The 111,997-nt window shown below is 71.2% G+C and carries 104 protein-coding genes and 4 pseudogenes; 60 read left to right on the top strand and 48 right to left on the bottom strand.

From position 1 onward, the window contains the following. Positions 1–737: 737 nt before the first annotated feature. From IF29_RS49070 to IF29_RS0125430, 11 genes are all read right to left on the bottom strand, one after another. Positions 738–1,088, bottom strand: a complete 351-nt coding sequence (locus IF29_RS49070; RefSeq protein WP_380523942.1) for a ubiquitination-like system serine protease family protein — start codon at positions 1,086–1,088, stop codon at positions 738–740. Continuing rightward, positions 1,073–2,455 carry a HesA/MoeB/ThiF family protein gene (locus IF29_RS43835; RefSeq protein ID WP_051725973.1) on the bottom strand — a complete coding sequence of 461 codons (1,383 nt, stop codon included), beginning with the start codon at positions 2,453–2,455 and terminating at the stop codon, positions 1,073–1,075. Before IF29_RS43835 ends, IF29_RS49070 begins: the two co-directional genes overlap by 16 nt. Beyond that, positions 2,452–2,853 carry an E2/UBC family protein gene (locus IF29_RS43840; protein ID WP_051725975.1) on the bottom strand — a complete coding sequence of 134 codons (402 nt, stop codon included), beginning with the start codon at positions 2,851–2,853 and terminating at the stop codon, positions 2,452–2,454. Before IF29_RS43840 ends, IF29_RS43835 begins: the two co-directional genes overlap by 4 nt. Positions 2,854–2,871: 18 nt before the next feature. Beyond that, entirely contained in the window at positions 2,872–3,327 is a 456-nt protein-coding gene (locus IF29_RS0125390; RefSeq protein ID WP_030259284.1) for a multiubiquitin domain-containing protein, read from the bottom strand. 201 nt (positions 3,328–3,528) lie between these two features. Continuing rightward, entirely contained in the window at positions 3,529–4,047 is a 519-nt protein-coding gene (locus tag IF29_RS0125395) for an ImmA/IrrE family metallo-endopeptidase (protein WP_030259286.1), read from the bottom strand. Continuing rightward, a complete protein-coding gene (locus IF29_RS46970) occupies positions 4,034–4,432 on the bottom strand; it encodes a helix-turn-helix domain-containing protein (RefSeq protein WP_198037552.1) in 399 nt (132 codons plus the stop codon). The genes IF29_RS0125395 and IF29_RS46970 overlap by 14 nt, the downstream gene beginning before the upstream one ends. A gap of 350 nt (positions 4,433–4,782) precedes the next feature. Next, positions 4,783–5,418 (bottom strand): dihydrofolate reductase family protein, encoded by a 636-nt coding sequence (locus IF29_RS0125405; RefSeq protein ID WP_030259289.1) that lies wholly within the window; start codon positions 5,416–5,418, stop codon positions 4,783–4,785. Continuing rightward, entirely contained in the window at positions 5,418–5,936 is a 519-nt protein-coding gene (locus IF29_RS0125410; protein ID WP_030259290.1) for an SRPBCC family protein, read from the bottom strand. Before IF29_RS0125410 ends, IF29_RS0125405 begins: the two co-directional genes overlap by 1 nt. Before the next feature lie 3 nt (positions 5,937–5,939). Next, positions 5,940–6,281 (bottom strand): ArsR/SmtB family transcription factor, encoded by a 342-nt coding sequence (locus IF29_RS0125415; protein WP_030259292.1) that lies wholly within the window; start codon positions 6,279–6,281, stop codon positions 5,940–5,942. A gap of 244 nt (positions 6,282–6,525) precedes the next feature. Further along, positions 6,526–7,209 (bottom strand): TetR/AcrR family transcriptional regulator, encoded by a 684-nt coding sequence (locus tag IF29_RS0125425; protein WP_030259294.1) that lies wholly within the window; start codon positions 7,207–7,209, stop codon positions 6,526–6,528. A 68-nt stretch (positions 7,210–7,277) separates the two neighbouring features. Continuing rightward, complete coding sequence (locus tag IF29_RS0125430) at positions 7,278–9,185, bottom strand: potassium transporter Kup (protein ID WP_030259296.1); 1,908 nt, start codon at positions 9,183–9,185, stop codon at positions 7,278–7,280. A 178-nt stretch (positions 9,186–9,363) separates the two neighbouring features. Here IF29_RS0125430 and IF29_RS46265 point away from each other — a divergent pair, with 178 nt between their 5' ends. Beyond that, on the top strand, positions 9,364–11,058 hold the full coding sequence (locus IF29_RS46265; RefSeq protein WP_198037553.1) for a CehA/McbA family metallohydrolase: 1,695 nt from the start codon (positions 9,364–9,366) through the stop codon (positions 11,056–11,058). A gap of 48 nt (positions 11,059–11,106) precedes the next feature. Here IF29_RS46265 and IF29_RS0125440 read toward each other — a convergent pair whose 3' ends face one another. Continuing rightward, positions 11,107–11,694 (bottom strand): DUF6879 family protein, encoded by a 588-nt coding sequence (locus IF29_RS0125440; RefSeq protein ID WP_157623924.1) that lies wholly within the window; start codon positions 11,692–11,694, stop codon positions 11,107–11,109. Between the two features lie 201 nt (positions 11,695–11,895). On the opposite strand from IF29_RS0125440, the gene IF29_RS46270 reads away from it, so the two are divergent. From IF29_RS46270 to IF29_RS0125455, 3 genes are all read left to right on the top strand, one after another. Next, positions 11,896–12,096: a hypothetical protein gene (locus IF29_RS46270; RefSeq protein ID WP_030259303.1), complete on the top strand. Its 201-nt coding sequence runs from the start codon at positions 11,896–11,898 to the stop codon at positions 12,094–12,096. A 112-nt stretch (positions 12,097–12,208) separates the two neighbouring features. After that, entirely contained in the window at positions 12,209–13,282 is a 1,074-nt protein-coding gene (locus tag IF29_RS0125450) for a HesA/MoeB/ThiF family protein (protein WP_198037554.1), read from the top strand. A gap of 176 nt (positions 13,283–13,458) precedes the next feature. Beyond that, the gene (locus tag IF29_RS0125455) at positions 13,459–15,054 is read left to right on the top strand and encodes a glycosyl hydrolase family 28 protein (RefSeq protein WP_232242428.1); all 1,596 of its coding nucleotides are present in this window, start codon (positions 13,459–13,461) and stop codon (positions 15,052–15,054) included. Positions 15,055–15,297: 243 nt separating this feature from the next. On the opposite strand, the gene IF29_RS0125460 is transcribed toward IF29_RS0125455, so the two are convergent. The 4 genes and pseudogenes from IF29_RS0125460 to IF29_RS0125470 form a co-directional block, all read right to left on the bottom strand. Further along, entirely contained in the window at positions 15,298–15,753 is a 456-nt protein-coding gene (locus IF29_RS0125460) for an SPW repeat protein (RefSeq protein WP_030259313.1), read from the bottom strand. Between the two features lie 103 nt (positions 15,754–15,856). Further along, positions 15,857–16,141 (bottom strand): CPCC family cysteine-rich protein, encoded by a 285-nt coding sequence (locus IF29_RS47895; RefSeq protein ID WP_232242435.1) that lies wholly within the window; start codon positions 16,139–16,141, stop codon positions 15,857–15,859. Between the two features lie 30 nt (positions 16,142–16,171). Further along, positions 16,172–17,095 (bottom strand): annotated as a pseudogene (locus IF29_RS0125465) (ADP-ribosylglycohydrolase family protein); the annotation flags it as partial. A gap of 88 nt (positions 17,096–17,183) precedes the next feature. After that, a complete protein-coding gene (locus IF29_RS0125470; RefSeq protein ID WP_084714929.1) occupies positions 17,184–18,194 on the bottom strand; it encodes a hypothetical protein in 1,011 nt (336 codons plus the stop codon). 255 nt (positions 18,195–18,449) lie between these two features. Here IF29_RS0125470 and IF29_RS0125475 point away from each other — a divergent pair, with 255 nt between their 5' ends. From IF29_RS0125475 to IF29_RS0125495, 5 genes are all read left to right on the top strand, one after another. Beyond that, positions 18,450–19,502, top strand: coding sequence for a hypothetical protein (locus tag IF29_RS0125475; RefSeq protein ID WP_157623925.1), 1,053 nt, complete (start codon positions 18,450–18,452; stop codon positions 19,500–19,502). A gap of 33 nt (positions 19,503–19,535) precedes the next feature. Further along, complete coding sequence (locus tag IF29_RS0125480) at positions 19,536–20,576, top strand: ABC transporter ATP-binding protein (protein ID WP_051725983.1); 1,041 nt, start codon at positions 19,536–19,538, stop codon at positions 20,574–20,576. Continuing rightward, positions 20,573–21,370, top strand: a complete 798-nt coding sequence (locus IF29_RS0125485; RefSeq protein ID WP_030259328.1) for an ABC transporter permease — start codon at positions 20,573–20,575, stop codon at positions 21,368–21,370. Before IF29_RS0125480 ends, IF29_RS0125485 begins: the two co-directional genes overlap by 4 nt. Further along, a complete protein-coding gene (locus IF29_RS0125490; RefSeq protein ID WP_051725984.1) occupies positions 21,367–22,191 on the top strand; it encodes an ABC transporter permease in 825 nt (274 codons plus the stop codon). The genes IF29_RS0125485 and IF29_RS0125490 overlap by 4 nt, the downstream gene beginning before the upstream one ends. Positions 22,192–22,269: 78 nt before the next feature. Beyond that, positions 22,270–23,076, top strand: coding sequence for a class I SAM-dependent methyltransferase (locus IF29_RS0125495; protein ID WP_030259333.1), 807 nt, complete (start codon positions 22,270–22,272; stop codon positions 23,074–23,076). 118 nt (positions 23,077–23,194) lie between these two features. On the opposite strand, the gene katG is transcribed toward IF29_RS0125495, so the two are convergent. Continuing rightward, complete coding sequence (gene katG / locus IF29_RS0125500) at positions 23,195–25,429, bottom strand: catalase/peroxidase HPI (RefSeq protein WP_030259336.1); 2,235 nt, start codon at positions 25,427–25,429, stop codon at positions 23,195–23,197. Positions 25,430–25,654: 225 nt separating this feature from the next. Between katG and IF29_RS0125505 the strand changes: the two genes are divergently transcribed. Further along, positions 25,655–26,065 carry a Fur family transcriptional regulator gene (locus IF29_RS0125505; protein ID WP_030259339.1) on the top strand — a complete coding sequence of 137 codons (411 nt, stop codon included), beginning with the start codon at positions 25,655–25,657 and terminating at the stop codon, positions 26,063–26,065. Between the two features lie 174 nt (positions 26,066–26,239). Beyond that, positions 26,240–26,839, top strand: coding sequence for a DinB family protein (locus IF29_RS0125510; RefSeq protein ID WP_232242429.1), 600 nt, complete (start codon positions 26,240–26,242; stop codon positions 26,837–26,839). Between the two features lie 64 nt (positions 26,840–26,903). Here the strand turns inward: IF29_RS0125510 and IF29_RS0125515 are convergent, their stop codons facing one another. From IF29_RS0125515 to IF29_RS0125525, 3 genes are all read right to left on the bottom strand, one after another. Further along, positions 26,904–28,073, bottom strand: coding sequence for a glycoside hydrolase family 53 protein (locus IF29_RS0125515; protein WP_037596618.1), 1,170 nt, complete (start codon positions 28,071–28,073; stop codon positions 26,904–26,906). A 279-nt stretch (positions 28,074–28,352) separates the two neighbouring features. Next, positions 28,353–29,093: a polysaccharide lyase family 7 protein gene (locus tag IF29_RS0125520; RefSeq protein ID WP_051726012.1), complete on the bottom strand. Its 741-nt coding sequence runs from the start codon at positions 29,091–29,093 to the stop codon at positions 28,353–28,355. Between the two features lie 272 nt (positions 29,094–29,365). Further along, positions 29,366–29,878 carry a GbsR/MarR family transcriptional regulator gene (locus IF29_RS0125525; RefSeq protein ID WP_051725985.1) on the bottom strand — a complete coding sequence of 171 codons (513 nt, stop codon included), beginning with the start codon at positions 29,876–29,878 and terminating at the stop codon, positions 29,366–29,368. A 71-nt stretch (positions 29,879–29,949) separates the two neighbouring features. On the opposite strand from IF29_RS0125525, the gene IF29_RS0125530 reads away from it, so the two are divergent. After that, positions 29,950–30,912 (top strand): ABC transporter ATP-binding protein, encoded by a 963-nt coding sequence (locus IF29_RS0125530; RefSeq protein WP_198037555.1) that lies wholly within the window; start codon positions 29,950–29,952, stop codon positions 30,910–30,912. Continuing rightward, a complete protein-coding gene (locus IF29_RS0125535; RefSeq protein ID WP_030259354.1) occupies positions 30,909–32,504 on the top strand; it encodes an ABC transporter permease in 1,596 nt (531 codons plus the stop codon). The genes IF29_RS0125530 and IF29_RS0125535 overlap by 4 nt, the downstream gene beginning before the upstream one ends. A gap of 66 nt (positions 32,505–32,570) precedes the next feature. On the opposite strand, the gene IF29_RS0125540 is transcribed toward IF29_RS0125535, so the two are convergent. Further along, a complete protein-coding gene (locus IF29_RS0125540; protein ID WP_030259356.1) occupies positions 32,571–34,241 on the bottom strand; it encodes an FAD-binding dehydrogenase in 1,671 nt (556 codons plus the stop codon). A gap of 233 nt (positions 34,242–34,474) precedes the next feature. On the opposite strand from IF29_RS0125540, the gene IF29_RS0125545 reads away from it, so the two are divergent. From IF29_RS0125545 to IF29_RS0125560, 4 genes are all read left to right on the top strand, one after another. Further along, positions 34,475–36,436 carry a phosphatase PAP2 family protein gene (locus IF29_RS0125545; protein ID WP_030259359.1) on the top strand — a complete coding sequence of 654 codons (1,962 nt, stop codon included), beginning with the start codon at positions 34,475–34,477 and terminating at the stop codon, positions 36,434–36,436. Between the two features lie 182 nt (positions 36,437–36,618). Beyond that, the gene (locus IF29_RS0125550) at positions 36,619–37,695 is read left to right on the top strand and encodes a PI-PLC domain-containing protein (protein ID WP_030259361.1); all 1,077 of its coding nucleotides are present in this window, start codon (positions 36,619–36,621) and stop codon (positions 37,693–37,695) included. Then, positions 37,688–40,420 (top strand): lectin, encoded by a 2,733-nt coding sequence (locus tag IF29_RS0125555; RefSeq protein WP_030259364.1) that lies wholly within the window; start codon positions 37,688–37,690, stop codon positions 40,418–40,420. Before IF29_RS0125550 ends, IF29_RS0125555 begins: the two co-directional genes overlap by 8 nt. A gap of 169 nt (positions 40,421–40,589) precedes the next feature. Beyond that, on the top strand, positions 40,590–40,925 hold the full coding sequence (locus IF29_RS0125560) for a hypothetical protein (RefSeq protein WP_030259367.1): 336 nt from the start codon (positions 40,590–40,592) through the stop codon (positions 40,923–40,925). A gap of 70 nt (positions 40,926–40,995) precedes the next feature. Here IF29_RS0125560 and IF29_RS0125565 read toward each other — a convergent pair whose 3' ends face one another. Continuing rightward, on the bottom strand, positions 40,996–41,949 hold the full coding sequence (locus IF29_RS0125565; RefSeq protein ID WP_030259369.1) for a helix-turn-helix domain-containing protein: 954 nt from the start codon (positions 41,947–41,949) through the stop codon (positions 40,996–40,998). Between the two features lie 110 nt (positions 41,950–42,059). On the opposite strand from IF29_RS0125565, the gene IF29_RS0125570 reads away from it, so the two are divergent. Next, on the top strand, positions 42,060–43,091 hold the full coding sequence (locus tag IF29_RS0125570) for a saccharopine dehydrogenase family protein (protein WP_030259372.1): 1,032 nt from the start codon (positions 42,060–42,062) through the stop codon (positions 43,089–43,091). Between the two features lie 10 nt (positions 43,092–43,101). Here IF29_RS0125570 and IF29_RS0125575 read toward each other — a convergent pair whose 3' ends face one another. Next, complete coding sequence (locus IF29_RS0125575) at positions 43,102–43,950, bottom strand: AraC family transcriptional regulator (RefSeq protein ID WP_030259373.1); 849 nt, start codon at positions 43,948–43,950, stop codon at positions 43,102–43,104. A gap of 72 nt (positions 43,951–44,022) precedes the next feature. Here IF29_RS0125575 and IF29_RS0125580 point away from each other — a divergent pair, with 72 nt between their 5' ends. The 3 genes from IF29_RS0125580 (at position 44,023) to IF29_RS0125590 (ending at position 48,948) form a co-directional block, all read left to right on the top strand. Next, positions 44,023–44,868 (top strand): alpha/beta fold hydrolase, encoded by an 846-nt coding sequence (locus IF29_RS0125580; protein WP_198037556.1) that lies wholly within the window; start codon positions 44,023–44,025, stop codon positions 44,866–44,868. Between the two features lie 202 nt (positions 44,869–45,070). Next, positions 45,071–46,768 carry a putative Ig domain-containing protein gene (locus IF29_RS45205; protein WP_030259379.1) on the top strand — a complete coding sequence of 566 codons (1,698 nt, stop codon included), beginning with the start codon at positions 45,071–45,073 and terminating at the stop codon, positions 46,766–46,768. A 242-nt stretch (positions 46,769–47,010) separates the two neighbouring features. Then, positions 47,011–48,948, top strand: a complete 1,938-nt coding sequence (locus tag IF29_RS0125590) for a S9 family peptidase (protein ID WP_030259381.1) — start codon at positions 47,011–47,013, stop codon at positions 48,946–48,948. A gap of 135 nt (positions 48,949–49,083) precedes the next feature. On the opposite strand, the gene IF29_RS0125600 is transcribed toward IF29_RS0125590, so the two are convergent. From IF29_RS0125600 to IF29_RS0125610, 3 genes are all read right to left on the bottom strand, one after another. After that, complete coding sequence (locus tag IF29_RS0125600) at positions 49,084–49,722, bottom strand: DJ-1/PfpI family protein (protein ID WP_030259384.1); 639 nt, start codon at positions 49,720–49,722, stop codon at positions 49,084–49,086. A 49-nt stretch (positions 49,723–49,771) separates the two neighbouring features. Next, on the bottom strand, positions 49,772–50,746 hold the full coding sequence (locus IF29_RS0125605; protein WP_030259386.1) for a GlxA family transcriptional regulator: 975 nt from the start codon (positions 50,744–50,746) through the stop codon (positions 49,772–49,774). 114 nt (positions 50,747–50,860) lie between these two features. Continuing rightward, the gene (locus IF29_RS0125610; RefSeq protein ID WP_157623927.1) at positions 50,861–51,208 is read right to left on the bottom strand and encodes a hypothetical protein; all 348 of its coding nucleotides are present in this window, start codon (positions 51,206–51,208) and stop codon (positions 50,861–50,863) included. Positions 51,209–51,264: 56 nt separating this feature from the next. Here IF29_RS0125610 and IF29_RS0125615 point away from each other — a divergent pair, with 56 nt between their 5' ends. Further along, positions 51,265–52,041: an alpha/beta fold hydrolase gene (locus tag IF29_RS0125615; protein ID WP_030259391.1), complete on the top strand. Its 777-nt coding sequence runs from the start codon at positions 51,265–51,267 to the stop codon at positions 52,039–52,041. Positions 52,042–52,074: 33 nt separating this feature from the next. Then, on the top strand, positions 52,075–52,644 hold the full coding sequence (locus tag IF29_RS0125620) for a 3'-5' exonuclease (RefSeq protein ID WP_030259393.1): 570 nt from the start codon (positions 52,075–52,077) through the stop codon (positions 52,642–52,644). Here the strand turns inward: IF29_RS0125620 and IF29_RS0125625 are convergent. The 3 genes from IF29_RS0125625 to IF29_RS0125635 all read right to left on the bottom strand — a co-directional run bounded on the left by IF29_RS0125625 (position 52,641) and on the right by IF29_RS0125635 (position 54,572). Further along, positions 52,641–53,156 (bottom strand): GNAT family N-acetyltransferase, encoded by a 516-nt coding sequence (locus IF29_RS0125625; RefSeq protein WP_030259396.1) that lies wholly within the window; start codon positions 53,154–53,156, stop codon positions 52,641–52,643. The genes IF29_RS0125620 and IF29_RS0125625 overlap by 4 nt on opposite strands. 68 nt (positions 53,157–53,224) lie before the next feature. Continuing rightward, the gene (locus IF29_RS0125630; protein WP_030259399.1) at positions 53,225–53,779 is read right to left on the bottom strand and encodes a C40 family peptidase; all 555 of its coding nucleotides are present in this window, start codon (positions 53,777–53,779) and stop codon (positions 53,225–53,227) included. Between the two features lie 160 nt (positions 53,780–53,939). Then, complete coding sequence (locus tag IF29_RS0125635) at positions 53,940–54,572, bottom strand: TetR/AcrR family transcriptional regulator C-terminal domain-containing protein (protein ID WP_030259402.1); 633 nt, start codon at positions 54,570–54,572, stop codon at positions 53,940–53,942. Between the two features lie 117 nt (positions 54,573–54,689). On the opposite strand from IF29_RS0125635, the gene IF29_RS0125640 reads away from it, so the two are divergent. From IF29_RS0125640 to IF29_RS0125655, 4 genes are all read left to right on the top strand, one after another. Further along, complete coding sequence (locus tag IF29_RS0125640) at positions 54,690–56,135, top strand: APC family permease (protein ID WP_051725987.1); 1,446 nt, start codon at positions 54,690–54,692, stop codon at positions 56,133–56,135. A 79-nt stretch (positions 56,136–56,214) separates the two neighbouring features. Beyond that, positions 56,215–57,777 (top strand): amidohydrolase, encoded by a 1,563-nt coding sequence (locus IF29_RS0125645; RefSeq protein WP_380524057.1) that lies wholly within the window; start codon positions 56,215–56,217, stop codon positions 57,775–57,777. Between the two features lie 76 nt (positions 57,778–57,853). Continuing rightward, positions 57,854–59,251, top strand: a complete 1,398-nt coding sequence (locus IF29_RS0125650) for a tetratricopeptide repeat protein (RefSeq protein WP_030259410.1) — start codon at positions 57,854–57,856, stop codon at positions 59,249–59,251. 59 nt (positions 59,252–59,310) lie between these two features. Further along, the gene (locus IF29_RS0125655) at positions 59,311–59,661 is read left to right on the top strand and encodes a VOC family protein (protein ID WP_030259413.1); all 351 of its coding nucleotides are present in this window, start codon (positions 59,311–59,313) and stop codon (positions 59,659–59,661) included. Between the two features lie 14 nt (positions 59,662–59,675). Here IF29_RS0125655 and IF29_RS0125660 read toward each other — a convergent pair whose 3' ends face one another. After that, on the bottom strand, positions 59,676–61,097 hold the full coding sequence (locus IF29_RS0125660; protein WP_084714967.1) for an MFS transporter: 1,422 nt from the start codon (positions 61,095–61,097) through the stop codon (positions 59,676–59,678). Positions 61,098–61,379: 282 nt separating this feature from the next. Here IF29_RS0125660 and IF29_RS0125665 point away from each other — a divergent pair, with 282 nt between their 5' ends. The 11 genes and pseudogenes from IF29_RS0125665 (at position 61,380) to IF29_RS0125710 (ending at position 71,633) form a co-directional block, all read left to right on the top strand. Beyond that, positions 61,380–62,318: an RNA polymerase sigma-70 factor gene (locus IF29_RS0125665; protein WP_030259417.1), complete on the top strand. Its 939-nt coding sequence runs from the start codon at positions 61,380–61,382 to the stop codon at positions 62,316–62,318. A gap of 31 nt (positions 62,319–62,349) precedes the next feature. After that, positions 62,350–62,781: pseudogene (locus IF29_RS47900) on the top strand (HD domain-containing protein); the annotation flags it as partial. A 108-nt stretch (positions 62,782–62,889) separates the two neighbouring features. Continuing rightward, a pseudogene (locus IF29_RS47905) lies at positions 62,890–63,252 on the top strand (DUF6508 domain-containing protein); the annotation flags it as partial. A gap of 173 nt (positions 63,253–63,425) precedes the next feature. Continuing rightward, positions 63,426–64,091 carry a GntR family transcriptional regulator gene (locus tag IF29_RS0125675; RefSeq protein ID WP_051725991.1) on the top strand — a complete coding sequence of 222 codons (666 nt, stop codon included), beginning with the start codon at positions 63,426–63,428 and terminating at the stop codon, positions 64,089–64,091. Next, positions 64,091–65,032: a dihydrodipicolinate synthase family protein gene (locus IF29_RS0125680; RefSeq protein WP_030259425.1), complete on the top strand. Its 942-nt coding sequence runs from the start codon at positions 64,091–64,093 to the stop codon at positions 65,030–65,032. Before IF29_RS0125675 ends, IF29_RS0125680 begins: the two co-directional genes overlap by 1 nt. Next, entirely contained in the window at positions 65,029–66,813 is a 1,785-nt protein-coding gene (gene araD, locus IF29_RS0125685; protein WP_051725993.1) for an L-arabinonate dehydratase, read from the top strand. The genes IF29_RS0125680 and araD overlap by 4 nt, the downstream gene beginning before the upstream one ends. Before the next feature lie 90 nt (positions 66,814–66,903). Next, positions 66,904–68,181, top strand: coding sequence for an extracellular solute-binding protein (locus IF29_RS0125690; RefSeq protein WP_084714941.1), 1,278 nt, complete (start codon positions 66,904–66,906; stop codon positions 68,179–68,181). Between the two features lie 14 nt (positions 68,182–68,195). Further along, a complete protein-coding gene (locus IF29_RS0125695) occupies positions 68,196–69,341 on the top strand; it encodes an ABC transporter ATP-binding protein (protein WP_051726014.1) in 1,146 nt (381 codons plus the stop codon). Beyond that, on the top strand, positions 69,338–70,255 hold the full coding sequence (locus IF29_RS0125700) for an ABC transporter permease (protein ID WP_030259435.1): 918 nt from the start codon (positions 69,338–69,340) through the stop codon (positions 70,253–70,255). Before IF29_RS0125695 ends, IF29_RS0125700 begins: the two co-directional genes overlap by 4 nt. Further along, positions 70,252–71,133 carry an ABC transporter permease gene (locus tag IF29_RS0125705; protein ID WP_030259437.1) on the top strand — a complete coding sequence of 294 codons (882 nt, stop codon included), beginning with the start codon at positions 70,252–70,254 and terminating at the stop codon, positions 71,131–71,133. Before IF29_RS0125700 ends, IF29_RS0125705 begins: the two co-directional genes overlap by 4 nt. A gap of 113 nt (positions 71,134–71,246) precedes the next feature. Next, entirely contained in the window at positions 71,247–71,633 is a 387-nt protein-coding gene (locus IF29_RS0125710) for a PPOX class F420-dependent oxidoreductase (RefSeq protein ID WP_030259439.1), read from the top strand. On the opposite strand, the gene IF29_RS47910 is transcribed toward IF29_RS0125710, so the two are convergent. After that, positions 71,630–72,253, bottom strand: coding sequence for a thaumatin family protein (locus IF29_RS47910; RefSeq protein WP_232242437.1), 624 nt, complete (start codon positions 72,251–72,253; stop codon positions 71,630–71,632). The genes IF29_RS0125710 and IF29_RS47910 overlap by 4 nt on opposite strands. Between IF29_RS47910 and IF29_RS48600 the strand changes: the two genes are divergently transcribed. After that, positions 72,243–72,677, top strand: a complete 435-nt coding sequence (locus tag IF29_RS48600) for a hypothetical protein (protein WP_269665021.1) — start codon at positions 72,243–72,245, stop codon at positions 72,675–72,677. The genes IF29_RS47910 and IF29_RS48600 overlap by 11 nt on opposite strands. A 90-nt stretch (positions 72,678–72,767) precedes the next feature. Here the strand turns inward: IF29_RS48600 and IF29_RS48605 are convergent, their stop codons facing one another. After that, positions 72,768–72,890, bottom strand: coding sequence for a hypothetical protein (locus IF29_RS48605; protein ID WP_269665022.1), 123 nt, complete (start codon positions 72,888–72,890; stop codon positions 72,768–72,770). Positions 72,891–73,345: 455 nt separating this feature from the next. On the opposite strand from IF29_RS48605, the gene IF29_RS0125730 reads away from it, so the two are divergent. From IF29_RS0125730 to IF29_RS0125755, 4 genes are all read left to right on the top strand, one after another. Next, positions 73,346–73,858, top strand: a complete 513-nt coding sequence (locus tag IF29_RS0125730) for a DUF2690 domain-containing protein (protein WP_030259443.1) — start codon at positions 73,346–73,348, stop codon at positions 73,856–73,858. 179 nt (positions 73,859–74,037) lie between these two features. Beyond that, entirely contained in the window at positions 74,038–76,983 is a 2,946-nt protein-coding gene (locus IF29_RS0125735) for a transglycosylase SLT domain-containing protein (RefSeq protein ID WP_030259445.1), read from the top strand. A 140-nt stretch (positions 76,984–77,123) separates the two neighbouring features. Then, a complete protein-coding gene (locus IF29_RS46275; RefSeq protein WP_157623928.1) occupies positions 77,124–77,852 on the top strand; it encodes a hypothetical protein in 729 nt (242 codons plus the stop codon). A gap of 847 nt (positions 77,853–78,699) precedes the next feature. After that, positions 78,700–79,167 (top strand): hypothetical protein, encoded by a 468-nt coding sequence (locus IF29_RS0125755; protein ID WP_030259456.1) that lies wholly within the window; start codon positions 78,700–78,702, stop codon positions 79,165–79,167. Positions 79,168–79,211: 44 nt separating this feature from the next. On the opposite strand, the gene paaK is transcribed toward IF29_RS0125755, so the two are convergent. Further along, the gene (gene paaK / locus IF29_RS0125760) at positions 79,212–80,540 is read right to left on the bottom strand and encodes a phenylacetate--CoA ligase PaaK (RefSeq protein ID WP_030259458.1); all 1,329 of its coding nucleotides are present in this window, start codon (positions 80,538–80,540) and stop codon (positions 79,212–79,214) included. After that, positions 80,537–81,004 carry a hydroxyphenylacetyl-CoA thioesterase PaaI gene (gene paaI, locus IF29_RS0125765; protein ID WP_030259461.1) on the bottom strand — a complete coding sequence of 156 codons (468 nt, stop codon included), beginning with the start codon at positions 81,002–81,004 and terminating at the stop codon, positions 80,537–80,539. The genes paaK and paaI overlap by 4 nt, the downstream gene beginning before the upstream one ends. A gap of 128 nt (positions 81,005–81,132) precedes the next feature. Here paaI and paaA point away from each other — a divergent pair, with 128 nt between their 5' ends. The 6 genes from paaA to IF29_RS46280 all read left to right on the top strand — a co-directional run bounded on the left by paaA (position 81,133) and on the right by IF29_RS46280 (position 85,745). Next, positions 81,133–82,131 carry a 1,2-phenylacetyl-CoA epoxidase subunit PaaA gene (gene paaA / locus IF29_RS0125770; RefSeq protein ID WP_030259464.1) on the top strand — a complete coding sequence of 333 codons (999 nt, stop codon included), beginning with the start codon at positions 81,133–81,135 and terminating at the stop codon, positions 82,129–82,131. Then, the gene (paaB, locus tag IF29_RS0125775) at positions 82,119–82,421 is read left to right on the top strand and encodes a 1,2-phenylacetyl-CoA epoxidase subunit PaaB (RefSeq protein ID WP_051725995.1); all 303 of its coding nucleotides are present in this window, start codon (positions 82,119–82,121) and stop codon (positions 82,419–82,421) included. Before paaA ends, paaB begins: the two co-directional genes overlap by 13 nt. A 24-nt stretch (positions 82,422–82,445) precedes the next feature. After that, positions 82,446–83,279 (top strand): 1,2-phenylacetyl-CoA epoxidase subunit PaaC, encoded by an 834-nt coding sequence (gene paaC, locus IF29_RS0125780; RefSeq protein ID WP_030259471.1) that lies wholly within the window; start codon positions 82,446–82,448, stop codon positions 83,277–83,279. Continuing rightward, positions 83,273–83,812, top strand: a complete 540-nt coding sequence (gene paaD / locus IF29_RS0125785) for a 1,2-phenylacetyl-CoA epoxidase subunit PaaD (protein ID WP_030259475.1) — start codon at positions 83,273–83,275, stop codon at positions 83,810–83,812. Before paaC ends, paaD begins: the two co-directional genes overlap by 7 nt. Continuing rightward, positions 83,812–84,960 carry a 1,2-phenylacetyl-CoA epoxidase subunit PaaE gene (gene paaE, locus IF29_RS0125790; RefSeq protein WP_030259478.1) on the top strand — a complete coding sequence of 383 codons (1,149 nt, stop codon included), beginning with the start codon at positions 83,812–83,814 and terminating at the stop codon, positions 84,958–84,960. The genes paaD and paaE overlap by 1 nt, the downstream gene beginning before the upstream one ends. A gap of 80 nt (positions 84,961–85,040) precedes the next feature. Further along, positions 85,041–85,745 carry a hypothetical protein gene (locus IF29_RS46280; RefSeq protein WP_030259480.1) on the top strand — a complete coding sequence of 235 codons (705 nt, stop codon included), beginning with the start codon at positions 85,041–85,043 and terminating at the stop codon, positions 85,743–85,745. Here IF29_RS46280 and IF29_RS0125800 read toward each other — a convergent pair. Beyond that, positions 85,742–86,125: an MmcQ/YjbR family DNA-binding protein gene (locus tag IF29_RS0125800; RefSeq protein WP_030259482.1), complete on the bottom strand. Its 384-nt coding sequence runs from the start codon at positions 86,123–86,125 to the stop codon at positions 85,742–85,744. The genes IF29_RS46280 and IF29_RS0125800 overlap by 4 nt on opposite strands. A gap of 167 nt (positions 86,126–86,292) precedes the next feature. Here IF29_RS0125800 and IF29_RS0125805 point away from each other — a divergent pair, with 167 nt between their 5' ends. After that, positions 86,293–86,751: a GNAT family N-acetyltransferase gene (locus tag IF29_RS0125805; RefSeq protein WP_030259485.1), complete on the top strand. Its 459-nt coding sequence runs from the start codon at positions 86,293–86,295 to the stop codon at positions 86,749–86,751. A 56-nt stretch (positions 86,752–86,807) separates the two neighbouring features. Here the strand turns inward: IF29_RS0125805 and IF29_RS0125810 are convergent, their stop codons facing one another. Then, entirely contained in the window at positions 86,808–87,755 is a 948-nt protein-coding gene (locus IF29_RS0125810) for a threonine/serine dehydratase (protein WP_030259488.1), read from the bottom strand. Positions 87,756–87,862: 107 nt separating this feature from the next. Next, positions 87,863–88,576: an HAD family hydrolase gene (locus IF29_RS0125815; RefSeq protein WP_051726017.1), complete on the bottom strand. Its 714-nt coding sequence runs from the start codon at positions 88,574–88,576 to the stop codon at positions 87,863–87,865. Between the two features lie 69 nt (positions 88,577–88,645). Between IF29_RS0125815 and IF29_RS0125820 the strand changes: the two genes are divergently transcribed. Both IF29_RS0125820 and IF29_RS0125825 read left to right on the top strand, forming a co-directional pair. After that, positions 88,646–89,200 carry a GNAT family N-acetyltransferase gene (locus IF29_RS0125820; protein WP_030259492.1) on the top strand — a complete coding sequence of 185 codons (555 nt, stop codon included), beginning with the start codon at positions 88,646–88,648 and terminating at the stop codon, positions 89,198–89,200. A gap of 75 nt (positions 89,201–89,275) precedes the next feature. Continuing rightward, positions 89,276–89,728, top strand: a complete 453-nt coding sequence (locus IF29_RS0125825) for a nitroreductase family deazaflavin-dependent oxidoreductase (protein ID WP_063757605.1) — start codon at positions 89,276–89,278, stop codon at positions 89,726–89,728. Positions 89,729–89,740: 12 nt separating this feature from the next. Here IF29_RS0125825 and IF29_RS0125830 read toward each other — a convergent pair whose 3' ends face one another. From IF29_RS0125830 to IF29_RS0125840, 3 genes are all read right to left on the bottom strand, one after another. Further along, a complete protein-coding gene (locus IF29_RS0125830; RefSeq protein WP_030259496.1) occupies positions 89,741–91,480 on the bottom strand; it encodes a cholesterol oxidase substrate-binding domain-containing protein in 1,740 nt (579 codons plus the stop codon). Positions 91,481–91,761: 281 nt separating this feature from the next. Beyond that, positions 91,762–93,507, bottom strand: a complete 1,746-nt coding sequence (locus IF29_RS0125835) for a serine/threonine-protein kinase (protein ID WP_232242431.1) — start codon at positions 93,505–93,507, stop codon at positions 91,762–91,764. 43 nt (positions 93,508–93,550) lie between these two features. Continuing rightward, the gene (locus tag IF29_RS0125840) at positions 93,551–94,729 is read right to left on the bottom strand and encodes an ROK family transcriptional regulator (protein WP_051726000.1); all 1,179 of its coding nucleotides are present in this window, start codon (positions 94,727–94,729) and stop codon (positions 93,551–93,553) included. A gap of 124 nt (positions 94,730–94,853) precedes the next feature. Here IF29_RS0125840 and IF29_RS0125845 point away from each other — a divergent pair, with 124 nt between their 5' ends. From IF29_RS0125845 to IF29_RS0125860, 4 genes are all read left to right on the top strand, one after another. Beyond that, positions 94,854–95,999, top strand: coding sequence for a Gfo/Idh/MocA family protein (locus IF29_RS0125845; RefSeq protein ID WP_030259503.1), 1,146 nt, complete (start codon positions 94,854–94,856; stop codon positions 95,997–95,999). Continuing rightward, entirely contained in the window at positions 95,996–96,916 is a 921-nt protein-coding gene (locus tag IF29_RS0125850) for a sugar phosphate isomerase/epimerase family protein (protein WP_030259506.1), read from the top strand. The genes IF29_RS0125845 and IF29_RS0125850 overlap by 4 nt, the downstream gene beginning before the upstream one ends. A 123-nt stretch (positions 96,917–97,039) precedes the next feature. Next, on the top strand, positions 97,040–97,795 hold the full coding sequence (locus IF29_RS0125855; RefSeq protein ID WP_030259508.1) for a sugar phosphate isomerase/epimerase family protein: 756 nt from the start codon (positions 97,040–97,042) through the stop codon (positions 97,793–97,795). Next, entirely contained in the window at positions 97,792–98,901 is a 1,110-nt protein-coding gene (locus tag IF29_RS0125860; protein WP_030259509.1) for a Gfo/Idh/MocA family protein, read from the top strand. The genes IF29_RS0125855 and IF29_RS0125860 overlap by 4 nt, the downstream gene beginning before the upstream one ends. Before the next feature lie 147 nt (positions 98,902–99,048). Here IF29_RS0125860 and IF29_RS0125865 read toward each other — a convergent pair whose 3' ends face one another. Both IF29_RS0125865 and IF29_RS0125870 read right to left on the bottom strand, forming a co-directional pair. Then, a complete protein-coding gene (locus IF29_RS0125865) occupies positions 99,049–99,471 on the bottom strand; it encodes an SRPBCC family protein (RefSeq protein ID WP_030259512.1) in 423 nt (140 codons plus the stop codon). Between the two features lie 72 nt (positions 99,472–99,543). Next, positions 99,544–101,094, bottom strand: coding sequence for a carboxylesterase/lipase family protein (locus tag IF29_RS0125870; protein ID WP_030259515.1), 1,551 nt, complete (start codon positions 101,092–101,094; stop codon positions 99,544–99,546). 222 nt (positions 101,095–101,316) lie between these two features. On the opposite strand from IF29_RS0125870, the gene IF29_RS0125875 reads away from it, so the two are divergent. After that, positions 101,317–101,766 carry a DUF5994 family protein gene (locus IF29_RS0125875; RefSeq protein WP_030259518.1) on the top strand — a complete coding sequence of 150 codons (450 nt, stop codon included), beginning with the start codon at positions 101,317–101,319 and terminating at the stop codon, positions 101,764–101,766. Here IF29_RS0125875 and IF29_RS0125880 read toward each other — a convergent pair. The 3 genes and pseudogenes from IF29_RS0125880 to IF29_RS0125890 all read right to left on the bottom strand — a co-directional run bounded on the left by IF29_RS0125880 (position 101,750) and on the right by IF29_RS0125890 (position 104,267). Next, positions 101,750–102,598, bottom strand: coding sequence for a TIGR02452 family protein (locus tag IF29_RS0125880; RefSeq protein WP_030259520.1), 849 nt, complete (start codon positions 102,596–102,598; stop codon positions 101,750–101,752). The two genes, IF29_RS0125875 and IF29_RS0125880, sit on opposite strands and share 17 nt — an antisense overlap. Positions 102,599–102,659: 61 nt before the next feature. Further along, positions 102,660–103,600, bottom strand: a pseudogene (locus IF29_RS42365) (S66 peptidase family protein). A 37-nt stretch (positions 103,601–103,637) separates the two neighbouring features. After that, positions 103,638–104,267: a VanZ family protein gene (locus IF29_RS0125890; RefSeq protein WP_084714949.1), complete on the bottom strand. Its 630-nt coding sequence runs from the start codon at positions 104,265–104,267 to the stop codon at positions 103,638–103,640. A gap of 323 nt (positions 104,268–104,590) precedes the next feature. On the opposite strand from IF29_RS0125890, the gene IF29_RS42370 reads away from it, so the two are divergent. Next, a complete protein-coding gene (locus tag IF29_RS42370) occupies positions 104,591–104,920 on the top strand; it encodes an STAS domain-containing protein (protein ID WP_051726002.1) in 330 nt (109 codons plus the stop codon). Positions 104,921–105,115: 195 nt separating this feature from the next. Then, positions 105,116–106,615 (top strand): carbohydrate-binding protein, encoded by a 1,500-nt coding sequence (locus tag IF29_RS0125900; RefSeq protein ID WP_030259528.1) that lies wholly within the window; start codon positions 105,116–105,118, stop codon positions 106,613–106,615. 43 nt (positions 106,616–106,658) lie between these two features. On the opposite strand, the gene IF29_RS0125905 is transcribed toward IF29_RS0125900, so the two are convergent. Both IF29_RS0125905 and IF29_RS0125910 read right to left on the bottom strand, forming a co-directional pair. Next, complete coding sequence (locus tag IF29_RS0125905; RefSeq protein WP_084714951.1) at positions 106,659–107,831, bottom strand: LacI family DNA-binding transcriptional regulator; 1,173 nt, start codon at positions 107,829–107,831, stop codon at positions 106,659–106,661. A gap of 34 nt (positions 107,832–107,865) precedes the next feature. After that, positions 107,866–109,233: a histidine-type phosphatase gene (locus tag IF29_RS0125910; RefSeq protein WP_030259532.1), complete on the bottom strand. Its 1,368-nt coding sequence runs from the start codon at positions 109,231–109,233 to the stop codon at positions 107,866–107,868. Between the two features lie 303 nt (positions 109,234–109,536). On the opposite strand from IF29_RS0125910, the gene IF29_RS0125915 reads away from it, so the two are divergent. After that, positions 109,537–110,343 carry an HAD family acid phosphatase gene (locus tag IF29_RS0125915; protein WP_030259535.1) on the top strand — a complete coding sequence of 269 codons (807 nt, stop codon included), beginning with the start codon at positions 109,537–109,539 and terminating at the stop codon, positions 110,341–110,343. Between the two features lie 78 nt (positions 110,344–110,421). On the opposite strand, the gene IF29_RS0125920 is transcribed toward IF29_RS0125915, so the two are convergent. Continuing rightward, a complete protein-coding gene (locus IF29_RS0125920) occupies positions 110,422–111,906 on the bottom strand; it encodes an MFS transporter (protein WP_084714953.1) in 1,485 nt (494 codons plus the stop codon). Positions 111,907–111,997: the final 91 nt, after the last annotated feature.

Consider the following 111,997-nt stretch of genomic DNA (forward strand, 5'->3'; position numbering starts at 1 on the left):
CAGCCGATGGCCGTTCAACTATGCGCGCTCCCAACCGATCCGGTGACAAACCCCCGGATCAGGTGGAAACCCGTACACCACTCCCCAGGACGCAACCGTCGTGAGGTGCGGGACTGTCTCGGTCCCGGACACTCCCTCCCTACAAGTGGGAGGGGCCCCGGGGCTGATGACCGAGATCAAGGACCGGGCTGCCGGGCGGTCGCGCCGGAGCAGATCGCCGCGCACGGCCGACGGTCCGTCACCTGGTCCGCACCTGACTGAGGGTGCATCAAACTCCACACGTGCAGGAATATTGACACGTGTGGAGTTTCTCCTCCGTGGCGGTGCGGGGGCCGCGCGCCCGCCTGGCTCTGCCCCATCTCATGCGGGCACCCCCTGAATGTCGGCCAGCTGTTGGGCTCGGCCTGCGGCACACATGGTGAGCAGTACGGCCACGGGAGCGGCCCCCGCCGTGGACACAGGGCGCCTCACAGCGGTCGAGGCCGCCGGCTCCGTGGTCCCAGACGACGGCCCAGCCGTCATCGACGGGCAGCACGGCCCCCGTTCCGGCCATCGCCAAGGACGTGCAACGCCCGCTGGAGGACCGCTTCGGCCTGATGCCCCGCGGGTACTACGCTAGCCGGGACCGGCGGCGGGACCGCTGTCCCCGCGGACCGGAGTGCCGCAAGGGCCCCTGAGGGAAGGGGGCCGTTGGTCCGCGGTGTCATCCACACGCGAGCCGCCGTCTGGGCCGGGCGTCACCGGGTTCCTGCGCCTTGGCGAGGGGAGGGCACCCAACGAATCCGGCCGGCGCTGATCACGTAGTGGCACCGACGATCGGGACCGTGCTCGTCGATGCTCGGTATCACGGTGAGCGGGCGGTGGGAATGCACCGTCCAGGCTGGGTAGTTGGCCGGCACGAGGTTGAGTACAACCCGGTGCCTGACCCGGCAGGGGCAGTCAAAGACCAGCCATTTGGGTCGGTCCGCCGCACCGACGAGAACGGCGGTGCGACGCCTCAACCGCTCAGGGACGTCGTTGACGCTGCGGGCGGTCGCGGTCACGCGCCACCGCCGTGAGGGGAGCCAGCGGTTCAGGAGGTTGGCCATGACAGCCCCCAGTATCGGTGGGGATCGTCGCCGAAGCCGCTGGGGGCGGCTTTGCCGCAGTAGTGGTTCGGGCTGGCGTCCTGGCTGTTGGTCGAGGTCCTGCGGTCGTGGATGAGCAGGAGAGTCTCGGACGGAAGCGGCTGTGGACCGTAGCCGATCAAGCGGTCGAGGAGTTCGTTCACCGCCGCGGAGGCGGTCAGGGTGGTGAAGGCGACCACGGCGGGTTCGACACCGTTCAGGGCCGGGGCGTACCCCTCGCCTTCTAGGCGTCGTTGTTCATCCCTGGGTCGTTCCTGAGCGGCAGCGCGTTGTGGACTGACTCGTCCGCGGCACAGCAGGCAGGCCGTGCCGGGGTACAGCACGGTGACGCGGCCGATGATGTCGCGGATGCGGTAGTCGGCGGTCGAGTCGATCAGAACACCGCAGTCGATGAGCGGGGTCAAGTAGCCGTAGGAGAACCGGGACAGCCGCATCCGCCCAGCGTCGTCGTCCGTACAGCCGAAGACCACATCGGCCCCGACGACGGTGCGCGCGATGTCCTGCTGGCTGACGGACCCGGGAACCACGCGGATGGACGCGTCGGGAGCGATCAGTCGCAGGTGGTCGGCGGTGACGTCGACCTTGCGGCGTCCGACGTCGGTGGGGTGCGACCCGTAGACCCGGGTGACGTTGCTGCTGGAGAGCGTGTCCGGGTCGATGAGCGTCAGCTGCCGGACACCGATCCGTACCAGTTGCTCGGCGACGGCAGAACCCGTGCCGCCGACACCGACGACGGCGATCCGCAACTGCCCCAGCAGCCGGGCAGCGTCAGGTCCGAAAGCCCGAACATGGCGATCGTGGAATTCCGGCAGCGCAGGGGTGGGCTGGTCCTGAGCAACCAGCAGGGTGAAGCGCGGTCCGGCCACGAAGATCCTGTCAATGTCGCCCTCCTCGCTGCCGCGCAGGCGGCCGGTGAAGCTCAGCCGATTGTCGGTGCGCGCGAGGACGAGCGAGGCGTAGATGCTGCTGCCAGTGCGAACCGTGAAGGTCTCGGTGAGCTGTCGGTCCACTTCTTCATCGAGCAGGCTCGGAAGGGGCAGGCTGCCGGGCGATGGGTGGGTGTGTACCCAGATCGCCACGCTCTGCTGGGTCTCGGCGCGGCTCAGGGCGGTCATGTAGGCGTCGGAGCTGACGGACATCGCCCGTGGCGACCGCGACAGGTACGCGTACTCGGGCACGGGGATGAGCTCGACGCCGATGAGGCGAAGAGTGTTGTCGGCGAGTCGAGCGGGACGGGCGAGGAGAACCGCGCCCGTCTCGTCGGACTCCGCCATGAGCGCATCCAGCTGGTCGAAGAGATGCTGCGGCAGAGCCAGGGTCGACTTCACAGGAACGCCCCCGCGGCGGCGCACATGTCCGCGCGGATCACGGCGAGGTAGCTCTCCAGGTTGTCGATGCCGACCGACCAGCTGCCGGCAGGCAGGTGTCGCGACCACCGCTGCCATACCTGGTTCCGGTGGGTCTCCTGGGTCTGAGTGGCAGGGATCTCGCCGCCCGACGCGGTGGTCAGGGACGGCGAGACCCACCACATGTCGGGAGGGGCGTCCGGGTACAGGGGGGCCAGGCGAAGCAGGATGTCGGCCTGCTCGCGGTTCAGGCCCGGGGGCAGGGTGACGTTGCTGAGTAGGACGCAGAGCATGTTCCCCTCCTCGAAGACCTCGTAGGTGTAGTCAGTGCTGCGCAGGAAGTCGTGGTCTTCAGCGGGAAGGTCCATCGAAGCGCTCATCGGTCGGCTCCCGGTCCTTCAGCGGGCGCCGGGGTTGATGCGGCCCGGCGCGGTGAAGAAGCGGATGCCGTCGTAAAGGCGGACGACCTCGTCGTCGGCGATCTTCTTGTCCTGCTCATCGGGGCGGTCGAGCCACAGGTCCCGGTCGGCGGGTACCGGCGGGGTCGGAACGGCCCGCAGCTGGGAGCCGGTCATCCGGCGGTGGGTGACCTCGTAGCGGACGCGGTCGATGACGATGCAGATCTGCTGAGGCTGCGAGAAGAACCGCATGTCCGGCACGAGGTGGACGACCTCCTCCTCGCGGAGCGGCTCGTCCGGGGCGTCGGGGATGTCTAGCCACATCTTCTCGTCCTGCGGGATCGGCGGCTGGGCCAGCCGCCGCAGTTCAGCCGGTGTGACAGCGTCCGCCTGCGACCGCGTAGCAACGCCGTTGATGAAGATCTTCGTGGAGTGGTGGGTCTGGGGCTCAACCATGGATGGCCGCCTTTCGGGGCTTGGCAGGGATCTGGCCGGCGCGCGGAGCTGTGGCGCGTGGGGCCAGTGGTTTCTGATCACCTGCATCCAGGACAGCACGTTGGATGCGTGTATCGCAAGCAACATGAGGGACAGTTTGGCTGTCGTAGATATATACAAAGCGGGCCGCCAGGGCAGTCCGTCCCGACGGCGAAGGGTTTGCTAGTGGGGGTCGGAGATGATGCCCAGATTCATCAGCCGGTGGCCCATTGCGGCATGGCTCATCACGAATCGCTTGGCGAGCTTCTCGACCAACTCGTCCGAGGTAGTGACCTGCAAGTCGCGGATCTCCCTGCGCACCATCTGCTCCGGGGCCAGGAGCGCTGCGGCGAAGCGATTGGCCTCGATCTCCTCGCGGTCGGTCGCCGTGCTCGAAACGGAGTCGCGCCGGTTCACCCGCACCTGGGTGTCGAGGATCAGCGGACGACCTCGGTGGAGCATGAGATGGCCAAGCTCATGGGCGATCGTGAAGCGCTGGCGAACCCGCGGGTGGTCCCCGTTCACGCCGATGACCTTCTGCTCGTCACCGCGGCGTACCAGCATGCCCGACACGTCGTTCTGCATCGTCTGATAGACGACCATGGCCCCGACCCCCTTGGCGAGACGCTCTGGATCAACGGCTGGCTCGTCCACCGAGAAACGTCGCAAAAGGTTCTGCGCTTCGATATCAGCTCTTGCCATGAGAAGTCCCGTTTTCCTCGGCGGCGGTCATGACCGAGGCGACTGCGTCGACCCAGCGATCTGGAAGGTCGTCGAGCGGGCTGGACGATTGCTCGTCGGCAGCGGACATGACGGACCTCACCGCATTCGCCCACTCCGCAGGCAGTCCGCTTGTGGGGCTCGCCTGAGCGAGCGAGGGAAGGAGATCCGCAGGCTGAACGGAGACCGCCTCCGCGAGTAGTGCGAGCCGGTACGGCGGGGGGGCTTGTGCGCCGGACTCGATGTTGGTGACCGACCCGCGGGTCAGACCCGCCCGCCGGGCAAGTTGTTCCTGAGTCATCTTCGCCTGCAATCGGGCAGCACGAACGCGGGCACCGATGCCGGCATTGAACTCCTTCTCGTCCATGGCGCTCCCGAGGGACAGTTTCACTGACATCCAACCTAGTGCACTGGACCTCGGCGGGGACATGGCGCCCCCAGGATGGACTCGATGTCCCCCGTACGGGGGCGCGCCTGGATGCACCTGGGAGGCTGCGGGCGCGCACCGCCCATGCACTCGCCTGACCTGCGTCGCGGGAAACGATCTTGAACAGCGCGGGAAATGATCACCAACGGTACCCACATGCCGCTGGCCAGGGCGTTTCATCGGTGCACCACAGAGAAACAATTTCTTGAGCATTGACGAGATGTGGCCCCCGGTCGTGACTGGGGGCCACATCTCGTCGTGGTCGGGCCGGTGTGCCGAGGTGGTGGCGGTTACCGCTTCCGTACTGCGTAGGTCAGGTGGGTCACCCGCTGCGTCGGTTCCGCGCTGAGCCGCTCCAGGGCCACGCGATCCGCGTCCACGCCCTCGAACAGGCGGACTCCGGCGCCGAACAGCACGGGGGCGAGCGCGATCGAGAACTCGTCGACCAGGCCGGCGTTGAGGTACTCCAGGATCGTCGCGCCGCCGCCCGCGATGCGGACGTCCCGGTCGCCGGCGGCCTCGCGGGCCAGGTCGAGCGCGGTCTCGATGCCGTCGTTGACGAAGTGGAAGGTGGTTCCGCCCGGCCGCTCCCAGGGGTCGCGCTTCTCGTGCGTGACCACGAAGACCGGCGTGTGGAACGGCGCCTCCGGCGGCCACGACTCCTCGCCGAGGTCGAACATGCGCTTGCCCATCACGCTCGCGCCGGTGCGCTCGAAGGTCTCCCGGGCGATGTCGTTGGCGCGCCCCTCCTCGCCGCCCTCAGCGAACTTGAGGTTCTCCCGGAAGAACCGCAGCGCGAAGAGCCACTGCTGCAGTTCCATCCACTGCGCCGTCCAGCGCTGCAGATCCGGGTCGTCCTCGCGCTGCTCGGGCGCGACGAACCCGTCCAGCGACATCGACACGCTGAAGAACACCTTGCTGGCCATCAGTCCTCAACTCCCTTGTGTGCGATCTCGGTGACGTAGGCAGCCAGGTTGTCCAGGGTCTGTCGGCCGCCCTCGACCGCGTGGTACTTCTCGACCGCCTCGTCGCGCAGCTCCCGGGTGGGGAACAGGGTGCGCATCTCGATCCGGGTCGCCGCGGTCGCCGCGCCCTCGGGCGCGAAGGTGAGGACCGACTCGAAGGCGTTCGGGTCGTCGCGGAACTCACCGTGCCGCAGCGCGATCCGTTCCGACGGGGTGATCTCGGTCCAGGAGATCCACTCCTGGTAGTCCGTCCCGTCCGGTCCGTGCATCACGAAGTCCCACACCCCGCCGACGCGGAACTCGAACGCCCGCGTGGTGGTGCTGAACCCCTCCGGCCCCCACCACCGCGACAGGTGCCGCACCTCGGTGAACGCCTCGAACACCAAGTCCTGCGGGGCGCTGATGACCCGGGAGATCACGATCTCGCGGTCGTCCGTGGTCCCGGATCGCGCCGGCGCTCCTGGTTCCGTCGCGCTCATCGGCTACTCCTCCTGTCCTGTCCGATCGAGGCCCTGCAGGTACGCGTCCAGCCGGTCGAAGCTCTCGTTCCAGAACTGCTCGAACCCGCCGGTCCACTCGTGCACCGGTCGCAGCCCGCGGGCGTCGAGGCCGTACAGGCGCTGCTTGCCCGCCCTGCGGTCCCGCACCAGCCCGACCTCACGCAGCACCCGCAGGTGTTTGGAGGCCCCGGGCTGGGTCATCCCCAGCTCCCGGGCCAGCTCGGTCACCGGTCGCTCGCCGGCCCGCAGCAGTAGCAGGATCTCCCGGCGCTGCGGCTCGGCGATCGCGTTGAAGACGTCCGACGTCGTCGCTGCTCGTGCCATGGCACCATCATATTCCCTTATCGGTATGCGTCAAGCTGTCGGGCCCTCAGGAGGCGGTGGGGGCGGTCTCCTTCGGGGTGTCCTGCTTGGCGGTAGGGGGCTTGCACGCGGGCGCGGTGGTGGATGACATGGCGGACTCCTTTCGGTGGCTGGGGCACCTTAAGGGTAACGAACGTGTTCGTTAGGAACAAGTTCGCCATGGCGCGCGTCGAAGGACGCTGACCGGCACGGAGGCCCGGCGTGGCTACCGCGGCGTCTCCTTCGCGCCGTTGATGACCGCGCGGAAGATCCAGGCGATGCGCTGCTCGGGGGTGCCGGAGACCAGGTCCGTGCCCAGCGCCGCGATGCGCGGATAGGTCGGTGCGGTGGCTTCGCGCAGCGCGGTCACCAGCGCGTCGTCCTGGTCGCGGGCGGAGTCGTCCTGGCGGCGGGCCGACTGCTCGGCCGCGGTGGCGGTGGCCACCTGCAGCAGCACGTCCACGCCCCAGGCCGCCTGCCCGTCGGGAACCTGCCCCTCGTGCAGGAGCGCCAGGATCGCCTCGACCAGGGCCAGGTAGTTCGGGCCCGAGGGACGCGTGACCAGGGCGGAATGGGCGAGGCTGGGGTGTTCGAACAGGACCGCGGTGTAGGAGCCCAGGACTGTGGCGAGCCGCTCGCGCCAGTCGCCGTCCGCCCCCACCGCGCCCAGCTCCACCGCACCCAGCAGCTCCTCCAGGATCGCCGCGTGCAGTTCGGCGGTGTTGGCCACATACACGTACAGCGAGGCGGGGCCGGTGTCGAGCTCCTGGGCCAGCCGCCGCATGGTGACGCGCTGAAGCCCCTCGGTCCGCATCAGGGCCACCGCGGTGGCGACGATGCCCTCGTAGGTCAGGGCGGGCTTGGCCGGTCGCTCACGGCGACTGCGGGGGGCAGGGGTTCGAGGAGTCACACCCAGATCATAGCGAACATGTTCGTTGCGCCCGCGCTGCCGCTCGGTCCGGGTTCTCTCGCTTCCGGTCACACCTCGATCTGGGAGCCCATGATGACGGTGCGGTCGCGGGGGAGGCCGAAGTACTCGGCGGCGTCGGCGGTGATGTGGGAGGTGGCGATGAACAGGCGCTTGCGCCACGGGGCCATGGTGGGGGCCTTTCCGCGCTGGAGCTCGATCTTCGACAGGAAGTAGGACGCCTCGTCGAGTTGCAGCCGTCCTTCGGTGTCGGCGGGGTCGAGCAGGGCCAGCGCCGCGGGCACGTCCGGGGTCTCCATGTAGCCGAAGCGGGCGGTCACATGGATGATGCCGTCCTCGACGTAGCCGAGGTTGTCCACGGTGACCCGCTGTTCGTCCGGGACGCGGGGCACGGTCTCGGTCTCGATGGAGAGGATCACCACCTGCTCGTGGCGCACGTGGTTGTGCTCGACGTTGGCCCGCATGGCCAGCGGCGTGGTCCGGGTGCCCCGGTTCAGGAACACCGCGGTGCCCGGCACCCGGGCCGCGGGGATCTCCCGGAAGTGCAGCTGGTCGACGAACTGCCGCAGCGGGCCCTCGTGCTGCTCCCGCTCCGCGGTGACGATCTGCCGTCCGCGCTGCCAGGTGGTCATGACGGTGAACGCGGTGAATCCGATGAGCAGCGGCAGCCATGCGCCGTGCACCAGCTTGGTCACGTTGGCCGCCACGAACAGCAGGTCTACCGTGAGCAGCAGGGTCGCGCCGACGGCGATCAGCCAGACCGGGGTGTGCCAGCGGGAGCGGGCGATGTAGAAGAACAGCAGGGTGGTGATGGTGATGGTGCCGGTGACGGCCATGCCGAAGGCGAAGGCCAGCGCGGCGGAGCTGCGGAAGGCGAAGACCAGGGTGAGCACGGAGACCATCAGCAGCCAGTTGATCCAGGGCACGTAGATCTGGCCCACGGTGGACTCGGAGGTGTGGTCGATGCGGAGCCTGGGGAGGTAGCCGAGCTGGGCGGCCTGGGAGGCGACCGAGTAGGCGCCGGTGATCACCGCCTGGGAGGCGATCACCGTGGCCGCGGTGGCGAGGATCACCAGCGGCAGCCGGCCCCAGCCCGGGGCGAGCAGGAAGAACGGACTGCTGATGTTGTGCGGGTCGGCGAGGATCAGGGCGCCCTGGCCGAGGTAGCTCAGCACGCAGGCGGGGAAGACCAGGAAGAGCCAGGCGCGGGTGATGGACCTGCGGCCGAAGTGGCCCATGTCGGCGTAGAGCGCCTCGGCCCCGGTGACCGCGAGCACGACCGCGGCCAGGGCGAAGAACGCGGTGCCGAAGTGGCCGACCAGGAAACCCAGGGCGTAGCTGGGCCACAGCGCCCGCAGGATCTGCGGGTGGTCGACGATCCCGCTCACGCCGCAGGCGCCGATGACGGTGAACCAGGCGATCATCACCGGCCCGAACATCCGGCCCACAGCACCCGAGCCGCGCCGCTGCACCAGGAAGAGCACCACGATGATGGCCGCGGTGCCGGGCACGACGACGTCCTCCAGTGACGGTTGGACGACCTTGAGCCCCTCCATCGCGGACAGCACCGAGATCGCCGGAGTGATCATGCTGTCGCCGAAGAAGAGCGACGCGCCGAAGATGCCCAGCGCCGCGAGGACGGCGGTGGTCCGCCGCCCCCGGGAGGACGCGGACCGTCGCAGCAGCGTGATCAGCGCCATGATCCCGCCCTCGCCGTCGTTGTCGGCTCGCATCGCCAGCAGGACGTAGGTGACCAGAACGATGATCACCACCGACCAGAACACCAGCGAGACCACCCCGAAGACGTTGTCGGCGGAGACCGGCACGGGGTGCGGGTCGTTGGGATCGAAAACGGTCTGCAGGGTGTAGATCGGACTGGTCCCGATGTCGCCGAAGACCACCCCGAGGGCGCCGATCATCAGCGCCAGACCCGCCGTTCCGTGCCGGCGATCGGTCATGGGGCTCCTCCGTTGGGGTGCGCTCAGGTGTTCTCAGGCTGACCAGGTACTGCGGACGATACCGATCATCCCGGGGGATGGTCCGCAGCAGCACGCCGACCCGTCGTTCGAGTCGTTCGAATCGGCGGCACTCAAATGCAGTTGCGCGATGCCGCGGTCCGTCGCTGTACTCGGGGGCATGACGACGCTCATGGAATCCGCGGCGGCGGCGTTCGCCGAGGACGGCTTCACCGTCATCCCCGGCGTCCTGTCAGAGCCGGAACTGGCGCGCTGGCGCGCCGTGGTCCGCACCGCCGTCAGCGAGGAGCCCCCTTCGGAAGGACACAGCGGCCCGTACTTCCTGTGGCCGCGGTTCCCGTCGACGGGTCATCCGCTGCACGAGCTCTACGCCGCCAGCCGGGTCCCCGGCCTGGTCCGGGAGTTGCTGCGGCCCGGGCTCACGCCGAAGCGGCCCGCGTTCGGTCAGATCGCGCTCACCCTGCCGCCCCATCCGCACAGCCCCGGCGGCCCGCACATCGACGGGCTGACCCCCACCGAACCCGACGGCCGCCCCGGCACTTTCACCGTCCTGGCCGGGGTGCTGCTCACCGACCAGCGGGACCAGGACCGCGGGAACCTGTGGGTGTGGCCCGGCACCCATCTCCGTACCGGGGCCTGGCTCCGCGAACACGGCGCCGACGCGCTGGCCAGCGCCGTCCCCTACCCGCCGGTCGAACTCGGCCGTCCGGTCCAGGTGACGGCCCCGGCAGGCAGCCTGCTGCTCGCGCACTACCTGCTGGCCCACAACATCGGCGGCCACTTCGGCGCGGCCGAGGACGAGCGCCGCGAGACGGTCTACTTCCGGCTGCAGGCCGCCGGCCATCGCGACCGCTGGCGCCAGGCGGTGACCGACCCGCTGGGCGAGTTCGCCCCCGTGGGGACGTCGGCCCGCAGCTGGTACCGGGGCGACTGCCATGTGCACTCGGTGCACTCCGACGGTGAACTGACGCCGGATCAACTGATCGCCGGAGCCCGGGCGGCGGGTCTCGACTTCCTCGCGACCACCGAGCACAACACTGCCGACGCGCACGCTGTCTGGGGGAAGCACGCCGGCTCCGACCCGCTGGTGATCCTGGGGGAGGAGGTCACCACCCGGACCGGCCACTGGCTCGCCCTGGGACTCCCACCGGGGCTCGTGGTCGACTGGCGGTACGGAGTCCGGGACGACGCGGTCGACCGGCACCTGGACGAGGTGCACCGCGTCGGCGGACTGTGCGTGGCGGCCCACCCGCACGCGCCCTACGACTCGGGCACGTTCATGTACCCGTTCCAGGGCTTCGACGCGGTCGAGGTGTGGAACGGGCCGTGGACGTCGGACGTCCCCTGGCAGGCGGACAACGAGGCGGCCCTGGCCGAGTGGGGCCGCAGCCTGGCCGCCGACATCCACCAGGGGCGGTGGCGGCCGGCGGTGGGCAACAGCGACACCCATCTGGAGGGCCAGATCGGCATTCCGCACACCGTCGTCCTGGCGGACGAACTGAGCAGCGGAGCCGTCCTGGCCGGCATCGGCGCGGGCCGGAGCTGGATCGCCGCCTCGGTCGCGGTCGAGCTCTCGTTCACGGCATCGGCCGGCGGTCGGAGCGCCGGCATCGGCGACCGGTTGGACACCGGCGACGAGCCGGCCGTGGTGCGTGCGGAGGTCCAGGGGGTGCCCTCCGGCGCCGTCAGCTTCCACACCGAGAAGGGACGAGCGCACCAGGCGTCGCTGGCCGAGTCCGGTGCGGGCACCGTCGAGTGGCGGACCAGCGAGGAGGAGTCGGCGTTCGTCCGCGTCGAGGTCCGGTACGCCGACGGCCGGATGGCGGCCCTCAGCAACCCGATCATCCTGGGCTGAGCGCGGGGCGCACCCCGATGGCGCACCCGTATGACGGCAAACGCGAGCTCAGGCACCCGGCTGCGGCTGGTTCGGGGGGCGGAGGCCGGCGATCGCTCGGGGGAAGTAGGACGCCAAGGGCTCGCCACTGCCGTGCAACCGCTGGATGAAGGCGCGGGCGCCGTCCACGGCCGCGCGGGCGGTGTGACGGGTGGCGCCGAGGAGCTGCCCCTGGTCCGTGTAGTGGACCTGGTACGCCACCTCCCTTCCTAACACGACCACATCGGGCAGCGGCAGCGTGACACCGAGGGCTGCGAGTCGGTCGGTGGTGAGCACGGACACGCCTTCGCCGTACCGGTCCTTGGCCTGGAGCAGGTGCATTTCCCACTGCAGGTACGGCGTCACCGGCTCCTCGACGATCCGGACCCGGTGATGACGGAAGCCGCTCGCGGAGATCCGGTCGAAGTACGCCTCCAACTCCGGCTGCTGCTCATCGAGCAGACGGAGGGCGGCGGTCCAGTCCCCCCGGCAGAAGGCCTCCCAGCTCGCGGATCCGGTTTCCTGGTAGACCTGACGGCATTCGAGTTTCCAGAACCCCGCACTGCCGATGCGCCAGAATGCCTCGTCGAATTCAGCAAAGTACGTGGGAATGTCCAACTTCATCCCCTGGCTCTGCTCGAACATTTCCCGCATACCGAGGGCCGCCCTCCGGGTGAGGATTCGTCAGTTTCCTTTTTAGTGGGGGAGTTGACATTGTGTCGACGGTGACGATGATTGACAAGGTCAGGTCAAATGTGTGGGCGAAGCATCCGCCGGGCGAGCACGGTCCTGGCGGTTGACGACAGAGGGAGAATGCACATGGAACGTTCGGTCAAGGCCGCAGGCGCGTTGGCAGCGGCGGCGGCCATCCTGTCGGCAGGAGCGACCTCGGCCTCCGCCGCAACGGCCTCGCCCCGCGTGTTCTGCCCGACCGGGGTGGCCAAGGCACCGCTCGTCAAGATCAGCGATGAGGCGCTGGTCACCGGCGCTGCAGCGTGCAGTGGGGACTCCAACAGCTGAGAAGGGATCCGGCCCCGACCGGGGATGCGGCAGAACGGGGACGGGGACAGGGGTGCTCGCAGTGGATGAGGCGGATCTGCTCCAGTGGCGGCCACGGCTCCGGGCCGGCCTGGTGGTCGAGCGGGAGGGGTCGGAACTCCTGTTCATCTCCACATCCGACCGTCGTGTCAAACGGTTCGCGGCCACCCGGAGCGTGCTCCGCATGATTCCGCTGCTCGACGGCGAACACACGGTGGCGAAGCTGGTTGAATCCCTGTGCGGCGAATCGGTGGAACTGGCCGGGGAGGTCTGCGGCGCGCTGCTCACGCTCCGCGAGGAGCGACTGCTGAGCAAGACGGCAGTCCCCGGCGGGGAGAGGCGAAGTCACGAACTGGCAGATGCTCAGATTGCCCGCTACGACCGTCAGATAAGGCTCTTCCAGGAGTTCTGCGATGCGGAACTGGTCGACTACGACGAGGGATTGGCCGCGCAGGAAAGGCTCGCAGCAGCGACCGTACTCGTCTGCGGGGTCGGCGGGCTGGGGAGCGTCGTGGCCTCGTCGCTGGCCGCGGCGGGCGTGGGCACGCTCATTCTCTGCGACGACGACGTCATCGAGGAGAGCAACCTCAACCGTCAGTTGATGTACTCGCAAGAGGACCTGGGGAAGAGCAAAGCGGACGTCCTGGCGGGACGCCTGGCCGGAGTCAATCCGCAGGGCCGCCTGCTGTCCGAGCGGCGCCGGATCGAGCAGGCATCCGACATCGCCGACCTGGTGAAGAGGTCGGACCTGGTGATCGGCTGCGCCGACCAGCCCAGTGTGACCGTCATGGCCGAGATCACGACCGAGGCATGCTGGCCGGACACCCCGCACATCATCGGGGGCAGTTACTCCTACCACGTAGGGATCCTGGGCCTGCTGGTCGTCCCGGGCGTGACGGCCTGTTGGCACTGCCTGCTGGCGACCGTCGCCGCAGACCACGGTCGCGATCGCACCGAGCCGTTCCTTCGCAAGAACCGGTACGGCGGAGTCCTCGGCGCGCAGTCGGGGGTGATCGGGAACCTCATGGCCTGGGAGGCCATCCGCTTCGTCATCGGAATGGGCACAGCATTGAGCGACCGGTGGGTCGAACTCAACTACGGCCCGGTCTCGTTCAGCGAACGGACGATCCGGCGCCGTCCGGACTGCGCCCGGTGCGGCCGGGACTGACGAAAGATCGGTCTAGACCATTGACTTCTTGACCGGTGCAGGCCAACCCTGGGACGCGTATCACCGAAGGTGCGACGCACCCGCGTGTCACGGACTCCCGGCCGCAGCCCCATGGAAGGCGATGCCTCATGTCCCGAGCTGCCTGTCTGAGACCCCGTCATGGAACCGTTCGACGGATGCCGCGCCTTCTCGCGCTCGGGCTGACCGGCCTGCTGCTGACCGTCGCCGCGCTCCTGGGGGCGACGCATCCCGCCCAGGCGGTGTCGGCACCTGTGGATGTGTATCCGGTCGCGTCGATCTACCCGGCCTCGACGGACTACACGCTCACCGTGAACGGGACATCCGTACCCGTCACCAAGTACACCGGCTATGACATCGCGCAGTTCGCCCTGGGTACGGGCACCGCCACCATGGCGGTCACCAAGGTCAACAAGACGAACATCGGCTCGTACAGCATCAGCCCGGAGAAGCTGAACATCGCCGGGTCGGTCAGCGGCCCGACCCTGACCTTCACGGTGCAGAACAACGGGTATCTGATCGTCAAGGTCGACGGCCGTCCCAACCTGGTCATCGCGGCGGACCCGGCCGAGACCAACCGTCCGGCGTCCTCCGGAACCGGGATCTTCAACGTCCAGAGCGCGCCCTACTCGGCCCTGCCGAACACCGGTGCCTACACCACCACCGGCTTCCAGGCCGCCCTGAACGACGCCGCCGCATGGGGAAGCGCCAACGGCAGGCAGGGCACGGTGTACGTGCCGGCCGGCGTCTACACCCTCGGCAATCTCTACCTGCGCAGCAACCTCGCGTTCTACCTGGCACCGGGCGCGGTGCTCCGCTACACCGGGGAACGCGACCACTACGTGGTGAACGGACACAAGGACTCACAGTCCCGGGACCTCACCTGGTTCATCTCCACCCGGTACTCGTCGACGAACATCTCCGTCTACGGCCGGGGGATCATCGACGGGAACGGCCAGGCCGCGCTCGCGCCCGGGAACCTCGGCGTCAACCTCCTGGTCCCGGTCTACACCAGCGGGTTCTCGGTCGACGGCATCACCTTCCGCGAGTCCAGCAGTTGGGCGGTCTTCCCGTTGCGCTCCTCGGAGATGACGTTCCGTAACATCAAGATCTTCAACAGGTTCGACATGGGTGAGAACGACGGCATCGACGTCACCGAGTCCACGGACGTCACCGTCACCCACGCGATCGGCATCGGCCTCGACGACCCGTTCAGCACCAAGACCTGGGACGACGCCACCGACATCGACGACACCGTCCCCGGCGATGCTCGCCCGCTCGGGAACGTCACCTTCGACGACCTGGTCTCCTGGACCTACTGCTACGGCGTGAAGGTGGGCCAGGGCGTCGACCAGCCGCAGGACCACGTCACCTTCGAGCACGTCGTCGTCTACGACGCCGCGGTCGGCATCGGCGTCCACCACAAGTACGGAACCGCGAGCGCGACCGACATCCGGTTCGACGACATCGACATCGAGCGGCTCAGCTACACCAATGACGGCAACCGCACCTGGCTGGCCATGATGACCGGCACCAGCGGTGTCGGACCCGTCACGGGGGTCACCGTCTCCAACGTGAAGGTCCGCAACGCCGGTACCACCGCCGCCCGGATCAACGGCCAGCCCGGCGCCCCCATCACCGGGGTCACCCTGAGCAACATCGTGATGCCCGGCAGCCCCACTGCGGCAACCACCCTCAACCAGATGAATCTCACCAACGTCTCGGACAACGGACCCGTCACCGTCACGCCGTAGCCACCCTGTCCCACGCGCCCTGCTAAACCGCCGGGACCGGCTCGTCGGTGTAAGTGTGTCCGAACCGCCGGCGAGCAGGGCCTGGAGGTCGCGTTCCAAGACGGACTTGCGTCGGCGCAGCAGGAAGGGGTGGACCAGCGCGGCCAGCCGGGCGGCGGCCCGTTCCCGGTTGCCCTCGACGAGCGGCCTGCGGCCGGCGCCTCTGGGCGGGGGTCGCAGGTCGTGGCGGTAGGGGCCGGGGTGTTACTTCCCGGTGCCGCGTCGGGCGCCGAGCATCATCATCCCGGAGACGGCGAGTCCCAGGGCGCAGGCGATCGCGCCGATCAGCACGTTGTTCCAGATCATGCCCCGGGTCGGGCTGTGGTCGACGGTGACCACCCAGGGCGAGATGATCATCCACACGCCGAGCGCCGTGCAGGTCCAGCCGAGCCGGAAGATCCGCTCACCCATCGTGGCGAGCCCCAGTCCGAACACGGCCAGGGCGATGCCGATGATCAGGTTGTTCGCCGACAGTTCGGCGTTGCTGCCGTGGAAGTGCACCACCCACGGCGATATGGCGGCGTACAACCCCGTCAGCAGCATCAGTCCGTCGACGGCGACGGCCCTGGTGCCCTCCAACACCTGCGCGTACCGCTCCCGCATCTCCGCGGCGTCCGGATGGCCGGTGATGTCGGGGGCGCGATGCCCAAGGTCAGACATGCGACTCACTTCCTCCCAAAAAACTTGAAGAGGAAATAATTATTGCTCTCTTTATATGGTTTTAACCCTGTCTGTCCTGATCTGTGCAGCAGAGATGCCGCGATCAGCTGATCGGATGCCAGCGCGGGTCCAGCGGTTCGTCCGCCAGGGGGCGGCGGGTGAAGCGCAGGCTGCGCCGGTCGCAGGCGCCGAACCGCTGCACATTGCGCCGGGCCTCGACCAGCGGCAGGCGGTTGGCACCCAGGGCGGTGGCGGGGTGGCGCAGTTGGGTCGGGTCGTCCTCCCAGAAGCACAGCGGGCAGATCTCGTAGGAGCCGCTGGGTTCGTCGTGCACCAGGTGCCCGCAGCAGGGGCAGGCGTGCCGGTCGGCGATGGCGGTGGTGTGCACGGTGTCCCAGCTGCCCGGGTGGCCGAAGTACCAGGCCGGCAGCGTCTCGACCTGGTCGCGCCATTCCGGCGGGATGCCCTCGGTGCCGACCCGGGCCGCGACGATGCCGCCGACGATCGCGCAGGTGGTGTCGACGTCCCCGCCGACCGATGCGCAGGCCCACAGCGCGGCCTGATAGTCGGTCAGGTTCCGGGCCGCGCACCACAGCGTGAACGGGACCGTGTCCAGGGCGCTGACCTGCCGCCCATTGCCCAGCCGGTGGGCGGCGAGCTCGGCGTGGGGCTGGTCCAGCAGGGCGCGGGCCTCGATGGCGGCCTCGCGGACCCGGCTGGGCGGCGTGTGCTGCAGGACGGTGTCCAGCAGCTGCATGCCGGTGAGCGGCTCGGTCCGGGCATGGGCGGCCCGGGCGGCCGCGACGGCCACCGCGACCGCGCCGGCGACGGCCTCGGGGTGGGTATGGGTCACCTCCGCCGACAGCGCGGCCTGCCGGGCCGCCCGGGCCGGCTCGTCCGGGTAGCGGGCACCGAGCGGGGCCACCCGCATCGCGGCGCCGTTGCCCCAGGAGCCCTGGCCGTCGAACAGCCCGGCGGCCAGGGTGCGCCAGTCGCCGCCCTCCTGCCGGATCAGCCGCAGCGTGCGGTTCATCGCCGCGCCGTAACCCCGGTCGAAGTCATGGTGCTCGGCGAACGAGCGGGCCAGGCCGTCCTGGTCGACCGTGCGGTGCTCCAGGACGGCGCGGTGGACGGAGCAGGCCATCTCGGTGTCGTCGGTCCAGGGCCACTCGCCGGGCGGCAGCCGGTGCTCGCGCAGGGCCGGCAGGTTCTCGGGGACGAAGAACTGGGCGCCGAAGGCGTCACCGACGGCCAGGCCGTTCAGGGCGTCGCGGGAGGTGGCGACGGAGTCGGCCGGAAGGGCCTCGGGGAGAGCCGGAAGGGGAGGAGGAGGTGGGGTCATTGGCTGACATCCTGCCAACTCCGAGCCGGACCTCGCCACACGGTTGATCGGGTCCGGCGACCAGGGATCGGCGATCAGGGATCAGCGGTCAGCGGTCGGGCAGTCCGGGGGCCTTGAACAGGGACGGGAGCACGGCCGGCAGGTCGAGCGTGACGCCGGACTGCAGGATCGCGGCCGTCCGGACCGCGTCGATGGCGATGGCCGCCGAGTTCGGACTGTCCTCGACTTCCAGCCGCACCTCCATCGAGAATGGCATCCCCAGGTAACCGTTCCCTTCGATCCTGATGTAGCCGACCTTTCTGTCCTTGAGCTGCGCGATGTGGTCGCTGGGACCGAGATCCATGGCTGTTTCCGGCGAGACGAGTTCGCGCAGCGCGGTTGCTTTCGTCACCCGCTTGGCTGCCGAGCGACCGGTGTCCCGGAGGTTGAGGAAATCGGTGTTGCCGCCAATGTTCAGCTGGTAGGTGGAGTTCACCGTGACGCCCTGCGTTTTCAAGGCGCTGAGCAGCGCCTGGTGCACGGTGGTGGACCCGATATGGCTCTTCATGTCGTCGCCCAGCAGCGTGGTCCCCCGGTTCTGGAATCGCTCCCGCCATTTCGGCGACCGTCCCAGCAGTGCGGGTGTGCAATTGACCAGCGAACAGCCCGCCGCGAGTGCGGCCTCGGCGTACAGTTCCGCTGCCTCCTGGGCGCCGGTGGGCAGGAAGACCACGAGCACGTCGACGGCGGAGTTCCTGAGTTCGGCCGCGACGTCCGCCGCCGTCGCCCGATGGGCGAGGTCGTGGACCTGGACGACGCCGGAGAGCGGGCCCCGGACGCCGTCCGCGAGCGGACCGACGGTGACCACGGGCAGCTGGTCGGGGATGTCGACATAGTGCGTGGTGCAGTTCGGTTCGACGAAGACCGCCTTTTCCAGTGGTATTCCTACCTTTCTGGCATCGACATCGAACGCGGCGGTTATCCGGAGGTCGCGCACCGGTACGGAATCGAGGCCGGGAACGAGGTCGGTGTGCACGATCGTGCCGCTGCTGACCCCGTACAGTGCCTGGACCAGGGCGGAACTGCAGTTTCCGATACCCGCCACAGCTATGTTGGGCATATGCCTGAGCCTTCCGTGCGGTAATCCTGATACTTCATCAGTAGATCGGAGTCCCGGTGCCGGCACAAGACTTGGTTCGAACTGTCATTTATGTTCTGTTGTTCTGCCTTGTCCGGCTATGTTCGGCCGGGGTCGATGCATCGGGCGGCGGCTATATTGACACGGTGTGGAGCCTGCGGTTCGCTTGCGTCGACTGAGAATGCAATTCCAGGGAAGGCGAAATCCGTGCCGCAGATTCGCTTATCGGTCGCCGTGATGGCACATCCGAGCCGCGGGCCGGCTGCCCGTCGGCTCCAGGCAGATCTCGCCGCACTGGCACCCGAGGTGGTGTTCGACCCGGAGCCGGACGGACCGCCGAGCGCGCTGCGCACGGCCCGCCGGGCCTGGAGCGCGGTCGCACCGGACGCCACCCACCACCTCGTGCTGCAGGACGACGTGGTCCCCTGCACCGGATTCGCCGCCCGGATCGCGGATGCGGCGCGGGCGAGGCCCGATGACGGGCTGGCGTTCTTCACCGAGTGGGGGTCCCGCACCGCGCACATGGTCCGGATCGCGGCGCTCACCGGTGCCTCCTGGGCACGTGCCGTGGACGAGTACGTCCCCGCGCCCGCGCTGATGCTGCCGGCCTCCGCCGCCCGCGGCTTCGACGAGTACGCCCGGCTGAAGGCGGACCGGACCACCCCCGACGACGTGGCCCTCGACGACTACCTGCGCGAACTCGGCGTCGGCTGCTACGTCTCGGTGCCGAACCTGGCCGACCACCTCGAAGCGCCCAGCCTGACCGGCAACGACCACATGGGAGCGCGCCGCTGCGTCTGCCTGCCGGCCGACGGCGACCCGCCCGCCGACTGGACCGGACCCGCGGTCGAGGCGCTGCCGATGGTGCCGCAGTTCTCCTGGTGGGAGGGGCTCTCCTGCATCCGGGTGCGCGACGGCGACCGGTACCGCAAGGAGTGGACCGCGCCGATCCTGGCCGAACGCGGGCTCACCGCAGCCGAACTGCGGGCGACCTGCGCGGCTGCCGTGCCGGATGCGGTGCGCGAGATCGTCAGCGAGCTGCTGATCACGCAGTGGTGGCTCACCGCATGCGCGCTGGGCATGGTCGCGGCGGACCTCGGGCTGTCCGCCGACCGCATCCCGGCCGCGGCCCGCCGGCCGGTCGCGGCCCGGGCCCTGGCGACGATGTTCCCCGGCGGGGTGCGGCGGTTTCTGCCGGTCGGCCAGTTCGAGCGGGCTGGTGAGCTGATGGTGGAGCCGCTGATCACGGCGCTGTGCCTGGGAGCGCGCTACGGCGGGAGCCGGTCGTGACCGTGCGGTCCGGCGGTGCGGGAAGGTCCCGGCATGCCGGCGATTGAGGTGCGCGGGGTGAGCAAGCGCTTCCGCTCGCGCGGGCCGCTGTTCCGCAGGCGCAAGGAGGGGCCACGGGAGACGGTGGCCCTGGACCGGGTGGACCTGGAGATCGGGACCGGCGAGTTCGTCGGGCTGCTCGGCCAGAACGGCGCCGGGAAGTCGACGCTGATCCGGGTGATGACGGGGCTGATGGTGCCGGACGCGGGGGAGGTGCGGGTGCTGGGCCTCGACCCGAACCGGGACCAGGTGCGGAACGCCCGCAACATCGGGGTGACCTTCGGCCAGCGCACCCAGCTGTGGTGGGACCTGCGGGCCCGCGACTCGTTCGAGATCCTGCGCGACATGTACGGCCTGCCGGCGGCGACCTACACCCGGCGGATGCGCGAACTCGACGACTTCCTGGGCCTGTCCGCCTTCTGGGACACCCAGGCGCGCCACCTCTCGCTGGGCCAGCGGGTGCGCTGCGACCTGGCCGCGGCGGTGCTGCACCGGCCGGTGCTGCTGTTCCTGGACGAGCCGACGATCGGCCTGGACATCCTGGTGAAGGACCAGGTCCGGGCGATGCTCGCGGACCTCGCCGGGACCGGGGACCACGCGATCGTGCTGACCACCCACGACGTGGCCGACGTCGAGGCCCTCTGTCCCCGGATCGTCCTGATCGACCGCGGCAGGACCCTCTTCGATGGCACCCTCGCGGACCTGACCGGGATCGGCGGTGGCCGGCGCACCGTGGTGGTCGAACTGGCCGGCGGCCGTGCCGCCCCGGAGGTCCGGATGCCGGGCGTCCGACTGCTGGAACTGGACGGTGCTCGGGCCACCTACGCGCTGGAGCCGGGAGTGAGCCAGGCGCGATTCGCGGCCCGAGTGCTCGCCGCCGACGAGGTCAGGGCGATCGACTTCGAGGGCGTCCGGCTGGAGGACGTACTGCGCTCGATCTACGCGGGCGACCACAGCGCGCTGAACGCGCAGCGACCGGCCGCGAGTCCGGCCGCGAGTCCCGCCGCGCGTCCGTCCGCACCCACCCCGCCGTGACCGCCCGCGCCTACCGGCTGGCCCGGATCGCACCGCTGGCCGAACGCATGCGCGGCGCGCGGATGGCGACCACCGGTTTCGTCGTGGCCACCCAGGTCCTGCTCTACTCCCAGCTGTGGCGGGCGTTGTACGCGCACACCGCCACCGTGGCCGGACTCGACGTCCGGCAGGCGGTCACGTACTCCACGCTGGCCACCCTCGCCACCACCGCCCGCGCGATGCGCGGTGCCACCGGAGAGTCCGTCAAGACCCGGATCCTGGACGGCTCGATCGCCTACTGGTTCCTCCGCCCGGTGAGCGCACGCCGGTACCGCGCCTGGTACGGCGTGGGCGAGGCGCTGTACTCGTCGGCCTGGGTGTTCGGCGGGCTCGCGCTCGGGCTGGGCCTGGGGCTGGTCCAGCCGCCCGCCTCGGTCGCGGTGGCCGCGGTGTCGGCGGTCAGCTTCACGCTCGGGCTGGTGGTGCTCTACTACCTGACCGTGCTGATCGACGTGATCGCCTTCTGGACCGTCTCCACCGACGGGGTCACCCGGTTCTACGAGTTCGTGCAGGCACTGCTCTCCGGGGCGCTGGTGCCGCTGTGGTTCCTGCCGGGGTGGCTGGCCGGGCTGACCACGCGGTTGCCGTTCGCGGCCGGGGTGTCGACGCCGATCTCGCTGTACGCCGGACGGATCCCGCTGGCTGACGCGGTGTCGGCGCTGGCCTGGCAGGCCGGCTGGTGCGCCGTGCTGGCGGTGGTCGCGGCGGTCGGCTGGCGCCGCGCCGGACGCCGTCTGGTGGTGCTGGGCGGATGAAGGAGACCGCTGCACGGCTGCGCCGCGCGGCCCGGATCGCCCGGGTGACCGGTCGGGCGGGACTGCGCGAACGCCTCGCCAACAAGGGGGACTTCGTGCTGGCGATCGTCAACGGGGTCACCTACCAGATCACCGTGCTGCTGTTCGCGACGGTGGTGTTCACCCGGTTCCCGCCGCTGGCGGGCTGGACGGTCGCGCAGGTGCTGCTGGTGAGCAGCGTGCGGCTGCTCGCGCACTCCGTGTTCGTGCTGGGGTTCACCAATGTCAGGGAGATCCCGTACCTGATCCGGCAGGGGCGGTTCGACAGCTTCCTGGTACGGCCGGCGCCGGTGTTCCTCCAGGTGTGCACCAGCCGGTTCCCGCTGAACGCGGTGGGGGACCTGACGGTGGCGGCGACCTCGCTCGGGGTCTGCCTGTCCATGCTGCGGCTGGACTGGACCCTCGCCCGGATCGGATCCCTGGTCCTGGCGGTGGCCGGCGGCGCGGCCTTGGAGCTGGCGCTCGCGCTCTGCGTGGCGGGCCTGGTGCTGCGCCGGGCCGGCACCGAGGCGCTGTTCTCCTGGCTGGACACGGTGATCGGGGCCTTCGGCAACTACCCGCTGAACGTGTTCCCCGCGGTGCTGCGGGCCGCGTTCACCTTCGGGCTGCCGGTGGCCTTCGTGGCCTTCTACCCGGTCGCCGCGGTGCTGGGAAAGGCCGCCTCGGTCCCCTACGGACCGGCCTTGACCCTGGCGGCGCCACTGGTCGCGACCGTCTGGTTGGCCCTCGGCGGCTGGGCCTGGCGCACCGGCCTGCGGACGTACACGCGCCGGGGGTGGTAGTCACGGGTGCGCTAGGGTCCTCGGACCGGTCGTGGAGGCGGTCTTCGCGGCTGGACCGGGAGGGGTGATGGTGTGTCGGTGACGTCCTTCGACGCGTTCGAGAGGCTGATCTGGGCGGGCCGGGCGGAGGCGTTCGCCGGGAGTTTCGCCCAGCTGTGCGCCCATCCGGTGCCGCGCCTGCTGGACGCTGCCGGGGTTCGGGAAGGCGTCGGGGTGCTGGATGTCGGGACCGGCACCGGCACGGTCGCCGCGGCGGCCTGCGACCGCGGGGCGACGGTGACGGCGGTCGACGCGGAGCCCAGCATGGTGGAGCTGGCGGCCAAGGCGGCCCCTGCCGCGGAGGTCCGGCTCGCGGTGCTGCCGGTGCTGCCCTTCGAGGACGGCACGTTCGACGCGGTGGTCGGGAACTTCGTGCTCAACCATGTGGGCCACCCCGGCGAGACCCTGGCCGAGCTGCGGCGGGTGGTCCGGCCGGGCGGACGGCTGGCGCTGACGATCTGGACGAACCCCGGGGCACCCGGGCAGACCCTGCTGGGTCGGGCGGTGGAGGCGGCCGGTGTGCAGCGGCCTGCCCACCTGCCCGTGCTCGCTCCCGAGGACGACTTCCCGCGCAGCCCGCAGGGGCTGGTCGACCTGGTCCACGCCGCCGGGTTCTCGCAGGCGCAGGGCGAGACCCTGCGCTGGGACCACCGAGTCGAACCCGAGGTGTGGTGGAGCGGCCCGGCGTCCGGTGTCGCCTTCCTCGGCCAGATCGTGACGGGCCAGCCCGAGGAGGTCCGCGCGGAGATCAAGCGTCAGTTCGACGTGCTCTGCACGGAGTTCGCCGGACCCGACGGCCGCCTCGTACTGCCCCACCAGGCGGTGCTGGTCGGCGCGCGCCGGTGAGTCGCAGCGCGGTTCCGGCGCCGTAGAAGAGCGATGTCCGGGCCGGCCCGTGGGGGCCGGTCCGGACATCGGGGGTCAGGCTTTGGTGGTGCTCTGCTGACGCTGGGTCAGCCGGGGGTCAGGACAGGTCGAAGCGGTCCAGGTCCATGACCTTGGCCCAGGCGGCGACGAAGTCGTTGACGAACTTCGCCTTGGCGTCGTCGCTCGCGTAGACCTCGGCGAGGGCGCGCAGCTCGGAGTTGGAGCCGAAGACCAGGTCGGCGCGGCTGCCGGTCCACTTGACCTCGCCGGTGGCGGAGTCGCGGGCCTCGAAGGTGGTGGCGTCCTCGGAGGTGGACTTCCAGGTCGTGCCCAGGTCGAGCAGGTTGACGAAGAAGTCGTTGGTCAGCGACCCGGGGGTGCTGGTGAGGACGCCGAGCGAGGAGCCCTGGTGGTTGGCGCCGAGCACGCGCAGGCCGCCGACCAGGACGGTCAGCTCCGGGGCGCTCAGGGTCAGCAGGTTGGCGCGGTCGATCAGCAGGTACTCGGCCGGCAGCCGGTTGCCCTTGCCGAGGTAGTTGCGGAACCCGTCGGCGGTCGGCTCCAGGGCGGCGAACGACTCCACGTCGGTCTGGTCCTGGGAGGCGTCGGCGCGGCCCGCGTTGAACGGGACCTGGACGTCGAAGCCGGCGGTCTTGGCGGCCTGCTCGACGGCGGCGCCGCCGGCCAGCACGATCAGGTCGGCCAGCGAGACCTGCTTGCCACCGGTCGCGGCGGCGTTGAAGGACTGCTGGATCCCCTCCAGCGTGCGCAGCACGGTCGCCAGCTGGTCCGGGCCGTTGACCTCCCAGCTGCGCTGCGGCTCCAGGCGGATGCGCGCGCCGTTGGCGCCGCCGCGCTTGTCGCTGCCGCGGAAGGAGGAGGCCGAGGCCCAGGCGGCGGAGACCAGGTCCGACACGGACAGGCCGGAGGCGAGGATCTGGCCCTTGAGGGCGGCGATGTCCTCGGCGTCGACGAGCTCGTGGGTCACCGCGGGCAGCGGGTCCTGCCACAGCAGCACCTCGGACGGGACCTCCGGGCCGAGGTAGCGCACGATCGGGCCCATGTCGCGGTGGGTCAGCTTGTACCAGGCGCGGGCGAAGGCGTCCGCGAAGGCGGCCGGGTCGGCCAGGAAGCGGCGCGAGATCTGCTCGTAGGCCGGGTCGACGCGCAGCGACAGGTCGGTGGTCAGCATCGTCGGGGCGTGGGTCTTGGCCGCGTCGAAGGCGTCCGGGACGGTGCCCGCGCCGGCGTTGTCCTTCGGCCGCCACTGGTTGGCGCCCGCGGGGCTCTTGAAGAGCTCCCACTCGTAGCCGAACAGGATCTCGAAGAAGCTGTTGTCCCAGGTGACCGGGGTGTTGGTCCAGATGCCCTCAAGGCCGCTGGTGATCGCGTCGGCGCCGACGCCGGTGCCGTAGCTGCTCTTCCAGCCCAGGCCCTGCTGCTCCAGCGGGGCGGCCTCGGGGTCGTCGCCGACGCTGTCCGCCGGGCCGGCGCCGTGGGTCTTGCCGAAGGTGTGGCCGCCCGCGATCAGGGCGACGGTCTCCTCGTCGTTCATCGCCATCCGGCGGAAGGTCTCACGGATGTCGCGGGCCGCGGCCAGCGGGTCCGGGTTGCCGTTGGGGCCCTCGGGGTTGACGTAGATCAGGCCCATCTGGACCGCGCCCAGCGGGTTCTCCAGCTCGCGGTCGCCGGTGTAGCGCTCGTCGTCGAGCCAGGTGGTCTCCGGGCCCCAGTAGACGTCCTCGTCCGGCTCCCAGACGTCGGGACGGCCGCCGGCGAAGCCGAAGGTCTGGAAGCCCATGGACTCCAGGGCGACGTTGCCGGTGAGGATCATCAGGTCGGCCCAGGAGATGTTCTGGCCGTACTTCTTCTTGACCGGCCACAGCAGGCGGCGGGCCTTGTCCAGGCTGGCGTTGTCCGGCCAGCTGTTGAGCGGGGCGAAGCGCTGCTGCCCGGCGCCGGCGCCGCCGCGGCCGTCGCTGATGCGGTAGGTGCCCGCGCTGTGCCAGGCCATCCGGATCATGAACGGGCCGTAGTTGCCGAAGTCGGCCGGCCACCAGTCCTGGGAGTCCGTCAGCACCGCCGCGATGTCCTGCTTCACGGCGGCGAGGTCGAGGGAGTTGAAGGCCTCGGCGTAGTCGAAGTCCTCACCGAGCGGGTTGGCCACGGCGGGGTTCTTGGCGAGGATCTTCAGGTTGAGCCGGTCCGGCCACCACTGACGGTTCCCGCCGCCCTGCGTCGGGTGCGCGGCGCGGCCGTGGGCGACCGGGCAGCCGCCCGCCCCGCCCTCCGTCTTCGCGTCTACGACGATTGCATCATGGTTGTCGGACATGGGATTCCTTCCGGACTGGACGGTTCACGAGTCTGCGGATCACAGCGCTCAGCAGCTGCAGGTGGGGCGTACCGGAGGCCTCTTGTCCCTTGGCCAGCGCCGGATCCGATCCTACGATGGACAGAGTCTAAGTCAAGAAGCCCGCCAATCCCACATCCGATCGGAACCCGGACATCCCTTGGTAAACTTCTGGCATCCCGTCGAACCCGAATAGGTGAAACCGATATGAGCGACCTGCTGGAGCGACTGCGAGGGCGCGGCTGGAGGATGACCTCCCAGCGGCGTGTCGTTGCCGAGGTCCTCGACGGCGACCACGTTCATCTGACGGCCGACGAGGTGCACGCCAGGGCCGTGCAGCGGCTGCCCGAGATCTCCCGGGCGACTGTCTACAACACCCTGCGCGAGCTGGTCACCCTCGACGAGGTCATAGAGGTCTCCACCGACGGCCGCGCCAAGCGCTACGACCCCAACGCCCACCACCCGCACCAGCACCTGGTCTGCTCCCGTTGCGGCACCATCCGCGATGTCCATCCGACCGGCGACCCGTTGGCCGCGCTCCCGGAGGAGGAGCGGTTCGGCTTCACCATGTCCGAGGTCGAGGTCACCTACCGCGGGCTCTGCCCGTCCTGCGCGTAGGCCGTCCCGCCGTCGAGTCGAACTGTCCCGGATCGGGCGTCCCCGGGACAGCCGACACGCCGCAGCGTCCCCTCGGGGAGTGTCGGGCGGGCGTGGGTGAAGAGGCCACGCGGCGGGCTGCGACGGGCATATGATCATCTGTCGTCGTAACCCGATGATCGATGGAGGGCCCACGTGTCGGTGCACCAGGAGCAGTCCACGACCCCGCCCGGCCCGGTCACCCGCGATCTGCTGGAGACCCTGGACGAGGTCCGCGACCGGACCCTCGCCCGGCTGGAGGGTCTCACCGACGCCGAGTACCTCTGGGAGCCGGTGGCCTCCTGCATGACGCTCAGGCCGGCCGCGGACGGGAGTTTCCGCGCCGATCCGAGGCCCGGGGCCGAGGACGGGGACGGGGACAAGGCCGGTCCTGCGCCGTTCACCACGATCGGCTGGCGGGTCTGGCACATCGGGGCGGACTGCCTGCGCAGCTACGGCCGCTTCTTCGGTGACGAACCGCTGGGTGACGACCGTCACCTGTGGCCCGGGACGGCGGCCGAGGGCGTCGCGCTGATGAGCCGCGACTGGGCCCGGTTCCGCGGCCAGGTGGAAGCGCTGGGGGACCAGGGGCTGCTGCAGCCGATGGGTCCGCGCGCCGGTGCCTACAGCCACGAGAGCTACCTGCTGCTCGCGCTGCACGCCCTGGACGAGGTCGCGCACCACGGTGCCGAGTTGGGCGTTCTCCGCGACCTCTACCTGCACGGTTTCAAGGCCCGGTCGGCCGAGCCGGCCTGACCCGGCTGCCGACACGGGGACGGGCGGCTGCCGGCCGTGCGCCGGCAACCGCCCGGTCGGGGCGTCAGTTCCCGCGCTCGCCGCGGAAGGCGCGCAGCATCGGCAGGGCGCGGTTGTCGAAGTCGAACGCCGCCTGGTTCTCCCAGGCGTTGCCCGAGGTGGGGTCGGTCTCGTCCCAGCCGTTGCCGGGCACCGCGGTCCAGGTGCCCTCCCAGTAGAAGTAGCCCAGGCCGCGCCCACCGGGGACGGCGGCGACGGTGTCGGCCAGGGTGCGTACCCAGGCCTCCTGGCCGGACGGGGTCGCCGGGAAGCCCTCGACCAGCTCGTCGGCGGAGTCGATCATGTTGGCGAGTGCGTCCTTGCTGTCCAGGCGGAACGGATAGCCGGTCTCGGCGACCAGGACGTCCTTGTCGTAACGGGCGGAGACGTCGGCCAGGTTGGCCGCCAGCCCGGTCAACGGGCCGTGCCAGTAGGGGTAGTAGGAGGCGCCGATGACGTCGAAGGGCACCTCGTAGGACACCGCGTTGTCGAACCACCAGCGGTACAGGCCGTTGTCGCCGCCGTTGGCCAGGTGCAGCACGATCCGGGTGCGCGGCGAGACGGCGCGGGCCGCGGCGATGCCGGACTTCAGCAGGGCCGCCAGCTGCTCCCAGTGGTTCCAGTCGCCGTCCGGCCAGAGCATCCCGCCGTTCAGCTCGTTGCCGATCTGGGCCAGGGCGGCCGGGGTGCCCTGTGCGGCCAGCGATCCCAGGACGTCGGCGGTGTGGTCGTGGACCGCCTGCTTCAGGCCGTCGAGGTCGTAGTCGGCCCAGGCCGCGGGCTTGAACTGCTTGCTGGGGTCGGCCCAGGTGTCGGAGTAGTGGAAGTCGACCATCAGCCGCACGCCGGCCGCGTGCAGGCGCCGGGCGATCGGCAGGATTCGGCGCTTGGTGTTGTACCCGTCCGCCGGGTTGACCCAGACCTTCAACCGGGCGTGGGTCAGGCCGGCCCCGGCCAGGATGCGTATCGCGTCGCCCCTGCGGCCGTCGGGGTAGCGGTAGACGCCGCCCAGCGCCTCGCTCTTGGCGAGCGAGGAGATGTCCATTCCGCGAATGCGCAGCCCGCTGCCGTCCGCCGCCCCTGTTCCGGCGGCTGCGGCGCGGGTGGCCGCGAGCGCGCCGTCGGGGAACGCCAGCGGGAGCGTGGTCGCGGCGGCGGCTGCCGCCACCGCCTTGATCATGGTGCGTCGTTGCACGACGGTCCTTTCATCGCCAGAGGATCGCGTAAGGCTGCGTGTTTCCTTGATTGTTTTTCAAACAAGGTGCAACAGATCCAAACGGAAGCTTGGGGCTGGCAATGGCCGGGGTCAAGAGCGGAGCGTGACCATTTTCGGCACAGTCGTGCACAGTCCGTGCACACCGCCGTGCACAGCCGCCGCCTCGCCGCCCCCGGCGGCCGGCGCCCGACGGCAACCGCCCGGCCCGACGTCGATGCGTCGGACCGGGCGGCGGTGTGCTGCGTTGCCGACGGGGAATCAGCTGCTGTGGGAGACGGTCAGGCCGTAGAAGGCGACCCGGGCTCCGTTGGTGGTGCTGTTGGAGGACGACTGGTTGTAGGAGCCGGCCTTGAAGTACTGCTTGTAGACGTCGAAGGAGGACGGGATGGCGTAGTGCGTGGTGGTGCCGTTGACCGTCAGGTTGATCGTGTTGCCGCCGGAGACGCCGAGCACGTAGCTCCAGGTCTTGCCGATCGACACATTGCCGACGGTGTGCGTGGTCTGGCCGCCGGAGGGGGAGTTCTCGGTGCCGACCACGATGTCGCCGTTGGAGTGGTAGTAGAGCTCCACCAGCGGCTTGGTGGACGAGCCGCCGGTGCCCAGGTGGATCTGCCCGACGCAGACGTTCGACGTCACGGAGACCACGCGCAGGGTGGCGCTCAGCTTGTGGGTGCCGCTGAGCGCCCAGTCCGCGGCGGTGCCGTTGGAGTTCATCTCGCGCAGCTCGGAGCGGGCGTAGTTGGAGTTGGGGGTGGTGACGCCCTTCTCCGGGGCCCAGAAGGTCATCGCGCCGTCGCGGGTGTCGGTGTAGAAGTAGGAGTCCTGGTAGCCGTTGGCCCCCTGCAGCTCCGAGGACGGGATGGTGGTCGGCGAGCCGGGGGAGCCGACCGGCTCCTGCAACTCCCACACCGACAGGTTGAAGTTGCCGCCGGGCGCGACCGTGGGGGAGGCGGCGTTGGCGCTGGTGCCCAGCAGGGTGATGGTGCCGGCTATGCCCATGGCGGTCGCCGTGGCGAGGATCTTGGAGCGGGTTTTCACGTGGGGGTTCCTTCCGCTGCCTGGACCTTGTTCATATACATGAACTAGGTCTAGTCCAATGGTGCGTCAGTTCTGGATAGTACGGACGCACCGCCCCGCCAACAATCCTTTCCGTAGACGGAATTGATATATGCAGGTCAAAAGGTTCACATAGGGAAGGGAAGGTGGTTGCCAGAGGTGTCGTGGCTCTGCGCGGCTGTTCTGTCGTGTGCACCCCGACGGAAGCTAGCGGTTCACAAACGTGAACCGCTGCTGGGGCCCTGAAGCAGTTCGGTGCGCTCCTGCTGCCACCGCTCCAGCAGTTGTGGCAGCTCGCGCCGCAGGAACGCGAAGAAGACCATCGACTCCTTGAGGCGTTCCCCGGCCGGACTGTCCGCGCCGAGCAGGGCGACCCCTTCGCCCATGCTGGACTCCCAGCGCAGGAGCACCTGGTCGCGGCGGAGCATGGTCTCGTGCCATCCGTCGGCCAGCACCCGGTAGCGATCCCGGCGCGAACCGGGGTCGCGCTCGCGGGTGGCCAGGCCGACCTGGGTCAGATAGCGGACCGCCCCGGAGACCGCGGCCGGGCTGATCTCCAGCAGTTCGGCGAGTTCCAGCGAGGTCAGCCGGCCCGAGTCGCTGGACAGCAGGGCCGCGAACACCCGTGAGGGCATCCGCGGGATGCCGCTGTCGCTGAGCACGCCCGCGAACCGCTCGATGAATCCGCGCAGCATGGTGGTGTGGTCGTCCGCCTCGTCGCTCGCCATGGCCCTACCGTATCCGGTATTAGCAGTTTCATAACATTCACAGAATTGTAAAAGTGGTGTAGCTTCGAGCCATGACAACGTCGATCTCCCCGGCGGTCTCCGTGTCCGGGCTGGTCAAGACCTTCGGGCGGACCCGCGCGCTGGACGGCCTGGAGCTGGAGGTCGCCCGCGGCGAGGTGCACGGCTTCCTCGGGCCCAACGGAGCCGGCAAGTCCACCACCATCCGGGCGCTGCTCGGTCTGATCCGCGCCGACTCCGGAACCATGCGGATGCTGGACCGGGACCCCTGGCGCGACTCGGTCGCGCTGCACCGCCGACTCGCCTACGTACCGGGCGATGTGACGCTCTGGCGCAACCTCACCGGCGGCGAGGTGATCGATCTGCTGGGACGGCTCCGCGGCGGTCTGGACGCTGGCCGGCGGGCCACGCTGCTGGACCGCTTCGAGCTCGACCCGACCAAGAAGGGCAACGCCTACTCCAAGGGCAACCGTCAGAAGGTGGCCCTGGTGGCCGCGTTCGCCTCGGACGCCGAGCTGCTGATCCTGGACGAGCCCACCTCCGGTCTCGACCCGCTGATGGAGGAGGTCTTCCGGGGCTGCGTGGCCGAGGAGCGGGACCGGGGCCGCACGGTGCTGCTGTCCAGTCACATCCTGTCCGAGGTCGAGGCGTTGTGCGACCGGGTGAGCATCATCCGGGCCGGGCGCACGGTGGAGAGCGGTTCGCTCGCCGAGCTGCGGCACCTCACCCGGACCTCCGTGGAGGCCGAACTGGCCACCGCCCCGGAGGGATTGGACCGACTGCCCGGTCTGCACGGGCTGGACCTCGGACCCAGCGACGGCGGACCCGGTGACCTCGGACCCAGCGACGGCGGCACCGGCGACGGCACTGCCGTCCGGCTGCGCTGCCAGGTGGACACCGACCGGCTCGACGGCCTGATCCGCGTGCTGTCCGCCGCCGGGATCCGCACGCTGACGAGCCGTCCGCCCACGCTGGAGGAGCTGTTCCTGCGCCACTACGAGCAGGTGCGGTCATGACCGCAGGCCTCGGCGAGCTGCTGCGGCTGGCCCTGCGCCGGGACCGGATCATGCTGCCGGTCTGGATCTACGCGTTGATCGGCTCGGCGGCCAGCACCCTGATCTCGATCCGCCGCCTCTACCCGGACGACGCCTCCCGGGACCGGCTCGCGCAGAGCATCAACGGCAACCCGTCGCTGCGCGCGCTCTACGGGCCGGTGTACGACGCCCACAGCGTGGGTGCGCTGACGGCCTGGCGGATCCTGCCCTACGGGGGTCTGATGATCGGCCTGCTGTGCGTGCTGCTGGTCACCCGTCACACCCGGGCCGAGGAGGAGTCGGGACGGATGGAGCTGGTCGGCGCGGGGGCGGTCGGCCGGGCGGCGCCGCTGGCCGCCGCCCTGGGCACGGCGCTGACCGCCTGCCTCACCGTGGCGCTGGTCGTGCCGCTGCTGATGATCGCCTTCGGTGAGGCTGCCGCGGGCTCCTTCGCCTTCGGGCTCGCCTACGCCGGGACCGGCCTGGTCTTCGCCGGCGCTGCCGCACTGGCGGCCCAGGTCACCGCCACCGCGCCGGCGGCCAACGGCATCGACGGGGCGCTGCTCGGTTTGGCCTTCCTGCTCCGTGCCTGCGGTGACGCCGCCGGGAGCAGCGGCCCCGAATGGCTGGTGTGGCTCTCCCCGCTGGGCTGGGCCGAGCGGGTCCGGCCCTACGCCGACACCGCCTGGTGGCTGCCCGCGCTGATGCTGGCGGCGTTCCTGGTCCAGGTCGCCGGCGCGTACCTGCTGGCGTCGCGGCGCGACCTGGGCAGCGGGCTGCTCCCGCAGCGCCCCGGTCCGCCGGTCGGCGCGCCCTCGCTGCGCAGCGCCTACGCACTCGGTCTGCGGCTGCAGCGCGGCAGCCTGTACGGCTGGACGGCGGCGTTCCTCGCCGCCGGGCTGGTCTTCGGCGGCATCAGCCAGGGCATCCGGCAACTCCTGGAGGGCAGCGGCTCGGTGCAGCGGGTGCTGGAGCGGATGGGCGGCACCCAGGGGGCGGTCGACTCCTATCTGTCCACCATGACCAGCACCTTCGCCATGGTCGCCGCCGTCTACGCGGTGCAGACCGTGCTCCGGCTGCGTAGCGAGGAGACCGGCGGCCGGGCCGAACCGGTACTGGCCACCGGCGTGTCCCGGCTCAGCTGGGCCTGGAGCCATCTGGTCTACCCGCTGCTCGGCTCGGCCGTGCTGCTGGCGGCCGCGGGCCTCGGCCTGGGGCTGGGCACCGGCGCGGTACTGGGGGACCTGGGCGGCTGGACCTGGCGGCTGCTGGGCGCGGCGCTGGTGCAGCTGCCCGCGGTCTGGGTGTTCGCCGGGGCGGCCCTGGCGCTGTTCGGACTGCTGCCGCGATGGACCGCCGCCGCCTGGGGTGTGCTCGGTGCGCTGCTGTTCATCGCCTACCTGGGACCGCTGCTGAGTGCCGGTCAGTGGCTCCTGGACCTGACGCCGTTCACCCATGTGCCGCGGCTGCCCGGCGGCACGGTCACGTTGCAGCCGCTGCTGTGGCTGACGCTGGTGACCGTGGCGCTCGGCGGCGCGGGCCTGACCGGCCTGCGCCGCCGGGACCTGGGCTGAACCGGCGGTTGGGCTGAACCGGCAGCCGGGCAATGGCGACTGACGGTCAGTCAGTCAGCCCTTCCGTCAGAGCCTGTCCGCCGCGTCGCGTCCGGCGGCGCGTCCGGAGAACAGGCAGCCGCCGAGGAAGGTGCCCTCCAGCGCGTTGTAGCCGTGCACCCCGCCGCCGCCGAAGCCGGCCACCTCGCCGGCCGCGTACAGGCCGCCGATGGGGGTGCCGTCCGCGCCCAGCGCCCGGGACTGCAGGTCGGTCTGGATGCCGCCGAGGGTCTTGCGGGTGAGGATGTGCAGCTTGACGCCGATCAGCGGTCCGGCGGCGGGGTCCAGGATCCGGTGCGGGGAGGCGGTGCGCCCGATCCGGTCGCCGAGGTAGCGGCGGGAGTTGCGGATGCCCTGGACCTGGGAGTCCTTGCTGTAGGGGTTGGCGATCTGCAGGTCGCGGGCCTCGATCTGGGCGCGGACGGCGTCGGCCTTCAGCAGCGGCTCGTCGGTGAGCGCGTTCATCTTCGCCACCAGCTCGTCGAGGGTGTCGGCGACGACGAAGTCCGCACCGTGCTGCTTGAACGCCTCGACCGGCGCGGGGGCGCCCTTGCCGAGCACCCGGGAGCGCAGGAACGCCCGGCGGTCCTTGCTGGTGATGTCGGGGTTCTGCTCGGAGCCCGACAGCGCGAACTCCTTCTCGATGATCTTCTGGCTGAGGATGAACCAGGAGTGGTCGTACTGGGCGATGGACTCGGTGGTGCGCAGGTGGCGCAGCGTGCCGAGGGTGTCGTAGCCGGGCAGGCAGGGGTCCGGCAGGCGGCGTCCGAGGGCGTCGAACCACATCGACGAGGGGCCCGGCAGGATGCGGATGCCGTGGCCGGCCCAGATCGGGTCCCAGTTCTGCACGCCCTCGGTGTAGTGCCACATCCGGTCCCGGTTGACCAGGCGGACCCCGGCCTCGGCGCTGATGTCGAGCATCCGTCCGTCGACGTGCGCGGGCACGCCGGTGACCATGCTGCCCGGCGGGGTGCCCATCCGCTCCGGCCAGTAGCGGCGGACGATGTCGTGGTTGCCGCCGATGCCGCCGGTGGTGACGATGACCGCCTGCGCGTTCAGCTCGAACTCGCCGACCGCGTCCCGGTTGGAGGCGACCCCGCGGGCCGAGTCGTCCTCCGCCAGCAGGGTGCCGCGCACGCCGGTGGCCTGGCCGTCGGCGACCAGCAGCTCGTCGACCTGGTGGCGGTGGTGGAAGGTGAGCAGTCCGTTCGCGGCGGCCCGCTGCGCCGAGGCGACGAACGGCTCGACCACCCCGGTGCCGGTGCCCCAGGCGACGTGGAAGCGCGGGACGGAGTTGCCGTGCCCGTCGGCGCGCAGATCGCCGCGCTCGGCCCAGCCGACGGTCGGCAGGAAGCTGATGCCGTGTCCGGTCAGCCAGGAGCGCTTCTCCCCGGCGGCGAACTCCACGTAGGCGCGGGCCCAGCGGACGGCCCAGGAGTCCTCGTCGTCCAGCCGGTCGAAGCCGGCGCTGCCCTGCCAGTCACTCCAGGCCAGTTCGAGCGAGTCCTTCACGCCCAGGTGGCGCTGCTCGGGGGAGTCGACCAGGAACAGCCCACCGAAGGACCAGAACGCCTGGCCGCCGAGGTTGGCGGCGTTCTCCTGGTCCAGCAGGGCGACCCGCTTGCCCCGACTGGTCAGCTCGTGTGCGGCGACGAGTCCGGCCAGTCCGGCTCCGACGACGATGACGTCAGCGTCCATGGGGATCGATTCCTTCTGTGCAGGTGGGCGGGCTGGCAGGGGGTCAGTCTCCACACCCGGACGCCTCCACTGCAACCCCGGGCCGCTGCGCGCACAGGGCGCGGACAGGTTCTGTTAGCGTTCACATGTCTGCCTGTTCATATGTCCCACCCGGTGCGTACCACCGGGCTTCACGCTCCTGCCGCAGACTCCCATCGACCTGGAACGGCGAGTGGGACCCTCAACCGGCGGAGATGGACTTGAAGACCCAGAGCAGCGTGAACCGGCGCGGATTCATCAGAAACGCGACCGGTGCCTCGATCGGCCTGTTCGCGGCCCCGACCGCGTTGAGCTGGCTGGTGCTCCCGCAGAAGGCGGAAGCGGCGGTGACGCCGGTCAAGGCGCTCGCCTTCGTCGACACCTACACCACCAACACCAGCGCCGACCTGACCGTGACCGGCAACGCCGGGGTCCGCGCCCTGTCCGGGATGGACCGGTTCTGGAAGACCGGCACCGCCTGGAACACCGGAACGCCGGCGGCGGACGCCGCCGACATCCTGCGCGCCAACATGCGCTACTGCGCCAGGATCACCGGGTCGCGCACCGACGCCGAGGCGCGCGAGGCCTTCATCTACGACCGGCAGGACCAGAGCTACGCCTCGATCGGCGGCCTGGGCCCGCTCGCCGACCTGTACCGCGCCGGCGCCAAGGCGGTCACCTCCATCACCTCCGCGCCCGACGGGACCCCGGCCACCCTGATCAACGAGGGCGTCCCGGCCGGCGCCCCGGCCGGATCCGCCACCGGCGCCGGGTCCACCACCTCGGACCTCGGCCTGGTGGTCACCCTGGTCAACACCCTGCGCGGCAACTACGCCTCGGGCAACCCCAGCAAGGCCGCCTACCAGTACCCGCGCCCCTGGCGGATGACCGAGGACAGCACGGTGGTCGACACCGGCACGGTCGACGCCTGGGGATTCCCGGTCTACAAGTCCGACGTGCTGGTGGCGCCGCAGCTGCTGCTGCAGCGCAGCACCACTCCCGCCACCGACGGGGGCTTCCCCAGCGGCCACACCAACGCCTTCCACCTGGCCTCGCTGGCCCTGGCCTACGCGGTGCCGGAGCGATTCCAGGAACTGGTGGCGAGCGCCTCGAAGCTCGCCAACACCCGTATCACCGCGGGGATGCACTCCCCGGTCGACGTCATCGGCGGCCGCACCCTGGCCACCGCGCTGGCCGCCGCCACGCTCGCCGACCCCGCCAACGCCGCCCTCAAGGCAGCGGCCCGGGCCCAGGCGGTGGCGTACTTCCAGGCGCAGACCGGTACCACCGCCGACACCCTCTACGCCTTCGCCCACGCGGCCGGCGTGGACACCGACCCCTACGCCGACCGCGAGGCCAACGCTGCCGCGGTCACCCCCCGGCTCACCTACATCCTGCCGCGCCACGGCCGCGACACCCCGCTGACCGTGCCCAAGGGTGCGGAGGTGCTGCTGGAGACCCGGCTGCCCTACCTGGACGCCGACCAGCGCCGCGCGGTGCTGCGCAGCACCGCGCTCCCCTCGGGCTACACCCTGCCGGACGCCGACGACCAGTACACCGCCGAGCAGTGGGGACGGCTGAACCTGTTCGCCGCGGCGGACGGCTACGGGACGTTCGAGAGCGACGTGACCGTGGCCATGGACGCCGCCGACGGCGGATTCAGTGCCGCCGACGCCTGGCGCAACGACATCGACGGCTGCGGCGGCCTCACCAAGCAGGGCACCGGCACGCTCACCCTCTCCGGCGTCAACAGCTACACCGGCGGCACCACGGTGGCGGCGGGCGTGCTCACGGCCGCCTCGCACCAGGCCCTCGGCCACGGGGACGTGCGGGTCGACGGCGGCACGCTGCGGCTCCAGCCGAACCGCGGCGGGGTCGTCGTGCGCGGCAGCGTGGCCCTGGCGGCCGGCGCGACCCTGGCGGTGACGCTCCGTCGGGGCGGCCCGGCGGCCCTGGAGGTCTCCGGCCGGGTGGCGCTGGGACGCGGCGCGGTCCTCAGCATCCACCTGGACGGCGTGGACACCGGGTCCCTCCGCGGCGGTGACCTCACCCTGCCGGTGATCGACATCCGCTCGCTGCAGGGCCAGTTCGCATCGATCACCGTGGACGCCGCCGGCTACCGGGCCGTCCCGGTCTACACGCACCAGGGCCTCTCGGTCCGGATCACCCGTCACTGACCTCATCGAGGAGTACTGGTGACGTCTCGTCAGTACTTTCCATTGCTCGCGCAGCGGATGCACCACACCATGGCACGGCCGTGATGCATCCGCTGCGCTGCGCTGTGCCGAACCATGTGCCAACAGCGGTGCCAACCGCTGTGTCGAACGTCTCAGCACCCACCCTCGCATCAGGAGTTGACATGCTCACAAAGTCCATCCGCCGACGGTTCCGTCCCGCCGCCGTCACGGTCGCCGCGGCGGCCCTGGCCCTGGCCGCGCCGTCGTCGGCGGTCCACGCCGACGACCTCGGCTCGCAGACCCTGGCCGGAGCGACCTCGGTCGGGCTGCACAACACCTACAACGACAAGACCCCGTACACCTACCTGGCCAACGCGCTGGACTCCGGGGCGTCGCTGATCGAGCTGGACGCCTGGGCCAACCCGATCACCCACAAGTGGAACGTCAGCCACGACAACCCGCTGGGCAGCAACAACAACTGCGTCCAGGCCAGCACTGCGGCGGACCTCTACACCGGGGACCGCAACCAGAACCTCGACAGCTGCCTGGACGACATCAGGATCTGGATGCAGGCCCACCCCACGCACGGCCCGATCATGGTCAAGCTGGAGCTGAAGGAGGGCTTCAACTCCTCGGCCGGACTGGACGCGACGGAGCTGGACAGCTACGTCAAGGCCCACCTCGGCAGCCTCGTCTACACCCCGGCCGACCTGCTCACCAAGGCCGACGGCAGTCTCTACCCCGACCTCGACACGGCAGCCAGGGCCGACAACTGGGCCACCCGCGCCGCACTGGCCGGCAAGATCATCGTTGAGGCCATCCCCGGCACCGTCGAGCAGAGCCTCAACTCGTCCTCCACCTGGACCGATGTGGTCGAGGCGGCGCATCTGAAGAGCCTCTACGCGGCCGGGAACATCGCCAGCGCGGAGATCTTCCCCAGCGTGCTCAACGCCCAGACCGGCGACCCCCGCACCCGCTACAGCGACACCACGCTGCGCCCCTGGTTCGTGGTCTTCGACGGCGACGCCGGCACCTGGGTGAGCGACGGCAACACCGAGTGGTACAACACCAACCACTACCTCGCCGTGGTGACCGACGCCTACGACGTCACCCCGGCGCTGAGCTCCTCCGCCCCCACCCTGGCCGACGCCCAGGCCAGGGTGGCGCAGCTCGCCGCCGACGGCGCGTCCTTCGTCTCCACCGACTGGTTCAACGCCCCCGGCGACGGTGTGCTGGGGGAGGTGCTGGCCCGTGGCTGACGCCGTCGCGTCCCGCCCGCGCCGGAGGCCGGGGCGGCTGCTCACGGTCGGGGCGGCGTTGCTGGCCCTGCTCGGCTTCGGCCCGGTCGAGGCCACGGCGCATGCCGCCTCGGCCGCCCTGGCTGCCTCGGTCACCTCGGTGAGCGACCCCGCCGCCCTGGTCGACCCCTATGTCGGGACCGCGTCCAACAGCGACTACAGCTCCGGGAACACCTTCCCCGGCGCCGACGTGCCGCACGGCATGGTGCAGTGGAGCCCTGACACCTCGTCACGCCCCAAGGGCGGCGGCTACAACTACGCCGACTCCAGCATCACCGGCTTCAGCCTCACCCATGTCTCCGGGGTGGGCTGCGACGCCGCCGGGGACGTGCCGTTCCTGCCGACGACCGGCGCGGTCGGCTCCACCCCGGGATCCACCACCGCCTCCTTCTCGCACTCGGGCGAGACCGCCTCGCCCGGAAGCTACGCGGTGACCCTGGGCAACGGCACCAGCGCCGCGCTGACCACCACCACGCACGCCGGAGTGGCCCGCTTCGGCTACCCGGCCACCACCGCGGCCGATCTGATCCTGAAGTTGAACGACAGTCAGATCCCCTATGCGGCATCCACGTTCACCGTGAACAGCAGCACCGAGGTGACCGGATCGGTGACCAGCACCGGCTTCTGCGAGGCCACTGACCCGTTCACGGTCTACTTCGCGGTCAGCTTCGACCACCCGATCACCTCCTCGGCCGCCTACAGCACCACCTCGGCCGGCCCCGGAGGCGAGACGCTCACCTTCGACACCAGCACCGGCAGCACCACCGTCGAGGCCCGGGTCGGCGTCTCCTACACCTCGGTGGCCGAGGCGCAGGCCAACCGTGACGCCGAGGTGCCCGGCAAGTCCTTCGCCGACGTCGCGGCCGCGGCGCGCACCGCGTGGACCGGCGCGTTGGGCCGGATCACGATCGGCGGTGGGACCACCGCGCAGCAGACCACCTTCTACACGGCGCTGTACCACGCCTCGCTCTTCCCCAGCGTGGTCAGCGACGCGGACGGGCGGTACCGCGGCTACGACGGCGCGGTGCACACCGTGGGCAGCGGACACGCCGCGCAGTACACCGACTTCTCCAACTGGGACACCTACCGGTCCCAGGCGCAGCTCACGGCGCTGCTGGACCCCGGCGCGGCCTCCGACATGGCGCAGTCGATCGTCAACGACTACACCCAGGGCGGCACGCTGACCAAGTGGGGGATGGCCACCGGCGAGACCGACATCATGGTGGGGGACTCGGCGGTGCCGGTCCTCGCCGACTACCGCGCCTTCGGTGCGACCGGATTCGACACGGCGACCGCGCTGGCCGCCATGGTCGCGGAGCAGACCACCGACACCGCGGTCACCCCCGGCGTGACCTACCTGGACAGCTTCGGCTACCTGCCCACCAACAGCCTCTACGGCTGCTGCCACGAGTACGCCACCACCTCCACCCAACTGGAGTACGACACCGACGACTTCGCCCTGTCCACGTTCGCGGCCGCGCTGGGCGACAGCGCCACCGCGACCCGTTTCCGCAACCGGGCCCAGGACTGGAGGAACATCTACAACAGCTCCAGCGGGTACATCCAGCCGATCCACTCCAACGGCAGGTGGATGGACGGCTTCAACGCCAAGCTCATCACCAGCACCGCGAGCAACGACTTCGCCGAGGGCGACGCCTTCAGCTACACCCCGATGATCCCGTTCAACATCGCCGGACTGGCCACCGCCGAGGGCGGTTCGGCGAGCCTGGCGAGCTACCTGGACAGCGTGCTCTCCGGCTACCAGGGCCTGGGCAGCGTCATCGGCACCCAGTCCAACATGGGCAATGAGCCCAGTCTCGAACTCCCCTGGGAGTACGACTGGGTGGGGCAGCCGTACAAGGCCCAGAGCACGGTCCGCGCGGTCCAGGACCAGCTGTGGGCCGCCACCCCGGCCGGCCTGCCCGGCAACGACGACCTCGGCGAGCTCAGCTCCTGGTACGTGTGGTCGGCGCTCGGGCTGTACCCGGAGACCCCGGGCACGGCCGACCTGGCCATCGGCAGCCCGCTGTTCCCGCAGGCGGTGGTCGCCCTGGGCAGCACCGGCAGGACCATCACCGTCACCGCCCCGGCTGCCGCCGACGCCGACCCCTACGTCCAGAGCCTCACCGTCAACGGCAGCGCCTGGAACCAGGCCTACCTGCCGGCCGCCGACACTACCGCCGGCGCGGCGCTGGACTTCACCCTGGGCGGTTCGGCCGTCACCTCCTGGGCGGCGGCAGCCGCCGACGCGCCCCCGTCCTACGACGGCACCGCCAACGGCACGGTGGCCGAGCCGACCGGTCCGATCACCGAGACGGCGACGGGCAAGTGCGTCGACGACAAGGGTTCGGGCACCTCCAACGGCACCGCCATCCAGCTCTACACCTGCAACGGCACCTCGGCGCAGAGCTGGGCCCTGGTGCCGGACCACACCCTGCAGGTGCTGACCGACTGCATGGACGTCACCAACGGCGCTACCACGAGCGGGACCAAGGTCCAGCTGCACACCTGCAACGGCACCACCGCCCAGCAGTGGCAGACCGACTCCTCCGGCGAACTGGTGAACCCGGTCTCGGGCCTGTGCCTGACGGACACCAGCGCGGGCGCCACCAACGGCACCCAGCTCACCATCGCCACCTGCGCGGCGGGCACCGGCCAACGCTGGACGGTGCCGACGACGGGGTGACGGCGGGGTGACGGCTCCGCGACGGCGGCAGGTCGACGGACGGTAATCGCGTCGTGTCACTTCGTGCACTTTCCGTAGTCGTTCGACTACGGTGTGTGCTCGTGGCGCCCGCACGCATGTCCCATGTCCTCCGAGCAGGGCGCCGCCATCGAGTACGTCAAGGAGTCAGATGATGAAGCATGTCCTGCGCAGCGCCGTCGCGGTGTTGACCGCCATCAGTGCGTTCACCGCCGTCGTCGGAGTCGGCACCGCGTCCGCCGCCCAGACCGGCCAGGTCCGGGCGGCCCTGCCGGCCAGCACCCGGGTGTCGCCGGGCCCGGACTGTGCCAACAACGGCAACACCGACCCGTGCTGGGAGTACCAGACCTGGTTCTGGACCTTCGACAACTGCAACAACTACTTCAACGAGCACGGCTACGACCCGTCCCGCTACGACAACCACATCTGCGCGGTGTTCACCAACGGCGCCACGGTGGGACTCTGGCTCCACAAGTACAACGGCTGAGCCGGCCGACCGCCGCCGGGGACCGCGCCACGGTCCCCGGCGGCGGTCCGTCACGCGTCCTGACGTATCGTCAACCGGCGCTGCGGGTGCGGGAACGGAAGGTGCGGCGGTAGGTGTCCGGGGGTACGCCGACGGTGCGGTGGAAGTGGCGGCGCAGCGTCGTGGCGGTGCCCATACCGGCCGCGGCGGCGACGGCGTCGATACTGTCGTCGGTGGATTCGAGCAACTCCTGGGCGTGGCGGATGCGTTGGGTCAGCAGCCACTGCAGCGGGGTGGTGCCGGTCACCGACCGGAAGTGGCGGCCCAGGTTGCGTGAGCTCATCCGGGCCCGGCGGGCCAGGTCCTCCACCGTCAGCGGCTGGTCCAGCCGTTCGACCACCCAGGGGAGCAGTTCGGCCAGCGGGTGGTTGTCCTGGGCGGGCACCGGGGTGGTGACGAACTGGGCCTGGCCGCCGTCCCGGTGCGGCGGTACGACCAGGCGGCGGGCCACGGTGTTGGCGGTGGCCGAGCCGTGGTCCAGGCGCACCAGGTGCAGGCACAGGTCCATGGCGGCGGCCTTGCCGGCGGAGGTGAGCACGCTGCCGTTGTCCACGTAGAGGACGTCCGGGTCCACCTGCACCTTCGGGTATCGGTCGGTGAGGATCCGGGTGTGCGCCCAGTGCGTGGTCGCGCGCTTCCCGTCCAGCAGTCCGGCGGCGGCCAGGACGAAGGCTCCGGTGCACAGCGAGGCCACGCGTGCGCCGGCGTCGTGGGCCGCGCGCACCGCGTCGACCAGGTCGGCGGGCGGCTCCTGGTCGACGTCGGCCCAGCCCGGGACGATCACGGTGTCGGCACGGGCCAGGTGCTCCAGGCCGTGGTCGGGCTCCAGCCGGAAGCGGCCGACCTGCACGGCGGCCGATCCGCAGAGGAGCAGGTCGTACCAGGGGCCGCTGACGGCGGCCGGGGCCGGGCCGAAGACCTCGCAGGCCAGGGCCAGTTCGAAGTGCAGCATCCCGTCGGTGACGGCCAGTGCGACAGTGGTCATGTCCGGAATTGTACGGGGCATGGCGTTCCGGACACTCGTCCGGGGCGTCCGCTCCGGCCAGGATGATCCGTGACGGAGCGCGGTGGATCGGCTGAGCACGAGGAGAACCCATGGGATCAGGGCAGGCAGTGACGGTGTTCGGCGCGTACGGCCACACCGGGCGCTTCGTGGTGGCCCGGCTGCTGGAGCGTGGGCTGGTCCCGGTCCTCTCCGGCCGTGACGAGGGGAAGTTGAAGGAACTGGCGCTGTCCCGGCCCGGGTTGGAGCTGCGTCCGGCGTCGGTCGATGATCCGGCCTCGCTGGACCGGGCACTGGCCGGTTCGGCGGCCGTGGTCAACTGCGCCGGACCCTTCGCCACCACGGCCGCCCCGGTGATCGAGGCGGCCCTGCGCGCCGGGATCCCGTACCTGGACGTGGCGGCCGAGATCGAGGCCAACGCCGACACGTTCGCGCAGTTCACGGATGGCGCCCGGGCCGCGGGAGTACCCGTGGTCCCCGCGATGGCCTTCTACGGCGGCCTCGGTGACCTGCTGGCCACCGCCGCGATGGGGGACTGGACGGCGGCCGACGAGGTGCACATCGCGTACGGGCTGAGCAGCTGGCACCCCACCGAGGGGACCCGGGCGGCGGGCGCGGTCTCCCGGGAGCGGCGGGGCGGCCGACGGGTCCGGTACGCCAAGGGGCAGTTGGAGTACGTCCAGGACGCAGCTCCGAGGCTGCAGTGGACGTTCCCCGAGCCGATGGGCCCGCAGGCCGTTATCGGCGAGTTCTCGATGGCCGACGTGGTCACCGTGCCCAGCCACCTCGACGTCCCGGAGGTCCGCTGCTACATGACCGAGGTGGCGGCCAGGGACCTGTCGGCCCCGGACACGCCGGCCCCGAGCGCGGTCGACGAGGACGGACGGTCCGCGCAGACCTTCCTGGTCGACGTGGTGGTGCGCTCCGGCGACAGCGAACGGCGGGCCGTGGCCAGGGGCCGGGACATCTACGCCGTCACCGCGCCGCTGGTGGTGGAGGCCGTGGAGCGGATCCTCGACGGACAGAGCAGGACGGTCGGTGTCGCCTCGGCCGGCGAGGTCTTCGACGCGGCCGACTTCCTCCGCGCGCTGTCCCCGCATGTCTCGCTGGAACTGCCCCGGTAGCCGGGCCGGTTCAGCCCGTGCGGTCGGGCCAGGCGACGTCGTCGACGGCCAGCCACGGCTCGCGGGTCACCGCCGATGGGGTGATCCCGGCGAAGGCCGCGACGTCACGGTGCAGATGGGACTGGTCGGCGTAGCCGGTCTCCGCCGCGACCCGGGCCGCAGCCTCGCCCGCGACCAGGAGGTGCACCGCCCGGTCGAAGCGGACCAGCTGCGCGGCGCGCTTGGGCGGCAGACCGATCTGCGAGCGGAACCGGGCCCACAGCCGCTTGCGGCTCCAACCCACCTCGCCCGCCAGGTCCTCGACCCGGACCGTCCCCCGTCCGCCGACGATCCGGCGCCAGGCCCAGGCCACCTCGGGGTCGAGCAACGTCCTTGCCCCACCGGCGGGTTCGAGGAGTTTCTCGACCAGGGCGAAGCGCACCTGCCAGGACGGGGCCTCGCTCAGCTGCTCACGGATCCGTCCCACCGCGCGGCCCCACACGGCATCGAGGGGTACGACACCGTCCAACTCGGCCGGGGGAACGCCTAGTACCGCGCCCGCCACCAGCGGGGACAGCCGGAGCTGCAGGCACTCGACGTTCTCGCCGCGCACCCACGCCGCCCCACCGAACCCCAGCCCGAGCCCGGCCACCATGGATCCACGCTGCTGCCGTCCGGCCGCATCGGACACGACCGGCGGGCGCGCACCGAACTCCACCGCCACCATCACCGAGGGATGCGGAATCACCCGCTGGCCGACCTCGGCCCGGCCGCTGTCCCGGAAGCCGGCCATGCCGACCCCGGCCGGCAGGCGGGGCCGGGTCGGGCTCGCCACCTCCCAGACGGACACCGGCTCACGGCCGCCGGTCTGCATGCTCATAGCCCAAGGATGCCCCGTCCGGTCGGGACATTCGTTCAATACCCGTGGACCGGCGGGCGCCACGGTTGGCCCATGACCATGACCACTGAGAGCCTGCTCCTCCCCGTCGAGGGAGGGGACATCCACGTGCAGCAGGACGGCCCCCGCAACGGCACGGCACTCGTGCTCGTGCACGGACTCGCCGGGTCCTCGCACTGGTGGGACGCGATCGTGCCGGAACTGGCCGGGGCCCATCGGGTCGTCCGGATCGACCTGCTCGGACACGGTCGGTCGGCCAAGCCGGACGGTCCCGGCTACCAGGTCCCCGAGCACGCGCGCCGGGTCGGCGCGGTCCTGGACCGGCTCGGGGTCGAGCGGGTCGTCGGGATCGGGCACTCCACCGGCGGCCTGGTCGTGACCGCGCTCGCCGAGGAACGGCCGGAGCTGGTGGCCGCGTTGGCGCTGATCGACACCGGGCCCAGGCTGGACGCCTTCATCTCCGACGGGTTCGCCGGGCGGCTGCTGCTCACTCCGGGCATTGGGCCGCTGCTGTGGCGGATCCGGACCGACGGCCTGATCCGCAAGGCGCTGAGCACAGGCTTCAGCCGCCCCGGCTTCGAACTCCCGCAGCAGATCGTGGACGACGTGCGGGGCATGACGCTGCACGGATCCACGGCCACGTCGCTCGGCGCCGAAGAGTACCTGCAGCAGGGGCAGGTCCCGGCGAGGGTGACGGCCCTGGGCAAGCCGCTGCTGGTCGTCTTCGGCGAGGAGGACCGCAGATGGCGGCCGTCGTCCGCGGCCGACTACGCGGCGGTTCCGGGTGCCGGGGTCGAACTGCTGCCCGGCCTCGGCCACTCGCCGATGCTGGAGGATGCGCAGCGGACCGCGGCCCTGCTCCGGCCCTTCCTCGCGGCCCATGCGCAGGAGCCGGGTTAGGACCGCCGCCCAGGGCTGTCGGCTCAGGGCTGTCGGCTCCGGGTGTGCAGCGCGGCGCAGGCGCTGGGGTCATATTGACATGCAATCGTCAACAGTTCGTAACCCGGGACCCCTTCCCCGCGTTCGTTCTACGCGCGGATACTGCGAGTCTACGCGCGTTTCACAGCTGCTGCACACCCAATCGCCAACGGAGGCACAGCATATGACGTCTGTTCACTTCGCCCGTGGCAAGGCCGCCCTGGCCGCCGCCGCCCTGTTCGCCGCAGGACTGGCCGGGGTTGCGGCCACGGCTCCCCAGGCCCATGCGGCGACGACCACGCACCGGGTGCTGTTCGACGACGCGCACGCCGAGACCGCGGGCAATGCCGACTGGATCATCAGCACCAGCATCCCGGACCCGCTCGCCCAGAACGCCAACCCCACCAAGGAGTCCGACTGGACCGGGGCGCTCTCCGCCTGGGGCGTGGCCCTGCAGAAGACCGGCCAGTACAGCCTGAAGACCAGCACCAGCGCGCTGAGCTACGGAACCAGCTCCAGCCTGGACCTGTCCAACTTCGACACCCTGGTGATCGACGAGCCCAACACGGTCTTCACCGCGGCCGAGAAGACCGCGATCATGAAGTTCGTCCAGGCCGGCGGCGGGCTGTTCCTGGTCTCCGACCACACCGGCAGCGACCGCAACAACGACGGCTGGGACTCGCCAGCCATCATCAACGACCTGCTGAGCAACAACTCGGTCGACAGCAGCGACCCGTTCGGCTTCTCGGTCGACCTCCTGAACATCACCAAGGACACCCCGAAGGCCATCACCGACGCGAGCAACCCGATCCTGCACGGCAGCTTCGGCACCGTGACCGGCAGCAACATCTACAACGGCACCACCTTCACGCTCAAGCCCGCCGACAACTCCTCGGTGAAGGGCCTGCTCTACCGGACCGGCTACAGCGGCAACACCGGCGCCTTCTTCGTCACCAGCACCTTCGGCTCCGGCCGCGTCGCCATCATCGGTGACAGCTCCCCGTTCGACGACGGCACCGGCCAGGCCGGCAACAGCCTCAACGACGGCTGGGACGACCCCACCGGCACCAACGCCCCGCTCGCCCTCAACGCCACCGCCTGGCTCGCCACCGGCAGCGGCACCAGCACCGGCGCGGTCAGCCTGACCAACCCCGGCAGCAGCAGCGCGACCGTCGGCACCGCCACCTCGCTCCAGCTCTCGGCGAGCGACACCGCGGGCGGCACCCTCTCCTACAGCGCGACCGGCCTGCCCACCGGGCTGAGCCTGAACGCATCCACCGGCCTGATCAGCGGCACGCCCACGACCGTCGGCAGCTACTCGGTCACCGCCACGGCCACGGACTCCACCGGGCCCAGCTCCTCGGTCGGCTTCACCTGGACCGTCTCCAGCTCCGGTGGTGGTGGCGGCTGCACCGCTGCGCAACTGCTCGGCAACCCCGGATTCGAGACCGGCACCGCCTCGCCCTGGACCGCCGGCGGCACCACCATCTACAAGGGCACCGCCGAACCCGCCCACACCGGCAGCTACGCCGCCTGGCTGGACGGCTACGGCACCACCACCACCGACACCCTCGCCCAGACGGTCGCGCTGCCGAGCGGCTGCTCCGCGTACACGGCCAGCTTCTGGCTGCACATCGACACCGCCGAGACCGGCAGCACGGCCTACGACACCCTCAAGGTCCAGGTGCTCAACAGCTCGGGCACGGTGCTCGGCACCCTGGCCACCTTCTCCAACACCAACGCGGCCGCCGGCTACACCCAGCACAGCTACAGCCTGGCCGCTTACGCCGGACAGAGCGTCACCCTGAAGTTCACCGGCGCCGAGGACTACACCAAGCAGACCTCCTTCGTCGTCGACGACGCGGCGGTCAACGTCAGCTGACGCAGTGGCAGAAAAGCCCCGGCCTCAGAGCACCGCCTGGGAACACCGGCTTGAGAACAGCGGCTTGAGAACACCGGCTTGAGAACACCGGCCCGTCCCGAACCGCCACCGGCGGACCGGGGCGGGCCGTCCGCCGTCCGCGGCTGAGAACCTGCGGAGACCCGCCCGGTCGGCGCCGCGGGCGTGATAGGCATGCCCGGGTGACGATCTTCCCCGATGCCCCGGCGACAGAGGAGCTTTCGATGACGGATGCAACAACCGAGTTGACCGCAGAGCAGATCGTCGACTACGGCATGCCGGTGGGGCTTGCGATGTCCCCGGACGGCCGACTGGTCGCCTACGCGGTCAGGAACACCAGGAAGGGGGAGCCGCCGATTCGCTCGCTCTGGGTGGCCGCCGCTGACGGAAGCTCAGCTCCGAGGCGGATCAAGGCGAACCCGGCGCCGATCAGCTCGCTGCGCTGGGCACCGGATTCGCAGTCGCTGATCTGCATGCTGGGCGGCAAGCTGCACCGGATCGGCCTGGACGGCGGCGAGGCGGGCGCCGCTGGGGAGCCGCTGACCGCCTGGGGCGGCGCGATATCCGACCAGTGGCCGCTCGCCGACGGCCGTACCGTCGCGGTGGCCGCCGAGGACGAGCCCACCGAGGAGGACGAGCGCAGGGAGGCCGAGCGCGACGACGCCAGGGTGTGGGGGGAACGGGAGCCGCTCAGCCGGCTGCGACTGCTGGACCTCGACACCGGTGTACTGCGCCTGGTCGACGGACTGGCCCACCGCCACGTCGTGGACGCGGCACAGCGGCCGGACGGCGGGCCTCTGGCGGTCCTCACCTGGAACTCCCCGGACCTGGACCCCGGCCTCTACAACGCCGAACTGCACCTGGTCGACCCGTTGACCGGGGCGGTCCAGGACCTCGGCGCCGTCGGGGCCGACGCCGGCTCCCCGGCCTGGTGGAGCGTCGACGGCGCGTGGCATGTGGCCTATCTGGCGGTCGCCCCGCCCGGCCTGGTGGAAGGCCGCGCGGTCCTGGACGTCACCGTGCCCGCCGCCGGCGTCGCGCCCGCAGCACACAGCAATCTGACGGCCGGTATGGCCGTCTGCCCGACCAGCCTGGTGCAGATCGCGGACGGCCCGCCGCTGGCGCTGTTCGCCGACGGACTCGACACCGCGGTCCACCGGCTCGACCCCGTCGAGCGGCGGTTCCAGCGGCTGTCCGGACTGGACGGCCTGGCCTTGTCGCTCACCGCGAGCCGCTCGGGGGCGACGGTCGCCGTGGTGGCGACCACGGCCTACGCACCGCGCGACATCCACGCCGGACCTCCCGCCGGTCCGCTGCTCAGGCTCAGCGACACCAGGCCGGAGCTGCGCCGGATCACCTGGGGAAAGCAGGAACGGCTGTCCTGGAAGGCCGCCGACGGGCTGGCACTCGACGGACTGCTGATCCTGCCGCCCGGTCGCAGTCGGGCGGACGGTCCGTTCCCCCTGGTCGCCCTGGTGCACGGCGGCCCCTACGACCGGTACGCCGACGAGCTCATGCTCAATCCGGTGATCAGCGGCCAGTGGCTGGCGACGGGCGGGTGCGCGGTCTTCATGCCCAACCCGCGCGGCAGCGAAGGCCGCGGCGCCGACTTCGCCGCCACGGTCGTGGGCGCGGTCGGCGAGGACGAGTGGACCGACATCGTCAGCGGGATCGACCTGCTGGTCGCCGAAGGGGTGGCGGACCCGGAGCGGCTCGGCATCGCAGGCTGGAGCCACGGCGGCTTCATGGCCGCCTGGGCGGTGGGGCAGACCGACAGGTTCAAGGCGGCCCTGATGGGTGCGGGCATCAGCGACTGGGGCGTGCAGACCGCACTCGGTGAATGGGGCCTGCAGGACAGCGCCCTCGGCGGCAGCTCCGGCTGGGAGGGTCCCGGACCGCACCGCCACGACCGGCTCAGCCCGGTCTCGTACGCCTCGCGGATCCGCACGCCGGTCCTGATCGTGCACGGGGAGGAGGACACCAATGTGCCCTTCGGCCAGGCTGTGCTCTTCCACCGTGCGCTGCGCTACTACGGGGTCGACCACCAGTTGGTCGCCTATCCGCGCGAGGGCCACATCATCCACGAACGCAACCACCAGCTCGACCTGCTGCGGCGCAGCCGCGAGTGGTTCGACCGCCGGCTCGGGGCCGGGACCGGCTGAATCCGCTCGGCCGGGGCCCTCAGAGCAGTTCGGCGTGGGCCGTGCCGTCGGTGATGCCGAATCCGATCCTGCACGGGAACAGTGACGCATCGCCGGCGGCCCGCAGTTCGAGATCGCGGGTGACCACCCCCCGCGTCAGCCTGCGGTGACCGCCAGGTCATTGGCGCGCAGCAGCTCGGCGAGCCGGGCCGGGGCGGTACGGAGGGAGCCGGCGGTGTAGGGCGGCTGCGGGTCGTACTCGCTGACGAGCTGGATCTGGCGGGCGACATCGTCCCCGGCGATCCGGCCGGCCAGCTCCAGCGCGAGGTCGATCCCGGCCGACACCCCGGCGGCGGTCGCGTACTTCCCGTCGAAGACGGCCCGCTGCTCCACCGGGACGGCGCCGAACAGCCGGAGCTGGTCGAGGCAGATCCAGTGCGAGGTCGCCCGCCTGCCGTGGAGCAGGCCGGCCGCGGCCAGCAGCAGCGAGCCGGAGCACACCGAGGTGGTCCAGGTGGTGGTCGTGTCCACGCGCCGGATCCACTCCAGGGTCTGGTCGTCGTCCATCAGCCGAGCCATGCCGGGTCCGCCGGGCACCAGCAGCAGATCGGCCGCGGACAGGTCGGCGAGCGCCGCGTCCGCGGTCAGCGCCAGGCTGCCCAGGTCGGTACGTACCGGGCCGGGACGCGCGGCGGTGAAGACGACCTCGGCCCCTGGCAGCCGGGCCAGCATCTCGTAGGGGCCCACCGCGTCCAGGGCGGTGAAGTTGTCGTAGAGCAGGATCGCGATCTTCATGGGACTCCTCAGGCGGTTTCGCCGACCAGGGGAACAGGAACGGCAGGGACTACAGGGACGCAGGGTCGACGGGGGCGACGAGGGGACGGAAGCGGCGCCGGTACTCCGCCGGTGACACGGCCAGGGCTCGGACGAAGGCGCGGCGCATGGACTCGGCGGTCCCGTAACCGCAGGCGCGGGCGATCTGCTCGACGCCGTCGGCACTGTCCTCCAGCCGGCGACGCGCCTCCTCCAACCGGGCAGCGTCCACATAGCGCCCGGGTGTCTGCCCCACCTGGGCGCTGAAGGAACGGGCGAACTGACGGGGCGACAGCGCTGCCCGGTCGGCCAGTGCCTGCACCGACAGGTCGGCGTCCGGATGCGCAACGATGAAGTGCTGCACCTCACGCAGCACATCGCGCTCAGCCGCCTGCACCGCCAACTGCGCACTGAACTGCGCCTGCCCGCCCGGCCTGCGCAGGAAAACCACCAGGTGACGGGCCACCAGCAGCGCCGCTTCCCGGCCGAGGTCCTCCTCCACCAGCGCCAGCGCCAGGTCGATCCCCGCGGTGACCCCGGCGGAGGTGGCCACCGGGCCGTCCCGCACGAAGATGGGTTCGGCATCGACCTCGACATCGGGAAAGCGGCGCGCCAGCGACCCGGCGTAGGCCCAGTGCGTGGTGGCCCGGCGTCCGGCCAGCAGCCCGGCCTCCGCCAGCAGGAACGCACCGGTGCACACCGAGACCACACGCTGCGCCCCGGCCGCCAGTTCGGCGATCCGCCGCACCAGCCCGGGCTCCGGCCGCGCGGTACCGAGGCCACCGGGCACGATCAACGTATGCGGCGGCTCCACCACGTCCAGATCCCGGTCCGGCAGCAACCGCAACCCGCTGGAACACCGCACCGCCGCCCCACCGGCCGCCGCCGTCAGCACCCGGTACGCCCCACTCTGCGCACCGGCCCCGGCGAACACCTCCAGCGGCCCGCTGACATCAAGGCTCTGCACGCTCTCGAACAGGACGATGAGCACATCACGGCTGGTCATGCCCACCAGCCTGGCAGCCGCAGCAGGTGGCAGCAATGACGAATAACCCACCTTTACTGCCAGCGACCGCCGGCTCGGGGCCGGGACCGGCTGAAACCCGCTCGGCCGGGGCCCTCAGAGCAGTTCGGCGTGGGCCGCGCCGTCGGTGATGCCGAATCCGATCCTGCACGGGAACAGTGACGCATCGCCGGCGGCCCGCAGTTCGAGATCGCGGGTGACCACCCCGCGCGCCCACGGCCGGAGCCCCACCGGCAGCAGCTTCACCGACCCTCCGGTGAGCCGGACGTACGCGGGCCGGTCGTCGTCGGCGAGGTCGTCCCCGGCGAAGCCGACCGCCGCCACGTCCAGCACGACTCCGGTCTGCCCCTGCGAGATGACCGTCGGAAGGTCGAGCATGTCGGCGAGCGCGCTCGGCCCGATCGACCGCTCGCGACGTGGCTTGTTCTGCTTCTGACGACCCATGACCGGCATCGTAACCGGGCAGGGTGTCCCGCCACGTCAGGTATACGCTCGGCTGCATGCCCAGTCCCGAGGTGTCCCTCTTCTCCGGTCGTGACGGTGTGCGCCTTGCCTATCGGGAGGTGGGGGAGGGGCGGCCGCTGGTGCTGCTGCACGGTTTCAGCGGCGACGCGGCGCTCTGGCTGGCCGACGGTCAGGCCGCGGCGATCGCGGCGAAGGGGCACCGCGTGATCCTGCCGGACTTCCGCGGCCACGGCAGCAGCACCAAGCCGCAGGACGCGTCCGCCTACCCGCCCGACGTGCTGACCGACGACGGTCTGGCCCTCGTCGAGCACCTGGGGCTGGACGACTACGACCTCGGGGGCTATTCGCTCGGCGCACGTATCGTGGTCCGGATGCTGGTCCGTGGCGCGACGCCGGGGCGGGCGGTGGTCGGGGGACAGGGCCTGCGTGAGGTGCTCGGCATCGGCGGCGGGGCGGGGGAGTTCGTCCGGCGGGTGTTCGCCGACCCGGACGCGCACGAGCCCGGCTCGCGGGAGGCGCGGGCCGCGGAGGCATTCCTGGCGCGGGGGGAGGATCCGGTCGCGCTGATCCACGTGCTGGACTCGATCGTCGCAACGCCGGTGGAGCCGTTGGGCGGTGTCCAGGTGCCGACGCTGGTGGCGGTCGGCAGCGATGACGAACGGGCCGTCTCGGCCGACGATCTGGTCGCGGCGCTGCCGCACGGCACCCGGGCCGTACTGCCCGGGGACCATCGGACGGCGGTCTCCGCACCGGAGTTCGTGGCAGCGATCGTGGACTTCCTCGCCGACCCCGCGGGGCGGAAATCCGGATGACCGGTGCGGGGTCGTCTCCCTACGCTCTGCGACATGGACAGTGGTCAACACCTGCTGAATGTCGTCGATGTGGAGGCGACCTGTTGGGACGGTGAGCCGCCGACCGGGGCGGTGAGCGAGATCATCGAGATCGGCCTGACCGTCGTCGACCTCGCCCGGGGCGAGCGTGTCGGGCGGCACCGGGTGTTGGTGCGGCCGACCCGATCCACCGTCAGTTCCTTCTGCACCGAGCTGACCGGGCTCACCCAGGCCGAGGTGGACACCGGCCTCGCCTTCGCCGACGCCTGCCGGCTGCTGGCCGCCGAGCACGAGGCCTGGGCCCGCCCCTGGGCCAGTTGGGGCGACTACGACCGGCACCAGTTCACGCGCCAGTGCAGTACCACCGGCACCGGGTACCCGTTCGGCCGTCGGCACACCAACGCCAAGCTCGTCTTCACCGAGGCCCACGGGCTGCGCAAGCGACCGGGGATGGCCCAGGCGCTGCAGATCGCCGGACTCCCGCTGGAGGGACGCCATCACCGCGGCGAGGACGACGCCTGGAACATCGCCGCGCTGGTCCTCGGCCTGGCGGCCCGGGGTGCTTGGCCGCAGGAGCCGTACTAGGTCCCGGGCAGGCGCAGTTCCTCCGGTAGGAGGTCCATCAGCAGGCCGTCGTGGAAGCTGCCGTCCTGGTGGCGCTCGTAGTTGCGCATGACGCCGACCGGGCGGAAGCCCAGGCTGCGGTAGAGGCGGATGGCCGGTTCGTTGTCAGTGGCCGGGTCGATGGTGAGGCGGTGGTGGCTGTCGACGTCCAGCAGATGGCGGGCCAGGGCGTGGATGGCGGCGGCGCCGATGCCGCGGCGGTGCCAGCCCGGGTGGACCGCGATGTCGATACCGGCGCTGCGGTAGGCGGGCGTGGGCTCCTCGCAGGACTGGATGATGCCGACGACGTGGCCCTCGTACTCGATGGCGTAGCTGCGGATGTCCTCCCCGGGCGCGCAGGCCTCGGCGGCCTCCTCGTCGGGGTCGCCCCACCAGCGGGCGACCTCCGGGGTGGCCAGGATCTCGCGGAAACGCCGACGGTCCGACGACTGCGCGGGGCGCAGCACGACCGAGCGTCCCCTGATCACGTCCATGCGGTTTACCTCCGTCCGGACCCGGTGACCAACTCCCAGTCTGCGCCCGATCGGCAGTGATTCGCCGATTACCGGCCCATGGCGTCCGGGCGTGCGGCGGCGACGAGTTGGGGGCCCCAGACCGGGTCGTGGGCGACGTCGGGTAGGACGGCGACCACGGTCCCGGTGTGTTCCGCATGGACCATGGCGCCGCCGCCGATGTAGACGCCCACGTGGTGCACCGGGCCGCCGGGGTGGGCGAAGAACAGCAGGTCGCCGGGGATCAGCTGGTCCAGCGGTACCTGGGGGTCGGTGGCCAGCTGGTCCACGCTGTAGTGCGGAAGCCGGATCCTGCCGCCGCTGCCCTGGTACCAGGCGAACAGGGCCAGCCCGCTGCAGTCGAACCCGACCGTGTGGTCGGCCATGCACACGCCCTGCAGGTAGCCGTTGGTCCCGTCGCAGAAGCCGAGCGACGGACCCTGCGGACCGCCCCCGCCCCAGGCGTACGGCGTCCCCAGCTCGTGCAGGGCGGCGGCCACGACCCGCTGTCCCGTGTCGCGTTCGCCCACGGTCGAGGTCGCTGCCGGCCCGTCGCAGGCGAATGCCGCACCGGCCGCGGAGATCCACAGGAGCAGCGCGAACACGGTGGCGGTGACGGCACCGCGGCGCGGGCGGTCGCGATGGCGTCGGCGGCGATGGTGTCGGTGGCGGGGGGCGTGCGTGACATCCACCCTCGCATTCCACCGCCCCGGCGGTGCAGACCACCGCCATGCGGCCATCGGTGGGCGCGTCCGCCGTCCCCGCTCACCCCGCCGTGGCGGTCCCGTTCTGCGCCAGCATCCGGACGAAGCCGTCGATCAGCACGGTGACGCCGAAGTCGAAGGCCCGGTCGGCGCGGCTGGGCCCGGCCGGCTGGGCGGCCAGGGCGGCGGCCAGCCGGGGTGCGTGCGCGTCGGCCGGGATGGCCCACATCACCTCGGGGGCGGCCAGGTCCAGGGCTGCGCCCAGCACGAAGTTCTCGAAGGCGGTGAGCGCGGCCATGATGTCCGGCGGTGAGAAGCCGGCCCGCTCCATCAGTGCCACCAGCCGCTCGTAGCAGTCCAGCACCTCGGGTGCGCGTACCGGTTCGCCGGTCAGCAGCGGCACCACATGCGGGTGCGCCGCGAAGGCGGCCCGGTAGGAGTAGGCGAAGGCCCGCAGCGCGGGCTCCCAGGGCCGGTCGTCGAGCAGGGTCGCGTCGATCTCCCGGCCGACGCGGGCGCGCAGCAGTTCCACGATGCCCGAGCGCCCGTCGACGTGGTGGTAGATGGAGGCGGTCTGCACGCCGAGCCGCCGGGCCATCTCCGGGACGGTGAAGTCCCCGGTCTCGTCGACCAGTTCCAGGGCCACCTCGGCGATCCGCTCCAGGTCCAGCAGTGCCTTGCGGGGTCGTGCCATCGGAACCTCTCCTCCTCGAGTGACGGGGGTCACTTGGCGTGGACCGCTGTCGAGGCTATATTGCCGGAAACCTAAATCTAATCGGTTTAGGTTAACCCCCACACGGAAGGCTTCCGGATGGAGCCAGAACTGCGCCGCGGCACGCTCGGCACCGGTGACATCGCGTTCTTCGTGATCTCCGCAGCCGCACCGCTGATGATCCTGGCCGGAGTCGCCCCCTACGCGATCCTGGTCGGCGGTATCGGCGCGCCCTCCGCATACCTGATCGCCGGGATCGTGCTCACGGTCTTCGCGGTCGGGTTCACCACGATGTCCCGCTACGTCTCCAACGCCGGGGCGTTCTACGCCTACATCACCAAGGGGCTCGGCCGCCCGGCCGGGGTCGCCGCGGCCGTGCTCGCCCTGGTGTCATACAACGGCGTCCAGATCGGCATGTACGGGCTGCTCGGCAGCGCGGCGCAGAGCACCGTTCAGTCCATGCTCGGGGTGGACATCCCCTGGCCCTACTACGCGCTGACCGGCGTCGCCCTGGTCTGGTTCGCCGGCTACCGCAGCATCGAGTTCGGCGCCAGGCTGCTGGGCGTACTGATGCTGGCCGAGTCCGGCATCCTGGTGCTGCTTGCCGTCGCCGTCCTGCTCAAGGGTGGCGCGCACGGCCTGGACCTGCGCTCCTACGCGCCGAAGAACGTGTTCAACGGTTCCACCAGCTCGCTGCTGGTGTTCGCCTTCGCCGCCTTCATGGGCTTCGAGTCGACCGCCATCTACCGCTCCGAGGCGCGCGACCCCCGCCGCACCATCCCGCGCGCCACCTACATCGCGGTGGCCTTCCTCGGCCTGTTCTACAGCTTCGTCGCCTGGGCGATCATCCAGGGCTTCGGCTCCTCCTACGTGCAGGCCGCAGCCGCCAAGGACCCCGCCGGACTGGTCTTCACCGAGATGGACAGCTACGTCGGTACCTGGGCCACCGACACGATGCACGTGCTGATCCTCAGCAGCAGCCTCGCCTCGCTGCTGGCCTTCCACAACGCCATCAACCGCTACACCAAGGCCATCGCCGACGAGGGCATGCTCCCGGCCCGGCTCGCCTCGGTCCACCCGCGCACCGGCTCGCCCCACCTGGCCGGCGGGCTGCAGACGCTGATGTCCGTGGTGGTGGTCACCGCCTTCGCCGTCGCCGGTCTGGACCCGTACCTGAAGCTGCTGTTCTGGGTGAACACCCCCGGTGTGATCGGCCTGGTGCTGCTCCAGGTCGGGGTGGCGATCGCGGTCCCGGTCTACTTCCGCCGCATCGACCACGACGAGAGCGTCTGGCGCACCGTGGTCGCGCCGGTGCTGGCCGCCATCGGCATGGTCACCGCCCTGTATCTGATGATCTCCAAGATCTCGCTGCTGACCGGGGCCTCCGGCAGCATCAACACGGTGCTCGTCGGCCTGGTGCCGGTGGTCATCGTGGCCGGCCTCGGCCTGGCCCTGTGGCTGCGGGCCAAGCGCCCGCAGGTGTACGCACGACTGGGCGCCGAGCCGCCGGTCGTCGAGGAAGAGGAAGAACTTGTCCACAGCTGACTCCACCGCCGCCCCCGCCGCCCCCGCCCCCGCCCCCGCCGCCGTTGCCGGGGCCGACTCCATCCTCACCGGCGCCCTGGTGCACACCCTGGACCCGGCCGCGCCCGGCCCGAGCCGGGTGCAGGCGGTGGCCGTCAAGGACGGAACCATCGTCGCGGTCGGCGACCCCGCACAGGTGGCGGCCGACTGGCGCGGAGCCGCCACCACCGTGCACGACCTCCAAGGTGCCACGCTCACACCGGGCCTGACCGACGGTCACCTGCACCCGGTCATGGGGGCGAGCTCCTTCACCGGCCTGGACCTGTCCGCCTGCCGCAGCATCGCCGACCTGCGCTCGGCGCTGGCCGGCGCGGTCCGCGACACCGCCCGCGGCGAGTGGATCACCGGCTACGGGCTCGATCACAACGCCTTCGAGGGCGCGGCCGTCAGCAACGCCCTGATCGACGACGTCCTGGACGGCATCCCCGCCCTGCTGCTGCTCTACGACGCCCACTCGGCGCTGGCCGGCTCCGCCGCGCTGCGGGCCGCCGGGATCGACGGGCCGCGCAGCTTCGCCAGCCGCTCGGAGATCGTCTGCGACCCGTCCGGAACCCCCACCGGGCACCTGCTGGAGGACGGCGCGATCGGCCTGGTCCGCCGGGTGATGCCGGTGGCCGACCTGGGCGAGCGCCGGGCCCGGGTGCTGGAACTGCTGCAGTCCATGGCCGCCGTCGGCCTGACGGGTGGTCATGTGATGGACTGCGAGGGCGACTCGCTGGAACTGATCGCCGGGATCGAGGACCTGCCGCTGCGGCTGCGGATCGCCCCCTGGGCCATGCCCGGCGACATCGACGCCCAGGTCGAGCACCTGCTGGCGCTGCGCGGCACCGGCGGACCGCGCTGGAGCGTGGACGCGGTGAAGTTCTTCGTCGACGGCACCGTCGAGGGCGGCACCGCCTGGCTGGAGCGGGCCGACTGCCACGGCCAGGGCACCGACTCCTTCTGGCACGACCCGGCCGACTACACCAGGGCCGTCCGCCGCCTGGACGCGGGCGGGATGCAGACCGCCACCCACGCCATCGGCGACGCCGGCGTACGGCACGCGCTGGACACCCTGGCCGGCGCGGCCCGCACGGTGCGGCACCGCATCGAGCACATCGAGACGCTGCCCTACGAGCAGATCCGGCGCTTCGCCGAACTGGACGTGGCGGCGTCCATGCAGCCCACCCACACCGCCTACACCAGGGCCGACCGCAGCGACCAGTGGTCCCTGCGGCTCGGCCCGGAACGCGCCGGCCGGGCCTGGTGCTGCCGCGACCTGCGGGACACCGGGGCCACCCTGGTGCTCGGTTCGGACTGGCCGATCGCCCACTTCGACCCGCGCCAGGTGCTGGCCACCGCCCAGCTGCGCAGACTGCCCGGCACCGACAGCGAACCCGTGCTGCCCGCCCAGGGGCTCACCGCGCTGATGGCACTGGAGGGCATGACCAGCCACGCCGCCCACGCCACCGGCCAGGGGCACCTCTCGGGCCGGATCGCCCCCGGTTACCGGGCCGACCTCACCGCCTTCGCGGTGGACCCGCTCACCGCGCCCCCGGACGAGCTGGCCGACGCCCCGATCCGGCTCACCATGGTCGACGGAGCCGTCACCCACCGCAGCTGAGCGGCCGAGGAGGAGTTCCACCGACGTCCGAAGGTAATCTGGGGCCGACTCCACCCCCGAGCACCGAGGATCCTCCATGGCCCCCGCCGGCGCATCCGACCCGAGGGACCCGTTGCCCGGGTACCTCGCCGGGCTGGACCACGAGGCCCTGGTCGCACTGCTGCTGGAGGCCGCGCACCACGATCGGGAACTGGGGGAGCGGCTGCGGTCGGCGGCGGCAAGGACGGCGCTGCGCGAGGTCGGCGACGATCCGGCGGCGGTGGGGGCCGCCGTCGAGGCGGCGCTGCGGCCGGTCGGCGAACTCGACGGCCCGGGCACCCGGCTCTATGCCGAGCAGGTCCGCGCGGTGGTCGGACTCCTCCGCAGCACCCTGCCGGGCGGTGACGCCGCCCTCGTGGTGCGGCTCGCGCAGCAGGCGGTCGAGCAGGTCGGTGCGGCGGCGGTCCGGGCCGACGACTCCTCGGGGGATTTGGCCGCCGCGGCCGAGGACCTCGCCGCACTGCACCTGGACGCCTGCCGGGAGAGCCGCCCCGACCCGGCGGAGCTCGGCCACTGGCTGGCCGAGCGGCACCTGACGGTGGATCAGGACGTTCTGTACGGCATCGGATCCTACGCGCCGATCCTCGGCGAGCGCGGCCTCGACGCCTACAGCAGCACCCTCACCGTCCTCTGGGACCAGCCCGGAACAGCGGGCAGTCCCGCCCTGGCCCGCCGCCTCGAAGCCCTGCACACGGCCCGGGGCGACACCGACGCCCTGGTCGCCGTCCTGGCCGCCGACCTGGGACACCCCAGCCGTCATCTGCGCATCGCCGAACTGCTGGCCGCCGAGGGACGGATCGCCGAAGCCGTCGACTGGGCGGAGCAGGGCCTGGCGGCGACCCCGGCCGGCCGCGGGCCCGACGCGCCGCTGCCGGCCTTCCTGGCCCGGCACTACGGTGCGGTCGGCCGCGGCAACGAGGCCGTCGCCCTGCTCCGCGAGCAGTTCCGGCGCCGTCCGGACCACGACGCCTACCTCGCCCTGGCCGCCGCGGCGGCCCCCGCCGACGCGGCCGGGCAGCGCGAGTGGGCCCTGGGCGAACTCCACCAGCGGGCCGCCCGCCCCACCACCCGCAGCTGGGAGAACCCCGCCTCCCCGCTGATCGAGTTCCTGCTCGCCGACGGCGACCTGGACGGGGCCTGGGCGGCCGCCCACCGCTACGCCGTCCCGCACCCGGCGCTGCTCCGCCTGGCCGAACTGCGTGCGGCCACCCACCCGGCCGACGCCGCCCCGGTCTACCGCGAGGAGATCGACCAGCAGATCGAGCAGCAGTCTCGCGAATCCTTCCGTGCCGCCGCCGACCGGACCGTCCGTCTGCGCGACCTGTACCGGGACATGGGCGCCCCGGAGCAGGGCGAGCGCATCGTCGCCGAGATCCGTGAGCTGCACCGCACCCGCGGCAGCCTGATGGCCGAGCTGGACGCCCGGGGGCTGTGAGTCCGTCCGCCCTCGCGTCGAAACACCGCGATACCGGCCCCCGGGCCTAACCTGGCCGTGTGATCAATGGCGCGCATCTCATCGTCTACAGCCGCGACGCGGAAGCCGACCGGGCCTTCTTCCGGGACGTGCTGGAGTACCCGCACGTCGACGCCGGACACGGCTGGCTGATCTTCAAGCTCCCACCGGCCGAGGTCGCCGTGCATCCCACCGACGGGCCGGAGACCCAGGAACTCTTCCTGATGTGCGACGACGTCGAGGCGACCGTCAGCAACCTCACCGCCAAGGGCGTGCAGTTCACCCAGGCGATCACCGACGAGCGCTGGGGGCGGCTGACCAGGTTCCGCCTGCCGGGCGGCAGCGAGGTGGGCATGTACCAGCCCCGCCACGAACGGGCCACCGGTCTGTGAGGCATGACGGCGGGTCACTGCAGCGCGTTCGCCGCGGGTCGGGACTGCTCCCGCGCGGCGACCTCCTCGGATCGGGCCAGCGGGCCCGGGCGCAGTAGCGTGCCGCAGACGACGGCGCCGACCGTGAAGATGCCGGCGCACCACCAGAACACCGCGGTGTAACCGTGGACGGCCGCGGCCTGGACCAGATCCGGTGTCGGCCGCCCGTGCTGATGGGCGGTCAGATAGCGGGTGGTGGCGCCGGCCGCGATGGTGTTGAGCAGCGCGGTGCCGATCGAACCGCCGAGCTGCTGCCCGGTGTTGATGCTCGCCGAGGCCACCCCCGCGTCGCGCGGTGCCACGCCGAAGGTGCCGGTGGCGGCCACCATGCCGAAGATGAGGCCCATACCGGCACCGGTCACCATGATCGGTCCGAGCAGCGCCGAGGCGTAGCCCGTGTGCGCACCGATCCTGGTCAGCCAGGCCATGCCAGCCGCGTTGAGCAGCATGCCGGCGAGGACCATCGGCCTGGGGCCGAACCTGGGCAGCAGCCTGGTGTTGCCCAAGGTGGCCGTGGCGCCGCTGAGCGCCACCATCGGCAGCAGGGCGACGCCGGAGCGGACCGCCGAGTACCCGAGGGTCACCTGCATGTAGTAGACCAGGAACAGGAAGACCCCGAACACGCCGGCGCCGAGGATCAGCACGGTGAGATAGGCGCCGGCGCGGTTGCGGTCGAGCACCACGCGGGGCGGCAGCAGCGGCTGCGCGGCGCGGGACTGCCAGAGCGCGAAGACGATCAGCAGCGCGACGCCGGCGGCCAGGAAGCCCCAGGTCGCAGCGGTGCCCCAGCCGTGCGAGGCGGCCCTGGAGAAGCCGAAGACCAGGCAGAACATCCCGCCGGACACCGCCACCACACCCGGGACGTCCAGCCGCCCGCCCGGCGTCCGCTCCTGCCGGCCCACCAGCAGCGCGCCCCCGACGACCGCGATCACGGCGAAGACCACATTGACGTACATGCACCAGCGCCAGGACAGGTAGGAGGTCAGCACACCGCCGATCAGCAGCCCCAGACCCCCGCCGGCGGCCGCGACCGCGCCGTAGACGCCGAACGCCTTGGCCCGCTCCTTCGGGTCCTTGAAGGTCGTGGCCAGCAATGACAGTGCCGACGGTGCCAGCAGCGCGCCGAAGACCCCCTGGGCGGCGCGCGCGGTCACCAGCATCGAGAAGTCGACCGCGGCACCGCCGACGGCGGAGGCGGCGGCGAAGCCGATGAGGCCGGTCAGGAAGGTCACCTTGCGGCCGACCAGGTCGGCCAGCCGTCCGCAGAACAGCAGCAGGCCCCCGAACGCCAGCGCGTACGCGGTCACGACCCACTGCCTGTCGGCGGTGCTGAACCTCAGCGCGCTCTGCGCCGACGGCAGCGCGAGGTTCATCACGGTCAGGTCGAGCACGACCATGAGCTGCGCGACGGCGATGACGGCGAGCACCCGCCACCGCCTGGGATCCGCCGCCGCCGCTGCGGGAACTGCACTGTGTGCTGCCACGATTGACTCCTTGTTGGATGGTTGGACCGACGGGATCGGGGTGCCGACCGGCGACCATGAGACGTCGGTGACCCGGGAGCTGTGACAGCGGCCGCCATGTGACCAGGGCCACCGGCCGTGGATGTCACAGGGCGGTGGCGACCGGCGTCTCGTGCCTGTGGCAGTGCTGGGAGTGCGAACAGGCGGGAGCCAGGCATGGACGAGCAGAGCGAACCGACGACGGACACGGCCGAACCGCTCGGTCGCGCGGACCGGGTGGACTCCGCCACCCAGGCGTTCGTGGCCCACCGCAACCTGCTGTTCACCGTGGCCTACGAGATGCTCGGCTCGGCCACCGACGCCGAGGACGTCCTCCAGGAGACCTGGCTGCGCTGGGTCGGCGTCGATCCCGGCACCGTGCGGGACCGGCGTGCCTACCTGGTGCGCATCGTCACCCGGCAGGCGCTGGACCGGCTGCGTGCGCTGGGCCGGCGCAAGGAGTCCTACGTCGGCCCGTGGCTGCCCGAGCCGTTGCTGACCGCGCCCGATGTGGCCGATGACGTCGAGCTCGCGGAGAGCGTCTCGATGGCGATGCTGCTGGTGCTGGAGACGCTCGCGCCGACCGAGCGGGCCGTGTTCGTGCTGCGCGAGGTGTTCGATCTGGACTACGACGAGATCGCCGAGGCCGTGGCCAAGACCCCTGCCGCCGTACGCCAGATCGCCCACCGGGCACGGGCACACGTGGCCGCGCGCCGACCCCGCGGCACCCCCTCCCCGGCCGAGACCCGGGCCGTGGTCCAGGCCTTCCGGCAGGCGGTCGAGACCGGTGACCTGCAGCGCCTGCTCGACATCCTCGCGCCGGACGTGGTCGCCCTGAGCGACGGCGGCGGAGTCAGGCAGGCCCTGCTGCGCCCGGTGGTGGGCGCCGGCAAGGTGGCCCGCTTGGTGACCCTCGGCTGGTACCGGCCGCACGGCAGGAGGTCCGTCGAGCCGATCCAGCTCAACGGCAGCCCGGCGCTGCTGGTCCGGCTCGACGGGGAGGTCGACGGGGTGCTGGCGGTCCGGATCGAGAACGGACGGATCACCGGCCTCTACGGCGTGCGCAATCCCGAGAAGCTGTCGCGGGTGGAGCGGGAGACCGCCGTGAGCCGCTGATGCGGCGCGGGGAAGGTCCTAGGGTGAGGGGATGGAGTATCTGAGCCTGGATCAGGTCGAAGCCGTCGCGCGGCGCGCCCATGCCGGGCAGGTGGACAAGGCCGGGCGTCCCTACGCGGAGCACCTGGCCGCGGTGGCGGCGGGCGTCCGCGAGCGGGGCGGCGACCCGGAGCAGATCGCCGCCGCCTGGCTGCACGACGCGATCGAGGACGACGCGCTGTCGGGGGAGTGGCTGGCCGGGGCGCCGCTGTCGGAGCGGACCAAGGCGCTGGTGCTGGCGATGACCAAGCACCCGGGGGAGGACCCGCGCGACTACGCGGCGCGACTGCGTGCCGAGCCGGGTGCGGTGGTGATCAAGCAGGCGGACCTGGAGCACAACAGCAACCCCCGGCGGCTGGCCGAACTGGACCCGGCGACCCGGATCCGGCTGCGCCGCAAGTACGCCAGGATGGGCAGGCTGCTGCGCTGGGACCCGGCCGCCCCGGTCCCGGCCCGCCCCGGCGAGGGCGATCCGGGGGACGCGGCACTGCTGGACGGCCTGCGCCGCGACCGGACCGACGGCTGGGAGACCCTCGCCGCACATGTCCGCGACTGGCAGGTGCAGGACGACGACTACCTCTGGACGGAGGGCCGCCGACTTCCGGACGGCGGCTGGCAGTTGGGCTACCCCGTGTACAGCGGGCGGGTCGACTCGATCCGCTTCGCCCTGGACTCGGTCGGGGCGGTGACCCCGGCCTACCACTGGATGACGTTCGCGCCGCCGCAGTTGAGCCGGGAGGAGACCTGCTCGCCGGCCGACGCCGTCCGGCTGGCCACCCATCTCGTCCGGGGTGAACGCTACGGCGACGGCACGATCGGCAGTGCCCTGCTGGACGGCACGCTGTTCGCCGTCGCCGAGGCACTGGTCGGCTGGCGCCAGGCATCTCATATATGACGAGGGATGAGGCTACGGAGCTGCGAACTCCGTAGCAGCCGCCCTGGCTCGGCGAATCCTTCCTGCGCGACCACTTGACCACCGACGCTCGGACCCTTAGCGTCTGCGCCAGATCATATATGAGATCTCATGCAGAACCTGTTCGCGCCGTGCACCAGCCAGGAGCAGAAGACGTGCCCGAGATCCTTGCCCAGAACGGACAGGCCCGCCCCGGGGCCCTGCCCTCGCGCACCGAGGCCGTGCTGGAGTCCATCAAGCACGCCATCCTGATCGGGGAGTTGAAGCCCGGGCAGGCATTGGTGGAGACGGACCTCGCCGAGCAGCTGGGCGTCTCCAAGACGCCGGTGCGGGAGGCGCTGAAGACCCTGGCCGGCTCCGGACTGGTCGTCATGAGCCCCTACAAGGGGGCGGCCGTTCGCGAGGTCGACCAGGCGCACGCCCGCTGCGTCTACGACATGCGGCTGCTGCTGGAGCCGGTCGCCGCCGCCCGCACCGCCGCCGGCGCGGTCGACTGGGAGGTCGCCCGGCGCGCCCTGGACCTGGCCGACCAGGCCTCGGACACGGCTGAGCGCTCGCTCGCCAACCGCGCCTTCCACCGGGCGCTGTACGCCGGCTGCGGCAACCCGCTGCTGGTACGGACCCTGGACGAACTGCGCGACCAGACGGCGCTGCTGTCCAGCGCGGCCTGGGCCCGGCAGCCCTCCTGGGAGCAGGAGGCACGCGAACACCGGGCGATCCTGGCCGCCGCCCGCTCCCAGGAGGCGGACCAGGTACGGGATCTGATGCGGGCTCATATCGGTGCTTTCGCTGCCCGGAACTTTCCGGAGGACGGGATCTGATGACCACGGAGAACCAGTTGCCCCCGACCCCGCTGGAGGCGTTGCGCGCCCGACTGTCCACCGTCGTCGCCATCCCGGTGACACCGTTCCGGGAGGACGGCGCGGTGGACTGGGACAACCACGCCGCGCTGATCCGGCGTCTGGTGGAGCACGGCGTCGAGGTGGTCACCCCCAACGGCAACACCGGCGAGTTCTACACCCTCACCGAGGCCGAGATCCGCCGCGCCGTCGAGTCCGCGGTCGCGGCCGTCGACGGCAGGGCCGAGGTGATGGCCGGCGTCGGGCTCGACATCGCCGGCGCCGTCGCCGGCGCCCTGGACGCGAGGTCGGCAGGCGCGGGCTCGCTGATGGTGCACCAGCCGGTGCACCCCTACCGATCGGCAGAGGGCTGGATCGAGTACCACCGGGCCATCGCCGACGCGGTGCCCGAGCTGGGCGTGGTCCTCTACGTCCGGGACCCGAGGATCGACGGTTGGCAGATCGCCGAACTCGCCGACCACAGCCCCAATGTGATCGGGGTGAAGTACGCCGTCCCGGACCCGGTGCGGTTCGCCTCGGTGGCCCGCGACGCCGGACTGCACCGCTTCGCCTGGATCGCCGGGCTGGCCGAGCTCTCCACTCCCGGCTACTGGGCGGTGGGGGCGACCGGCTTCACCTCCGGGCTGGTCAATGTCGTCCCGCAGCTGTCCGCCGCGCTGCTGGAGGCGCTGCGCGGCGGCGACTTCACCAAGGCGATGCGGGTGTGGGAGTCGGCCCGGGTCTTCGAGGAGCTGCGCGCCGCCGACGCCTCCGCCGACAACGTCAGCGTGGTCAAGGAGGCCCTGCAGCAGCTGGGCCTCTCCGGCCGGGCGGTACGCCCGCCGTCCCGGGTCCTGCCCGAGGACCTGCGGGTCCGGATCTCCGAGCTGATAGCCCAGTGGCGGAACGAAGGCTGGCTGTGAACGATCCCGCAGACACGACCGACACGACCCGCGGCGCCGCCGCTCCGCAGGTGCTGCGCTCCGCCGCCTGGTTCGGCGACAGCGAGGACCCCACCGGCGGCAGGCTCCGCGCCTTCAGCCACCGCTCCCGGATGCGCCAGCTGGGCTACCTCCCCGAGGAGCACCTCGGCAAGCCGGTCATCGCGGTCCTCAACACCTGGTCCGACATCAACCCCTGCCACATGCACCTGCGCGAGCGCGCCGAACAGGTCAAGCGCGGGGTCTGGCAGGCGGGCGGGTTCCCGCTGGAGTTCCCGGTCTCCACCCTCTCCGAGACCTTCCAGAAGCCCACCCCCATGCTCTACCGCAACCTGCTGGCCATGGAGACCGAGGAACTGCTCCGCTCCTACCCGGTGGACGGTGCGGTGCTGATGGGCGGCTGCGACAAGACCGTGCCCGCGCTGCTGATGGGCGCCGCCAGCGCCGGACTGCCGGCCCTGGTGGTCCCGTCCGGGCCGATGCTGCGCGGCAACTACCGGGGCCGGGCCCTGGGCAGCGGCACCGACCTGTGGGCCTACTGGGACGAGTACCGGGCCGGGCGGATCGGTGAGTGCGAGCTCTCCCAGGTCGAGTGCGGTCTGGCCCGCTCGCCGGGCCACTGCATGACCATGGGGACGGCCTCGACCATGACGGCCGCCGCCGAAGCCCTGGGCATGGCCCTGCCGGGATCCTCCTCCATCCCCGCCGTCGACTCCGGCCACCACCGGATGGCCTCCGCCAGCGGCGCCCGCGCCGTGGAACTGGTGCGGGAGCGGCTGACCCCGGACCGGATCATGACCAGGGAGGCCTTCGAGGACGCAGCCGCGACGGTGCTGGCCCTGGGCGGCTCGACCAACGCCCTGATCCACCTGGTCGCGATGGCCGGACGGCTGGGCGTGCCGTTCTCCCTGGAGGACTTCGACGAGATCGGCCGACGGGTCCCGGTGCTGGCCGACGTCCGGCCGGTGGGCGCGGCGCTGATGGAGGACTTCCACTACGCCGGCGGACTGCCCGCCCTGCTGCGGCAGCTCGCCGAGGTCCCGGGGGCGCTGCACCCGGACCGGACCACGGTCACCGGCGCTCCCTTCTCCTCCTACTACGCCGCCGCCGAGACCCACGACCCGCAGGTCATCCGCACCCCGCAGGACCCGGTGTCCAGCGAGGGCGGCGTGGCGGTGCTGCACGGCAACCTGGCACCGGGCGGCGCGGTGATCAAGCACCTGGCGGCGGCGCCGGAACTGCTCACCCACACCGGCCCCGCCGTGGTGTTCGACTCCTACCAGGAACTCCAGCGCACCATCGACGACCCGGCCCTCGGCATCACCGAGGACAGCGTGCTTGTGCTGCGCGGGGCCGGTCCGCTCGGCGGCCCCGGCATGCCCGAGTACGGCATGCTGCCGATCCCGGCCCACCTGCTGGAACGCGGGGTCAAGGACCTGGTCCGGATCTCCGATGCGCGGATGTCCGGCACCAGCTACGGCACCTGCGTGCTGCACGTCGCCCCGGAGTCGCACGCCGGCGGCCCGCTCGCCCTGGTCCGCACCGGCGACCTGGTCACCCTGGACGTCCCGGCCAGGCTGCTGCAGTTGGAGGTGGCCGCCGAGGAGCTGGAACGCCGGCGCGCCGCCTGGCAGCCGCCCGAGCCACGCTTCGAGCGCGGCTACGGGGCGCTCTACTCCGAGCACATCACCCAGGCGGACCAGGGCTGCGACTTCGACTTCCTGGCCCGTCAGGGCAACAACCCGGCCCCCGACCCCAGCTGAACCGGCGCCACCCCTCCCGACCCAGCGCGACCAGCGAGCGAGACCAGCACAGCCCCGTTCACCACCACTGACCGAAGGGCTCCATCAGCCATGTCCGCAGACACTGCCGTCCGCAACAGCACCGACCCCACCGACCCCGCCGACGCCCCCAGAGGGCCGTCCCGCCGCCGGGTGATCGGCACCCTCGCCGCCGGCGCGGCCGCCGTCCCGGTGCTCGCCGCCTGCGGTGCGCCCAGCAGCAGCACCGGCACCGGGAACCCCGCCCCCAGCACCCTCGCGAGCAAGCCGTCCAAGCCGGTGACCCTGAACATCCTGGACGTGGCGGGGAACCTGAAGCTCACCCAGCCGATCATCGACTCCTTCAAGGCCAAGTACCCCGACTACGTCTCAAAGATCACCACCACCACCGGCACCGCCCCCGAGCTCGCCCCCAAGGTCCAGGCCCAGCAGCAGGGCGGCAACGTCCAGATCCAGCTGGTGCTGACCGGGACCGACGGCCTGTCGGCGGGCATCCAGAAGGGCCTGTGGTACGACCTCAAGCCGTACTACGCCACCTTCTTCCCGGGCCTGATGTCCAACTACCAGGCCGGTGCCGCCTCGATGGCCTCCCTCGCCCAGGACCAGGGCATCGAGCTGGTCTGGTACCCGTCGGGACCGCTGCTGGAGTACGACCCGGCGAAGGTGACCACCGTGCCCGCCACCACCGACGCGCTGCTCGACTGGGCCAAGGCCAACCCCGGGAAGTTCCAGTACGCCCAGCCGCGCAACTCCGGCCCCGGGCGCACCTTCCTGATGGGCCTGCCGTACCTGCTCGGCGACACCGACCCGACCGATCCGGTCAACGGCTGGGCCAAGACCTGGGCCTACCTGACCGAGCTCAACAAGTACATCAGCAGCTACCCCTCCAAGACCTCCGCCATCATGACCAACCTGGCCCAGGGCACCTCGCCGCTGATCACCAGCACCACCGGGTGGTACATCAACCCCAGGGCCCTGGGCACCGTCCCGGCATCCGTGAAGGTCGCCAAGTTCGACAGCATGACCTGGGTCAGCGACGCCCAGTACGGGGTCGTCCCCAAGGGGGTCAGCAGCGACGAGCTGATCGCCGCGCTGAAGCTGCTGGCCTTCGTCCTCACCCCGGAGCAGCAGGCGGTCACCTACGACCAGGGCTACTTCTACCCCGGACCGGCGGTCAAGGGAGTGGCGCTCAGTCAGGCTCCGGCCAGTTCGCAGCAGGCCATCGCCACGTTCGGCGACCCGGACTTCGACAGCTGGATCTCCGGAAACCCGATCAAGAACTCGCTGCCCGCCACCGCCCAGGTCACCGCCTTCGACCTCTGGGACAAGAAGATCGGCTCGACCAAGTGAGCACGGTGACCCCGATGACAACCGCCGAGTCGGACACCGGGGCGGCCGTCCGCCCCGGCTCCCAACTGGGGGAGCTGGAACTGCGCGGCATCAGTCGCGCCTACGGCGCCCACACCGCACTGCACCCGCTGGACCTCACGATCCGCGGCGGCGAGTTCGTCGCCCTGCTCGGCCCGTCCGGCTGCGGCAAGACCACGGCGCTCAACTCTCTGGCCGGCCTGCTGCCGCTGACCGCGGGCGAGATCGTGCTGGACGGCAGACGCATCGACACCCTGCCGCCGGAGAAGCGCGGCTTCGGCATGGTGTTCCAGAACTACGCCCTGTTCCCGCATCTGACGGTGCGTGCCAACGTCGCCTTCGGACTGAAGATGCGTGGCGTCGGCAAGGCCGAGACGGTACGGCGGGTGGACGCGGTGCTCGCCCTGGTCCATCTCACCGAGCAGGCCCACAAGCATCCGGGGCAGCTGTCCGGCGGCCAACAGCAACGCGTGGCCATCGCCCGCGCCATCGTGATGGAGCCGCCGCTGGTGCTGATGGACGAGCCGCTGTCCAACCTGGACGCGGCACTGCGGCTGGAGATGCGCAGTGAGATCCGGCGCATCCACCAGGAGTTCGGCCTCACCACCCTGTATGTGACGCACGATCAGGAGGAGGCGCTGTCGCTGGCCGACCGGCTGGTGGTGCTGCACGAGGGGCGGGTCAGCCAGATCGGCACCCCGGCGGACCTGTACGAGAACCCCGCCAACACCCATGTGGCGGCCTTCATGGGCTACCGCAACCTGCTGCCGCTGACCGTCACCGGGGCCGACGCCCGGGGCGCGACTGCCTCGGGCCGTGGCCTGACGGTACGTGGAGCAGGTTCCGGAGCCGGGAAGTTGACGCCGGGTCAGTCCGTCATGGTCGCCGTCCGCCCCGAGGACCTGCGGATCGCCGAAACGGACGAGCAGGCCCTCGGCGAGGCCGTGGCCGAAGTCGTCGAGTACCACGGCCGGGTGCTGCACGTCGAGGCGGTGACCCGGGAGGGGGACCGCCTCCACCTCACGTCCTCCGGCCAGGTCCGCCCCGGCGACGTGCTGTCCGTGGCGGTCGACACCGAACGCGCGCTGTTCTTCCCGCAGGCCGCCGTGCCGGACCCGGCGTCGCAGGAGGTACCGGCATGACCGTCGCCCTCCCGCCCACGGCGCACCGCCCGGCCCTGCGCCACCGCCTTGCCGAGCGCGGCGTCGACCGCACCCTGCTCCTGGTGCTCCCCGGGGCACTCGCGGTAGTCGCGCTGTTCTGCTACCCCTTCCTCTACGGGCTGCAGCTCTCCTTCCAGCCCACCTCAGGTGCCACGCAGGGAGGTTTCAGTTTCGGGGCCTACCACGCCTTCTTCAGCGAGCCCTTCGCCCGCAAGTCCATCTGGCAGACCTTCTCGCTGGCCGTCCCGGCATCGCTGATCAACGTCGGGGTGTCCGTCCCCATCTCCTACCGGATGCGCCGCGACTTCCGCGGCAAGCGGCTGCTGCTCGCCCTGCTGGTGGTCCCGATCACCCTGGGCACCGTGCTCACGGCCGAGGGCATCCTGGAGTTCTACGGTCCGGCCGGCTGGTTCAACCACACCCTGAACCTGCTGGGCCTGGCCTCCTCCCCGGTGCAGCTCACCATGAACTACACCGGGGTGCTGCTCTCACTGATCATCAGCGGCTTCCCCTTCGCCTACCTGCTCACCCACTCCTACCTCTCCGGTATCCACCCCAGCCTGGAGAAGGCGGCCTCCACGCTGGGCGCGGACTGGTGGCAGCGGTTCCGGCACATCACCTTCCCGCTGCTGCTTCCCGGGCTGATGACCACCTTCTGCCTCAGCTTCGTGATGGCTTTCGCGGTGTTCCCCTCGGCGATGATGGTCGGCGACCCGGACGGCAAGACGCATGTCATCTCCATCGAGGCCTACGAGGCGGCGCTGGAGCACTTCGACTACGCCCAGGGCTGCGCCGACGCCATGATCATGACGGTGCTGATGCTCGTCGTCATCGTCGCCGTCACCACCCTGCGCTCCCGGCTCTACAGCGGATCCACCGGAGGCAAGGGATGAGCGTCGTTCTCGACAGGCCGGCGACCGCGGCCCCCGGCGCGGAGTCGGGGGCCCGGAGGCGGCGGATCGCCATCAGGCCGGGCGCCTGGCTCACCTGGGGCGCTCTGGCGTTCTTCTTCCTCAACCTGCTCGGAGTGATCGGCACGGTGCTGCTGAACTCCTTCGGCCGCAGCTGGTTCAGGAGCTGGCTGCCGGGCGGCTGGACCACCCACTGGTACAGCGACGCCTGGACCGAGTTCAGCCTCGGGCAGGTGCTGGGGACCACGGTCGAGGTCACCTTCCTGGTCGTGCTGATCTCGCTGGTGCTCGCCGTCCCCGCCTCCTACGCGCTGGCCCGCCGGGCCTTCCCCGGCAGGAAGCTGCTGCTGGGGCTGTTCGTGCTGCCGATCCTGGTGCCGCCGATCGCCTACGGCATCCCGCTGGCCACCGTGCTCTACAAGTTCCACCTGGCCGGATCGGTCACCGGGGTGGTGCTCGCCAACCTGGTGCCGTCCATCCCCTTCGTGGTGTTCACGATGACCCCGTTCATCGAGCAGATCGACCCCAGGATCGAGGCGGCGGCCCGGATGTGCGGGGCGGGGACCCGAACCGTGCTGACCCGGATCCTCGTGCCGCTGCTCCTGCCCGGGATGCTCGCCGCCGGAATCCTGGTGCTGGTGCGCACCTTCGGGATGTTCGAGCTGACCTTCCTCACGTCGGGGCCCACCAGCCAGACCCTCATCGTCACCCTGTTCTCGGCCGTCAACTCGGCCGGTATCCGGTCCACCCAGTCGATCGACGCCATGGCCGTGATCTACACCGGAACGATGGCCGTGCTGCTGCTGATCGCGCTGCGCTTCGTCAACCCCACCCAGCTCGTCGCCCGCTCATCGGACTGAGAGGAACGGCCACCCCGGGGGTGGAACGTCCGGGCCACGCCACCGCGCGTCGAAGCGGTTCCTCCCCATAGGGTCGAGGGGTCTCCTGAAGACACCCCGAGAGGAGTGACACCGTGCTCGACCCCGACGTGCGCCGCGTACTCGACGGCACCCCGATCGCCCATCTGGCCACCGTCCTGCCGGACGGTGGCCCGCACTCGGTTCCGCTCTGGATCGGCACCGAGGGCGAGCACATCGTGATCCTCACCGGTCCGGGCAGCCGCAAGGCGCGCAACCTGCGCCGCGACCCGCGGGTCGCCATCTCCCTGACGCCCGCCGACAACCCGTTCGAGCCGGTGCTGATCCGCGGACGGGTCGTCGAATGGCTGGAGGGCGATGCGGCCTGGGCGGTCGTCGACCGGATCGCGACGAAGTACATCGGCGCGCCCTACTCCCGGGAGCAGGAGCGCGTCGTGGCCGTGATCGAGCCCGAGCGGCAGTCCGTGGGCCTGGGCTCCTAGCCGGTGGTTCCGAAGGTCACCCGGTAGTAGCAGGCGCCCTTGCAGGCCATGGTGGCGGAGTCGTCGAAGGCGTATGAGTAGGCGTACGGCTCCGCCTTCTTGAAGACCTGGGTGTAGTCGACCGGCCACTTCGCCGGAATGCAGTTGTCCCGGCCGGCCCAGGCGCCGCGGCAGCAGTAGGTGTCACCGCCGAAGGCGGCGCAGGGCGGCTTGCAGCCGATGACCTGGCCGCCGTTGACGGCCTGCATGGCGGTGGGGCAGACGATCGGGGTGGTGCAGGTCCCCTTGTAGCAGCCGGAGGCGGTGATCGGATCCGTGCTGACGGTGTGTGAGATGTTGATGTACATCGGCAGGTTGGACCCGTCGACCATGCTGACGTCGTAGAAGTCCAGGTTGTCGAAGGCGTCGAAGGTGAACTCGCCCAGCGTGGTCGGGGTGGTCGGACCGGAGCAGGTCGTGGTGCAGTCGCCGGTGAGGCAGGTCCCCGCACCGTTGCTGGTGCAGCCGGTCCGGCCCCAGATCCGCCCGCCCCAGTTGTTGGCCACCGTGACCGTGGCGCTCTGCCCCGGCTGGAGCTTCAGGCCGCCCGGGTAGGCCGCGGTGGTGTTGGTGACGATCACCCAGACGGTCTGCTGGGTCCGGTTCACCAGCGCGATGGACCGCTGCCCGGCCGGAGCCGCCTGGGTGGGCTGTGTCGCGGTGCTCGCCGCCGTGGTCCTGGTGGTGGCCGCGGGAGCGGCCGTGCGGGTCGCCGTGTGCGAGGCCGACGGCGAGGGTGTCGCGGACTTCGTGGTGGCGCTGGGGGACGCGGAGGGGGAAGCCGACGGGCCGGGGGACGCACTGGCCCCGCCACCGCTGCCTGCGGTGGCGACCGCCGAGGACGGGTCGGCCACCTGGGCGGTCCCCACGCCGTTCGGCGGGGACGGCCAGAAGACGACGACCAGCGTCGCGACGACGGCCGCCGTCAGCGCGAGCCACCATCCCCGTGCGGATCGGGTTCGATGCTTCCTGCGTGCCATGGCCTGCCTGTCCCCTCGCCGATGAGGCGGTATGAGGCGGACGCCTCGTACAGGAGACCGGAACGGAGCCCTCCGACAACAGAAATCCGCGACGGAAATCCGAGCACCCTCTCCGTCAGGGCCGGGCCGCGAGGCCGTCGAGGACGGCGTGGAGGCCGAACTCGAAGGTGTGCTCCGGGGCCGCGCCGTAGTCGGCGGCGGTGGCCCGGTCGTCGACGGGGTGCGCACCGTCGGTCACGGCGGGTCGGCCAACGGCCAGTTCGCCGAGCTGCTGATGGTGCCCGAGCGGGACTTCGCGGTGGTGGTGCTGTCCAACGCCGGCCCGGACGAGCCCTTCGCGCTGCTCCGCTCCTCTCGACCGGCCTCACCCCGATCAACTGACCAAGTGTCATTTGTACGCATTCATAGAGGAATTCAGGACATTCTCCGGCGAGCTGAACCTTGCCTGGGAGTCGGTGGGGAGTTCCCTGGGGGTCCTTGCAAGTATTGGCATGGACTCGATATACCTGGGTGCGAACGATCATGGATTTCTTGCTCGTATCCAGATCGAAGTTCTTGCACTGAATTTCCAGTGGATCTGCTGTGGCATGCCTGATGGTTCGACGGTTTCGGCCTTGCCAGCACTGAGAAGTGTGAGTACCAGTAGGGGAGTGAAAGGTGTTCTCTCAAAGGGAGTTCATAAGATCGGCGCCGATGCGGTTGCTGGTCATCATGGCGCTGGTGGCCTTGTGCGCCCTGGTCGGAATCCCGGGTGCGACGGCGGCCCGGGCCGATGCGCCGAGCTGTAGTGCGGGGTCCTGTGAGGGAAAGAACGCGGAGGCCACGGGCTGTTCCGCCGATGAGCTGCTGATCGAGGACTCTTCCGAGTCCTCGGGCGGGAGCACCTTGCAGATGTACTACTCCAGCGCATGTCAGACCGTGTGGGCCATATTCACGGACACGGTCGAGGCATATTTCGGCGTTGCGGAGCTGGTCACGGTGCCCAACGGCGGGGGTCTGGAGCAGGTGGACCAGCAGGTCCTTGGCAGCGCCGACACCGGGTCGATGCAGAGCAACAACTACGTGACCGAGACGGGCATGACGCAGTGGAACCAGTCCGTGAAGGCGTGCGGACTGCCGCAGAACGAACCAGCAGAGTCCGAGGATCCGCAACCGGACGGCGGCACGGCGGTCAACATCCTTGGCTGGTGCACGGCATGGCACTGACACGGCGTCACCTCAACTCCGCAGGCCCTTTCGACGAGGAAGACAAGATGCCAGGGCTGTTGCATCCGCGCCGTCGAGGGCGACCACGTAGGTGGACTGCGGTCACCACTGGACTCGTCGCGCTCGCGGCGCTGCTGCTGTCGGGGCCGACAGCCCAGGCGACGCCCGATTCGGGCGCGGTGACTGGGAACTCGGGTGCCTTCACGGATCCCGCCGCGGACCTGGGCACGGGCTGGAAGTCCTCGACCGATGAGCTGCTGACCGGCTTGGGGGACTCGCAGGGCTTTCACATCCTGGAGGCGATGGAGAGCAAGGCCTTCGCTTGGAGCACGCTGGCAACGCTGACGGTTCCGGGTGTGGACGCGGCTTCATGGACCGGGTACACCTGTCCGACCGGTGACGGGCGCTACGTCGCGGCGGTTTATGCGCCCTCCACCGCGGCGAACAGTCCCGCCCAGCGTGCGGCGGGGGCTTTCGCGGCTGTGGTCAACGTTGCCACGGGCAAGGTCACCCAGGTCGCGTCGGGGATGGCCCTCGACTACTTCACCCCGAGCTGCGGCACCGGGGACCAGGTGGTGTTCACCCGGAACACGGTGGACGAGAGCCAGACCCAGGTGATGGTGGCCGACGCCTCCACCGGACGGCTCGTCAGCAGCAGCCTGGTCAAGGCGCAGTTCACGACGCCGGTGCCGACCGCCGCCGACGTGTACGGGGTCGCGCACGGTGACCTCGTCCGGATGAACGCGAACGGAACGCTGAGCACACTGGCGCGTCCGCAGGGTCAGCCCTACGCCCTGGCGGCGGACTCGGCACATGGGCTGCAACTGCTCAGCGTGGACGGTAGCCGTTCGGTGCTCCAGCGGTGGAACGGCAGCGGGCTGGTGGCACTCGGCACCGCCCAGAGCACCAATGTCGGCCTGTTCAGCGGACTCGGCGGGCACAACACTTTGGTCGGGGACGCGACGTCACTCAATGTCAAAGCCGCCCCTGGGCTGCGTTCCGTCCCGGCGGCAGAGCAGCCCGACGCGGTGTCCTTCCAGGGGGATGCGGTGGCCGAGTCGATCACCTCCGCCGACTCGACCAGCGCCCCCAGCGGCAGTGGCTGGGACCAGCCCACGACAGAGGCCGCCGTTCGGTCCGCCCGCACAGGCACTGTCTCCCATGCGGAGTTCCAGGCGTCGGGCCCGGTCACCCAGACCTTCGGGCAGAGCAGCACTTCGGGAACCGCCTCGGGCACTGCGAGTGGCACCACGGCGGTGAAGTCCTCCTCCACCGTCAGTACCTCGGGTACGACTGAGTCGGTCACGTCAGCTGCGGTGACAGCTCTGGCGGCGACCACCTGCGACTCCGGTGTGAGCAGCGGATATGATGCGAGTTATCCGGTCGCCCTGGTTACCCCGCCCTCCTGCGATACCGTGCCCACCTGCCTGGTGGCACGAAACAGCGCGACCAAGCAGGTGCTGCAGCCCAGCGAGAACATGGTGGAGTGGGCGGTCGACCAGGCTGTGCACGCCGACCTCACTATCACCCGGCCGGCGAACTACGACAGCAACGGCGAGTCGTCCTACTCGCCGGAGAGCATGTTCCCCGCAGCAGCCCTCACCGGTGGCGGGACCATCCCGGCCCAGGTCATGCTGGCTATCCTGGCCCAGGAGTCCAACCTCAAGCAGGCCTCCTGGCATGCGGTCCCCGGTGACGCGGGCAACCCGCTGGTCTCCGACTACTACGGCAACGGCGACAGCATCTCGTCCCTGCCGAACTACACTGGTACCGACTGCGGCTACGGTATCGCCCAGGTCACCGATGGGATGTCGAGCAGTTCCGGGTCGCCGATGACAGAGGCTCAGGCCTCTGCCGTGGCCACCGACTACGCGGCGAACATCGCAGCCGGCGTACAGATCCTCGGCCAGACCTGGAATGAACTGCAGGGCCTCTCCACGCCGATGACGGTGAACGACGGCAGCGCGCAGTACATCGAGAACTGGTACTACGCGATCTGGGGCTACAACAGCGGGGTCTACACCGACCCGACCCAGAACGACGGCCATGTCGGCCTGGGCTGGGCCAACAACCCGGCCAATCCGGCCTACGACGCTGCCCGCGAACCGTTCATGCGCTACGACACCGGCGACGCAGCGCACCCGGGGGACTGGCCCTATCAGGAGAGGGTCCTCGGCTGGGCGGAGAATCCCCAGGTCACCTATGGATCCGCTACCTCGTACACGGATGCGACCTACGCCACCAGCGAGTGCACCGTGCTCGCAAGCAGCACCGACACGGCATGCTTCCTCAACCTGCCGACGAACTACCGGCTGTTCTGCTCCACCGCGGTCAACGACTGCGACCCCTCCACCACGAGTGGCAGCCCGTGCCCGGCGACCGACAGCACCTGCTGGTGGAATCAGCCCGTCTCATGGATCTCGGGGGACGAGAGCACGCAGGCCGCCACGGAGCACCTGGCCTACCCGCTCGGCTCCGCCGAACCAGCGATCAACAGTCAGTACGCCGCACCTGACTGCTCCTTCCCTTCCGGTTCCACGGGCACCTTCGTCATCGGCACCGAGGAGGACAGCAGCAAGAACGTCTTCGGCTGCCCCGGTGGCGAGTCCAGCGGCAAATTCTCACTTCGCCTGGGCGACAGCTTCGCCGGGAAGGAGATCACGGAAAGCGGACTCACCCTGGAGAACCCGCTCACGGCACAGATCGACCTGCACCAACTGGGGGCAGGGTGGATGGGCCACATCTACTTCACCCACACCTACCCGCTGAACGACTACGCGCACAAGGTCACCGCACAGTGGGCGCCCGACCCGAGCGCCATTCCTGCAGCAGGTGAGCAGTTCGACATCCACATCCATCTGCCCTCGCACGGAAACACCGCCAGCAGCGTCTACTACCTGCTCAAGGAGGGCGTCTCGTCAACCGGCGCCGAGCCCAGCGTGGGCTGCACCAAGAGTCAGGTGAACAGCGGCCAGGACGAGTGGGTGGACCTCGGCACCGCCTACCTGTGGCCCGGAGCCCGACTGCTGCTCAGCAACCTCGTCAGCGGGGCCACCGGAACCTCGGACATCGCGTTCGACGCGGTCGCCTTCTCCCCGGCCACCTCGGGCAGTTGGTGCCCGTAGGCAGACAACTGACCCGAACCGCAGCTCAGCTGCGGTGATCCGGGGCGTTGAATGGCATGCAGCGCGGTGGCGGAGGGAGCTCCTCCGCCACCGCGCTCCCGCTCCGCCCCTCAGACCCCGTCATATCTGGACCGGAGACTATGCGCGACACTCTGACCAAATTCCTGGCCTGCACCCTGCCGCTGGCAACGGTGCTGCTCACCGCGGCCTGCTCGGGTGCGACACCGCCCAGTGCAACCCGCGGGCCGGCTGCGGCTGCCACCACCTCCGGCAGCATGCCCGCGACCGCCGGGGCGGCGGACCCCGATGCGGGAAGTGCCACGCCCACGCCAACCTGGACGGTCATTGCCGATCCCACCGGACCGGTACCCAGCGCTGAGCTCGCCCCCGACAAGGGCTCGATGCGAGCACTGTCGGCGAATTTCGACTTCAGCTCCTTCTCGGAGCACGAGCTCAAGACCTGGGACATCACGCTGAAATCAACTCCTGACGATGGAAGCCGATCGGACATGTACACCGCGCTCGGCGGCAACAGCGTGAAGGGCAAGAGCCACCTCTTCGTCTTTGTGTACCGCAACAAGCAGCAGGCCGTGACCGCCATTGGTTGCGGCTACAGCCAGGGTGACTCTGCTACAGCGACCCAGTTCATGGACGACTGCGCCCGGACGCAGCTGACAGGTGTGTCCTCGGCGCAGGTCGTCGCATACATCCAGGAAGAAAGGCAGCTGATGACGCCGCTATTGGTGGGCGCGGCAGCCAGCTACTCAGCTCCATATCGGAAGATCGGGTCCGACACATTCAGCTTTCTGAAAGGTTCCGGACAGGAGGTCCTGAACATTCGCGGCGATATAAATTCGCCTGCCAATTAGACCTCGCTGTATGCATCCCAGGGGAGACAGAAAGACGCCGACCCGACACGCCAGTTGGGCCGCTCGTCCCAATGGTCATCCCAGGAAAACAGAAGCAGAACGAAGGTTTCTGATGAGTGCCTCTGTAGGCCATGTAAGTGTTCATCCGAGTTTTCGGTACCTGTCCGTACTTGGACTGCCAATCGTGACGTACCTCGTCCTTCGCGCCGCCACCTCTCAGGACGCTACATCCTCCCGGATCCTGTGGGGCTCGGCCCTGGTTGTTCTCCTCTTGACTGTGCTTCTGTGCCGGTTGATTTCGGTGAGCATCAAAGGCGGATACGTGAAAGTTCGCCGAGGACTCAGAACGGTCACGATCGAGGTCGAGGACTTGATCTCGGTGTCAGCTATCGATGGCCCCGGGGGGTGGCGCACTGCCAAGACGCTCGTACTGGTCGACCCCGAAGGGCGTACGACGCACGTCGCCCTGACTTTGGTACGGCCCGCAGACCGTAGACGTCTCCTCACAGAGATGACTAGGCAAGCAACCCCTGGGACTGTCCGCTTCGACGCAGTCATGCGCGACATGCTTGACGACGCAGGCAAGCAACCGGAACGCGCCTCCTGAACTGTGTCGGCTTATGGCGCTCGTCGTGACCGCATACATCTGGTGGGCCCATAGCAGCCTGGACTGCGGCGCGAGACTGCGGGCCTGCCAGCTGGCTCTCTTCGAAGTGAAGTCAGATCCCGGGCAAGGATGAACGAGCGTGTGGTGGATCAGCGGAAACTGCCAGGCCGGAGCGCATTCTGATCATGTAGCTCACGTTCACCTCCCTCGGCTATCCCGTCCTCGGATTCGATGGCACGGATGAGCGGCCGAGGCGTCAGGCCGCTGCACGTCCTGGTGGTCGCCCCGGCGGTGCTCGTGCTCGTTCTCGTGGTCTCGTTGCTGGTCGGCCTGAAGCTTCAGGCCGACCAGCAGGACCACAACCGGACTGCCGCGCACACCGCCGTCCAGGGGCAGGCTGAGAACTACGCTGCGGAACTGGCGTCGGAGTTCGACCGTGGTGTCCTGGTGCGCGGAGGCCGTGCTCGCTGGGGTACCGGCGCACTGACTCTCTACGACATCGACGTCGTGACCGCCGCGGCCGACAGCGCCCAGGCCGTCTTCGCCGGCGATGCGGTGTACGCCCGGCCCGACTTCCTCTTCGGAGACACCCGGGAGAACGACGAGATCTGCTACCGCCTCCGGCTCATCCGGGTGAACGGAAAGACAGCGTCCGACCTGTCGACCACCTCCTGTGCCGATTGCCTGTCGACCACCACGCGCGGATGAGCCCGGTGCTGCGGGTGCATCCTCATCAGGTCGCTCTCGGCCGGTTACGCCCCGCGCTGGTCGACGATGCGGCGGATCTTGCCGACCGAGCGCTCCAGGGTGTCCGGGTCGGTGATCTCGACCTCGACGGTCACGCCCACGCCGTCCTTGACCGCCCGGGCGATGGCGGCCGCGGCCGCGGCGCGGGTGTCGGCGGAGGTGTCCGGCCTGGCCTCGGCGCGGACGGTCATCCGGTCCAGCCGGCCCTGCCGGGTCAGCCGGACCTGGAAGTGCGGGGCCACGCCCGGGGTCCGCAGCACGATCTCCTCGATCTGGCTGGGGAAGACGTTGACGCCGCGCAGGATGATCATGTCGTCGCTGCGGCCGGTGACCTTCTCCATCCGCCGGAACGCGGGCCGCGCGGTGCCCGGCAGCAGCCGGGTCAGGTCCCGGGTGCGGTAGCGGACGATCGGCAGCGCCTCCTTGGTGAGCGAGGTGAACACCAGCTCGCCGGCGGCGCCCTCGGCCATCACCTCGTCGGTGAGCGGGTCCACCACCTCCGGGTAGAAGTGGTCCTCCCAGATGTGCAGGCCGTCCTTGGTGTCCACGCACTCCTGCGCCACCCCGGGGCCGATCACCTCGGACAGGCCGTAGATGTCCACCGCGTGCAGGTCCAGCCGCTGCTCGATCTCCCGGCGCATCTCCTCGGTCCAGGGCTCGGCGCCGAAGATGCCGATGCGCAGCGAGGTGCTGCGCGGGTCGATGCCCTGCCGTTCGAACTCGTCCAGCAGGGTGAGCATGTAGGAGGGGGTCACCATGATGATCTCGGGGCGGAAGTCCTGGATGATCTGCACCTGACGTGCCGTCATCCCGCCCGACGCCGGGATCACCGTGCAGCCGGCCCGCTCGGCGCCGTAGTGGGCGCCCAGACCGCCGGTGAACAGGCCGTAGCCGTAGGAGATGTGCACCTTGTCGCCCGGGCGGCCGCCGGCCGCGCGGATCGAGCGGGCGACCATGTCGGCCCACATCGACAGGTCGTTCTCGGTGTAGCCGACCACGGTGGGGTTCCCGGTGGTGCCGCTGGAGGCGTGGATCCGGCGCACCTGGTCCATCGGCACGGCGAACATGCCGAACGGGTAGGTGTCGCGCAGGTCGGCCTTGGTGGTGAAGGGGAAGCGGGCCAGGTCGGCCAGGGAGCGGCAGTCGAAGGGGCTGACCCCGGCGTCGTCGAACTTCTTCCGGTACAGCTCGACCTCGTTGTAGGCGAGCTGCAGGGTCTGCCGCAGCCGCCGCAGCTGCAGGTCCCGCAGTTCGGGGCCGGTCAGCCGCTCGCCCGCGTCCAGCAGCTCCTCGGGCAGCGGCTCGCCCAGGTGGCGGTCGGGACGGCTGTTCATGGATTGCTCCGCTCTGCTTCGGTGCCGGCTGCTTCGGTGCGGCTGGGCAGGGTGCCGCCGCGCAGGGTGCGGCTGCGCCCGCGGAACTCCGCGATCAGCTCGTCGCCGCGCCGGACTGTGACGTCGTAGATCCCGCTCCGACCGAAACGGGCCCGTTCCTGTGCGGTGGCCTCGAGCACGTCGCCCTGGTGGGCCGGGGCGACGAAGTCGATGTCGCCGCCCGCGGCCACGGTCACCGGGCCGTGGCTGTTGCAGGCACAGGCGAAGGCGGTGTCGGCCAGCAGGAAGAGGTAGCCGCCGTGGGCCGTGCCGTGCCCGTTGACCATGGCGGGGGTGACCGCCATCCGCAGCACCGCTGCGCCCTCGCCGGCCTCCAGCAGTTCGATGCCGACGCCCAGCGAGGCCGCGTCGGCGGCGAACATCCGCTGGGCCGGGCCCGGCGGGGCCGACCTGGTGGGTGGCATTCCGGCTCCTTCTTGTCTCCCGACCGAACATTCGGTTAGCGTGGTGGTGAGGTCAAGTAATCCAGCCGCGCAATCGGCTGTCAAGGGACGACGCGGGCCCCGTGCACTCCCGGAGGGTGGGAAAACCGATGACGACAGCAGCAGCGGAACCCGCAGCACCGCCAGATCCGCTCCAGCAGCACTTCGACGACACCATCGCCCGCGACCACCGCGTCGAGCCACGGGACTGGATGCCGGAGGGCTACCGGCGGACCCTGGTGCGGCAGATCGCCCAGCACGCCCATTCCGAGATCATCGGCATGCAGCCGGAGGGCGACTGGATCACCCGGGCGCCCTCGCTGCGCCGCAAGGCGATCCTCTTCGCCAAGGTGCAGGACGAGGCCGGGCACGGCCTCTACCTCTACTCGGCCGCCGAGACCCTGGGCGCGGACCGCGCCGATCTCACCCGGCGGCTGATCGAAGGGCGGCAGAAGTACTCGTCGATCTTCAACTACCCGGCCGACACCTTCGCCGACGTCGGCGTCATCGGCTGGTTCGTGGACGGCGCCGCGATCTGCAACCAGGTGCCGCTGTGCCGCAGCTCCTACGGCCCCTACGCGCGGGCCATGGTGCGGGTCTGCAAGGAGGAGTCCTTCCACCAGCGCCAGGGCTACGAACTGCTGCTGACCATGATGCGCGGCACCGAGGGCCAGCGGGCCATGGTGCAGAACGCGGTGGACCGCTGGTGGTGGCCCTCGCTGATGATGTTCGGGCCGCCGGACGGCGACTCGCCCAACTCGGCGCAGTCCACCGCCTGGAAGATCAAGCGCCACTCCAACGACGAACTGCGGCAGCGCTTCGTGGACATGACGGTCCCTCAGGCCGAGCGGCTGGGGGTGACCCTGCCCGACCCGGAGCTGCGCTGGAACGAGGAGCGCGGCAGCCACGACTTCGGCACCCCGGACTGGACCGAACTGCAGCGGGTGATCTCCGGCGACGGCCCGCGCAACGCCGAGCGGGTCTCCCGGCGCCGGGCGGCCCACGAGGAGGGCACCTGGGTCCGCGAGGCCGCCGCTGCCCACGCGGCCAAGCAGGCCGAGCGACGAGAAGAAGCAGCGACGAGCAGGAGCGTGGCATGCCCCAGATGAACAACGTGCAGGCCGACTGGCCCCTCTACGAGGTCTTCGTGCGCGGCAAGCGCGGCCTCAACCACGTCCACGTCGGCTCGCTGCACGCCGCCGACGACCGGATGGCGCTCACCCACGCCCGGGACCTCTACACCCGGCGCAACGAGGGCGTGAGCATCTGGGTGGTCCGCAGCTCGGAGATCACCGCCTCCACCCCGGACGAGAAGGACCCCTTCTTCGCCCCCAGCGGCGACAAGGTGTACCGGCACCCCACCTTCTACGACATCCCCGCCGACGTCCCGCACATCTAGGGCCGTCACTTCTAGGAGCGCCACGTGAGCGACGACGACAACGCCTACCTCGGCCTGGCCGAGGCCCACGAGGGCGACGAGGCCCACTGGGCCTTCGGCACCGGCTTCGAGGACCCGCTGCACGGCACCGACACCGCGCTGCCGCCAGGTGTCGACGGCCAGGCACTGGCCGCGCGTTGCCTTGCCCTGGGCGACGACGCGCTGGTGCTGGCCCAGCGGCTGGCGCAGTGGTGCACCAGGGCGCCGGAGCTGGAGGAGGAGCTGGCGCTGGCCAACATCGGCCTGGACCTGCTCGGCCAGACCCGGCTGCTGTACACCAGGGCTGGCCAGGCCGACGGCAGCGGCCGCAGCGAGGACGATTTCGCCTACCTCCGCGACGCCGACGCCTTCCGCAATGTGCGCCTGGCCGAGCTGCCCAACGGCGACTTCGCCCACTGCGTGGCCCGGCTGCTGGTGCTCTCGACCTGGCGGCTGGCCGTGTTCGAGGGGCCGACCACGGCCGCCGACCCGGTGCTGGCCGCCGTCGCCGCCAAGGGGATCAAGGAACTGGCCTACCACCGCCTCTACGCCGCCGAGTGGACCGTACGGCTGGGCGACGGCACCGAGGAGTCGCACCGCCGGATGCAGCAGGCCCTGGACGCGGTGGCGCCGTACCTGGACGAGCTGTACGCCGCCGAGGACGTCCGCGGGCAGGTCGAGGCCGTGCTGCGGCAGGTCGCCGACAGCGCGGGGCTGGTCCTGCCGGGGACCGCCGGGCTCCCGGGCTCCGGACGCGACGGCGAGCACACCGAGCACCTCGCCCCGCTGCTCGCCGAGCTGCAGAGCGTGGCCAGGGCGAACCCGGGGGCGACATGGTGACCGCCACCCCGGACCTGGAAGCAGACCGGGAAGCGGACCTGGCGCTGGCCCGCCGGGTGGCCGGCGGCGTCCCCGACCCCGAGCTGCCGATGCTCACCCTGGCCGACCTCGGGGTGCTGCGCGACGTCGAGCTCGCCCCCGACGGCGCGGTCACCGCGGTGCTCACCCCCACCTACTCCGGCTGCCCGGCCATGGCCGAGATGCGGGCCGAGGTCGACCGCCGGCTGCGCGCGGCCGGTTTCGCCCGGGTAGGAATCCGTACCGTACTGGACCCGCCGTGGACCACCGACTGGATCACCCCGGCGGCCCGCCGCACCCTCGCCGAGCACGGCATCGCCCCACCCGGCAGCGCACCCCGCCCGGCGTCCGGGCCGGTACCGCTGGTGCTGTCCGTGCGCCGGCCCACGCTGTCCTGCCCCCGCTGCGGGTCCGCCGACACCGAGGAGACCTCGCGCTTCTCCGGCACCGCCTGCAAGGCTCTGTGGCGCTGCCGCGCCTGTCGCGAGCCGTTCGAGCACCTCAAGGAGATCTGATGTCGGCCCCCGCCACGGCAGCCGCAACGCCCTCGGCCACGCCCCCGGTCACCTCCGCCGGGACGGAGCCCGCCGCCCCGGCGCGCCGCCGCCCGGCCTTCCACACCCTGCGGGTCGCCTCGGTCGAGCCGCTCTGCGAGGACGCCGTCGCCGTCACCTTCGCCGTCCCGGACGACCTCACGGACGCCTTCGCCTTCGCCCCGGGGCAGTCGCTGACCCTGCGCCGCACCGTGGACGGGCGCGACGAGCGCCGCTCCTACTCGATCTGCTCGCTGGCCGGCGGCGCGCCCCGCATCGGCGTCCGCACCGTACCCGCCGGGATCTTCTCGTCCTGGCTGGTCAACGAGGTGCGCCCGGGCGACGCCGTGGAGGTGATGGAGCCGACCGGGGCGTTCACCCCGGACCTGAGCACCCCGGGCCGCCACGTCCTGGTGGCGGCGGGCTCCGGGATCACCCCGATGGTGTCGATCGCCTCCGCGGTGCTCGCCGCCGACCCGGTCTCCACCGTCACCCTGCTCTACGGCAACCGGCGCAGCGACACGGTGATGTTCGCCGACGACCTGGCCGACCTGAAGGACCGTCACCCGGACCGCTTCCAGCTCGCCCACGTCCTCTCCCGGGAGCCGCGCGAGGCCGAGCTGCTGTCCGGCAGGCTCGACCCGGAACGGCTGGCCGCGCTGCTGGACGCGCTGGTCGAGGTGGGCTCGGTGGACCACTGGTGGCTCTGCGGCCCGATCGGCATGGTCGAGGCGGCCCGCGACCTGCTCACCGGCCTGGGCGTACCCGCTGACCGGCTGCACCGCGAGCTCTTCTACGCCGAGGAGGAGCCGGTCGCTCCGCTGCACCACGACGACGCCGTGCCCGAGGGCCCGGTCTCCACCGCCACCGTGGTCCTGGACGGACGCAGCACCACCGCCGCCCTACCACGCGACCGGAGCATCCTCGACGGCGCCCAGCGGGCCCGCCCCGACCTCCCGTTCGCCTGCAAGGGCGGCGTCTGCGGCACCTGCCGGGCCCTGGTGGTCGACGGCGAGGCCGAGATGCGCCGCAACTTCGCCCTGGAACCGGCCGAGGTGGCCGCCGGGTACGTGCTGACCTGCCAGTCCTACCCGGTCTCGGACACCCTGACGGTCGACTACGACAGCTGAGCGGAACCGGTGGGCGTGAGCGTACGTCAGATGGGCGACGCACCGCGGTGGTGCGGTCCAGCACAGCACGGGGGTCCCGCATGCGCCGTCCGTCCACCACCCTGCTCACCGGCACTCTGCTCACCGGCACCCTGGTCGGTCTGCTGACCGCGGGCTGCGCCTCGGCCGGCACCGGCCGGGCCGCCTCCCAGGCCGGGTCAGGCTCGGGGCACAGCGCGGTGTCGATCGCCGCGCCGACCTCCGGTGCCATGCGCCCCGCAGGCGCCAAGCCGTGCCCCACCGCCGACCAGTGGCAGGGCGCCCCGGCGCCCACCGCGGTCTCGGGAACACCGATGAACACCCCGCAGGCGGAGGCCCTGAGCCAGGCCGTGGGGGCCCAGGGCCGGGCCGGCTTCGCCGACGTCTACGGCTCGCAGATCACCGACTTCCCGGCCGGGCGGGTCGCCCTCTGCGTCACCGACCTGGCCCGCGGCCATGCCCTGGCCCTGGCCGCCGAGCGCGCCGCCCCCGGCATCGACCTGTCCCGGCTCGACCTCTACCTGTGCCCGTACTCCCAACGCACCCTGGACGGCGCGGTGCACAAGGTGATGGCCGCGCTGGACGCCAGGGGCGAACTGGCCGGCTTCCCGATCTACAGCGCCTCCCCGGCGACCGACGCCTCCGGGGTCCGCTTCACCAGCAGCCGGGAGGGCGTCGGGGCCAAGGCGCTGTACATCCGCATCGCCCACCTGCTGGGCAGCATCCCGTACACCCTGTCCGTGGGCGCCTCCGTGGGCGGCGCCTAAGGGGCGTCCGGAGCGCGGCGCGCCCCGGGCCAGTCGAGCAGCAGCTGCTGCTTGCGCGGGAGCTGGGTGACGATCAGGTCGTAGGAGTCCTCGACCAGCTCCCGCAGCAGGGCGTCCGGCAGCGATCCGTCGACGGTGACGGTGTTCCAGTGCCGCTTGTTGAGGTGCCATCCGGGCACGATGCAGGGGTGCTGCTCGCGCAGTTGCACCGCCAGTTCGGGATCGCACTTCAGGCTCACCTTCAGCGGCTCGTCGCCCAGCGCGGTCAGGGCGAAGACCTTGCCGCCGACCTTGAAGACCGACAGCCCCTCGCTGAACGGGAAGGTCTCGACGGCGCCGTTGAGGCCGAGGCAGAAGGCCTGGAGAGTCTCGGGTGTCATGCGGACATTCTGTGCCGCGGGGCTGACATCCCGCATCGCGACGAACCGTGCAAGATTCATTGATGACCCGTCAGATGGTCGGGGCCGACAACCCGCGCCGCCCCGGCGTGCGAGCGGCGTATCAATCCAGGTGCCGGCTGTGAGCCCGGCCCCGTAGCCTCGGCCCCATGACTGACCATGCGCTCGTTCCGGACGACTTCGTCGTCCCCACGGAGCTGATCACCCCGCAGTTCCGCCTGGAACCTCTGGGACCCCAGCACAACGTCGCCGACCATGCCGCCTGGACCAACAGCATCGAGCACATCCGTTCAACGCCGGGCTTCCAGAACTCGGGATGGCCGCCGGCGAACGGGATGGCCTTGGAGGCCAACCTCGCCGACCTGGAGCGCCATGCGGTCGACTTCGTCCAGCGCCGAGGATTCACCTACTCCGTCATCGGGACCGTCGGCGGCGAGGTCATCGGGTGCGTCTACATCTACCCTTCCCGCAGCGACGTCCACGTCACCGACGTGCGCTCCTGGGTCCGGGCGGACAGGGCCGAGTTGGACGCACCTCTGTATGCGGCCGTCTCCGCCTGGCTGTCCGCGCAGTGGCCCCTGGGCACCCTCAACTATCAGCCTCGCTGACACCGTCCGCTCGGCAGCGGCCCGCTTGTGCGCGCTCGACGGCGTGGCCGGACCGGCTATCCCAGGTCGGTCAGCGCGGTGTTGGCCCCGCACAGCACCACGCAGACCCGCTCGCCCTGCGCCGGGGTGTAGGCCCCGGTGGTGAGTGCGGCCAGGGCGGCGGCGGTGCCGTGCTCCACGGCCACCCGGCGGCCCTGCCAGAGCGCGCGGCGGGCGGCGATGGTCTGCTCGTCGCTGACCAGGACGCTGCGGGCGCCCTCGTACTGCGCGGCGGCGACGGCCAGCGCGGTGACGCGGCGGGCGCCCAGCGAGTCCGAGGCGATGGAGTCCACCGGGCTGTCGACCGGCCGTCCGGCCGCCAGGGCGGCGTTCAGCGCGCGGCAGTTCTCCGGCTCCACCACGACGGTGCGGACGCCGTGGTGCCGGGCGGCCGTGGCGACGCCGGCGAACAGGCCACCGCCGCCGGCCACCACCATGACCGTGTCCAGTCGGGGGTCCTGCGCCAGGATCTCGTCCAGCAGGGTGCCGGCGCCGGCCGCGATCAGCGGGTGGTCGTAGGCGTGCGAGGCGAGTGCGCCGGTCCGGGCGGTGAACTCCTCGCAGGCCTGCAGGGCCTGCGCGTACTCCAGACCGACCAGCCGCACGTCCGCGCCGTAGCCGCGCAGCCGCTCCACCTTCACCGTCGGCGCGTTCGCCGGCAGGAACACCGTCGCCGGGACGCCCTGCTGGCCCGCCGCCCAGGCGCAGGCGAGCCCGGCGTTGCCGCCCGAGGCGATGGTGATCCCGGCGTCCGGCAGGGTGCCCGCCTCGCGGTGCGCCAGCACGAAGTTCTGCGCGCCACGGGCCTTGAAGCTCCCGGTGTGCTGCATGTACTCCAGCGCGAGCGACACCTCGAACGGGCCGTCGTCGAACTCGTCCATGGCCACCACCGCGACTGGCCTGACCCGCCCGGCGATCCGGTCGGCGGCGGCCTTGACGTCGGTGTACGCGAGCTGGCTCTGCATGGCATCCCCCTACGGGCGCTGACGGACGGCTGTTTTGTACCGTAGCCTGCCCCGGCCCACCGCCGCTGACCGCCCACCGCCGGCCACCGCCACCTTCTTGCCCCGGGTCACACCAGCTCCAGCAGCCCCGTCAGCGAGGTGATCGAGGCGACGCCGTCGCTCGCGGCCCCGTCCCGGCACATCGCCAGACCCCGGTAGCCCAGGTCGATCGCCGCCCGCACCAGCTCCGGGTCGTCGTCCACGAACAGGCACTCGTCCGGTGCCAGCCCGAGACCCTCGCTGGCATGCCGGTACATCAGCGGGTCCGGCTTGCGGCAGCCGAGCACTGCGGAGATCGCGTACACCTCGAAGAAGTCGCCGAGGCCCAGTGCGGCGTGGAGCTCCGGCAGGTTCGGCCAGGCGTCGGAGACCACCGCCAGCCGGACCCCGCGGCCGCGCAGCTCCCGCAGCACGCCGGCGACCTCGGGAAAGGTCTCCAGAACGGTGGCCGGCGGCACCGGCCGGACCAGGGCGGCCAGCAACTCGGCGGCGGCGTCCACCCCGAGGGCGTCCAGGATGACGCGGTGGTAGTCGTCGGTGTCGGGCGTGGTCGGTGCCTGGTCCATGAAGCGGTCACCCGCCGCTATGGCGCGGGCGAACTGCTCGGGCGTGATGCCCGGAGCCCGGTCGAGCACGGTCCGCTCGAAGTCCGCTCGCGGATTCCAGCGCCCGCCCTTCGGCTGCATCAGCACCCCGCCGGAGTCCAGCAGCACGGCGCGGGGAGGGTCGCTCCGCGGAGACCGGGGGGAGGGGGAGGATGGGGATGTGGCCTGAGTGGTCATCGGACGAGTGTGCCGCGACGCCCGGTGTTCGTCGAGGTCGTCGCTCATGGGACTGAGGGGGAAGGGCATATGACGTCGTTGCGATTCCGGGCCGCGGTTGCCGAGGACGCCGAGGCGGTGGCGCAGCTGCACGCCGACAGCTGGCGCCGGCACTACCGCGGCGCCTACGCCGACGCGTTCCTGGACGGTGATGTGGTCGCCAACCGCCGGGCCGTGTGGTCGTCGCGCCTGGCCGCCCCGGCCGCAGCCGCGACCGTCCTGGCCGAGGACGACGCGGGGCTGCTGGGCTTCGTCCATGTCGTCTTCGACGCCGACGACGTCTGGGGCAGCCTGGTCGACAACCTGCATGTGACGAACGCTCGGCGGCGCACCGGGGTGGGCGGTGCGCTGCTGGTGCGCGCGGCCGAGGCGGCCGGCGAGCGAGCCGGTGACAGGGCCGTGTACCTGTGGGTACTGGAGCAGAACAAGGCCGCCCAGCAGTTCTACCGTGCCTACGGCGGCAGCTGCGTCGAGGCGGCGCCGGTGCCTTCCCCCGGGGGCGTGCCGGGCCGGCTGAACGGGTCTCCCAAGGCGCTGCGGATGGCCTGGTCCGACGCCTCGCTGGTGGCGCGTTCGGGCCGTTGAGCCCCCCGGTCGGTGATACTGGTCGCGCCCGCCCGGGTCCGCCCGGGCCACCGCGCCGACGGAAGGACGACCAGCGTGCGGCTGCTGACCAGGCCCGTACTGGCCGCCTGCAACACCGTCTACCGGGCCACCGGCGGGGTCCTCGGCGCCTGGTGGTTCGGGCAGCCGATCCTGCTGCTGACCACGGTCGGCCGCAGGACCGGCGAGCGCCGGGTGAGCGGGCTGGTGTTCCTGCGGGACGCGGGGCGCTATGTCGTGGTCGCCTCCGACAACGGCGCCCCGCGCAGGCCAGGCTGGTACTACAACCTGCTGGCCGCCGGGCAGGCCGAGGTCCAGTACCGCCGCACCCGGGTCCGCGTCACCGCCCACGAGGCCGTGGGCGAGGAGCGGGCCCGGCTGTGGCCGCTGCTGCTCCGGGTCTACTCCGGCTACGACCGGCACCAGGCCAGGGCCGGCCGCCCGCTCCCGGTCATGGTGCTGACACCCGTGGTGCCGGCACGGGTGCGCGGGAGCGGGGACGGCCGCTGAGGACCGGGCCGGTCAGGGCAGCAGGCCGTCCAGGAAGGTGTTGCTGTAGATCCGGCTGGGGTCGTACTTGTCGAGGATCGACAGCGCGGTGTCCCAGTTGCTGCCGGACGGCTGACCGGTGCGGTAGGCGGCCGGGACGGTGGTGCCGAGGATGGTCGGGTCGGCCCAGGCGGCGGTGCCCGAGTAGGCCCAGCCCTTGGACCACTCGGGGCGGACCGCCGCGTAGCTGCCGGTGTAGTTGGAGAGCACCCACTGCTCGGTCTCCCGGTAGAACTGCTGGGACTGCGGGGTGCCGGGGATGGTCAGCAGGTCCATCCACACCGCGGTGTCCCAGGCCGGCTGGTCCGGCCGCGGGCGCAGCGCGCTGAGCAGCGGCTGCACCGCCCCGGAGACCCCGCAGTCGGCCGCGTTGTCCAGGCCGGTGACCCGGACCTCCCAGGGGCCGTTCATCGGGTACTGGCCCCGGTTCTGATAGGTGGTCAGGGCGTTGTTGAGGTAGGTGTAGAACTCGCTGACCACGCGCTGGACGTCGGACCGGGCGCAGAGGATGGCGTAGCCGTTCGCGGTGACCTGCAGCGTGGTCGGCCTGACGTAGAGCTGGGAGTTCTTGGCCCAGCCCCAGATGTCCCAGGTGCCGGTGACGATCAGCCCGGAGCCGACGATGCTCATCTCCAGGTTCTCGAAGGTCGGCGTGACCGAGACGTCCCCGCCGACGATGTCGGCGATCAGGGCGGACTCCTGGGTGCTGACGGAGTCGGCGAAGGTGAACGGGAACGGGCTGTCGTTCTCCTTGGAGAACAGCGGCTTGCTGGGGGTCACCGTCCAGACCTTGAGCCAGGGCACGGTGGTGAAGGGGAACCAGATGGTCTCCACCCGCCCGCTCTTGTTCACCAGCGACGCGAAGGAGCTGGACCCGGCCGAGGCGGGCGGGGCGAACAGGGTTCCGACGTTGGTGGTGTAGGTGGACTGGCAGCGCAGCCGGACGTTGGCGCCGACCCGCAGGGTGGCCTCGGTGACGAAGGCCCGGCCGAGGTGGACCAGGAACGCGGCGATGTCGGGGTCGCTGCGCTGGAAGGTCTTGAGGACGTAGGCGCTCTGGGTGGAGTCCCAGACCACCGCGGTGAGCGAGGTGACCAGGTTGCTGACGGAGCCGAAGGTGTGCCCGGTGGTCAGGGTCTCGCCGGTGGCCGGAACGGCGCTGCCGTGGCCGTCGATGGCCAGTACGCCGCCCAGGCTGAGGTCGCCGGGGGCCGGGGTGTGGATCAGTCCGTAGCCCGAGTTCTCCAGCGCGGTGAGCAGGTTGAGCATGGTGATGCCGGCCTGGGCGGTGACGCTGGCGGGGCTGCCGCTGTTGACGGTGACCGCGGTGAGGTGCTGGGTGGTGTCGACCAGCAGGATGTTGCCGGTGGCGCCGCTGGGCTCCAGCAGCGGGGACCAGCCGTGGCCCATGCCCTTGGCGCGGATCTTCCAGCCCTGGGCGTGGGCCCAGTTGGCGAGGGTGACCACGTCGGCGGGGGTGGCCGGCGCGCAGGTCCACTGCGGGCTGAGGACGATCTCGCCGGACCAGTTGCTCCATGCCTGCTGGTAGACGCTGATGCCGCTGGGGAACGAGGGCGGGGCCGCGGTGTCCGCCTCGGCGGGGGTGACCCTGAACGCGGGTGTCCAGGTGAGGCTGGACAGTGCGGCGGTGGCGCCGGCGGCGCCGAGAAAGGTGCGGCGGGACAGGCGGCTCGGCTGATCGGATGTACCCATGACGAAACCTCCGCGGAGAGGTTGGGCATGCCCGGCGGGGCGGTGGAGGGCATGCGGAATCAGCGTGGGGGCGCTGTGCGGAGCGCTGGGGGCGCGCGGGCGCGCGTCCAGCACGGAGGCGGTGCGGGCACTCCGTGGAACCGTGGTGGTGGCGCACTGCGGGCGGCGGTCCGGTCCGGTGGTCCCGGGTACCGGTCGGACGGCCGCGGCGGGTGCGGTGGGGAGAGGATCCGTCCCTGACCGCGAGAAGTCAATGACGGTGCGTCAGATCTGATTACCCGTCAGTTAACTTGGAACGTCTGGGAGACGGTGGCGAAGTAGGTGGTTCCCTGGACGCTTCTGCTGCTCGGGGCGGATACCCAGAAGTCGAAGGCGCGGCCCTTCTCGATCCAGCAGAGGTCCTTCACGTCGCGGGCGCCGAAGGCGTCGTCCGAGTAGCCGTCCCAACTCCACTGCCAGAAGGCGGCCTCGTTGGTCCCGTGGAACGAGGTGGACGTGACGCTGCTGTTGCGGAAGCCGGGGTTGGTGGTGGGGCCGTCGGCGTCCTGCTGCTTGATGCTGGCCAGCACGCCCTCGGTCGGGACGGGGGTGGGGTGCACACCGATGCGGTAGGCCCGGTCGGGGGAGATGTAGAAGATCCGGCCGGAGTCGTCGGTGCTGCGCTTCCAGCCGTCCGGGACGGCGAGGGAGAAGAGGCCGGAGGGGTCCTTGCGCAGGGTGAAGCCGGCCGGAACGGCGTTGGCGGCGGTGGAGCCAGTGGATCCTTCGCTGGGCGTCGGGCGGGCGGAGGTGTGTGCGCCGGTCGCCGTGGAGGACGTGGAGGACGCGGAGGCGGACACGATGGGTGTCACCGGCGCTGCGACCCCGCTCGGCGTGCCGGTCGAGGCCAGCACCACGGTCGCCGCAGTGGCCGCGGCCACCAGCACACCGCCGGTGGCCAGCAGCACCCCGGTGCGCCGGCGGCCGCCACGCTGCTTCCCGGGCGGATCGCCGACCACCGGCCCGGCGACGGCCCCGACCTCGACCACCGTCGTGGCGGCGCGTTCCGGTCGCCTGGCGGGCAGCCCCCGGGGCCCGGCCCCGAGGGTCGCCGCGGTCGGCGAGGCGACCAGGGCCCCGCGTTCCAGGAACAGCCGCAGCAGCCGCACCGCCTCGGCCGAGCCCAGCCGCCGGGCCGGATCGCGTTCCAGCAGTCCGGCGACCACCGGGGCCAGCGGCTCGACGCTGGCCGGCAGCAGGATCTCCTCGTACAGCACCGCGTAGAGCACGCCGGACATGGAGTCGCGACGGAACGGCGAGCGGCCCTCCAGCATCGTGCACAGCAGCACGCCCACCGACCACAGGTCGGACTCGGGGCCGGCGGAACCGCCCTCGGTGCGCTCCGGCGCGGTGAACTCCGGCGAGCCCAGGAAGGCACCCTGCTCGGTGAGGGTGGAGCTGCCGTCGACCCGGGCTATGCCGAAGTCGGTGAGCACGATCCGCCCGGTCCCGCGCTCCAGCAGGACGTTGTCGGGTTTGACGTCCCGGTGCAGCACGCCCTTGGCGTGGACGGCCTCCAGTGCGGAGAGCACGGCGAGGCCGATCCTGGCCGCCTCGCGCGGCGGCACCGGACCCTCGGCGGCGAGCCGGGCGCCCAGCGAGTCGCCGTCGACCAGCTCCATCACGATGCACGGCTCGCCGTCCTGCTCCACCACGTCGTGGATACCGACCACCGAGGGGTGGCGTAGCTGGGCCACGGCGCGGGCCTCGCGCAGCGTGCGGGCCCGCTGCTGCTCGCGCTCCTCCGGGGAGTGGTCGGTGCGCAGGTGCACCTCCTTGACCGCGACCTGACGGTCCAGCACATCGTCCAGGGCCCGCCACACCGTGCCCATGCCGCCGCGGCCGAGCCGGGACAGCAGCCGGTAGCGGCCGGCCACCAGCCGGCCCTCGCCGACCTGCCCGCCGGTGTGCCCGCCCGCGTGTCCGTCCGCCTGCCCGCCGGTGTGCCCGCCGGTGTGTGCGTCCGACGCCCCGTCCGTACTCCCCATGGCGGACATCATCGCGCATCGGTGGTGCGGCAACCGCCTCCGGTCAGCCGTCGCCGAGCAGCCGGGCCAGGCCGGTGGGGGAGAGCAGATGGCGCAGGGCCAGCCGGCCGGCGCCCTCGACCCCGGCGCGTCCGGCCAGCAGCGAGGTCTCGATGGCCAGGCTGCGGGTGGCCAGCGGCAGCGCCCGCCGGTAGACCACGCCGCGGATCTCGGCGAGCAGGTCCTCGTGCAGCTCGGCCAGGCTGCCGCCGAGGACGATCAGGTCGGGGTTGTGGAAGCTCACCGCGGTGGCCAGCACCTCGCCCAGCCGCTGTCCGGCCAGCCGGACCTGACGCCGGGCCAGGGCGTTGCCCTCGCTGCTGAGCCGGACCACGTCACGGGTGGTGAGCACGTCGCAGCCGGCTTCGCGCAGCGCGGCGACCAGCGCGCCGCCGGAGGCCACCGCCTCGATGCAGCCGGTGTTGCCGCAGTGGCAGGGCACGTCCTCGTGGCCGGGGACCCGGACGTGGCCGATGTCGCCGGCGGCCCCGGACGCGCCGCGGTGCAACTCGCCGCCGGAGACGATGCCGCAGCCGATGCCGGTGCCGACCTTGACGTAGAGCAGGTGCCGGACCGCCTCGCGGTGCGCGTACTCGCCGAGCGCCATCAGATTGACGTCGTTGTCCACCAGCACCGGCGCGTCGTAGCCGTCGGCGAAGAAGGAGGGGATGGGATAGCCGTCCCAGCCCGGCATGATCGGCGGCCGGACCGGGGTGCCGGTGGCGAAGTCGACCGGTCCCGGTACGCCCAGGCTGATCGCCCGGACATCGGAGGTCTTCCGGCCGCACTGCTCCAGCAGGGCCCGCAGCAGGGTGTCGACCCGGGTCAGGATCGGCACCGGGCCCTCGCCGATGCCGATGCTGGCGGCGGTCTCGGCCAGCGGGGCGCCGCCGAGGTCGGTGAGCAGCACCCGGCAGTGGGTGGCGCCCAGGTCGACCGCGACGACCGCGCCGGTCAGCGGGTTGAGCCGGAGCGTCAGCGGGGGGCGGCCGCGGGCCGCGCCCGCCGGCTCGCCGTCCAGCAGCAGCCCGGCCCCGATCAGGGTGTCCACCCGCTGCGACACCGTGGCCCTGGACATGCCGGTGGCGGTGGCCAGGGCGCTCCTGGTCCCGGCGGCGCCGGAGGCGACCAGCCGGGCCACCTCGCTCAGCACCGCGTACTGCCGTGCGTCGATCGTGCTCATCCGTCCCACCCGCACCGCATGCTCGGCCCGATATTTATGCCAGAAGTTAGCGTAAATCACGTCATTGTCAAGCGGATACCAGCGGGATTACGGTTCTGACGTATCGGAAAGGAGCCGCGCTGTGATGCACGGTCAACTCCGGGTCGCCATCGCCGGAGCAGGCATGGTCGCCCGGGTCCACGCGGACGCCGTCCGACGGGCGGGGGCCCGACTGGTCGGGGTCTCCGCCTCCACCCCGGAACGCGGCAAGGCCGCCGCCGCCGAACTGGGCGCCGAGCGCGCCTATGACACCTCCGAGGACCTGGTCGTCAGCGACGAGGTCGACATCGTGCACATCTGCACGCCCAACGGACTGCACCACCCGCTGGCCGAACTCGCCCTGCGGGCCGGCAAGCACGTGGTCTGCGAGAAGCCGCTGGCCACCTCGGCGGCGCAGGCCGCCGAACTGACCCGGCTCGCCGCCGAGCAGCGCGTGGTGGCGGCGGTGCCGTTCGTCTACCGCTACCACCCGATGGCCGCCGAGGCCAGGGCCCGGGTGCGGTCCGGGGCGCTGGGCGCGGTGCACCTGCTGCACGGCCACTACCTCCAGGACTGGCTGGCCGACCCGGCCGACAGCAACTGGCGGGTCGACCCGGTCGTCGGAGGACCCTCCAGGGCCTTCGCCGACATCGGCTCGCACTGGTGCGACCTGGCCGAGTGGATCACCGGGCACCGCATCACCGAACTGGTCGCCTCCACCGCGACCGTCCACGGCGAGCGCAGCGCCGCCATGAGCGGCACCTTCAGCGCGCCGGCCGCCGGCGGCGCGGGGGACCGGCAGGCCGTCACCACCGAGGCTGTGACTACCGAGGACGCCGCCCACCTGCTGTTCCGCACCGACCGGGGCGCCACCGGCTCGCTGCTGGTCTCCCAGGTCTCGCCGGGCCGCAAGAACCGGCTCTGGCTGGAGGTCGACGCGGCCGACGCCAGCGTCACCTTCGACCAGGAGAACCCGGAGACGCTGCTGCTCGGCCGCCGCGCGAGCACCGAGGTGCTCAGCCGCGACGCGGCCCTGCTGGCCCCGGACGCGGCCCGGCTGTCCACCGTGCCGCCCGGGCACCCGCTCGGCTACCAGGACTGCTTCGCCGCCTTCGTCCGCGACGTGCACGACGCGGTCCGCGGCGGCGAGGTCCGCCACCCCGGCTTCGCGGACGCCGCCCGCACCGCGGCGCTCACCGACGCCGTCCTCGACTCCGCCCACACCCGCTCCTGGACCGAGGTACCCGCATGAAACTGGGATTCCTGACCGCCTGCCTGCCCCAGCTCACCCTGGAGCAGATCGTCCCCTGGGCCGCCGCCCACGACTACGACGCGCTGGAGGTGGCCACCTGGCCGTCCACCGGGTCACGGGACTTCGAAGCCAGCCACCTCGACGTCGCCGCCCTGGACCAGGACGGCGCCGAGCAGGTCAGGGCACTGTTCGACCAGCACGGCGTGGAGATCTCCGCCTTCGCCTACTACGAGAACAACCTGCACCCCGACGAGCGCCGCCGCGCCGAGATCGCCGAGCACCTGCGCCGCAACATCGACGCCGCCGCCCTGCTCGGCGTCCCCTACGTGGGCACCTTCATCGGCCGCGACCCCGGACGCTCCGTCAAGGAGAACATCGCCGTCGGCGACAAGGTGCTGCCGCCGCTGGTCGACTACGCCACCGAACGCGGCGTCAAGCTCATCATCGAGAACTGCGTGATGGAGGGCTGGCACCCGGACGGCTACCCGGGCAACCTCGCCTACTCCCCGGAGCTGTGGGAGTGGATGTTCTCGCTCGGCTTCTACCTCAACTACGACCCCTCGCACCTGATGTGGCTCGGCATCGACCCGGTCGAGGCGCTGCGCCCCTACGTCGACCGGATCCCGCACGCCCAGGCCAAGGACGCCCAGCTGGACCCGCGGGCCCGCACCCGCTACGGCTTCTTCGGCAAGACCCTGGAGCGCGACAACCCCTGGGACGTCGGCTGGTGGCGCTACCGCGTCCCCGGCCTCGGCGACGTCGACTGGCGTGCCGTGGTCGACACCCTCTACGAGGGCGGCTTCACCGGGACGCTCTCGGTCGAGCACGAGGACCCGGTCTGGGGCGGCACCGAGGAGAAGGTCAAGCAGGGCCTGATCGTCGCCCACCGCACCCTGCGCCCGCTGATCGTCGCCTGACCCTCCGCGGCCGACCACCTGCAGCTGAACCCCTGCACCTGAACCCCTGCACCTGAACTCATTGCCCGGATCCGAGCGGTTCCACCTCCCTTCCTTCACTGTGTCCCGAGGAGCGCACCAGAGATGACCCACCCCCTCTCCGTCCAGCTCTACTCCGTCCGCGAGCTGATCTCCGACGACCGCGACGGCGTGCTGCGCCGGATCGCCGAGGCCGGGTTCGGGGCGGTGGAGCCGTTCCGGCCCACCGACGACCCGATCGGCTTCCGCAAGGTCGCCGACGACCTCGGCCTGTCCGTCTCCAGCGTCCACGCCATGGACCTGCTCGGCACCGACACCGAGGCCGACGCCGTGTTCGACGCGGCCGCGGTGCTCGGCACCGGCATGGTCATCGTCCCGGCCGGTATCGCCGAGGAGGAGTTCACCGGCACCGAGGGCCTGACCCGGGCCGCGGACACCCTCAACGCGCTCGCCGAGCGCGCCGCGGGCCATGGCCTGCAGCTCGGCTACCACAACCACTGGTGGGAGTTCGAGCCCCGGGTGAACGGCCGTCACGCGCTGGAGGAGCTGGCCGACCTGCTCGACCCGCGGGTCTTCCTGGAGGTCGACACCTACTGGGCCGCCGTCGGCGGCGCCGACGTCCCGCTGGTCCTCGGAGGTCTCGGCGACCGGGTGAAGGCGCTGCACGTCAAGGACGGCCCGATCGTCAAGGGCGAGCCGCACACCGCGGTCGGCGCCGGTGCCATGCCGGTGCCCGCGATCCTGGCAGCCGCCCCGGCCGACGCCTGGCGCATCGTCGAACTCGACAACTGCGCCACCGACATCATCGACGCCATCGCCGACAGCCGCCGCTACCTCTCCGCCCTGGAGGCCCAGGCATGACCACCCGCTCCGGACCCGTCGGCGTCGCCCTGGTCGGCGCGGGCGTGATCAGCACCCAGTACCTGAAGAACCTCACCACCTTCCCGGACGTCCAGGTCGTCGGTATCGCCGACCTGGACACCGAGCGGGCCAGGACGGCCGCCGAGGAGTACGGCGTCCCGTTCTCCGGCGACCTGGACTCGGTGCTGGCCCTTCCTGAGGTCGAACTGGTCGTCAACCTGACTATCCCGGCCGCCCATGCCGCGGTGGCCAGGGCCGCGCTGGAGGCCGGCAAGCACGTCTACGGCGAGAAGCCGCTCGCCCTGGACCCGGTCGAGGGGGAGAAGCTGCTCGCGGAGGCGGCGACTCGCGGCCTGCGTGTCGGGAGCGCTCCCGACACCTTCCTCGGCGCCGGTCTGCAGAGCGCGCTGCGGGCCATCGCGGCCGGTGCCATCGGCACCCCGGTCGCCGCCAACACCGCGGTGATGAACTTCGGCCCCGAGCGCTGGCACCCCAGCCCCGAGTTCCTGTTCCAGTACGGCGCGGGTCCGCTGTTCGACCTGGGCCCCTACTACCTGACCGCACTGACCGCGCTGCTGGGACCGGTGGCACAGGTCGCCGCGACGGCCAGGCAGGGCCGGGCCGAACGGGTCATCGGCTCGGGCCCGAGGGCCGGCACCGGCTTCGCGGTCGAGGTGCCTACCCACGTCACGGCACTGCTGGACTTCGAGCGCGGCGCCACCGCGGCTACCACCTTCAGCTTCGACTCGGCGCTGCCCCGGATCCAGTTCGAGGTCACCGGAACCGAGGGGACCCTGGAGATCCCGGACCCCAACACCTTCGACGGGGTGCTGCGGGTGCGCGGCGGCGCCGACGAGGACTGGCGTGAGCTGCCGGTCGGCGGGACCACCGCGGGACGCGGCATCGGCGTCCTGGACATGGCCCGCGCCCTGCGCACGGGCGACCCGCACCGCGCCTCCGGCGAGCTGGCCCAGCACGTCCTGGAGACCATGGCCGCAGTCACCGAATCCGCCGCCGCGGGCGCCTTCCGCGGCGTCAGCTCCCGCTGCGAGGCGCCCGAACCTTTGGCGGAGAGCTGGTCCCCTCTTGAGGCCACGCTGGGCTGAGGACGGACGTCGGCTGCGGACCGTAGTGGGTTTGTCGCGCAGTTCCCCGCGCCCCTTGGGGTCTGCAACTGGCTCAGTTGCAATCAGCTGGGGGCGCGGGGAACTGCGCGGTCAACCATCTACGGTCCGCAGCCGACATCCCCCGGGCTACCCCCGTTCGGCGTGAGCCACCAGCGCTGCCATGGTGTCGGGCCAGTCCGCAGTGATGCCCGGACCCATCTCGGGGCCGAGCTCGTCCGCGTCCGGGCCGACGATCTCCATGCTGTAGACGACGCGGATGCGCTGGGCGTCGATCGGCTCGATCGTGTGGTTGGTGCGGAAGACGTTCTCGCCGAAGTGCGCCTCGTCGACGAAGGACTGGTTCTCCTCCGTCGCCGCGATCCGCATCTCGATCGGCTCGTCACCGGGCGGCGTCATGATGATGGTCGACCCCGCCGCGAACGGCCCCCGCAGCTCGACCTTCTCGATCTCCGCGTTCCAGGAGCCCCAGTTCGCCACATCGGCCCACAACCGCCAGATCGCCGCGCGGTTCTCGGCGCCGGTCTCCACGCTGTGCTCGTACGTCCACATCTGCGGTCTCCCCGTGGTCGGTGTCTGTGCGCACAGGCTATAGCGACCGCACGGTCCCTGACGGAGCTTCAGTCACTCGCCCCCAGCAGGGCCGAGCAGCGGCAGGACCGGGATGGTGTGGTCCTGCCAGATCAGGCGGGAGGTCTCCTCCGGGTAGGCGGTGACCACCGGCTCGGCGTCGAAGACCTGAACCAGCCGCTGCCCGGTGTCGTACCCGGGCCAGCCGGGGTCTCCGTGCGCGGCGAACGCCGCCCAGGCGGCCCGCATGCGGGCCGACAGCGACTGCGCCTCGGCAGGCGGGCCCGCCCCGATCAGCGCGGCAGGATGGCCGCGGTCCAGATTGCCGAAGACCAGCGGCACGTCCAGACCGTGGCAGGCACCCATGACGCCGCCTATGCCCGGGGCGGGCCAGGCGAGCTCGTACACATGGACCCGGCCGCCGGCGGCGGACTGCTCCTCCGCGAGGCGGAGGCTCGGCATGCGGAACGCCCAGTCGGAGTTGACCAGCTCGTACAGCTGCTCAGGGCCGGCATCCGGACAGCCGTCCCGGTACCGCTGCGCGCCGTCGCTGCCGGGGGCGAAGACGCGCAGGGCGGTGGCAGCCTGATCCTCCGTCACCTGGCCGAGCAGCCCTTCGAGCGCGGTGAACAGCCGCTGCTCGTCCCGGGTGTGGCCGACGAGCAGCGCGATGTCCCGGCCGGCACCGTCGGCCAGGGCCTGCCAGGGGGTGACCGGCAGCTCCGCGCCGCCGACAACCGGTGAGAAGAGGATCGCCCGGTGCGCGATCGGACCCCAACGACCGGCCCACTGGGCCGACTTGGCGCCCACCGCGTCACCTGCGGCGGACAGCCGGGACGGGTCCACCCCGGACAGCTCGGCCGCGGTGGGCCGCAGCCCCAGCTCCGCGCCGCACGCGGCGGCGATGTCGGCGGCGAGCTCCGGTGCGAAGAAGGTCCCCTGCACGCTCTGGGCGACGGCCCGGCCGAAGAGCCCGGACGCGCCCGGCATGGCGAGCAGTGCCGCGACCGATCCGCCGCCCGCCGACTCTCCGAAGACGGTGACGTTGTCCGGGTCGCCGCCGAGGGCCCGGATGTTGTCCCGGACCCACTCCAGCGCGGCGACCTGGTCGAGCAGGCCGCGGTTGGCGGGCGCGCCCTCGAAGTACCCGAAGCCCTCCAGGCCCACCCGGTAGTTGAAGGTCACCACGACCACGTCGCCCTCGCCGGCCAGGCGCCCGCCGTCGTACTCGGGAAGTCCGGACGTTCCGATGGTGTAGGCGCCGCCGTGGATCCACACCAGAACCGGCAGCCCCGCGCCGGGGCCCGGATCCGGCGACCAGACGTTGACGGTCAGCCAGTCGCAGTCCGCTGCGTCCCGCGACATCGCGTCCATGCCGAAGGCACCGCCCTGCGGGGGCGGTGGCCCGAACGACACCGCCTCGCGTACCCCGTCCCAGCCCTGCACCGGCCGGGGCGCGGCGAAACGCAGCGGTCCGACCGGCGGTTCGGCGAAGGGGACACCGCGGAAGACTGCGACACCACCCTCCCGACCGCCTTGCAGCGCCCCGGCCGCCGAGCGGACCTCGGGCCGGGATCCGGACCGCTCGGACGCGGCATCGCTCATGACGCACTCCCTGTACGGGCACCTGGAGGTCGATCGCAGGAGCCGCCGTCCCCCCGGACCCGTGGATCATCCCGCCGCCTCCCGGTGCACGCCAGCCATTTATCCGGCGCGGCGCGCTACTGTTGGGTCACCGAGGGCTTTTCGCGCGTTGCCGGCTGGGTGGCGTCGTCTCCGGCGAGCGACGACACCGGGCGCTCATCGGCCCGGGGACAGGTCCGCGACGTGACCACCATCAGCATTTCCCCTGAAGCCGACCCGGTCCTGCCGCTGTCCCAGGGCGTGCGGCTGGAACTCAAGCCGGCAAGTCGGATCCGGGGCCGGGTGGACGGCGCCTGGTGGCCCCGGTCCCGGGACATGGCCCAGGAGCTCCCGCCGCTGGTCGAGGTACTGGACCGGGTATGGGGACGGATCACCCGGGTGACCGTGCACGAGGGCATGTGGCCTGACCTGCCCTCCAGGGTCCCGGTCGGCAGGCGGATCGTGCGCCTGGGTTGGTTCGACACCGAGCAGGAGCAGGCCGACCTCTCCCTCTTCTCCTACCAGGTGGGCCGCTGGAACCTCCTGGTCATCCCGCCCGAGTGCGATCCCGCCCGCGCGGCCCTGCTGATGGCGGCGGCCACCGATGTGCACAACCCCGCCGGCGCTGACGCCCTCCTCACCGCAGCGGGGTGACCTGAGCATCGGCGAACGCCTCGCGGAACGCCTCACGGTTGGCGGACGGCGAGGCGCGGTCCCGGACGGCGAAGACCACCTCGTCGAAGGCCGACCGGAGCTCCGCGCCCGGGACCAGCAGATCGCGGAAGGCGGAGGCGACCTCCGCCGGGTCGTTGGCGAACACCCCGCAGCCCCAGGCGCCGAGCACCAGCCGCCGCACCCGGTGGTGCGCGGCGACCGCGAGGACCCGTGCCGCCCGCCGGCGCAGCACCGCCCGGATCTCCGCGCCGGCACCGGGGCTGCGCCGCAGCACCTGGCCGGCGTTGGGCGCAGGAGAGGTCAGGAAGGAGACCGGGAACGGCTCGGCCAGCAGGCCGCCGTCCTCATCGCGGATCACCGGCACGCCGGGCGACCAGATCACCCGGTCGCTGTAGAGCAGGTCGTCGGAGGCCCGGTGCGCCGCGTAGTACTCCGGGGCCTGCAGCAGGCAGTGGTACAGCAGCGCATGCCGGCACAGGTCCTCCTCCTGGGCCTTGGCCCCGCGCAGGTACCCGCCGCCGGGGTTGCGCGCGGAGGCGAAGTTCAGCACCGCGATCTCGCCCGGTCCCGCCCGGAACAGCCGCTGCGCCGCGGCCAGGCTCCCCTCGGCGGTCACCTCGATCCGGGGCCCGCCGCCGTCCGCGTGCTCCAGAACGTCAAGTGGCTCCTCGGGGGAGTAGCACCGGGTCCCCTCGGCCGCGGCTGCCAGGGCGGGGCCCACCGGAACCGTCCGACCGTCGGCTGCCCGGTACTGCCCGGCTGCTGCGATCTCCTCGTTGACCGTCGCGTACTGACGGAGTCTGCTGCTCACGTCGGCCCACGCTAGGTGACGGTGTGGCAGCTGGGAAAGCCGATTTCGGCCGACCCGGGGCTCAGCGCAGTGCCGGTAGTTCCAGTCGCAGCGTGCCGGCGTCGGCGTCGAGTACGGCGGGGATGCCCAGTGGGACGGTCAGGCTGGTGGGGCTGTGGCCGAAGCCCAGTTCCCAGACCATCGGGATGCCCAGCGGGCCCAGGCGCTCCAGCATCAGCTGCCGGATCCGGTCGGGGGAGGGGCGGCAGTCCTGCCAGGACCCCAGCGCGATGCCGGCCACCCCGGCCAGGGCGCCGGAGCGCAGCAGTTGGGTGAGCAGCCGGTCCAGCGCGTAGAGGTCCTCGTCCACGTCCTCCAGCAGCAGGATCGCGCCTTCGAAGCCCGGCCGCGCGAAGGGGGTGCCGCGGTCGGCGGCCAGCAGGGTGAGGCAGCCGCCGGCGGTGACGCCGGTGGCCCGGCCGGGCAGCAGGCACTCGGCGGTGGGGAGGTGAGCAGCTGCACCGTCTCCGGTTCGAACAGGGTCCGGCGCAGCCCCTCGGCGGTGGCCGGGTCGGCCCCGAACACCGCTGCGGCGGCCATCGGCCCGTGCAGTGTGGACAGCCCGAGCCGGACCGCGAACGCCTCGTGAAGAGCCGTCACATCGCTGTAGCCGACGAAGACCTTGGGCTCGGCCTGGGCCGCCATCGCCGACCAGTCGAGCTGGTCGACGATCCGCTGCGCACCGTAGCCGCCGCGCGCGCAGACCACGGCGGCGATCCCCGGGTCCAGCCAGGCCTTCTCCAGGTCGGCGGCGCGGCCGGCGTCCGGGGCGGCGAGGTAGGGCAGCTCCGGGTGGCCGGCCAGCACGCTCGGCATCACCTCGACCGGCAGCCCCCAGGACTCCAGGATCGACACCCCGCGCTCCAGCCGCTCCGGGACCAGACCGCCGGACGGTGCGACGACGGCGACCCGGTCCCCGGCGGTGAGCCGGCGCGGACGCTGCAGGGGTTGGACCTCGGACACGGCTTCAGCTCCCGGTGCGGTGATCGCGGCGAAAACGTCACCGTACCCTGCGGCCGGTGCCGGAACGCCTGCGCATCGCGTCCCACCGGCGCTGCCACCAGTGCCGGTGGTCCGGGTGCATCCGCAGCGAGAGCTTCCGCCCCAGCGGCAGGTAGCCGATCACCGCACCGACCGCGGCGAGGATCACGTCGTCGATGTCGAAGGAGCGCCCCTCGACGAAGAAGTGCTGTCCGAGCTCCAGCAGCAGCACCACGAACGAGCAGATCAGCACCGTGCGGAGCAGGCCGCGGGTGCGCGGCGAGATCACCGGCAGCAGCAGGCCGAAGGGGACGCCGATGAGGATGTTGCCGCCGATCTGCAGCAGCGCCTGGCGGACCGACGGCTGGTCCAGGTAGAGCCGGATCGACGTACCCGGGTGCAGATTGGTGTGGGCGATGCCCACCGACGCCGGGGAGGGCGTGAGCGTCAGCTTGACGATCACCGCGCCGCACACCGCGAGGCCGAGCAGCGCCACGGTGCCGACGACCGCCCGCAGCAGCCGCGCCCCCAGGCTGCGGGCCTTCCGGGTGCGGGGGAGGGCGCGGGGCGCCTTCTCGGCCGCCGGGGCGCTCGGCTGCTTCTTGGGGAGCGCCGGGCTCCGCCGACGGAACAGGTCCCGCCCGGGCATCGCTGACGCCACCCGCCGGACACGGCCTTTGCCCCCGCCCCCGCCCTTGTCCCCGCTCCTGCCCCCCGAAGTCACGTCCCCCACCGCCGCGACCGTGCGACCCATTGACCGGCCTCCTCTTGGTTCCTCGGTGACGCTCCGCCCCGCGGGTGCGTCTACCCGAAGCGGTCACCTTCATGTCGGCAGTGGCCGTCGTCATCCCGCTGATCCCGGGCTCCGGGGAGACCTTCGTCACCCATAAGTGTTACAAGTGCTGACGGCATATTCACCCGGCCCGTTCGCCAACTACAGTGAGGATCCATTCCGTTGGGGGAGGTGGGCTGGTGCGTGGGGATTCCCGGCTGACCGTCCTCGTCCTGGACGGACGCAGTACGGCGCAGCTGCTTCTCGCAGGCGAGGTGGACCTCGACGCCACTCCGATGCTGGAGCGGGCGGTCGCCGCCCTGCTGCGGGACCAGGCGGTGCGGCGCATCGAGCTGGACGTCGCCCTGGTCCGGTTCTGCGACGCCGGAGGGCTCAGCGCGCTGCTGGCCTCGCACCGGATGGCCGCGCTGCGCGAGGTGCCGCTGTACCTGATCCAGGTGCGGTCGACCCTGCAGAAGGTGCTGGACGCGGCCGGGCTGGACGAACTGCTCACCCGCCCGCCCGACTAGTCGCCACGTCTTCCAGTCGCCATGTCTTCGACAAGTGAACGCTGCACAGCGTATTGACGACCCATCAGCTTCAGGCTGACACTGCGTTACGCGTTCCGGAACCGTCCATCAGCGAATTGGAAGCGCTCTCAATTCACTGAACCGAAGGAAGAAGCACCGTTCAGCGTTCACTTCCCTAAGCCTGGAGGGTTCCCCATGCGCAGAACCACCCTTCCGCGCCCTCATCGCGTGCCGTTGCGCCGCCGCACGGCGGCGCTGCTCACCGCCCTCGCCCTGCCGCTGGCGGGGGTGCTCGCGCTCACCGCCGGCTCCGGCAGCGCCTCCGCCACCGTCCCGTCCGCGCCCGCAGGTTGGACCACGGCCTTCAGCGACGACTTCAACGGGGCCGCCGGAACCGGTCTCAACACGGCGAACTGGCTCTACGACACCGGCACCAGCTACCCCGGCGGCGCCGGGAACTGGGGCACCGGCGAGGTCGAGACGGCGACCAGCTCGACCACCAACGTCTACCAGGACGGCGCGGGGCACCTGGTCATCAAGCCGGTCCGGGACGCCTCCGGCAACTGGACCTCGGGCCGGGTCGAGACCCAGCGCACCGACTTCGCCGCCCCGGCCGGCGGTGAGCTGGAGCTCAGCGCCAGCCTGGAGCAGCCCAACCCGGCCTCCGGCAGCGGCTACTGGCCCGCCTTCTGGGCGCTCGGCGCGGCCGCCCGTCCGGTCGGCGCGACCAACTGGCCCAGCGTGGGCGAGCTGGACATCATGGAGGACGTCAACGCCCTCAGCGAGCACTCCACCACCTTCCACTGCGGGGTCGACCCCGGCGGTCCCTGCAACGAGACCACCGGCATCGGCAGCGGGCTGCAGGCCTGCTCGGGCTGCCAGACCGGCTACCACACCTACTCGGTGATCCTGGACCGCACCAACACCTCGGCCGAGCAGCTGCGCTTCTACCTGGACGGCACCCAGACCTTCACGGTCAACGAGAGCCAGGTCCCGGTCGCCACCTGGCAGGCGGCGGTCGACCACGGCTTCTTCGCCATCTTCAACGTGGCCATCGGCGGCGCCTACCCCAACGCCATCTGCGGCTGCACCTCGCCCTCGGCGGCCACCAGCTCCGGCGCGGGCATGAGCGTCGACTGGTTCGCCGCCTACGAGAAGGCCGCCGGCAGCACCACCTCGACGCCGACCCCGACCCCGACGCCCACGCCGACTCCCACCCCCACCGCGACCGGCGGCTCGGGCGGCGGCACCAGCTGCACCACCACCGCCGTCTCCAACATCTCCGCCGACTGCTTCAGCGCCCACCAGGGGACGGCCACCGTCCAGGCCGCGACCGGGGACACCAACCCCACCGGCGTCGACGGCAACCAGGTGGCCCAACTCAACAACGGCTCCTGGCTGAAGTACTCGGGCATCAACTTCGGCACCGGGTCCAGCCAGTTCCACGCCCGGGTCGCCTCCGGCGCCGCGGGCGGCGTCAGCGGGCTGGTCGAAGTGGTCCTCGACAGTCCGTCCAACGCCCCGATCGGCAGTTTCGCGGTGGCGAACACCGGCGGCTGGTCCAGCTGGACCACGGTCCCGGCCAACATCACCAACACCACCGGCACCCATGACGTCTACCTGGAGTTCGTCTCCGGCGCCGCGGGCAACCCGCCGTACGTGAGCCTGCACTACGTCAGCTTCCCGACCCAGTAGCACCCGGCACCCACCGGTGGTGACCCCCCGGGGCCCCGCCTCCTCAGCTGGAGGCGCGGACGACCAGCTCCGAGGGGGTCACCACCGGCACCAGCCCGGCCGCCGCCTCCGCGTTCCCGTCGAAGGTCAGCTGCAGCCGGGTCAGCAGCAGTCTGGCCATCAACCGGCCCATCCCCTCGATGTCCTGACGTACCGTCGTCAGCGGCGGCGAGGCCCACTGCGCCGCGGTGTCGCCGTCGTCGAAGCCGACCACGGCGACGTCCTCCGGAACGCGCAGCCCGCGTTCCGCGAGGACGGCCATCGCCCCCGCCGCCATCAGGTCGGAGCAGGCGAACACCGCGTCCGGGGCGTCCGCGCCGCCGTTGCGGTCCAGCAGCTCCGCCATCGCCCGCTGACCGCCCTCGGCGGTGAAGTCGCCCTCGGCGACCAGCGCCGGATCGTCCTGCGGCAGGACGTCGCGGTAGCCGGAGAGCCGGTCCAGCGACGAGGCCTGGTCCAGCGGTCCGGTGATCACCGCGATCCGGCGCCGCCCGCGCTCCCGCAGGTGCCGGACCGCGGCCCTGGCCCCGCCCCGGTTGTCGGTGTCGACGTACAGCGGTGCCGCGCCGGTGGGCTCCCAGCCCGGTCGGCCGCCGTAGACGGTGGGCAGTCCGAGGCCGTCGACGATCGCCGGCAGCGGGTCGTCGTTGTGCACCGAGAAGATCAGCGCCCCGTCCACATGACCCGCCGCCAGGTAGCGTCCCACCTGCGCGTAGTCGCCGGCCTCGGTCACCAGCAGCAGCACCAGCTGCACCCCCGAGGCCGACAGCTCCCGGCCGATGCCGCGCAGCTGCCGGGCGAAGAACGGGTCGGAGAAGACCCGGCTCTCCGGCTCCGCGACCACCACCGCCACCGCGTCCTGACGCCGGGTCATCAGCGCCCGCGCCGCCGGGTTGGGCACGTAGCCGAGCTCGTCCACGGCCCGGCGCACCTTGGCCTGAACCGCGTCCCGCACCCCCGCCCCGCCGTTGACCACCCGGGACGCCGTCGCACGCGAGACCCCGGCCAGCGCGGCGACCTCCTGCAGCGTCGGCCGCCAGGCAGCCCCCGCGCCCCCGCGCCGGACCCCGGCCGCCTCGCCGCCCGCCTCCCCGGCGGGTTCCGCGGCCGGTCCGCTCGCGCGCGAACTCCCGCTCGGGTCTCCGGCCAGGCCGTGCTCTTCCTCCGACTGCGTCATACGGACATCATCGGCCATCGGGCCCCGGCCCCGGTCAGCCGCGATCGAAACAGCTCTCCAGCTCGTTCAGGTCGTAGAAGTAGCTGCCCCTGGCCACCGGCTTGCAGGACGGCTTGAAGGCCGTCTCCTTCTCGTTGTAGAGCATCCGGACCAGGTACCGGCTGCCCTTGCGGTACAGGTCCCACTGCACGTTCGCCGCCATCGGGGCGACGGTCGCGCCGCGCCAGGGGTTGTCGCCGTAGCTGTAGGGGTGCTCCAGGGTCGCCGACGCGGCCTTGGTGCTGCCGGGCAGGCCCAGCAGCACGGCCAGCGGCTCGATCTCCTCGGCGTGGGTGAAGCGCAGCACCGCGCCCTTGTCGCTGCTGCCGTCGGCCTTGTCCTCGACCTGCGTGAACAGGTCGGTCAGCAGGACGTTCGCCATGTCGTAGGTGATGGTGCGCCCCTGGAAGGCCGGGCCCTTCTGGTAGAACTCCTCGGCGTCGTCGAGGTAGGCGAACCAGTCGGCGTCCGCTGTGGGCAGGAAGGCGTCGAGGTCGACGCCCGGGGCCTCCACCGCCAGGTCGGGTGCGGCGCTGTAGAGCTCGTACAGCGAACGGGAGAAGGAGGTCCGGTCGTCGGCGGACATCGCGGCCGCGAAGTCCTTGCTGAACAGCCGTGAGACGACGTCGGCGGCGGCCCTGGCGGTGCCGGGCTCGCCGTCGATCTCGGCGATCACCGCGGCCAGTTCCGGGTCGCTCGCCAGGTAGGCCTGGTAGTCGGCGTTCTGCGGCTGCTTGTGGAAGTACAGCAGGTCCTTGTTGGTGACCGGTGCCTGGATCAGGCCGGCCAGCGCGGGATCGCCGCCGGTCAGGCCGCTGGTGAAGGCATTGGCGCTGGCGATGGCGCGGGCCACGCCCGAGGTCTCGACCTCGATCGGCTCCTTCTCGGCGACGATGGTGGCGAACAGCGAGGGGAGCCGCTGCTCCATCCGCAGCGCGGTCTGCTGCTGCTCCTGCACGCCCCGTCCGGAGAGGTTGCCGTAGCCGATCGCGGAGGCGCCGGCGAGCAGCGACTGCACCTGCGGCGCCAGCCGGGCGCCGAGCCGGGTCAGCGCGCCCTGGGCCTGCGCGCTCGCGAGCACCGCCAGCACCGCGTCCCCGTCGCTGCTGTCGGTCATCGCCCGCGAGCCGTGCCGGGCCACGTTCTCGGTGAAGACCGGGGTGAAGCCGCGCGGTGCGGACTGGTAGCGGCTCAGGCTCTCCTGCGGGGCGTACGGCGTCTTGGTGGTGTAGTTGTGCTGCCGGGACGGCGCGGCGTGGCCCGTGCCCAGGCCCTGGGCCGAGGCGCTGCCTCCGCCGAGGGTGACGGCGGCGACGGCCAGGGTCACGGCGAGTGCGGTGCTGCAGGAGACGCTGCGCTTCATGGGGAGCGGTCCTTCGGAGCGGGGAGGCGGGGTGAACCGGAGCCCGGCGGGACGCCCGGAACTCCCCGCACCCTCACAGCCGTTGCCGAACCCGGACTGTCGCGCGGCCGTGGCCCGGGTGATCCGGAGATGAACACACCACGCTGACCAGGGCCGAACCGGAGGTTCGACGATGATCCGTCAATTTCCTTCCGGTTAACGATTCATCGCGCGTAGACGATGCGCATAGACACCCCTTGACCAGCCCCCTTGCGGCCCCTACCGTCACTTCCACCTCAACAGCGGCAGAAGGAGCGGCCCTACATGCGCGCAAGCGTGTTGAACAGACACTCGAAGACCCTGGTGACCCTCGCGGTCGGTGTGGTGGGCGGAGCGGTCGTCGCCGGCGGCGGGTTCGCCATCGCCGACACCTCGGCGCCGAGGACCGACAAGCAGATCACCAACATGACCACCGAGGTCGCGAACATCGAGGCGTACTACGGCGACACCGTGGACGCCAACGGCGAGCACTGGGCCTCCCCGTCCAGCAACTACGCGATCCAGGTCGGCGGCATCGAGGCCAAGGCCGAGAAGTACCTCGCCGACAAGATCAAGCACGACCGCTCCGGGAAGAAGGCCATCGTCCTGGACGTCGACGACACCTCACTGTCGACGTACAACTACGAGATCGAGACGACCTTCGTCTACAACGCCACCAGCAACGCCAACTACATCGCCACCAAGACCATGCCGGCCGTCTTCGGCATGAACACCCTGGCGACCTGGGCGGAGAAGCAGGGCTACAAGGTCTTCTACATCACCGGCCGCCCGGAGACGCAGCGGGACGCCTCCGCCGCCAACCTCGCCGCCGTCGGCTTCCCGGCCGCGACCACGTCGAACTTCTTCCTCAAGAACAAGGTCACGACGCCGTCGTACATCTCCGGCTGCTCCACCGCGACCGGCGGGACCCCGGCCTGCACCACGATCCAGTACAAGTCGCAGACCCGGGCCTACATCGAGAGCCTGGGCTACGACATCGTGGCCAACTTCGGGGACCAGTACAGCGACCTCTCCGGTGGCTACTCGGACCAGACCTACAAGATCCCCAACCCGATGTACTACCTGCCCTGATGCTCTGAGCACGGACGAAGGCGCCGCCCCGGTCCTGGTGGACCCGGGCGGCGCCGTCCGTTGCAGGCGGGGCGCCGGTCAGTGCCCGGCCGGCTCCGGCCGGGCCATCCTGGGCAGTCCGAAGCCGAGCGCCGCCGAGACCACCAGACCGGCCGCGGTCAGGCCGAGGGTCCAGCCGGTGGCGTGGACGAAGCCGCTGCTCGCGGCCCAGCTGAAGAAGCCGGTGCCCAGCGCCGCGACACCGATCGAACCGCCCAGCTGCTGAACGGCGTTGAGGACGCCGGCGGCCGAACCCGCCTGCTGGTCGGTGACCCCGGCCAGGGCGATGTCAAAGAACGGCGCCATCAGCAGCCCCATGCCCAGACCGGTGACCGCGAGCCCGGCGATCAGGTCCCAACTGCTGATCTGCAGGCCCCAGTGGGCGTACGAGGCCCACAGGCCGAGCACGCCGACCGTCATCACGGCCATGCCGGCGTGCAGCACCCGGCGTCCGTACCTGGGCCCGAGCACCGCCCCGGACAGTCCGGCCCCGACGGCGATGCCGAGCGAGAGCGGGATCATCGTGGCTCCGGCGTGCATCGCGGTCCAGCCCTGGCCGAGCTGCATCGCCAGGGTCAGCGTGAGCATCAGTCCGGACATGGCGGCGAAGAAGAAGATGCCCACGCCGAGCGCCGAGGTGAAGGCGCGGTTGCGGAACAGGCCGGGCTCGACCAGCGGTGAGCCGCCGCCGGCCCGGACCCGGCGCTGGTAGAGGGCGAAGACCGCGAGCAGCGGCACCGAGGCGGCCATGGAGAGGTAGGTCCAGACCGGCCAGCCCAGGTCGCGGCCCTGCACCAGCGGGTAGACCAGCAGCAGGAAGGCCGCGCTGAGCAGGAGCACGCCGGGCAGGTCCAGCCGGGTCGCGCCGGGGGTGCGGGTGTTCCTCGGGAACATCCGGGAGCCCAGGACCAGGGCGGCGATCCCCAGCGGGATGTTGATCAGGAAGATCATTCGCCAGCCGGTGCCCAGCAGGTCGGCGGTGACCAGGAAGCCGCCGAGGATCGGGCCGATCACCGAGGACAGCCCCATCACCGGGCCGAAGGCGGCGAAGGCGCCGCCGACCTCCTTGGGCGGGAACACCTCGCGCATGATGCCGAGCCCCTGAGGGATCATCATCGCCGCGAAGGCGCCCTGCGCGGCCCGTGAGCCGATCAGCATCCCGGAGCCGGAGGCCACCGCGCACAGCGCGGAGAAGAAGGTGAAGCCGGCGGTCCCGATCAGGAACATCCGCTTGCGGCCGACCAGGTCGCCGAGCCTGGCGCCGGTGATCAGCAGCACCGCGAAGGTGAGGGTGTAGGCGGCGCTGATCCACTGGATCTGGGAGGTGCCGCCGCCGAAGTCCCGCTGGATGGCGGGGGAGGCGATGCTGACGATGGTGGTGTCGAGCAGGTCCATCACCTCGGCCACCAGGACGGTGCCGAGGATCCACCAGCGCCAGCGGTAGCCGGGTGGCAGCGGACCGGGTTCGGGTTCGGGTTCGGCCGGTGCGGTGGTGCCGGTGCTGGTGGACGAGTCGGCGGTCATGGGTCCCCCTGGACGAGACGATGGCGCGAACACCGTTCGATCTGACGAACAGTGTTCCTTTGACGAACACCGTTCTACTAGCGAACAGCGT

This window comes from Streptacidiphilus jeojiense, assembly GCF_000719095.1.
Classification (GTDB): domain Bacteria; phylum Actinomycetota; class Actinomycetes; order Streptomycetales; family Streptomycetaceae; genus Streptacidiphilus; species Streptacidiphilus jeojiensis.

What these genes read in the sequence shown, in the direction of transcription:
- IF29_RS49070 (WP_380523942.1), bottom strand. Translation starts at nt 1,088, where the DNA reads ATGGCCAACCTCCTGAACCGCTGGCTCCCCTCACGGCGGTGGCGCGTG.
- IF29_RS43840 (WP_051725975.1), bottom strand. Translation starts at nt 2,853, where the DNA reads ATGAGCGCTTCGATGGACCTTCCCGCTGAAGACCACGACTTCCTGCGC.
- IF29_RS0125390 (WP_030259284.1), bottom strand. Translation starts at nt 3,327, where the DNA reads ATGGTTGAGCCCCAGACCCACCACTCCACGAAGATCTTCATCAACGGC.
- IF29_RS0125395 (WP_030259286.1), bottom strand. Translation starts at nt 4,047, where the DNA reads ATGGCAAGAGCTGATATCGAAGCGCAGAACCTTTTGCGACGTTTCTCG.
- IF29_RS46970 (WP_198037552.1), bottom strand. Translation starts at nt 4,432, where the DNA reads ATGGACGAGAAGGAGTTCAATGCCGGCATCGGTGCCCGCGTTCGTGCT.
- IF29_RS0125405 (WP_030259289.1), bottom strand. Translation starts at nt 5,418, where the DNA reads ATGGCCAGCAAGGTGTTCTTCAGCGTGTCGATGTCGCTGGACGGGTTC.
- IF29_RS0125410 (WP_030259290.1), bottom strand. Translation starts at nt 5,936, where the DNA reads ATGAGCGCGACGGAACCAGGAGCGCCGGCGCGATCCGGGACCACGGAC.
- IF29_RS0125415 (WP_030259292.1), bottom strand. Translation starts at nt 6,281, where the DNA reads ATGGCACGAGCAGCGACGACGTCGGACGTCTTCAACGCGATCGCCGAG.
- IF29_RS0125430 (WP_030259296.1), bottom strand. Translation starts at nt 9,185, where the DNA reads ATGACCGATCGCCGGCACGGAACGGCGGGTCTGGCGCTGATGATCGGC.
- IF29_RS46265 (WP_198037553.1), top strand. Translation starts at nt 9,364, where the DNA reads ATGACGACGCTCATGGAATCCGCGGCGGCGGCGTTCGCCGAGGACGGC.
- IF29_RS46270 (WP_030259303.1), top strand. Translation starts at nt 11,896, where the DNA reads ATGGAACGTTCGGTCAAGGCCGCAGGCGCGTTGGCAGCGGCGGCGGCC.
- IF29_RS0125455 (WP_232242428.1), top strand. Translation starts at nt 13,459, where the DNA reads ATGCCGCGCCTTCTCGCGCTCGGGCTGACCGGCCTGCTGCTGACCGTC.
- IF29_RS0125460 (WP_030259313.1), bottom strand. Translation starts at nt 15,753, where the DNA reads ATGTCTGACCTTGGGCATCGCGCCCCCGACATCACCGGCCATCCGGAC.
- IF29_RS0125470 (WP_084714929.1), bottom strand. Translation starts at nt 18,194, where the DNA reads ATGCCCAACATAGCTGTGGCGGGTATCGGAAACTGCAGTTCCGCCCTG.
- IF29_RS0125475 (WP_157623925.1), top strand. Translation starts at nt 18,450, where the DNA reads ATGGCACATCCGAGCCGCGGGCCGGCTGCCCGTCGGCTCCAGGCAGAT.
- IF29_RS0125480 (WP_051725983.1), top strand. Translation starts at nt 19,536, where the DNA reads ATGCCGGCGATTGAGGTGCGCGGGGTGAGCAAGCGCTTCCGCTCGCGC.
- IF29_RS0125490 (WP_051725984.1), top strand. Translation starts at nt 21,367, where the DNA reads ATGAAGGAGACCGCTGCACGGCTGCGCCGCGCGGCCCGGATCGCCCGG.
- katG (WP_030259336.1), bottom strand. Translation starts at nt 25,429, where the DNA reads ATGTCCGACAACCATGATGCAATCGTCGTAGACGCGAAGACGGAGGGC.
- IF29_RS0125505 (WP_030259339.1), top strand. Translation starts at nt 25,655, where the DNA reads ATGAGCGACCTGCTGGAGCGACTGCGAGGGCGCGGCTGGAGGATGACC.
- IF29_RS0125520 (WP_051726012.1), bottom strand. Translation starts at nt 29,093, where the DNA reads ATGGGCATAGCCGGCACCATCACCCTGCTGGGCACCAGCGCCAACGCC.
- IF29_RS0125525 (WP_051725985.1), bottom strand. Translation starts at nt 29,878, where the DNA reads ATGGCGAGCGACGAGGCGGACGACCACACCACCATGCTGCGCGGATTC.
- IF29_RS0125530 (WP_198037555.1), top strand. Translation starts at nt 29,950, where the DNA reads ATGACAACGTCGATCTCCCCGGCGGTCTCCGTGTCCGGGCTGGTCAAG.
- IF29_RS0125535 (WP_030259354.1), top strand. Translation starts at nt 30,909, where the DNA reads ATGACCGCAGGCCTCGGCGAGCTGCTGCGGCTGGCCCTGCGCCGGGAC.
- IF29_RS0125540 (WP_030259356.1), bottom strand. Translation starts at nt 34,241, where the DNA reads ATGGACGCTGACGTCATCGTCGTCGGAGCCGGACTGGCCGGACTCGTC.
- IF29_RS0125545 (WP_030259359.1), top strand. Translation starts at nt 34,475, where the DNA reads ATGGACTTGAAGACCCAGAGCAGCGTGAACCGGCGCGGATTCATCAGA.
- IF29_RS0125550 (WP_030259361.1), top strand. Translation starts at nt 36,619, where the DNA reads ATGCTCACAAAGTCCATCCGCCGACGGTTCCGTCCCGCCGCCGTCACG.
- IF29_RS0125560 (WP_030259367.1), top strand. Translation starts at nt 40,590, where the DNA reads ATGATGAAGCATGTCCTGCGCAGCGCCGTCGCGGTGTTGACCGCCATC.
- IF29_RS0125565 (WP_030259369.1), bottom strand. Translation starts at nt 41,949, where the DNA reads ATGACCACTGTCGCACTGGCCGTCACCGACGGGATGCTGCACTTCGAA.
- IF29_RS0125570 (WP_030259372.1), top strand. Translation starts at nt 42,060, where the DNA reads ATGGGATCAGGGCAGGCAGTGACGGTGTTCGGCGCGTACGGCCACACC.
- IF29_RS0125575 (WP_030259373.1), bottom strand. Translation starts at nt 43,950, where the DNA reads ATGAGCATGCAGACCGGCGGCCGTGAGCCGGTGTCCGTCTGGGAGGTG.
- IF29_RS0125580 (WP_198037556.1), top strand. Translation starts at nt 44,023, where the DNA reads ATGACCATGACCACTGAGAGCCTGCTCCTCCCCGTCGAGGGAGGGGAC.
- IF29_RS45205 (WP_030259379.1), top strand. Translation starts at nt 45,071, where the DNA reads ATGACGTCTGTTCACTTCGCCCGTGGCAAGGCCGCCCTGGCCGCCGCC.
- IF29_RS0125590 (WP_030259381.1), top strand. Translation starts at nt 47,011, where the DNA reads ATGACGGATGCAACAACCGAGTTGACCGCAGAGCAGATCGTCGACTAC.
- IF29_RS0125600 (WP_030259384.1), bottom strand. Translation starts at nt 49,722, where the DNA reads ATGAAGATCGCGATCCTGCTCTACGACAACTTCACCGCCCTGGACGCG.
- IF29_RS0125605 (WP_030259386.1), bottom strand. Translation starts at nt 50,746, where the DNA reads ATGACCAGCCGTGATGTGCTCATCGTCCTGTTCGAGAGCGTGCAGAGC.
- IF29_RS0125610 (WP_157623927.1), bottom strand. Translation starts at nt 51,208, where the DNA reads ATGGGTCGTCAGAAGCAGAACAAGCCACGTCGCGAGCGGTCGATCGGG.
- IF29_RS0125615 (WP_030259391.1), top strand. Translation starts at nt 51,265, where the DNA reads ATGCCCAGTCCCGAGGTGTCCCTCTTCTCCGGTCGTGACGGTGTGCGC.
- IF29_RS0125620 (WP_030259393.1), top strand. Translation starts at nt 52,075, where the DNA reads ATGGACAGTGGTCAACACCTGCTGAATGTCGTCGATGTGGAGGCGACC.
- IF29_RS0125625 (WP_030259396.1), bottom strand. Translation starts at nt 53,156, where the DNA reads ATGGACGTGATCAGGGGACGCTCGGTCGTGCTGCGCCCCGCGCAGTCG.
- IF29_RS0125635 (WP_030259402.1), bottom strand. Translation starts at nt 54,572, where the DNA reads ATGGCACGACCCCGCAAGGCACTGCTGGACCTGGAGCGGATCGCCGAG.
- IF29_RS0125640 (WP_051725987.1), top strand. Translation starts at nt 54,690, where the DNA reads ATGGAGCCAGAACTGCGCCGCGGCACGCTCGGCACCGGTGACATCGCG.
- IF29_RS0125650 (WP_030259410.1), top strand. Translation starts at nt 57,854, where the DNA reads ATGGCCCCCGCCGGCGCATCCGACCCGAGGGACCCGTTGCCCGGGTAC.
- IF29_RS0125660 (WP_084714967.1), bottom strand. Translation starts at nt 61,097, where the DNA reads ATGGTCGTGCTCGACCTGACCGTGATGAACCTCGCGCTGCCGTCGGCG.
- IF29_RS0125665 (WP_030259417.1), top strand. Translation starts at nt 61,380, where the DNA reads ATGGACGAGCAGAGCGAACCGACGACGGACACGGCCGAACCGCTCGGT.
- IF29_RS0125680 (WP_030259425.1), top strand. Translation starts at nt 64,091, where the DNA reads ATGACCACGGAGAACCAGTTGCCCCCGACCCCGCTGGAGGCGTTGCGC.
- IF29_RS0125690 (WP_084714941.1), top strand. Translation starts at nt 66,904, where the DNA reads ATGTCCGCAGACACTGCCGTCCGCAACAGCACCGACCCCACCGACCCC.
- IF29_RS0125695 (WP_051726014.1), top strand. Translation starts at nt 68,196, where the DNA reads ATGACAACCGCCGAGTCGGACACCGGGGCGGCCGTCCGCCCCGGCTCC.
- IF29_RS0125700 (WP_030259435.1), top strand. Translation starts at nt 69,338, where the DNA reads ATGACCGTCGCCCTCCCGCCCACGGCGCACCGCCCGGCCCTGCGCCAC.
- IF29_RS0125705 (WP_030259437.1), top strand. Translation starts at nt 70,252, where the DNA reads ATGAGCGTCGTTCTCGACAGGCCGGCGACCGCGGCCCCCGGCGCGGAG.
- IF29_RS0125730 (WP_030259443.1), top strand. Translation starts at nt 73,346, where the DNA reads ATGCGGTTGCTGGTCATCATGGCGCTGGTGGCCTTGTGCGCCCTGGTC.
- IF29_RS46275 (WP_157623928.1), top strand. Translation starts at nt 77,124, where the DNA reads ATGCGCGACACTCTGACCAAATTCCTGGCCTGCACCCTGCCGCTGGCA.
- IF29_RS0125755 (WP_030259456.1), top strand. Translation starts at nt 78,700, where the DNA reads ATGAGCGGCCGAGGCGTCAGGCCGCTGCACGTCCTGGTGGTCGCCCCG.
- paaK (WP_030259458.1), bottom strand. Translation starts at nt 80,540, where the DNA reads ATGAACAGCCGTCCCGACCGCCACCTGGGCGAGCCGCTGCCCGAGGAG.
- paaI (WP_030259461.1), bottom strand. Translation starts at nt 81,004, where the DNA reads ATGCCACCCACCAGGTCGGCCCCGCCGGGCCCGGCCCAGCGGATGTTC.
- paaA (WP_030259464.1), top strand. Translation starts at nt 81,133, where the DNA reads ATGACGACAGCAGCAGCGGAACCCGCAGCACCGCCAGATCCGCTCCAG.
- paaB (WP_051725995.1), top strand. Translation starts at nt 82,119, where the DNA reads ATGCCCCAGATGAACAACGTGCAGGCCGACTGGCCCCTCTACGAGGTC.
- paaD (WP_030259475.1), top strand. Translation starts at nt 83,273, where the DNA reads ATGGTGACCGCCACCCCGGACCTGGAAGCAGACCGGGAAGCGGACCTG.
- paaE (WP_030259478.1), top strand. Translation starts at nt 83,812, where the DNA reads ATGTCGGCCCCCGCCACGGCAGCCGCAACGCCCTCGGCCACGCCCCCG.
- IF29_RS46280 (WP_030259480.1), top strand. Translation starts at nt 85,041, where the DNA reads ATGCGCCGTCCGTCCACCACCCTGCTCACCGGCACTCTGCTCACCGGC.
- IF29_RS0125800 (WP_030259482.1), bottom strand. Translation starts at nt 86,125, where the DNA reads ATGACACCCGAGACTCTCCAGGCCTTCTGCCTCGGCCTCAACGGCGCC.
- IF29_RS0125805 (WP_030259485.1), top strand. Translation starts at nt 86,293, where the DNA reads ATGACTGACCATGCGCTCGTTCCGGACGACTTCGTCGTCCCCACGGAG.
- IF29_RS0125810 (WP_030259488.1), bottom strand. Translation starts at nt 87,755, where the DNA reads ATGCAGAGCCAGCTCGCGTACACCGACGTCAAGGCCGCCGCCGACCGG.
- IF29_RS0125815 (WP_051726017.1), bottom strand. Translation starts at nt 88,576, where the DNA reads ATGACCACTCAGGCCACATCCCCATCCTCCCCCTCCCCCCGGTCTCCG.
- IF29_RS0125820 (WP_030259492.1), top strand. Translation starts at nt 88,646, where the DNA reads ATGACGTCGTTGCGATTCCGGGCCGCGGTTGCCGAGGACGCCGAGGCG.
- IF29_RS0125830 (WP_030259496.1), bottom strand. Translation starts at nt 91,480, where the DNA reads ATGGGTACATCCGATCAGCCGAGCCGCCTGTCCCGCCGCACCTTTCTC.
- IF29_RS0125835 (WP_232242431.1), bottom strand. Translation starts at nt 93,507, where the DNA reads ATGGGGAGTACGGACGGGGCGTCGGACGCACACACCGGCGGGCACACC.
- IF29_RS0125840 (WP_051726000.1), bottom strand. Translation starts at nt 94,729, where the DNA reads ATGAGCACGATCGACGCACGGCAGTACGCGGTGCTGAGCGAGGTGGCC.
- IF29_RS0125845 (WP_030259503.1), top strand. Translation starts at nt 94,854, where the DNA reads ATGCACGGTCAACTCCGGGTCGCCATCGCCGGAGCAGGCATGGTCGCC.
- IF29_RS0125850 (WP_030259506.1), top strand. Translation starts at nt 95,996, where the DNA reads ATGAAACTGGGATTCCTGACCGCCTGCCTGCCCCAGCTCACCCTGGAG.
- IF29_RS0125855 (WP_030259508.1), top strand. Translation starts at nt 97,040, where the DNA reads ATGACCCACCCCCTCTCCGTCCAGCTCTACTCCGTCCGCGAGCTGATC.
- IF29_RS0125860 (WP_030259509.1), top strand. Translation starts at nt 97,792, where the DNA reads ATGACCACCCGCTCCGGACCCGTCGGCGTCGCCCTGGTCGGCGCGGGC.
- IF29_RS0125865 (WP_030259512.1), bottom strand. Translation starts at nt 99,471, where the DNA reads ATGTGGACGTACGAGCACAGCGTGGAGACCGGCGCCGAGAACCGCGCG.
- IF29_RS0125870 (WP_030259515.1), bottom strand. Translation starts at nt 101,094, where the DNA reads ATGAGCGATGCCGCGTCCGAGCGGTCCGGATCCCGGCCCGAGGTCCGC.
- IF29_RS0125890 (WP_084714949.1), bottom strand. Translation starts at nt 104,267, where the DNA reads ATGCCCGGGCGGGACCTGTTCCGTCGGCGGAGCCCGGCGCTCCCCAAG.
- IF29_RS0125900 (WP_030259528.1), top strand. Translation starts at nt 105,116, where the DNA reads ATGCGCAGAACCACCCTTCCGCGCCCTCATCGCGTGCCGTTGCGCCGC.
- IF29_RS0125905 (WP_084714951.1), bottom strand. Translation starts at nt 107,831, where the DNA reads ATGACGCAGTCGGAGGAAGAGCACGGCCTGGCCGGAGACCCGAGCGGG.
- IF29_RS0125910 (WP_030259532.1), bottom strand. Translation starts at nt 109,233, where the DNA reads ATGAAGCGCAGCGTCTCCTGCAGCACCGCACTCGCCGTGACCCTGGCC.
- IF29_RS0125915 (WP_030259535.1), top strand. Translation starts at nt 109,537, where the DNA reads ATGCGCGCAAGCGTGTTGAACAGACACTCGAAGACCCTGGTGACCCTC.
- IF29_RS0125920 (WP_084714953.1), bottom strand. Translation starts at nt 111,906, where the DNA reads ATGACCGCCGACTCGTCCACCAGCACCGGCACCACCGCACCGGCCGAA.